Source organism: Lysobacter sp. Root76, from assembly GCF_001428685.1.
Taxonomy (GTDB): domain Bacteria; phylum Pseudomonadota; class Gammaproteobacteria; order Xanthomonadales; family Xanthomonadaceae; genus Lysobacter.
Window position 1 is genome coordinate 1 of the sequence record NZ_LMIK01000010.1, and the last position, 114,538, is coordinate 114,538.

Consider the following 114,538-nt stretch of genomic DNA (forward strand, 5'->3'; position numbering starts at 1 on the left):
CCGTCCTCGTCACCAAAGTGCCCGAGGGAGCCGCACATCTTACAGCAGATTTCGCGACCGTCAACACCCTGCGAAACCTTTTTTCTTACCGCTTCCCGACTTCCGTTCAGGCCGTTCGGCCGTCCCGTCTAGTGGGCCGCGCATCTTACAGCAGGCTTCGAATTCGTCAACCGATTTCGCCACCGCTTTCGCTGCGCCCCGCGTCGATCAGTAAAGCGTCTCAGCGGGGCGCGCATTGTGCACATGCACAACGGATTTGGGAAGAGCGTTTTCGCGATTTCCTTAAAGTTTTTCGCGAAATCTTTTGCGCAAGCGTCAGCCGGCGAGCAAACGCACGCGCACGACGCGCTTGCCCACCGCGAGCAGGCCGTCGAAACCGGCGATGAAGGAGCGCTGCGGGTCTTCGATCAACTCGTTGTCGACGCGCACGGCGCGCTCCTTGAGCTTGCGGTTGGCCTCGGAATTGCTGGGCGTGAGTCCGGCCGCGGTAAGCAGGGCGGCGATGCGCAGCCCTTCCACGGCAACGGCTATTTCCCGCGCTTCCAGCAGGTCCCGGTCGACGCCGGCGCCGCGCGAGGCATTGATGTTCTGCCACGCCAGTACGGCGCGCCGGGCCGCGTCGCTGCCGTCGAAACGCGCGGCGAACTCTTCGGCCAGGCGCAGCTTGATGCCGGTCGCGAACGCGCCCTGGCGGTCGTCGCCCTCCATCGCGTCGTACTGCGCCCGCAGCTCGCGCGCATCGGCCGGACCGATGTCGAAGCTGAGCAATTCGATCCAGCGCCACATCAGGGCGTTGTCGATGCGCATGGTCTTCTGGACGATGTCGATCGCCGGTTCGTTGATGCCGATGTAGTTGCCCAGCGATTTGGACATCTTGGCCACGCCGTCCAGCCCTTCCAGCAAGGGCATGGTCAACACGATCTGGGCCGGCTGGCCGTGGTGTTCCTGCAGGCCGCGGCCCATCAGCAGATTGAACTTCTGATCGGTGCCGCCGAGCTCGACGTCGCACTCCAGCGCGACCGAGTCGTAGCCCTGCACCAGGGGATACAGGAATTCGTGGATCGCGATCGACTGCTGGGCGGCGTAGCGCTTGGCGAAATCGTCGCGTTCGAGCATGCGCGCGACCGTGTGCTGGCCGGCCAGCTTGATCATGTCGGCCGCGCTCATCCTGCCGAACCACTCGGAGTTGAAGCGGACCTCGGTCTTGTCGCGGTCCAGGACCTTGAACACCTGGTCGGAGTAGGTCTGGGCGTTGGCCAGCACGTCCTCGCGGGTCAGCGGCTTGCGGGTGACGTTCTTGCCGGTCGGGTCGCCGATCATTCCGGTGAAGTCGCCGATCAGGAAGATCACCTGATGCCCCAGGTCCTGGAACTGCCGCATCTTGTTGAGCAGGACGGTATGGCCCAGGTGCAGGTCGGGGGCGGTCGGGTCGAAGCCGGCCTTGATCCGCAGGGGGCGGCCGAGCTTGAGACGGGCCTCGAGCTCGTCGAGCTTGAGGATCTCGTCGGTGCCGCGGCGGATCAGGTCTAGGGCGTCTTGGACGGAGGCGGGGCTGGAAGCGGACAAAGGGAGGGCTCGCGTGGCGGACGCGGACGCCGAATTGCGACCGCGGTCTATGAATGGAGTTAACAGGGAGTTAAAACTTACCGCAATGACCTGCGGACAAAAACCCTATTCAGGTCAAGGGTTTGACGCACGTTGCTCGCATGTCTATGGTAACGCCGCTACGCAGCCTTCACACCTTTTGCAGGGGATTCCATCGATGACCGCACCCGATTCCGGTTCGGACCGGCGCGAACGCCTGAAGGCACTGCGTGAGGCCGCTCTGCACCGACCGGTGCTGGCACGTCATCTTTCCGATGGATTCACCGGCCGCTGGTCGCGCCGCCAATGGGTGCAGGCCAGCCTGTTCGCGACCATGGGCATGCTGGTGCTGGCGATCGTGCCGGGCTTCAGCCCGGGCAACGCCAAGCCGCTGCACGCCGCGCGCCAGTCGCTGGCCTTGGCGCTGCCGCCGCTTCCGCTGGCGCGCGCCAAGGGCCAGACCGGCGACAGCTGGCAGCTGGTGCGGGTCGACCGCGGCCAGACCCTGGGCTCGGTGTTCAAGCAATTGGACATCCCGACCGCGACCATGCAGCAGATCCTCGAGCAGCCGGGCGCCAAGCAGGCGCTGACCCGGATGAAGCCGGGCACCGAACTGGCCTTCGACATGCCGGTCAACGGCACGCTGCGCAGCTTCCGCTACGACCGCGACGACAGCCATCAGATCGAACTGAGCCTGGACGGCGGCAAGATCTACCAGAAGGTGATCGCGCGCCCGAGCGAAACCCGCACCGTGGTGCTCAGCGGCAAGGTCGGTTCTTCGTTGTTCCGCTCGGCGCGCAAGGTCGGCCTGAGCCCCAACAACATCCGCACGCTGACCGACGACATCTTCAAGTACGACATCGACTTCAACGAAGACGTCGGCGCCAACGACCGCTTCAGCGTGGTGGTCGAGCAGACCTGGCGCGAAGGCGAGCTGGTCAGCACCGGCCCGGTGCTGGCGGCGACCTTCACCAGCGACGGCAAGCTGCACACCGGCTTCCGTTTCGAGCGCAACGGCAAATCCGAGTACTTCACCGGCGACGGCCGTCCGCTGAAGAAGAGCTTCATCCGCATGCCGATCCCGTACGCGCGCCTGAGCTCGGGCTTCGGCGCACGCCGCCACCCGGTGCTGGGCCGCATGCGCATGCACAAGGGCGTGGACTACGCGGCCGGCAGCGGCACCCCGATCATGGCCGCCGGCGACGCGCGGGTGCAGACGGCCGGCTGGATGGGCGGCTACGGCAACGCGGTGGTCCTGGACCACGGCCGCGGCTACACCACGCTGTACGGGCACATGTCGCGGATCGGCAAGATCCGTCCGGGCCAGCGCATCGCCCAGGGCACGGTGATCGGCTACGTCGGCAGCACCGGCATGTCGACCGGCCCGCACCTGCATTACGAATTCCGGGTCAACGGCGTGCACCGCAATCCGCTGTCGATCACCATGCCGCCGCCGGAGCCGCTGAGCGGTGCGGCGCTGGCGCAGTTCCGCTCGCAGACCGGTGTCGCGCTGGCGCGCATCCGTCAGGTCGAGAACATCATCTACGCCGACGCCACGCCGACCCCGAACCCGATGTCGCGCGCGCTGGCCACCAAGAAGAAGACCAAGGCCTGAGGCCTGACCTGAGGCCTGAAGTGCCCGCAAACACGCAGGCCCCCGCCGCGGGGCTGTTCGTCGGCCTGATTTCCGGCACCAGCGCAGACGGCATCGACGCCGCGCTGGTGCGTTTCGACTCCGCGCAGCATTGCGAACTGGTCCTGGGCCGCACCTACCCGTGGCAGGACGCGCTGCGCGCGCGCCTGGTCGCGCTGGGCCAGGGCGGCGACGCGCAGTCGCTGGAAGAACTGGGCACGCTCGACGTGCAGATCGCCGACGCCTTCGCCGAGGCCGCGCTGGCCTTGCTGGACGAAGCCGGGGCCGGCGCCGCCGACGTCAATGCGATCGGCTCCCACGGCCAGACCGTGCGCCACCGCCCCGAGGGCGCGTTCTACGACGGCCGCCATCCCTTCACCTGGCAGCTTGGCGACGGTCACCGCATCGCCGAGCGCTGCGGCATCGCCACGGTCGCCGACTTCCGCCGCCGCGACGTCGCCGCCGGCGGTCACGGCGCGCCGCTGGTGCCTGCCTTCCACGCCGCCCAGCTGCGCGCGGCCGACGAGGACCGCGCGGTGCTGAACCTGGGCGGGATCGCCAACTACACCCTGCTGCCGGCCAGCGGCGCGGTGCGCGGCTTCGACACCGGCCCGGCCAACTGCCTGATGGACGCCTGGCACCTGCTGCACCGCGGCGGCGCCTACGATGCCGACGGCGAGTTCGCCGCACAGGGCGAGTCCGATCCGGAACTACTGGCGCGCCTGCTCGACGAGCCCTGGTTCGCGCTGCCGCCGCCCAAGAGCACCGGCCGCGAGCACTTCCACCTCGACTGGGTGCGCTCGCGCCTGAGCGGCGACGAGCGCGTCGAGGACGTGCAGGCGACCCTGCTGGAGCTGAGCGCGATCACCATCGCCGACGCCCTGCGCGCGCAGCAGCCCGGCACGCGCCGGGTGCTGGCCTGCGGCGGCGGCGTGCGCAATGCGCAGCTGCTGGGGGCGATCGCCGCGCAATTGCCGGACGTCGTATTGGAGTCCACCGCGGCCTACGGCCTGGATCCGGATTTCGTCGAAGCCATGGCCTTCGCCTGGCTGGCGCGGCAGACCCTGGCCGGCTTACCCGGCAACCTGCCCAGCGTGACCGGCGCGCGCGGTCCGCGCGTGCTCGGCGTGGTTTATCCAGCCTGATTCTTGCCGGAAGGCACTTCGTCGATCAGTTTTTGCAGGTCGGCGTCGATCTGGCTCACGCCCGCATGGCCCCACTCGCCCTCGTCGACCGGACGCGGCGCGCGCCCGATCAGGGAATAGCCCGGATCGCTGGGCACGCTTTCCAGGGCCATGATCGCGGCCTTCAGAGCGCTGGCATCGGTATCGCTGAAGCGTGCGGCCATTTCGGTCTCGCAGGCGAACAGGCCGTGCTCCAGCAGGTGCATCAGCGCTTCGTCCGGGGACCAGTTGCGGGCCTCGGCGACCCGGCGGATGCGTTCGGCCAGCACCGGGTCGATGTCGTGCAGGACAATATCGGTCATCGCCGCACTTTACCTCAGCAAACCGTGGGTTTTGTGCATGAACGTCGGTGAATCGTGAGCGCGGTCGCGAGCGTTCAGGCGACGGTGGCCGGCGCCGCCACCGGACGCCGCATCACCAGCAGCAGGCATAGCAACAGCGCCGGAATGCCGATCAAGGCGGTGCCGATGAAGAACAGCGAATACGCCTCCAGCAAGGTGCGGCCGGTTTCCAGGTGCTCCACCGCGAGCCCCGACAAGCCCTTGAGGAACTTGCCGGGCATGGCATAGAACGAACTCAGCAGGGCGTACTGGGTGGCGGTGTAGCCCACGCTGGTCAGGCTGGACATGTAGCCGACCAGGGCCACGCCGGCGTAGCCGTTGCTGAAGTTGTCGATCGCCATGACGATCGCGAACACGGTCGGGTCGCTGCCGTGCAGGGCCAGGTAAGCGAAGGCCAGGTTGGAGGCCGGACCCAGCACCGCGCCCACCAGCAGGGTCGGGACGAAGCCGAAGCGGATCGCGCTCAGGCCGGCCGCAGCGATGCCGACGATGGTCGCGATCATCCCGACTGAGACGCGCACCGCACCCACGGTCTCCTTGCCCACCCCCAGGTCGGCGTAGAACGGGTTGGCCATCGGCCCGAGCACGAAGTCGGGCAGCCGGTACAGGCTGATCGCCAGCAGCATGAGCAAAGCCCACTTTCCGTGGGTGCGCAGGAACATCAGCAGCGGGCCGAGCACCGCATCGAAGAAGCGCAGCAGCGGCCGCACCAGCGGCCGCGACCAGGTCGCCTCGTGCACCGGCTGGCCGCCCTGGGGTCGGCGCATCAGCAGCCACAGCACCAACGCCACGCCGCCGGCGAACACGGCGTCGAGATAGCTCCAGTCGGCGTCCCAGAAGTTGTGCTTGGCGACCTGGTAGGCCACCGCGAGCACGCCGATCGCCAGGGCCGCGAGCCAGCGCACCACCATCGCGTCGGACACGCCGAGCTTTTCGTCGGCCGCATCGACGATCTCGATCACCGGTTCGGGGTCGGCCAGGCGCGCCTCGCGCGCCAGGAACACCGCGACCATACCCACGCCCAGCAGCAGTGCCATGATCTCGTACGAAACCGCCCAGCCCACGCGCGCGGCCATGATCAGGATCAACGCATCGGTTACTTGCAATGCGGCGCGGTAGCCCAGCGCGCCGCTCGCGGTCAGCAGGCCCTGCTGCTCGTTGCTGTCGGCGCTTTCGATGCGCCAGGCGTCGATCACGATGTCCTGGGTTGCCGAGGCGAACGCGACCACCAACGCCAGCGCGCCGAATACCAGCAGGTGGTTCAGCGCCACCCCGCCTAGCACCAGCTCGCCCTTGTGCGGTTCGACCAGGGCCATGCCCAGCAGCGCGGCGCTGGCGACGATCTGCGACAGCAGCATCCAGCCGCGGCGGCGCCCGAGCCAGCGCCCGAACAGCGGCGCATAGGCCTTGTCGACCAGCGGCGCCCACAGGAATTTCAGCGAGTACGCCAGCCCGACCCAGGACAGGAAGCCGATCGTCGACAGCTCGATCGCGTTCTCGCGCATCCAGTACCCGAGCGTGTTGCCGACCAGGTAGATCGGGATGCCCGAGCTGAAGCCCAGCAGCAGCATCGCCAGCACCTTGGGCTCGCGCAGGCTCTTGAGCACCTGCCGCCAGCCCGGGCGCGGCTTCGCCGCGGCGGCGTCAGAGCTCATAGTCGACGATGAACGGGGCGTGGTCGGAGAAACGCGGTTCCTTCTGGATCGCCCAGCCGCGCAGGCGGTCGCGCAGGCCCGGGGTCACCAGCTGGTAGTCGATGCGCCAACCCACGTCGTTGCCGCGCGCGCCGCCGCGGTTGCTCCACCAGGTGTAGTCCTGGCCTTCGGTATTGAGCGCGCGGTAGGCGTCGACCCAGCACTTGTCGCCGTCGCACAGGCCGTTCAGCCACTCGCGCTCGGGCGGCAGGCAGCCGGAGTTCTTCTGGTTGCTGGTCCAGTTCTTGATGTCCAGGCGGCTGCGCACGATGTTCCAGTCGCCGCACAGCACGTATTCGCGGCCGCTGCGCAGCCACTCGTCCAGCTTGGGCTTGAGCCAGTCCATAACCTCGAACTTGAAGCCCTGGCGCAGCTCGCCCGAGGAACCGGACGGGATGTAGAACGAAACGACGCTGAGATTGCCGAAACGTGCCTCGATGTAGCGGCCTTCGTCGTCGAACGGCGCCCAACCCATCGCGGTGCGGACCTCGTCCGGTTCGCGCTTGGAGTAGATCGCGACGCCGCTGTAGCCCTTCTTGGTGATCGCGTCGCGGAAGTAGGCGCGGTAGCCCTCGGGCAGAAATGCCGGGCCGGTGAGCTGGTGCTCCTGGGCCTTGGTTTCCTGGATGCACAGCACGTCGGCGTTCTGGGTGCGGAACCAGTCGAAGAAGCCCTTGGTGGCCGCCGAACGCAGGCCGTTGGCATTGAAGCTGATGATGCGCATGCGCACTCCGGAGCGTAATGCGGCCGATCATAGCAATGGCCCGGGCGCCGGTGGCCTATCATGCCGGGCATGTCAGTAGTCCCCGCCGCGACCGCGACCGTCCGCGTCGTCCCCATCGACGACGCGCTCGCCGATGCGGTGCGCGCGCTGCGGGTCGCGCCCGAGCAGCTGCAGTTCGTCGGCGAGACCGCGTTCAACCTCGACGACACCCGCCGCGATCCGTCCAGCGAGGCGATGGCGGTGTTGGCCGGCGACCAGGTGATCGGTTTCTACCGGCTCGACTTCCATCCCGAGGCGGTCGGCGGCCGCGCCTTCGACGAGCTCAGCGTGGGCCTGCGCGCGGTGGTGATCGACCGCGAGCGCCAGGGCCGCGGCTACGGCGCCCAGGCCATGGACGCCTGTTGCGACGACCTGCGCCGGCGCCACCCGCAGCTTCGACTGCTGGCATTGACGGTCAACTGCCGCAATCTCGCCGCGATCGCCGCCTATCGGCGCTCCGGCTTCGTCGACACCGGCGAACTGTTCCTGGGCGGCGCCGCCGGCCCGCAGCACCTGATGCTGCGCCGACTGCAGCCGCCCGCCACCGATCGATCAACCGCCCCCAGCACGCCCCCATGACCGACCACCGCACCCGCTTCCTCCAGCTCGCCCTGCGCGCCGACGCCCTGCGCTTCGGCGAGTTCACCCTCAAGTCCGGCCGCAGCAGCCCGTATTTCTTCAACGCCGGCCGCTTCGACACCGGCGCCGCGCTGGCCGAACTGGCCGGCTGCTACGCCGACGCCATCGACGCCCACGGCCTGGGCTTCGATCTGCTGTTCGGGCCGGCCTACAAGGGCATTCCGTTGGCGACCGCGCTGGCCTGCGAGTACGCGCGCCGCGGCCGCGACCTGCCGCTGGCGTTCAACCGCAAGGAAGCCAAGACCCACGGCGAGGGCGGCAGCCTGATCGGCGCGCCGCTGGCCGGCCGCCGCGTGCTGATCGTCGACGACGTGATCACCGCCGGCACCGCGATCCGCGAAGCGCTGGCGATCATCGCCGATGCCGGCGGTAGCGCGGCCGGCATCGTGATCGCGCTGGACCGTCAGGAAGCCGTCGACCCGGCCACATCGCGACGCTCGGCGGCAGAAACTGTCGCAATCGAACAAGGCCTGCCGGTGATCGCCGTCGCCAGCCTCGCCGACCTGCTCGCCTTCACCGGCGAAAGCGCCGAGTTCGGCGCCCAGCGCGAGCGCCTGCTCGACTACCGGGAGCGCTACGGCAGCCGCGCCGAGGCTTGAATCCTGCAGCCGCGCGTCCGGCCGATCGGCCCAGCCAGGCGCGTGGGCGGAATCGTGACAGCGGTTGCACGCGCGAGGTGCTTGTATGGCCCGACTCTTGCGTCAGTTCTGTCCCATGACCCATGCATCGCGATGGCAGGGAGCCGACATGAACCCGAAGCCCCAGACGTTTAAGACCCGGACCCTGCTGACGGGCGCCGTGCTGCTGGCCCTGGCGGCGACCGCCGCGGTCGCGCAGGACGCCCCGAAGAAGAAGCTCTACTGCTGGAACGAGAACGGCCGCAAGGTCTGCGGCGACGCCCTGCCGGCCAGCGCGGTCGACAGCGCGCGCACCGAGTTCAGCGCCAAGAGCGGCCTGGCCACCGCCCAGGTCGCACGCGCGCTGACCGCCGAGGAGCGCGCCGCCGCCGCCGCCCAGGCCGAAGTCGTGCGCATCGCCGCCATGGCCGAAGAAGCCAAGGTCCGTCGCGACATCGCCATGGCCCAGTCCTACGCCACCGAGGCCGATCTGCGGCGCGCGTTCCAGGAACGCATCGCGGTGATGGACGAAACCGTGAAGGCCTCGCAGTTGGGCGTCCAGGGCCGCCGCCAGAGCCTGCTCAGCCTGCTGCGCAAGGCCGGCGAAGAAGAACTCAACGGCAAGCCGGTGCGCGGCAGCCTGTCCGACAACATCCGCAACCAGCACGCCGAACTGTTGCGCCAGCAGAGCATCCTGGCCCAGCAGAAAGCCGAGCGCGCCACCATCGACGAAGACCTGACCGCGGCGCTGCAGCGCTACACCACGATGAAGGCCGCCGAGGCGGCGCGCGCGGGCGGTTGATGCGGCCCGCATCGCGTGAGCGGATGCGGATGCGGCTTGAGTAAGTCGACCGACCGAAGGCGCCCGCGGATTCCTCGGTGCCGAAAGCAAAACGCCCGGCCTAGGCCGGGCGTTTGCGTTTTTAGCGGTGCCGGCGCGGCCGGCCCCACGATCAGAAGGGCAGGTTGAGCGTCGGGTCCACCGCCAGCAGCTGGCTGCGGAACGCGGCCTGGATGCGGCCCAGCGATTCGCGCGAGTCGGCGTCGAAGCGCAGCACCAGGATCGGCGTGGTGTTGGACGCGCGCACCAGGCCCCAGCCGTCGGCGTAATCCACGCGCAGGCCGTCGATGGTCGACAGGCGCGCGCCCTCGAACTGGGCCTGCTTGAGGAAGCGCTCGACGAAGGCATGCGGGTCGCCGTCCGGCGCTTCGACCTTGATCTCGGCCGTGGACACGCCGTCGGGCAGCGCGTTCAGGGTTTCGCTGGCGTTCTGCGGGCGGGCGGCGAGGATTTCGAGCAGGCGCGCGGCGGCGTAGATGCCGTCGTCGAAGCCATACCAGCGCTCCTTGAAGAAGAAGTGGCCGCTCATCTCGCCGGCCAGTTCGGCGTCGGTCTCGCGCATCTTGGCCTTGATCAGCGAGTGGCCGGTCTTCCACATCAGCGGGCTGCCGCCATGGCGCAGGATGTGGCCGGGCAGACGGCCGGTGCACTTCACGTCGTAGATGATCATCGCGCCGGGGTTGCGTTCGAGCACGTCGGCGGCGAACAGCATCAGCAGGCGGTCGGGGAAGATGTTCTGGCCGTCGCGGGTCACCACGCCCAGGCGGTCGCCGTCGCCGTCGAAGGCCACGCCCAGGTCGGCGTCCAGTCGCTGCACCATCTTGATCAGGTCGGCGAGGTTGTGCGGCTCGCTCGGGTCCGGATGGTGATTGGGGAAGTGGCCGTCGATGTCGCAGTACAGCGGCGTGACTTCGGCGCCGATCGCGCTCAGCACGCGCGGGCCGATGTCGCCGGCGACGCCGTTGCCGGCGTCGACCACGACCTTGAGCGGGCGGTCGATCTGGACGTCGGACGCGATGCGCTGGACGTAGTCCTCGCCGATCTCGCGCTCCGACAGCGAGCCCAGGTCGCCCAGGTGCAGGCGGTCGTCGGCGATGCGGGCGTAGAGGTCGGTGATGGCGTCGCCGGACAGGGTCTCGCCGCCGATCACGATCTTGAAGCCGTTGTAGTCGGGCGGATTGTGGCTGCCGGTGACCGAGACGCAGGAACCGGCACGCAGGTGGTAGGCGCCGAAATAGATCACCGGCGTCGGCGCCATGCCGATGTCGATGACGTTGCGCCCGGCCTTGCGCAGGCCGGCGATCAGGCCTTCGACCATGGCCGGGCCGGACAGGCGGCCGTCGCGGCCGACGACGATGTCGCTCAGGCCCTGGTCGTGCATCAGCGAACCGATGGCATGGCCGATCAGCTCGGCGACGCCGGTGTCGAGGGTCTTACCGACCACGCCGCGGATGTCGTAAGCGCGGAAGATGCTGCGGTCGATCGCGACCGCCTTGACCGGCAGCGGCGCCTTGACGTCGATCGGCAGCTCGATCGGCGGCGGTACTGGCTGCTGCTCCATCGCCTCGGTCAGGGTCTGGTCGGGGCCTTCCTCTTCCACCACGACCGCCGCGCCGCGCCGCATCTTGGGCGCGCGCCAGGCCAGCAGGCCCAGCAGCGCCAGGATGCCGGCGGCGCCGAAGCAGCCGACCGCGCCCAGGCCCAGCGGGCCGCCGGCGACGTCGGGGATGGCGGCGGCGATGCGCAGATCGCTGTCGGGAATCTTGGCCGCGAGCGCTTCGGCGCCGTCGGCGAGCGCGGCGTCGCCGCGTTCGACCACGCTGTAGCCGCCCTGGCGCAGCGCCAGATAGGTGTCGCCGGACACCGAGGCGCCCTCGATGCCCTGGCTCACGCGCTGCAGCGGCAGGCGCAGGAAGGCCACGCCCACCGTCTGCTGGCCGGCGCGCGCCGGCGCGGCCAAGGCCAGCGAGGGCTGGGCGCCGTCGCGTGCGATCCAGGCCACCGGCTTGTCGTTGGCGATCGCCGCTTCCATCGCGGCGAGGCGGCCGTAACCGCCCTTGGGCAGGGCGGCGTATTCGGCGGCCAGGTCGCTGCTCAGGACCGCCGCGTCGCTGGCGCCGGGCCAGTCCTTGCCGAGTTCGCGTGCCGCCGCGGCCAGATCGCCCGCGCCCAGCGCGGTCTGCACCGGCGCCGAAGCCAGGCGTTCGTCGAGGCGCTTGAGTTCGCCGGCCAGACCGGTCTTGGCGGCCTCGACGGCGGCGTCGCGGGCGCGCTCGATGCCGGTGCGGCGTGCATTGTCGCGATGCTGTTGCCAGCCGCTCCAGGCGAACCATGCCGCCAACAGCACGCACAAGGCGATCGCAACCGGTCGTAGCGGTTTGAGTTGCTCGGCCGACAGCTGCGGCCGCTCGATCTTCAGATCCACCATCGTTCCGTTCCTTTGATCAGCGCACGCCGGTGTGGCCGAAGCCGCCGGCCCCGCGCGCGCTGGATTCGAATTCTTCGACCACCTGCAGCGTAGCCCGTACGATCGGCAGTACGACCAGCTGCGCGATGCGATCCCCCGGCTGCATCGTAAAAGCCTCGCGTCCGCGATTCCACACGCTGATCAGCAAGGGGCCCTGATAGTCAGCGTCGATCAGGCCGGTGCCGTTGCCGAGCACGATGCCGTTTTTGTGACCCAGGCCCGATCGCGGCAGGATCACCGCGCACAGCGTGGGGTCGCCGAGATGGATCGCCAGCCCCGACGGCACCAGCGCGGTGTCGCCCGGAAGCAGGACCAGCGACTGATCGAGCGCCGCGCGCAGGTCGAGACCGGCGCTGGCGGCGGTCGCGTACTGCGGCAGCGGCCATTCGTCGCCGAAGCGCGGGTCGAGGATTTTCAGTTCGAGAGTGTGGTTCATGCGTTGCGCAGGCGTTCGGCGATCAGGTCGAGCAGCTCGTCGGCGAGCCGGGTCTTGGGCGCGGGCCCGAGCGCGCGCTCGCCGCCGGCCCAGTACACGGTCAGGGCGTTGTCGTCGCTCTCGAAGCCGCTGCCGGGCACGCCGACGCGGTTGGCGGCGATCAGGTCGAGCTTCTTCTTCTCCAGCTTGTCGCGCGCGTAGCGTTCGACGTCGTTGGTTTCCGCGGCGAAGCCGACCACCAGGCGCGGGCGCGCGGCATGCACGGCGACCTCGGCCAGGATGTCGGGCGTGCGCACCAGTTCCAGGGCGAAGCGCGCTTCGTTCTTCTTGATCTTGCCCGGCGCAACCTGGACCGGAGTGTAATCGGCGACCGCGGCGGCGCCGATGTAGGCGTCGGCCGGCAGCCCCGCCAGCACCGCCTCGCGCATCTGCGCGGCCGAGCGCACATCCGTGCGAACGACCCCGGCCGGGGTCGGCAGCGACACCGGGCCGGCGACCAGCCGCACTTGCGCACCGCGCCGGGCGGCGGCTTCGGCGATCGCGAACCCCATCTTGCCGCTGCTGCGGTTGCCGATGAAACGCACCGGATCGATGTCCTCGTAGGTCGGCCCGGCGCTGATCAGCAGACGCAGGCCCTGCAGGCTGGCCACGCTCATGGCGCGACCTGGGCCAGCGCGGCGACGATGTCGTTGGGTTCCATCAGCCGCCCGGGGCCGGATTCGGGTTCGGCCATCGGCCCGTCCATCGGCCCTAGCAAGCGCACCCCGCGCGCGCGCAGCGTGGCGACGTTGGCCTGGGTGGCCGGATGCGCCCACATGCGGTGGTTCATCGCCGGCGCAATGGTCAGCGGAGCCTCGGTGGCCAGGCACAGGGTGGTGATCAGGTCGTCGGCGAAACCGTGCGCGAGCTTGGCGATCATGTCGGCGGTGGCCGGCGCGATCAGCACCCGTTGTGCCCAGCGCGCCAGTTCGATGTGGCCCATCGAGGCTTCGGCCTCGGCATCCCAGAGCGAAGTCCGCACCGGCTGGCCGGACAGGGCCTGGAAGGTCGCGGTGCCGACGAAGCGGGTCGCGTTCTCGGTCATGGCCACGCGCACGTCGGCGCCGGCATCGCGCAGGCGGCGCACCAGCTCGGCGGCCTTGTAGGCGGCGATGCCGCCGCAGACGCAAAGCAGCAGGTGCTGGCCTTGCAGGGAGGGTGGCGCGTCTAGTGCCATGTTCGGCTTCGGGTCCAGGTGCGGCGGTGCGGCTCCGGCGTTCGCAGGCTGCCCGTAAGGGAATTCCTACGCCGGAACGAGGCCCTAGCTTACCCGATGCACCCGCAACGCCCGATCGCCGCGCCCCGCACGCGGCGCCAAGCTGCGGCCATGCGTATCCAAGAATGGCCCAGCGCGGAACGGCCCCGCGAAAAACTCCTGGCGCGCGGCGCCGGCGCCCTCTCAGACGCCGAGTTACTGGCGATCTTCCTGGGCTCCGGCCTGCGCGGGCACGATGCGGTCGCCACCGCGCGCAACTTGCTGAACGCGCACGGCCCGCTGCGCGCCCTGCTCGAATGCAGCCCGGCCCAGTTGCTGCGCCTGCCCAGCCTGGGCCCGGCCCGCGCCTGCATCCTGGCCGCCGCTTTGGAACTGGCCAGCCGGCACCTGTCGGCCCAGCTCGAGCGCGGCGAGGTCCTGACCGATCCCGGCGCCGCCGGGCGCTATTTCGCCCAGCGTCTGCGCGGGCGGCCGCACGAGGTGTTCGCGGCCCTGTTCCTGGACACCAGCCACCGCGCGATCGCGTTCGAGGAGCTGTTCCGCGGCACCATCGATGGTGCCGAAGTGCACCCGCGCGAAGTAGTCCGGCGTGCGCTGATACACAACGCCGCCGCGGTGATCGTCGGCCACAACCACCCCAGCGGCAATCCCGAGCCCAGCGCCGCCGACCGCGCCGTGACCCTGCGCCTGCGGAATGCCCTGAACCTGGTCGATACCCGTCTGCTGGACCACTTCGTGATCGCCGACGGACCGCCGGTATCGATGGCGGCGCGCGGCATGGTCTGAGGTCGGCAGGTCCGGGGTCGGCGGCGCATGCCCGCGGCCCCGAGGCGTCGCGCCGCTCCGACCCGGGGCGGACCTCGTCGCGACGCTACGGGCGAGGCGTCGCGGCGGCGTCCGCCGCCCGCCTGCGGGGCCGCCCTCGCGTACAATGGCCGATCCGCAGCACCCCGCAGAATCCCCGTGAAAACCCATCTCCGCGCGCTGGTCGCGCAGGCCATCGATGCGTTGCGCGCCGCCGGCACTCTGCCGGCCGAGCTGGCGACGCCCGATTTCGTGATCGAACGCCCCAAGACCCATGCCCAGGGCGACTTCTCGACCAACGCCGCGATGCTGCTGGCGAAACCGGCGCGCGCCAATCCGCGCGAGATCGCGCAGAAGCTGGTCGAGGCCCTGCCGGCCAACGACGACATCGCGCGCGTCGAGATCGCCGGCCCCGGCTTCATCAACTTCCATGTCGACGAGTCGGCCTGGCGCCGCCTGCTGCGCGACGCGCTCGCCGCCGGCGCCGGCTACGGCCGCAACGACAGCGGCAAGGGCCACCGCGCCGGCGTCGAATACGTCTCGGCCAACCCGACCGGTCCGCTCCATGTCGGCCACGGCCGCGCCGCGGTGATCGGCGACTGCATCGCGCGCGTGCTCGCCGCCAACGGCTGGAACGTGGCGCGCGAGTTCTACTACAACGACGCCGGCGTGCAGATCAACAACCTGGCGATCTCGACCCAGGCGCGCGCGCGCGGCATCGCCCCCGGCGATGAAGGCTGGCCGGAAGACGGCTACCGTGGCGACTACATCGCCGACGTCGCCCGCGCCTACCTCGAAGGCGCCTCGGTCGAGGTCGACGGCCATATCGTGGTCGGCGCCGGCGACATCGAAGACCTCGATGCGATCCGCCGCTTCGCCGTGGCCTACCTGCGCCGCGAGCAGAACGGCGACCTCGCCGCCTACGGCGTCGACTTCGACGTGTACTTCCTGGAAAGCTCGCTGTACGCCGACGACAAGGTCGAGGAGACCGTGCGCGAACTGATCGCGCACGGCCATACCTACGAGGAAGGCGGCGCGCTGTGGCTGCGCAGCACCGACTTCGGCGACGACAAGGACCGCGTGATGCGCAAGTCCGACGGCACCTACACCTACTTCGTGCCGGACGTCGCCTATCACTTGAGCAAATGGCAGCGCGGCTACGAGCGCGCGATCACCGAACTGGGCGCCGATCACCACGGCTCGCTCGCGCGCGTGCGCGCGGGCCTGCAGGCGCTCGACGCCGGCATTCCGCAGGGCTGGCCGGAGTACGTGCTGCACCAGATGGTCACGGTGATGCGCGGCGGCGAGGAAGTGAAGCTGTCCAAGCGCGCCGGCAGTTACCTGACCCTGCGCGATCTGATCGAAGAAGCGGGAAGCGACGCCGTGCGCTGGTTCCTGATCGCGCGCAAGCCCGACTCGCAACTGACCTTCGACATCGATCTGGCGCGTTCGCAGTCGATGGACAACCCGGTCTACTACGTGCAGGTTTCGCACGCGCGCATGTGCGGCCTGATGCGCCAGCTCAAGGAGCGCGGCCTGTCGTTCGACCTCGAACAGGGCCTGGCGCAACCGCTGGACCTCGACGACGAGGCCGCGCGCGAACTCGTGGTCACCTTGCTGCGCTATCCGGACGTGGTCGCCGCCGCCGGCCGCGACCTCGAACCGCACCAGATCGCGGTCTATCTGCTGGAGTTGGCGCAGACCTTCCAGACGTATTACAACGACCACCAGTTCCTGGTCGACGACGCGGCCGTGCGCAACGCGCGCCTGGCCCTGGCGACGGCGACGCGCCAGGTGCTGGCGAACGGTCTGGACCTGCTGGGCGTCAGCGCCCCCGAGGTGATGTAAGTGGCAGCACGACGTGGCAAATCGCAAGCGAAGCGCAACCAGGGCAACGGCGGCGGCCTGCCGGGCTGGGCCTGGGGCGTCATGGGCGTCCTGCTGGGCGTGGTGCTGATCCTGTCGGCGCCGAAGCTGCTCAAGTCCGACGGCGACGGCTTCTTCCGTCCCAAGCCCAACCCCGACGCCCAGCCGGCGCCGGTCGCGGTGGCCGAGGACGAGACCGTCGCTCCCGACAACGACGACGGCCCCAGCAAGCCCAAGCCCGCCGCCGACCCGGACAAGCAGGCCACCGCCTACGCGTTCTACGACCTGCTGCCGGGCAAGGAAGTGCCGCTGACGGACGCCGAACTGGCCGCGACCGAGCGCGCCGAAGCCCAGCGTCTGGCGCAGCAGCAGAAACAGCAGGCGGCGCAGGCCGCCGCCGCCCAGAACGGCGCCGTCCAGACGACGACCGCGCCCGCCGACGCGACCGCCGCCAACAACGCAGGCACCGCGCTGCCCAAGCCGGTCGACGCCGGCCCCAGCACGCCCGTCGCCACGACGCCGGCGACGGTCACGGCCAACAACGCCGGCACGACTACGCCGGCCACGGCCAACGTCGCCGCCAACACCGCGCCGAAGCCGGTCGCGATCGACGACGGCACCCGTTACCTGCTTCAAGCTGGCGCGTTCCAGGCTTCCGGCCAGGCCGAGGAAATGAAGGCCAAGATCGCCCTGCTGGGCCTGGGCGCCCGGGTCGAGCCGGCGCAGATCAGCGGCAAGACCGTCTACCGCGTGCGCATGGGCCCCTACGGCACCGCCAGCGACCTCGCCGAAGCCAAGCGCAAGCTCGCCAGCGGCGGCCTGCCGGGGCTGGCGATCAAGGTCAAGTAAGCGCACCTTCTGAACCCCTCTCCCGCCTGCGGGAGAGGGGTTGGGATGAGGGCAGCCGCCGGGCTTGAGGTGCTACCACCTCGCCCCGCCCCTCATCCGGCCCTGCCGGGCCACCTTCTCCCGCGAGCGGGAGAAGGGAAAGCGTCCGCGCCTGGGCAGGCGCCGAAGACCAAAGCACGCACGCCTTGAGCCCCTCTCCCGCCTGCGGGAGAGGGGTTGGGGTGAGGGCAGCCGCTGAGCTTGCGGTGCTACCACCTCGCCTCGCCCCTCATCCGGCCCTGCGGGCCACCTTCTCCCGCGAGCGGGAGAAGGGAATAGCGTCCGCGCCTGGGCAGGCACCGAAGACCAAAGCACGCACGTCTTGAGCCCCTCTCCCGCTTGCGGGAGAGGGGTTGGGGTGAGTGCCGTCGCAGCGATTGCGGTGCTATCACCTCGCCACGCCCTCATCCGGCCCTCCGCGCCCCCTTCTCCCGCGAGAGGGAGAAGGGAAAGCGCCACGGGCACTCAAGTCCATTCCGAGCGCGGGCTCAGCCTCCTCCCTGCTCCCACACACCGCCGCGGCGCAAGCGCGAGCGCGGTCACAGCCCGCGCCGCCGGCGCTTGGCGATACGCGTCGCCGCGGTAGACTCGCCCGGTTCGCAGCAGGGTGAAGCATGGACAAACGCGTACTACTGGGCTGCATCGCCGCACTGTCCGTACTGTTGCTGGGCGGCATGGCCGCGCAGCTGGCCGGCAGCGACGGCGGCGGCAGTCAGATCCTTTCTTCGCCGCTGGGCCGGGTGCCGATCGGCGATGTACTGATGGTGCTGCTGGCGATGGCGGTCGGCGGCGCGATAGCGCGACGCAAGTTCCGCGCGATCGCGGTGCTGATGGTGTTGATCGTGTGGTTGGCGATCCTGACCGTGCTGGTGGCGATGATCGCCCCCGACAGTCCGCCGCCGATGGCCTCGCTGCCGGCAATGCTCAAGTACAACGGCGCGGCGATCGTGTTGACCTTGTTCGCGGCCTGGTTGGGCGCGACCCTCGGCGAAACCCTGGCCAACCGCCGCAACAAGACGGCCGCCTCCTGAGGGGAGGCGCCGTGTCGGCGCCTTCCTTTCGCTTTCTGTGGGAGCGGCGTGAGCCGCGATCGCGCCGCTCGACATTCGACGCAAGCCGCGGCTCTTCCTCATCCCGCCTAAAAGCATCGCGGCTCACGCCGCTCCCATAGAAAGCAGGGCAGCGTTCGCGCGATTCCAGCGCGAACGCCCGTCACGGCCCGCTGCGTTCCTGCAAGAACATCGCGGCTTACGCCGCTCCCACAGACTGCCAGGCGCGGCGCGCGCGCAGCCGAATCAGCCGCGCTTGAGCGCAATCAGCGCCGAGGTGTCGGATTCGCCCATGCCGCGCTCGATCAGCTCGGCGTAGTCGGCGATGGCCTGGTCGATGGTCGCGGTGCGGATGCCGGCATCGCGTGCGATCGCCTGGACGATGCGCAGGTCCTTGAGCATGTGCGCGCACTTGAAGCCCGGCGCGAACTCGTCGCGCAGCATGGTCGCGCCGCGCTTGTCGAGGAACCAGTTGTTGGCCGCGCCGGCCATCAGCGTCGGCAGCAGGCGCTGCGGGTCCAGGCCGAGCTTCTCGCCCAGCGCCAAACCTTCGCAGACCGCTTCGTTGATGCCCGCGACCAGCACCTGGTTGACCGCCTTGGTCGCCTGGCCGGCGCCGGTGTCGCCCATGTGGCTGATGCGCGCGGCGTAGGCTTCGATCGCCGGGCGCGCACGCTCCAGCACCGCGGCATCGCCGCCGACCATCACCGACAGCTTGCCGTTGCGTGCGCCTTCGACGCCGCCGGACACCGGCGCATCGAGGAAACCGATGTTGTGCGTGGCCAGCATCGCCGCGCAGCGGCGCGCGGTCTCGACCGCGACCGTGGAATGGTCGACCACCACCGCACCGGCCTTGAGCACTTCCGCCAACGCGGCGACGTTCTCCAGCACGTCCGCGTCCAGCGACACGCACAGCGTCACCACGTCGCAGTCGGCGAAGTTGGCCGCCGAGCGCGCCGCACGCACGTCCAGCTCCGCCGCCATCGCGTCGGCCTTGGCCTGAGTGCGGTTGCCGACCGCGGTCAGCAGCCCCTTGCTGTGCACGTAGCGCGCCATCGGCGCGCCCATCGCGCCCAGGCCTATGAATCCGACTTTCATTTCAACCTTCCGTCCCGTAGGGGTGTTCAGACCAGCCATTCGTAAATCGTGAGCCGCGACGCGCCGGCCAGGTGCAGAGGATCGGTGTGGGCGAGCGCCGTCGCCGCGGCCAGGTCAGGCGCCAGCAGCACGTAGGCGCCGCCGCTCTTGTCGGAAAACGCGCCCGAGCGTTCCAGGCGGCCCTGCGCGCGCAGCGCGGCAACGAACTCCCTATGCGGCTCGATCACAGCCGCATCGAACGCCGGCTCGCGCATCGCCAGCACCAGGTACTGCTTCATGCCCGAACTCCCGCTCACGCCAGCGGCGCGTCGCTGAGATAGGTGTAACCGGTCAGGCCGGCTTCCAGGTCCGCGTTCAGGCGATCGGATTCCTCGTCCGGCAAGCGCGCGGCGGCGACCTTGTCGCGGTAGGCCTGGCGCAGGTCGGCCAATCGGTAGCCGACGTAGTCCAGCATCACATCGGTGGTGTCGCCGCGGCGCTGCTGCACGATCCGGTAGCCGTCGCCGTCGACGCGCACTTCGATCGCATCGGTGTCGCCGAACAGGTTGTGGATGTCGCCCAGGATCTCCTGGTACGCGCCGACCAGGAAGAACGCCAGCCGATAGCTTTCGCCGTGCTTCAGGCGGTGCAGCGGCATCGAGCTGTCCAGCCCCTCGTTCTCGACGTAGGTCTTGACCGTGCCGTCGGAGTCGCAGGTCATGTCGGCGAGGATGCCGCGACGCTGCGGCGCCTCGTCCAGGCGCTCGATCGGCACGATCGGGAACACCTGGTCGATCGCCCACACGTCCGGGATCGACTCGAACACGCTGAAATTGACGAAGTACTTGTCGACCAGACGGTCGTTGAGCTCGTCCAGCAGTTCGCGATGGCTCTTCTCGTCGTAGTTCAGACGCTGACGCACCGCATGGGCGATGGCGTAGAACAGGTCGTCGATGCGCGCGCGATGGGTCAGGTCGATCTGGCCCAGCGCGTACGAGGACAGGCCCTCGCTGTGGTGGTGCTGGGCCTCGTGGAACAGCTCCACCGCCGGGCGCTGGTCGAGTTCGCCGTGGATCTCGCGCAGGTGGCGCACCACCGCCGGCTCGTCGTCGTGCTCATCGGGGATGCGGCCTTCCGGCGCTTCCTCGACTTCCGACACGTTGGCGACCAGCACCGCGTGGTGCGCGGTCATCGCGCGGCCGCATTCGGTGACCACGCGCGGCGGGGTCAGGCCGTGCTCGGCGCAGGCTTCGGCCAGCGGCTGGACGATGCTGTTGGCGTACTGGCCGAGGCCGTAGTTGATCGAGCAGTAGCCGCGCGAACGCGTGCCTTCATAATCGATACCCAGGCCGCCGCCGACGTCCATGTAGCGCACCTTGGCGCCGAGCTTGGACAGTTCGACGAAGTAACGCGTGGCCTCGCGCATGCCGTTGGCGATGTCGCGCACGTTGGAGATCTGCGAACCCATGTGGAAGTGCAGCAGCTGCAGGCAGTCGGTCATGCCGGCGTCGCGCAGCTTCTTCCACAGGTCCAGGACCTGGCGCGGCGACAGCCCGAACTTGGCTTTGTCGCCGCCGCTGTTCTGCCACTTGCCGGCGCCCAGCGAGGCCAGGCGCATGCGCACGCCCAGGCCGGGCTGTACGCCCAGGGCCTGCGCCTCTTCGATCACCAGCGCCAGCTCGGACGGCTTTTCGACCACGATGTAGGTCTCCAGCCCGAGCTTGCGGCCGATCAGGGCCAGGCGGATGTACTCGCGGTCCTTGTAGCCGTTGCAGACGATCAGGCCGCCGGGCCGGCTCAGGGCCAGCACCGCCATCAGTTCGGGCTTGCTGCCCGCTTCCAGGCCGAAGCCCTCGCCGTGGTGCGAGGCCAGGGTGCCGGCCACGCCCTGATGCTGGTTGACCTTGATCGGGTAGACCGCGGTGTAGCCGCCGGCGTAGTCCCACTCGGCCTGGGCCTGGGCGAACGCGGCCTGGAGCTTGCCCAGGCGGTCGCCGAGGATGTCCGGGAAGCGCACCAGCACCGGCAGCTTGGCGCCGTTGGCGCGCGCGGCGTCGACCACTTCGGGCAGCGGAATCGCCGGCCCGCGCTCGCCGTGCGGCCGCACCGCGATCCGCCCGGCCGTATCGACGTCGAAGTAGCCTTCGGACCAATGCGGAATCGAGTAGGTCTTGCGGGCCTGATCGAGCGACCAGTCGGACATCGGCGTGACACCACGGATACGGAGGGGACGCGCATTCTACCGTCCCCGTTCGCTCAAGCCGTCGACATCGCCTGAACGGCGTCAGGCCGGCCCGTAGACCGGCGCCCCGGCCACCGCCTTGATCCGCTTGGCCAGCTTGCGCTGGCTGGAGGCGTGCACGGCGACGAAGCTGCCGGGCAGCTCGAGCGCGTCGACCACCTTCTGCAGCATGCCGTCCTCGGTCCAGGCCATCCCGCGCAGGGTCACCACCACCACGTAATGCGGCACCCCGGTGTCGTCGCCGTCGATGTGCTTGCGCGCGATCCAGGCCTGCTTGACGTGGCCGGCGCGCTGCAAGCCGTCCGCCGCGACGCGCAGCGCCTCGGCGTCGAGGCCGTGTTCGAGGTAGCGGTCCTTCTTGGCGTCGACTCGCTCGCGCGCCTGCATGGCGACGTCGCGGCGCTGGTGCAGGGCGCGCAGGCGCGAGATCGTCGCGCCGAAGCCGGCCTCGTCGTCGGCCTGGCGGTAGTACTGCGCGAGCAGCTGCAGCGCCTGTTCCAGCAGATTTTCGTCGAGCTCGATCGCGCGCTCCAGGTAGGCCACGCCTTCGGCGTCCTGGCGATCCAGCAGCAGCGTGCCCAGGCGGGCCTGGGCCAGGGCGTCGTCGGGCCGCGCGGCCACGGCCGCACGGTACAGCGGGGCCGCGTCGGCGTCCGGGCGCAGCACTTCGACCAGACGCGCGTACTCGCCCAGTTCGGTGTCGGCGAGCGCATCGGCGCGCGTCTCCAGCTCGGCCAGGCGCTCGACATCCTGAGTGTGGCGATCATGGCGCTCGCGCCAGTTCTCGGCGACGTGCTCGCGCCATTCCTGGCTGAAACGCTCCTGCAAGCTGTCCAGCAGCGGGCCGAGCAGATCCTCGGCGGCCGAGCGCACCGGCGCGGGCACCGCCACCGGCGCCTGCCCCAGGGCCTGCAGGCGCTGGGCCAGGGTGGGATGGGTGTCGTCCAGGCCGGGCGCCTCGTCCAGCAGTTCCTGCAGGCGCACCGGCTCGTCCTGGCTGGCGGCGGCGAAGCTGCCGGCCATATCGCGGAACAGCTGCTGCGGCGGCTGCGGCCGGGTCTGCACGCTGCGCTCGACGTCGGGCCAGAAATCCCGCTGCAAGCGCGCGCTGCCCAGGCCGACCCGCTGCAGCGCCTGCGCCATGGTCGGCGCACCGGTCACGCGCGCGGCGGTGGCGTCGGCGTCGTACTCCTGCGCGCGCGCCAGCACGAAGCTGTAGGCGTCGAAGTACGGCGCGTACCAATCGAAGAAGCGCCGGAACAACGCGGTCGTCCACGAACGCCGCATCGCCAGCTCCTCCAGGAACCGGTACCAGCTCACCCGGACCCGGTAGATCCAGCCGGAAAAACGCCCGTGGCCGCCGCCGAAATGACCGAACTCGTGCGCGATCACCGCCGCGAACTGCTCGCGGCTGAGCAACTGCATCAGCGGCAGACCGATCACCAGGTAATGGGTGTGCCCGAGCAGGCCCAGCGCGCGCGGCACGCTGGCCGCGCCGGCGTTGAGCTGCGGATCGATGATGATGTCGTGCAACGGCGGCGCCTGGGTCTGGGCGCGCAGACGCTCGATCTCGGCGCGCAGCTCCGGGGCCTCGTCCGGCGCCAGCACGTGGCCGGTCGGCGGTTCGAACTTCACCCAGATCGCCTTGATCACGAACCAGCCGAACGCGACGGGTATCCAGACGACCTTGATCAGCTTCACCAGCAGGATCGGACTGATCGCCAGCAGCGCCAGCACCAGCCCCGCCGACATTCCCAGCGCCAGCAGCACCGTGCCGCCCAGCACCGCGAAGCCCAGGCCCGCCAGCAGGGCCAGTTTGAACTTGTAACGTCCCGGCGCGCGCTGCGCCTCCTGCTCCAGGCGCTCGACGAGCCCCCGGTACCGTGCGACCGATGCCATCCCTGCCACCTCCCCCTGACTGGGGCCATTTTAGGACAGGCCGGGCGCCTAACGCGCGGTCCGTTACAATGCCGCCCCCCGCCTTATCGCAGCGCCCGCACGTCACGGCGCATCGCAGCCGTCATCCGCGGCCGCTACCCTGGAAGGCGCGACCAACTTCCCTCTGGAACCACCCGCATGAGCAGCACCGACAGCACCTGGAAGTACGAGAATTTCGAGCCCGCCGGTTCGGCCATCGGCTACCGCATCACCCGCAAGCTCGACGAGGTCCAGTCGCCGTTCCAGAAGATCGAGATCTTCGAGAGCACCGACTGGGGCAACGTCATGCTGATCGACGGCGCGATGATGCTGACCACGCGCGACAACTTCCTCTACCACGAGATGATGTCGCACCCGGCGCTGTTCACCCATGCCGCGCCCAAGAACGTCGTCATCATCGGCGGCGGCGACTGCGGCACCCTGCGCGAAGTGCTCAAGCACCCCGGCGTCGAAGAAGCCGTGCAGTGCGACATCGACGAGCAGGTCACGCGCATGGCCGAGAAGTGGTTCCCGGAACTGTGCGAACGCAACAGCGACCCGCGCGCCCAGCTGCTGTTCGACGACGGCATCGCCTACATGGCCAACCGCGCGCCGGGCAGCGTCGACATCATCATCGTCGACTCCACCGACCCGGTCGGCCCGGCCGAAGGCCTGTTCAACAAGGCCTTTTACGAAAGCTGCTTCCGTGCGCTCAAGGACGACGGCATCCTGGTCCAGCAGTCGGAATCGCCGCTGGTCCTGCTCGAACTGATCAAGGAAATGCGCGGCGAGATGGGCAAGGCCGGCTTCGCCGGCTTCCAGACCCTGCCGTTCCCGCAGCCGTGCTACCCGACCGGCTGGTGGAGCTGCACCCTGGCGCGCAAGTCCAAGTCCGATGGCTTCGGCTTCCGCGACACCGACGCGCGCGGCAAGGGCTTCGACACCTTGTATTACAGCGCCGACATCCACCGCGGCGCGCAGACCCTGCCGCCGTTCGTGGCCGCGGCCCTGGGCGAGGGCTGATCCGGCATCGGGCGCAGGTCGGGCGAACGCCTGGCCCTGCGCCCGATACGCGAACTCGCGGCGGCCGTTGCGGCCGCCGCTGCTTCGGGTCCGCCTGCCCTCAGCGGAATGCCGCCATCGCCATCGTCGGCGCACGCGCTCGATAGCGCGAGCGCGAGCCACTTTGCCGCGGTCCGCGTACAGGCACTTCGTGGCTTCGACATCGCACTATCCCTCGAACTGCGCCAGATCTTGCGGCGAACGCGCGGCCCGCTCGGCACCACGGCACTACGAGCGGCCTTATCCGCCGCCAGCGACCCAGCGCATCGCCAGGCAATTGAGCGCGTAACCGCCCACCGTCAACAGCGCGAACAGCAGCGCGGCGAGCAATAAAGGTCTGGCGCCGGCCTGGCGGATCGCACTGAGCTGGGTGCGCAGGCCGAGCGCGGCCATCGCCATCGCCAGCAGTGCGGTGTCCAGCTGGACGATGGTCGCGGTCCAGACCGGCGGCAGCGGCAGCAGCGAGTGCAGGCCGCTGACCGCGATGAAGGCGAGCGCGAACCACGGCATCGCCAGTTTCGGGCGCGTGCCGTCGGCGCCGCGGGTGCCGCGCGCCGACAACAGCAGCAGGAAAGGCGCCAGCAGCATCACCCGCAGCATCTTCTCGATCACCGCCGTCGAGGCGGCGGTTGCGCCGATTGCCTGACCCGCCACGACCACTTGCGCGACCTCGTGCACGGTCGAGCCGACGTACAGCCCGTAGGCGTGCTCGCTCAGGCCCAGGTGCGGATACAGCCAGGGGTAGACGAACATGCCGATGGTGCCGAACACGACCACCGTCGCGACGGCGACCGACACCTGATGCGCGCGGGCGCGCAGCACCGGCTCGGTCGCCATCACCGCGGCCGCGCCGCAGATCGCGCTGCCGGCGCCGATCAGCATCGCCGTCTCGCGGTCCAGCTTCAGCCAGCGCGTGCCCAGCCAGACCGCCAGACCGAACACCGAGGCCACGACCACGACATCCACCACCAGCCCGGCGATGCCGACCGCAGCCAGGTCCTGAAACCCGACCCGGAATCCGTACAGCACGATCCCCAAGCGCAGCAATCGGCTGCGGCACAGGTCCACACCGGGGCCGGCCACGACGGCGATGCGGGCGAAAGCGGTATTGCCGACGGCGATGCCGAGCACGATCGCCAGGGTCAACGCGCTCAGTCCCAGACCGCGCAGCGGCGCCCACTCGCCCAAGGTCCAGGCCAGCGCGGCGATCGCCGCCGCCAAAGCCAGGCCAGGCGTCCACACCGCCAGACGTCGCAACGCGGTGCGGGGCGTGGTGGACAGCTGGGTGGTTTCGTAGGCGACGGACACGGGGCGCTCCATGGCGAAGGGCGCCACGGTAGGCCGCCGCGGTACCGGCGTCCAATGCATATAATTCCATGATCCATGAATCTGGCTCATGCCGATGAACCTGCATCTGCTGCGCACCTTCCTGACCGTGGTCGAGGCCCAGAACTTCTCGCGCGCGGCGCAGCTGCTGTTCGTAAGCCAGTCGGCGGTGTCCAAGGCGGTACGCGAACTCGAACACCAGCTCGACCTGCCGCTGCTGGAGCGCGGCGGCGCCGAGGGCAAGGCCCTGCGCGGCGTGGCCCTGACCGAGCACGGCCGCGCGGTGTTCGAACATGCGCGTGCGATCTTCGCCCTGGAACGCGCCGCCAGCGAAGACGTGCGCGACCGGGCCGAGCTGCGCCAGGGCAGGCTGCGCATCGGCGCCAGCACCACCGTCGCCGCGTACTGGCTGCCGCAGGCGATCGCCGCGTTCGCGCGTCGTCACCCCACGCTGGAACTGGAGCTGGTGGTCGGCAACACCGACGAGGTCAGCCGCGCGCTGATCGATTGCCGGGTCGATGTCGGCTACGTCGAAGGCGAAGTCGCCGATGCGCGGATCGCGGCCTCGCTGTGGCGCACCGAAGCGCTACGCCTGATCGCCGCCGGCGATGGCGTCGCGGCCCGCAGCAAACGCATGACCGCCAGCGCCTTGGCCGAGCAGACCTGGTTGCTGCGCGAACCCGGCTCCGGCACGCGCCAGGCCGCGCAGGCCTGGTTCGACGCCCAGGGCATCGTGCCCGCACGCGCCATCGAGATCGGCAGCAACGAGGCCATCGCGCGCGCGGCAGCCGCGGGCGCGGGCGTCGCCCTGTTGCCGGAAACCGTGGTCGCCGATCTGGTGGCGATCGGACGGCTGCGCACGATCGCGCTCGTCGGCGACGCCAACGCCGCCACGCGGCCCTTGTACCGATTGGAGCTGCTCAATCGCCCGCAGGCGCCGGCATTGCGTGCGTTCCTGGCGCTGGACGCGGATTCGACCGCGTCGCGCGCGCGTCAGGCCAAGCCGGGTACGTGACGCGCGCGATTGCGCCGCCGCAACGCCCTTACAACGCGTCGCCGTCCATTTCGCCGGTGCGGATGCGCACCGCGCGCTCCAGATCCCAGACGAAGATCTTGCCGTCGCCGATCTTGCCGGTGCCGGCCGCCTTCATGATCGCCTCGACCACGGCCTCGACCTGCTCGTCGACCACGGCCACTTCGAGTTTGATCTTGGGCAGGAAATCGACCACGTACTCGGCTCCGCGGTAAAGCTCGGTATGGCCCTTCTGGCGACCGAAGCCCTTGACCTCGGTGGCGGTGATGCCGGCCACGCCCGCTTCGGCCAGCGCCTCGCGCACGTCGTCCAGCTTGAACGGCTTGATCACCGCCATGACCATCTTCATCGTCGCTCTCCGGTTCCCTACCCGCGCTGCGCGCCTCGTCTTGGCGGCAGCATAGCCGAGCGGCGCGCTCCAGCCGCGGTCCGGACGGCATTCACGCAGTCTTCGCCCGGCCGCGTTCGAGGATGGCTTGCCTCGCGTCCGCGACCGCGCCCGTGGTGTAATGGCTTACCGCAGTGTCAGATTTTTCTGACAGTGCGATGCGGCCCACACCTACGGCGCCGCCCCGGCCACGAGGCCAAGCTGGCCACGTCCCCCGGATAGAGTCCCGACCCGATGATCGACCTGAACCATATCGACGACCTCGCCCGCCGCCTGGGCTCGCTGTTGCCGCCCGGCGTGCGCGAAGGCCGCGAGGAAATGCAGCAGAACTTCAAGGCCGTGCTGCAGAGCGGGCTGGCCAAGCTGGACCTGGTCACGCGCGAGGAATTCGAAGTGCAGCGCGCGGTCCTGTTGCGCACGCGCGAGAAGCTGGACGAACTGCAACGCACCGTGGCCGAGCTGGAAGCGCAGCTGGGCCAGTCCGCACCGCCCCAACACTGAGCCTGCCGCCATGAATCTGGCGATCGTGCACAGCCGTGCGCGTACGGGCGTCCGTGCGCCCGCGGTCCGGGTCGAGGTCCACCTCGCCGGCGGCCTGCCCTCGATGTCCATCGTCGGCCTGCCCGAAGCCGCGGTGCGCGAGGCCAAGGACCGCGTGCGCGCAGCGATCCAGTGCGCCCAGTTCGAGTTCCCGGCCCGCCGCATCACCGTCAACCTGGCGCCGGCCGACCTGCCCAAGGACGGCGGGCGCTACGATCTGGCGATCGCACTGGGCATCCTCGCCGCCAGCGGCCAGGTGCCGTTGGACGCGCTGGGCGACTACGAATTCCTGGGCGAACTGGCCCTGACCGGCGAACTGCGCGCGATCGACGGCGTGCTGCCGGCCGCGTTGGCCACGGCCGAGGCTGGACGCAAGCTGGTGGTGCCGGCCGGCAACGGCGCCGAAGCCGCGCTGGCCAGCCGGGTCGAGGCCATGACCGCGCGCACCCTGCTCGAAGTCTGCGCCCTGCTGTCGGCGCGCAAACCGCTGCCGGCCGCGATCGCCGTGCCGACCCGCCGCGTTCCAGGACCGGACCTGGAAGATGTGCGCGGCCAGAGCCAGGCGCGGCGCGCGCTGGAGATCGCCGCCGCCGGCGGCCACCACCTGCTGCTGATCGGCCCGCCCGGCTGCGGCAAGACCCTGCTGGCCGCGCGCCTGCCCGGCCTGCTGCCGGACGCCGACGAGGACGAAGCCCTGGAAGCAGCCGCCATCGCCTCAATCAGCGGCCGCGGCCTGGACCCGGCGCGCTGGCGCGAGCGCCCGTTCCGTTCGCCCCATCACACCGCCAGCGCGGTCGCCCTGGTCGGTGGCGGCGCCGAACCGCGCCCGGGAGAGATCTCGCTCGCGCACCACGGCGTGCTGTTTCTCGACGAACTGCCCGAGTGGGACCGGCGCGCGTTGGAAGTGCTGCGCGAACCTTTGGAGTCGGGCGTGGTGACGGTGTCGCGCGCCGCGCGCAGCTCCGAATTCCCGGCCCGCTTCCAACTGGTCGCGGCCATGAACCCCTGCCCCTGCGGCTGGGCCGGCGACCGCAGCGGCCGCTGCCACTGCGGCATCGACGCGATCCGCCGCTACCGCGCCCGCGTGTCCGGGCCGATGCTGGACCGGATTGATCTGCATGTCGAAGTGCCGCGGCTGGCGCCGACCGAACTGCGCGCGGACGCGCCGCCGGGCGAATCCAGCGCCGAGGTCCGCGTGCGCGTGGCCCAGGCGCGCGAGCTGCAGCGCAGCCGCGCCGGCAAGGTCAACGCGCAGATGACCCAGGCCGAAACCTCGGCGACCTGCCGCCTCGACGACCGCGACTACGGCCTGCTCGAACGCGCGGTGGAAACCCTGCAGCTGTCGGCGCGTTCGACCCACCGCATCCTGCGCGTCGCGCGCACCATCGCCGACCTGGCCGGCAGCCCGCGCATCCACAGCGCGCACCTGACCGAGGCGATCGGCTATCGGCGCGCGGACCGCGGCCAGTTCAACCAGGCGGCTTGAGCCCGCCGCCCGCCCGGCTTACAAGCCCGAGCAATTCTCGCCGCAGACCTTGGGTCTCTCGAGGAAACCGCGCGCGCCTTCGCGAGCCTCGCGCATCTCGGCCTGGGTGCCGCAACGGGTCTTCTTCATGCCGGTGCCGCTCACGCGTTCGCGCCAGCACACGTCCTGATCGTCGCGTGCGCTGCGGGTGTCGACGATTTCGGCGTTGATGCGCTCCAGGGCGTTCTCCAGCCGGATCTTTTCGTCCATCGACAGCTGGTCCAGGGACTGCTTGCCCTCGGCGACCGCGAACACTTCCTTCTGCGCCTTTCGGATCGCATTGGCCTGGCGCGGGCTGAGACCTTCGAAGCGGTTGCCGTCGAGATCGGCCTGAATCTCGCGCTGTTGCTCCAGCACGATCTGCAAGCGGTCGCGGCCGTCGGCCGACGCGTTCTCGGCTGCCGACAAGGGCCCTGCGGCCAGGGCCAGCAGCAGACACAGCACTAGACGTTTCATGGCGATGACTCCGTGTGTGGAGCGTGGGCGCTGCCGCGATCGCTGAAGAAGCAGGCGGTGTCGCGGGCCTGGCTCGTTTGGTCTTTCCCCGAGCCGGACATTACGCCGCCCCGCCACCGGCTTCAACGGCCGCAGGCACCGCAGGTCGGAAACGCGGAACGGCGCCTGGCGCGCCGATCGGGGCCGGCCGCCTTCGCCGCGTCGCGGCGGTGCGGATTCGCATTCGCGGCTGGCCGGCCAAGGCCATGAACTTGCCGGCGATAGCTACGCGCAGATAGGCGCGCGCCGAAACGAAACAGGCGGCCCGAAGGCCGCCTGTCCGGGCATCGCGTCGCGACACCCACCGCTTGCGCGCGTGGAGCGCGGCGATCAGTTGCTCTTGCAGTCGGCGCAGCCGCCGCGGCTGTCCATTTGGTTGCGCGCGGCGTCGCGCTCTTCGCGCATCTGCGCGACGGTCTTGCACACGCGCTCGCGGCGCGTGCTGCCCAGGATCTGACGACGCTCGCAAACCAGGCGCTCGTCTTCGGTCTTGTTGATCGCAGCTTCGATCCACTCCAGCGCATTGAAGACTTCGGTCTTCTGCTCTTCGTTGAGATCGTCGGTCGAGCTCTTGCCTTCGAGCGTGCGCAGCACTTCGCCCTGCTTGGCCAGCAGCTGCGAACGGGTGTCGGCGTTGAGGTTCTTGTAACGGCCAGTGCGCGACTCGACGCCGGCGCGGATCTCCGCCTGCTGGCTGCGGATCGACTCGACCTGCAACGCGTTGCGGTCCACCGAAGCGAACGCGGCCGGCGCAGCCAGCAGGCCGCCGAGCACGAGGGCCATCACTACCTTCTTCATCGACATTGGAACGATCCGTGGTTTTTGGAGCACCCGAACATACTTTGCCGAATCGGCCGTGTCGACTGCCTCCCACCCTCTTTTTCGCAGCTTTGCGCCAAGCCGAATGCAGCTATCGGGGCGCCGCCCAAATAGAGCGATCGCCCAACCTGGCACGCGTAGGCAAGGCCCACCCAGGGGCCGGCCGTATTCAGGTCAGCGATGTTCATGGAACACGCCGCGATCCAGGCGCTTGCCGGCCCGCTTCGCGGGCCTCGTGTTCCTCGGTTACGGTCTCGCCGAAAATCGCTGGCGAATGCAGATCGCGCGGGTGTCGCCCGGGATGCGTCAGAGCTCGGAAGTACCGAGCTGGCGCGGGCGATGATCGAGCTTCTGACGCGCGCGTTCGCGCTCGGCGCGCTGCTCGGCGACGGTATGGCAGACCCGGGTCACGCGCTGGCTGCCCAGGATCCGTTCGCGGTGGCAGATCGTGCGCTCGTCCTCGGTGCCGTTGATCTTGGCCTCGATCCATTCCAGGCGGTTGAAGACCTCGACCTGCTCGTGCGCGTTCAGGTCCTCGGAGGTCGCCTTGTCCTCGATCAGGCTCAGCAGTTCCAGCTGCTTGGTCAGCAGTTCGACGCGCTCGCCGGTCGGCAACTCGCGGTAACGGCCGCGCTGGGCCTGGTCGTCGGCGCGGATCTGCTTCTGCTGCTCGATGATCGCCACCATCGGCACCGGCGGTGCCGGCGGCACCTCCGGCTTCGGGCCGGCCGCTGCCAGGGCGGGCGCCAGCAGCAGTACGGACAGGACGAGGATGCGCATCGCCGGAACTCCCTGGCTGGGCGACGGAAACACCGTCGCGATCGGCAGCCAGAGATACACGCGGCGACGGCGCAAGGCAACGCCTCGCGTCGAAATACGCGCTTGGGACTAAGCCGTCCGGGTGAATTCAGGACGGCCGGCCCGGCGGCGGCGATGCCGCCGGACAGGTTTCAGGGTCGCTGCACGCCGCCGGAAAGGGGGCCCGACTGCGGCACGCAGAGGGCCGAGTCGCCCTTCCATTCGTGCGCGTACCGGATCAGGTTTTCGCGCTCGGCGATGGTCGCAAAGCGGGTTTCGCGCAGGTCGGTGCGTTCGCCTTACTGGCGCACTTCGCCGTTCTGCAGCCGCTCACGGGCGGATTCGCGCTCGGCGCGGATCTGGGCGGCGGTGCGGCACACGCGCTCTTTGCGGTTGCTGCCCAGGACCTGGCGACGCTCGCACACCATGCGCTCGTCGTCGGCCGAGTTGATCGCCGCTTCGATCCACTCCAAAGCGTTGAACACTTCGGTTTTCTGGTCCTCGTTGAGGTCCTGGGTCGACTGCTTGCCTTCCATCAGATGGAACAGTTGCTGCTGCTTGGCCAGCAGTTCGCCGCGCGTGTGGGTGGGCATGTCCTTGTAGCGGCCGTTGGCGGCCTGGACCGCGGCGCGGATTTCGCTCTGCTGGGAACGGATCGATTCGAACTGCAGCACGCCACGGTCGACCGAGGCGAACGAGAGGGGGGCCACCAGCAACAACGACAGGGCCCAGGCTCGGAACTTCATGGGGCGAACTCCTGGATGGCGAACGACGATTGCGAGCGATCGACGTTACGCCGGCAAAATGCGGCCTTCAACCGCCGGGCGTCGCCCGCCGCAGGCGCGCCTCGCCGGACTTGGCCCTAGCAAGGTCAATGACTTAGGCTCGACTGGGCCGGCCCCGGCACCCGCGCCGGCGATGCCGGAACAGCGTCGCTCTGCGGCCAACCGTGCCTGCGCTGCGCCGGACCGTGGCCGGGCGGATCTCTCCGGCCGGATGAATGGGTGCCGCTGTGGGACGGCGCTGACGGCGGGGTCGGGGCGACGCGGCGACGTCTATCAAAAGGAGCGTTCGTACTAGAAACAACGAGCGCAGCCGGCCTGTCATCGTCCACGGCGGGTGGCCGGCTCGGGCCCTTGGCCCCGGCCCGAACGGCCCGGCCCATTCGAGGTCCCTCAGCCCTCTGGCCGGTCCGGCGCCCGCTCGAACCCAGCCTCGGGCGCCCATACCGCACCACCGGGATCGAATTCGGCCGTGCTGCGCTCCGCCGAGCGCCAGCCGAAGCCGCACACCGCCAAGGGACCTTCGATCAGAGGATCCAGGCCGAACGCACGTTCGATATCGACCTCGTTGACCGCGCAGGTCACGAACGCGCCCAGCCCCAGCTCGGTCGCGCTCAGGTACAGGGTCTGCGACAGGTGGCCGCTGTCCAGCACCAGGGCGCGGTAGGCCTTGGCGTGGTGGCGGTACTTCCAGAAACAGCGCGCGTAACGCGGCGCCAGCACCGCCAGCACCGGCGCGCCGGCGAACCAGTGCTGGCCGGCCAGCGCGCGCAGCGCGAATGCGGCCAGGGCTTCGTTCGGCGGCGGCAGCGGTTCCAGCGCGTGCGCGACCGGGTGGTAGTGGTACAGCCCAGGCGCCACGCCTTCGACGTTTTGCACCACCAGGTAGGCTTCGGTCGGATGCAGGCCGCCGGCCGAGGGCGTGTGCTTTTTCAGGAACACCGCGTCGTCGTGGGTCCGCAACTGGGCCTGGGCGGCGAACGTGCGTTGCAGCATGTGCGCGAACAAGTGCTGCGGCAGCGGCCGTTCGCGGTCGAAGTTGCGGCAGGTGGCGCGGCGCGCGAGCAGCGCATCGAATTCGCCCGGCGCGATCTCCGGCAAGGCGATGCGTTGCGCGGCCGGGACCCGCTCGTGCACCGGCGGCGGCGGCGCACCGAGTTTGTCGAGCAGACCGGACACGGTGGTCATGTCCTTGGCCTCCATGTCGGCCACGCCATCCACGCCCTCCCAACGCGCCAGCCGGTGCAGCATCGCCGACGCCGGCCACCAATGGCCGTCGCGCAGCCGTTGGTCGCGTTCGCGGTGGCCGGCGTGGGCCGGGTCTTCGCCGATCAGCAGGCCGAGCGCGAGCAGGCGTTCGAGCGCGGCGGGCGGCGCCTCGGCCAGCGTTTCGGTGGAACTCCATTCGCCGGGGCTGAGCCGGCCGAGCAGTTCGCGCTCGTCGGCGTCGATCTCGATTTCGCCGTCCAGATGCGCGGCCAAGGCCAGCCAGCGCCGTTGGCGCCGCAGTCCGGCGCCGCCGCTGAGCAGGGACGACAGATCGAAGCCGATCTCCTCGCGCGGTTCCAGAAACACCACCGCGCATCGCCGCACCCGCATATTCCGCTCCCGCGCTGCATTTTTACGGAGTTTGAGGTTGTCCCGTACGTGGGACAAGGATAGATTCCTCGGCTATCGGGGCCGCAACAGGCTCTGCTAGGGGGAGTACCGATGGGCAACGACAACAGCAGGGGGCATCCGCCCCTGGATCCGAAGATCGCCGACAAGCTGCTCGACAAGCTCGGCAACGACGATCATTTCCGCGAGCTATTCGTTCAGGACCCGGCCGCCGCGCTGGGACGGGTCGGCCTGGCGCCGGCGCAGACCAAGGCCGCACTGTCCGATACGAGCTGCATGATGGTGGCGAACATCGCCCCGAAAGAAGAAATCCAGGCCTCGCGCGATGAGCTGCGCAGCTACCTGACCTCGGAAGACACCCACACGGTGGTTCACTGCTTCGAAGCGGGCAGCGTCGCGTCCAGCCTGCGCATCAAGTAAGGCGGCAGGGTCTCGCTCGCCCAGGCGCGGCGGAAGGCTTCGGCTTCCCGCCGCGCTTCGTCCGGGCGACCGAGACCCGCCAGACGTTCGGCCGCATCCAGCGGCGCCAGGCTGGCGTCGGCCACGCTCATCGATTGCAGGGCCTGGCCGCCGAGCGGCTCGATGTAGGCCAGGCCGCGGTGCGCGGCCAGCCAGCGGTCCTGCTTCAGCGCCTCTTCGGCCTTGCCGGCATCGCGCAGCGCGTCACGCAGGGCGACGTGCAGCTGGAACGGCTCGCTGCCGTCGATCTCGCGCGCCAGCAGCACCGCCGCTTCGGCCGGCTTGCCGCTCAGGCGCAGCTGTTCGGCCCTGGCCACGGTCAGCAGCTTGATCGCGCCGATGTGGCCCGAGTCCTCGGTCATCGCGCCCAGCTTCGGCAGCAGGCGCTCGCCGATGCCGCGGTCGCCGGTGCGCTGGCCCAGCCGCACCGCGGCCAGGGCCATCACCAGCAGGTCGTCGCGGTCGGCTTCGCCGGCCGGCTTGTCGGCGTCGGCGACGATGGCCTCGGCCAGCGCGGCGATCCTGGCCGGCGCCACCGAGTCCGGGTCGCGCAGCAGGTCGGTCCAGTAGTCGGCGATGGCGAACGGGTAACGCAATAGCGGATTGGCGTTGCCCGCGGCGGCGGCGGCGCGGTCGGCGCGGCGCTGGGCCTCGCTCAGGCGGCCCTGGTCGAGCGGAATCGAGATGCGTTCGAACTCGTTGACCAGCACGCCCAGGCTGCGGTCGTTGGCGGGTAGCCCGGCCAGCACTTTTTCCGCCTCGGGGTAGCGGCGCAGCGTCGCCAGCGCGGCGGCGTGACGGCGCGTGGGCGGGTACTGACCGGCGGTTTCGGCCTGCTTGAAGCTTTCCAGCGCCTGCGCCGGACGCTCCTGGGCCAGGTAGACGCGGCCCTTGAGCTCCATAGCGATGTCGCGCAGCGCGTTCTGCGGGGCGGCGAACGCCTGCGCGCCGCGCAACGCGGCGTCGTAGCGGCCGGAGGTGAAGTCGAACCAGGCCAGGCGGCTCTGGCCGGCGTAGTAGTCCGGATACAGGCCGGCCAGCAGCTTCCACTTCGGCGCCGCGCGCCGCGAAGGCTGCGGGCCGAACTCGGCGGCCCAGGCGTCCAGGTACAGGGCGTCGCGCGCCGGCAGGTGCTCGCGCAACGCGATCGCGCGGGTCAGCGAGGGCCGTGCGGCGGCGTTGTCGGCGTTGCTCACGTACACGCGCATCACGCCCATGTGGGCGAGCGCGAAGTTCGGGTCCAGTTCCAGCGCGCGCTGGAAATACTGCAGCGCTTCCGGGAACTGGCGCTTGGCGTAGGCCTTGGTGCCCAGGGCGTAGGCGCGCAGCGCGTCGAGGTTCTTGGTGGTGACCTGCGGCAGCGGCGCGGAATCGTTGTCGATCGACTTCAGCGCCTCGCCCAGCTTGTTGCGCAGGCTGGCGGTGACCTGGTCGATCGAGGCCAGCGCCGAACCGGCGCCGACGCCGTCGACCGACTCGGCGTAGACGGTGGTCTGGGTGTGCGGGTCGATCACCTCGGCGCTGACGCGCACGCGCCCGCCGACTTCGGCCACGGTCGGCAGGATCACCGCGCGCGCGCCGTCGCGCAGGGCGATCTCGGACGCGACCGAACGGTCGAGGAAGGTATCGGACTTGCGCTGCATCCGCGCCAGCGTGTCGCGCGCCTTGAGGTCGGACAGCACGTTGACGTAGCGCGACTGCTCCAGGCTGATCCGGAACGCCTGCTCCAGCGAATCGTCGAGCACGCTCTGGCCGGTGAGGTTGCGCAGGTCGCCGACCACCACCCAGTCGCGCTCGTTGAAGGCGATCGCCGGCTGCGGCTTGGTCACGAACCACACGCCCACGCCGACCACCGCCAGCAGCGCGACTTCCGCCGCGAGCGCGGCCGGGCGCCGCCACAGCGGCACGTCGCGCCAGGCCTTGGGCGAATTCGGCGGCGCGCGCAGCGGCGCGATGCCGGGCTCGCCGACCTCGTAGATTTCCTGGGGATCGGGCACGCCCTTGAAGCGCCAGCGGCCGTAGGACTTCCACAGCAGTTGCTGGCCGCGCTCGCCGAGTTCGCGCGCGGCGCGATGGGCGAGCGGCTCGGCCACCGCCGACAGCAGGATCTGGCCGGGACGCGCCATCGCCATCAGGCGTCCGGCCATGGGTTTGGCCAGGCCTTCGACTTCCAGCGGCTTGGCGCCGACCTTGACCGCCTCGTCGCTGTTGCGCCAGGTCAGCACTTCGCCGACGTGCAGGCCTGCACGCGCGAGCAGGGGCTGTTTGCGTTCGCGCCCGATCTCGCGCAGGCCGCGCTCGTAGTCCAGGGCGAAGCCGAGGCCGTCGATCGGGCGTTCGAACAACAGCAGCAGGCCGTCGGAACGGTCGATCAGGCGGCCGCGCCATTGTTGCTGCAGCTGCAGGACCAGGCGGTCGTGTTCGCGGAACAACTCCGCCGCCGGGCCGTCGCCCAGGCGTTCGACCAGGGTGGTCGAATCGCACAGGTCGGTCAGCAGCAGCGTCCGCAGTTGCGGCGCTTCCGGATGGGGGCGGTGGGCATCGTTCATCGCGACGGCATCCTTGTTCGTTCGCGGGTGCCGGTCAGACCGGTTCCAGTGTCGCGTCTTGCCAGTGCACGCGGTTGCCGCCCTTGCGTTTGGCCTGGTACAGCGCTTCGTCGGCGCGCGCGTACCAGTCGTTCCAGTCCGCGCGCGGGTCGACCATGCAGGCGCCGACGCTGACCGGACAGATGGTCGGCGGCGCTTGCGGCATCAGCAGCAGGTTCTGCGCCGTGGCGACGATGAACTCGGCGAAGCGCATCACCTCATGGGCATGCCCGGCCGAAACCAGCAGGCAGAATTCGTCGCCGCCCAGGCGGCAGGCGATGTCGTCGGGGCCGGCGACCGAGCGCAGGATGCTGGCCACGCTCTGCAGCACGCGATCGCCGGCGAGGTGGCCGTGGTCGTCGTTGACCTGCTTGAAGCGGTCGCAGTCCACCAGCACCAGGCCCAGGGTCTGCGGCATGCCCAGGGCGCGGGACTCCTGCAGGTGCAGGGTCAGGCCGCGGCGGTTGTACAGGCCGGTGAGCTCGTCGGTGCGGATCAGCTCTTCGGTCTGGTTGAGCTGATGCGTGGTCGCGTACAGGCTGTCGAGCGCGGCCTCGAGGTCCTGGTTGCGACGGCGCAGGCGCCGGATCAGGCCCTGCTCGTTGAGCACCACGCGCATGATCGCGCGGCGCAGGAAATGGCAGACCAGGCCGGCGTTGCGATCGACCAGGCGCTGGAATTCCTCGTGGCGCAGTTCGATCAGCAGACCGGAACCGGCGACGATGGCGTCGGCGCTGCGCGCGTGGTCGCCGATCAGCAGGCCGAGTTCGCCGAAGAATTCGCGTGGGCCCAGGCGCTTGGTGACCAGGTCGTCGCCGAAGTCGAGATCGATCGCGCCGCGCGCGACCACGAACATGGTCGTGCCCAGTTCGCCGCGACGGAACAGCACCTGGCCGGCTTCGACGTGGCGGGGACGGCCGAGTTCGGCGAACAGTTCGAATTCCGCTTGGCTAAGCGCCGCCGTCGCCGCTTCATTAGGCGCCGCGACTGGATCCGAATTGAACTGACCGCCCGTCATGGTCGGCGCAGCACCATCGCGATTCATCCCCACGACCCCCGGATCCCCGGTTCCTTCAGAGGCTGGAGAGGCAGGATAGCACCTCACTTGCAGGGCAAACGGCCTATCCGGGGGAAGTCGGTCAGGCCGCTACCGCCCCACCGGGAGGGCGGGGGCGGCTGCGATCGAGCCGTTTCGATCTGGACCCACGATCCAGGCCCATCGATCCCACCGGCTTCGATCGAGCCGCGCCGGTCCGCTCCCTGCACCGCGGCTGGCCGCGGTCCGAGCGATCGCCGCAGCCCACCCGGTCCCCCAACCGGGTGCGCCGCGCGATCGGCCACGCGTCCGTTCATCGCATTCAGGCAGCGACCTTGGCCTGCTGGAACTGCTCTTCCTCGGTCGAGCCCTTGAGCGCGACGGTCGAGGACTGCCCGCCCTGAATGGTCTGGGTGACCGCATCGAAGTAGCCGGTGCCGACCTCGCGCTGGTGCTTGACCGCGGTGAAGCCCTTCTCGGCGGCCGCGAACTCGGCTTCCTGCAGCTCCACGAACGCGCTCATCTGGCGGCGCGCATAACCATGGGCGAGGTTGAACATGCCGTAGTTCAGGCTGTGGAAGCCGGCCAGGGTGATGAACTGGAACTTGTAGCCGTAGCCGGCGATTTCCTTCTGGAACTTGGCGATGGTCGCGTCGTCCAGGTTCTTCTTCCAGTTGAAGCTGGGCGAGCAGTTGTAGGCCAGCAGCTTGCCCGGGAACTTGGCGTGGATCGCTTCGGCGAACTTACGCGCGAACTCCAGGTCAGGCTTGCCGGTCTCGCACCACACCAGATCGGCATAAGGCGCGTAGGCCAGGCCGCGGCTGATCGCCTGGTCCAGGCCGTTGCGGGTCTTGTAGAAACCCTCGTTGGTGCGCTCGCCGGTGGTGAAAGGCTGATCGTTCGGGTCGATGTCGGCGGTCAGCAGGTCGGCGGCTTCGGCGTCGGTGCGCGCGACGATCAGGGTCGGCACGCCCATCACATCGGCGGCCAGGCGCGCGGCGACCAGCTTCTCGACCGCTTCGCGGGTCGGCACCAGGACCTTGCCGCCCATGTGGCCGCACTTCTTGACCGAGGCCAGCTGGTCTTCGAAATGCACGCCCGAGGCGCCGGCCTCGATCATGCCCTTCATCAGCTCGAAGGCATTGAGCACGCCGCCGAAGCCGGCTTCGGCGTCGGCCACGATCGGCTGCAGGAAGTCGATGTCGCCCGTGCCTTCGGCGCACTGGATCTGATCGGCGCGCAGCAGCGTGTTGTTGATGCGGCGCACGACCTGCGGCACCGAGTTGGCCGGGTACAGCGACTGGTCGGGGTACATCTCGCCGGCGATGTTGGCGTCGGCGGCGACCTGCCAGCCCGACAGGTAGATCGCCTTGAGGCCAGCCTTGACCTGCTGCATGGCCTGGTTGCCGGTCAGCGCGCCCAGCGCGTTGACGAAGTCTTCGGTGTTGAGCGAGTTCCACAGCTTGGCCGCGCCCAGCTTGGCGATGCTGTGCTCGACCGGCACCGTGCCGCGCAGCCGCACCACGTCTTCGGCCGAATACGGGCGCGTGATGCCGGCCCAGCGCGGATTGCTGGCCCAGTCGTTGCGGAGTTGCTCGGCGGTCGGCAGGTGGCTCATGACTTCGGTTCCTTGCGTGTGGGTCGTAGCGACGTGGGGTGGCGAATGTGCTTTGGGGTAGGAGCGGCGTAAGCCGCGACCGCGATATCGGATTGCGTCGGATGCCTGGAGATCGGGTCGCGGCTTACGCCGCTCCTACCCCAAGGCGGTCGCGCGGTTCAGTCGATGCGCTCGTACGCCGGCAGGGTCAGAAACTCTTCCAGGGTGGCGGCGTGGGTGAGCTGGTCGAGCATCGCGATGGCCTCGCCCAGGCGCGATGCGCCGGGCAACTGCATGCGCTCGGCGAGCTTGCTCGGCAGGCCGATCAGGGCGCGTTCGAGCAGGGCGAAATCGACCGGCGTGCCGTCGTCCAGATGCAGGCCGGAGGCGTGCAGCCACTGCCACAGCTGGGTGCGCGCGATCTCGGCGGTGGCCGCGTCCTCCATCAGCCAATGGATCGGCACGCAGCCGTTGCCGTCCAGCCAGGCCGCGAGGTAGCGCACGCAGACCTCGACGTTGCCCTCGAAACCGGCGCGGGTGATGGTGCCCAGCGAGGGCTTGATCAGGTCGTCGCGGATCACCAGCACGTCGTCGCGCAGCACGTGCTGCTGGTGCGGGCCGGGCATGCGCTCGTCGAAGATGCGCATCGCCAGCGGGATCAGCGCCGGGTGCGCGACCCAGGTGCCGTCATGGCCGGCGGTGACTTCGCGCAACTTGTCGGCGCGGACCTTGGCCAGCGCGGCTTCGTTGGCGGCCTCGTCGCCGCTGATCGGGATCTGCGCGGCCATGCCGCCCATCGCGTGGGCGCCGCGCTTGTGGCAGGTCTGGATCAGCAGTTCCGAATACGCGCGCAGGAACGGCTGCAGCATCGTCACCTGGCCGCGCTCGGGCAGGACTTTGTCGCGGTGCGCGCGGAAGGTCTTGAGGTAGGAGAACACGTAGTCCCAGCGGCCGCAGTTGAGGCCGGCGATGCGCGTGCGCAGCGCATGCAGGATCTCGTCCATCTCGAACACCGCCGGCAGGGTCTCGATCAGCACCGTGACCTTGATCTGCCCCGGGCTCAGGCCCAGCGCCTGTTCGAGCCGGTCGAGCACGTCGTTCCACAGCTGCGCCTCTTCCATCGACTGCAGCTTGGGCAGGTAGAAATAGGGTCCGCGATCCTTCGCGGCGAGCACGTCCGAGTTGTGGAAGGCGAACAGGCCCAGGTCGAACAGGCTGGCGGAGATCGGCGCGCCGTCGATCAGCAGGTGCTTCTCGTCCAGGTGCCAGCCGCGCGGCCGCACCATCAGCACCGCCTGCTGCTCGAAGGGCTTGAGGGTGTAGTGCTTGCTGCCGTCCGGGGCCATCCAGTCCAAGGTCCCGGCCACGGCCTTCTTCAGCGCGCGCTGGCCGGTGATCAGGTTGTTCCAGGTCGGCGCGGTGCTGTCCTCGAAGTCGGCCATGAAGACCTTGGCGCCCGAGTTCAGGGCGTTGATGACCATCTTCGGGTCGACCGGGCCGGTGATCTCGACCCGGCGGTCCAGCAGCGCCGCCGGCAGCGCGGCGACGCGCCAGTGGCCGTTGCGGATCGCGGCGGTATCGGCGCGGAAGTCCGGCAGACCGCCGGCGTCGAAATAGGCCTGGCGCTCGCGGCGCGCGGCCAGGCGGGCCTGGCGAACCGGTTCGTAGCGGCGGTGCAGATCGGCCAGGAACGCCAACGCGGCCGGCGTCAGCAACTGCTCCTGCCCGGCCAGACTGGCCGTCAATTCGATCCCGTTCGACTCCTGCCGTTGCGCCATCACTGCCGACATGCCGGTACTCCCTACGCATCACGCGTTTTCGTTAGGGCTCGACCATGCGCCGGCGTCTTGTATTTGACAATCAAGTTTTTTCAATGCATATCATTTGGAAAACTTATATATGTCTTTCATGTGACCACCAAGCACACCGGCAGCCCCCGCTTCGCCTACAAGGGCGATCGCCTGAAGCCGCTGCGGGCGTTCTGCCAGACCGCCCGCCTGGGCTCCGTCTCACGTGCCGCTGAGGCGCTGTACCTGAGCCAGCCGGCCGTGACCCTGCAGTTGCAGGCGCTGGAGCGCGATCTGGGGGTGCGCCTGCTCGAGCGCAGCGGCCGCCGCCTGAGCCTGACCCGCGAGGGCCAGGAGCTGTACGAACTGGCCCGGCCCCTGGTCGAGGGCCTGGACGGACTGGACGGCGCCTTCCGCGAGCGCGTGCGCGGCCTGGACGGGGGCGAGCTCAACGTCGCCGCCGGCAGTTCGACCATCCTCTACCTGCTGCCCAAGATCGTCGAAGCCTTCCGCGCCGCGCACCCGGACGTGCGCCTGAGCCTGCACAACGTCACCGGCGCCGGCGGCCTGGACCTGCTGCGCTCCGACGGCGTCGACCTGGCGGTGGGCTCGATGCTGGATGTGCCCGGCGACCTCAGCTACGCCCCGGTCTACCGCTTCGAACCGATGCTGATCACGCCGCGCGATCATCCGCTGGCGCTGAAGCCCGACCTCAGCCTGCAGGACCTCTCGCCCTACGGCCTGATCCTGCCGCCGCAACGCCTGACCACCTACCGCATGGTCGACCTGGTGTTCCAGCAGAACCGGGTGCCGTACACGGTCGCGCTGGAGGTCGGGGGCTGGGAGGTGATCAAGCAGTACGTGGCGATGGGCCTGGGCATCAGCATCGTCACCGCGATCTGCCTGACCGACGCCGACCGCTCGCGCCTGTCGGCCCGCTCGCTGGCGGCGTACTTCCCCTCGCGCAGCTATGGGGTGGTGGTGCGCAAGGGCAAATACCTGTCGCCGCAAGCGCGGGCGTTTACCGAGTTGATCCAGCCGGATTTGTTTTTCCGCGGGGACTATTACGCAACGGGGCAGTCGGATCGCTGAAGGCGAGCGAAGCCTGCGGTTGCGGTTGCGGTTGCCGTTGCCGTTGCCGTTGCCGTTGCTGTTGCTGTTGCTGTTGCTGTTGCTGTTGCCCCGGCATTGAAATCCAATGCTCCGCACTCGCCCAACCCCACTCAGACCCGAAGGGCGGCGCGCAGGACGCGCGCCGTTTTTCGAGGAACAGGATGTTCCTTCGAAAAATCCCCGCGTCANCCGCACTCGCCCAACCCCACTCAGACCCGAAGGGCGGCGCGCAGGACGCGCGCCGTTTTTCGAGGAACAGGATGTTCCTTCGAAAAATCCCCGCGTCAGCAATGAACTCGCACGGGAGGGTTGTCTAGGCAAGCCCTTCTCTTTGGTTACTTTCTCTTGGGCTAGCAAGAGAAAGTGACCCGCATGCGCAGCAGGCGGAAGCCTTTGCTTAATAGGCAAGCCCTTCTCTTTGGTTACTTTCTCTTGGGCTAGCAAGAGAAAGTGACCCGCATGCGCAGCAGGCGGAAGCCTTTGCTTAAGAACGAAACCAACGCAGCAAACGGAATTCGCAATCGCGGCTCACGCCGCTCCCACAGAAAGCAGAAAGCGAAGCCGATTCGCATCGAAACTCACGCAGCAGTCGGAGGTCGCGGTCGCGGCTCACGCCGCTCCTACCCCAAGGCGAGTGGCAAGAGAAAACGAATCCATCGCCGACCCTCGGAGTTCGCGATCGCGGCTTACGCCGCTCCCACAGAAAGCAGAAAGCGAAGCCGATCCGCATCGAAACTCACGCAGCAGCCGGAGGTCGCGGTCGCGGCTCACGCCGCTCCTACCCCAAGGCCAGAGCGGACGAAAAGACGCTAGCGGCCCCTACGCGGCCGCGGACGCTGCGCCCGATCTGCCACAAACGCCACCGCCGCCACCAAATCCACGAACACCATCGCAAAGCGCAACGGCGCGATCAGCAGCGCCTTGCCCACGATCGCCGCGCGCGCACCGCCCGAGATCGCCGCGCGCGCCTCACCCGAAATCGCCGCCAACACCGCCGCGGTCGCGACGATCTCCGCCAGCACGATGGCGCTCAACCACAACCAGGCGCCGCTGATAAGCAACCACAGCAGCAGCAAGGGATAGCCCAGGCGCTCGAACGCCATCAGGAACAGCGCCCAACCGATCGGCCGGCCGTGCTCGTGGGTCAGGCGTTCGCCGAACGGCTGCCGATAGGCCTCGCGCACCCGGCGTTGCTCGGCGCCGATCCGCGGCCGCGGCCGCAGCCAGCGCCGCCAGGCCTTGAACGGAGTCATCAGCAGCGGATTGAACTCGCGGCAACCGCGCAGGAACGCGCGCGCCTGGCGGTAGCTCTGACGCAGCAGGCGATCCAGCGGCGGTTGTTCGGCATGCGCCAGCGCCGTGGACAGCTGCACGTTGCGATAGCCCTCCTGGGCCAGCGCCAAGGCGATGAACACATCCTCGCCTTCGTCGAGCTGGTCGCCGTGGATCGGCTCGTAACGGTCGAACAGGTCCTTGACGTAACGCCGGCGATACGCGATCGCGTTGCCGCGCGGCACCACCACACCGCCGAACAGGGCCATCTGGCCGCGGTTGATAAAGCGCTGCTGCAGCAGGTAGCTGGTCTCGCGGTAGACGTCGCCCAGCCACTGCAGCGCGCGCCGGCCGAAGCCGCGGCGCATGCGCGGGTCGCGGTAGGCCTCGCCGTGCAGCCAGCGCTGGAACGCGGACGAACGTTCCAGCGCGCGCCGGTGCTCGCCGCGCATCGGCTGGACCATGCCGCAGACGCTGGCGATGCCGACGCCCTCGTACAGCTCGCGCACGCAGCGTTCGATGTAGTCGGCCGAATGCAGCAGGGTGTCGCCGTCGAGTACGAACTCGACATCGGCGTCGGACTCGCGCGCCTGGCGCTTGATCGTCGGGCCTCGCCCGATCGACCACATGCGCTCTATCACCCGCAGGGACAGGCCGTTGGCGGCGGCGAACTCGCGCGCGATCGCGGCGGTGCCGTCGCGCTCGGTACCGCCGTCGTCGACCAGGATCACGCCGCGCGGCTGCAGGGTCTGCGCCAGCAGGGCCGCCAGGCAATGGGCGATGTCGTGCTGCTGCAGGCGTGCCGGGATGACCACGTCGACCACCGCCTGGCGCCAGTCCTCGACCGGCGTGGGCACGGTTTCCTGCGCGCCGCGCCACAGCCCGACGGCGCTGAGCAGGCCGTTGGGGCTAAGCGCGAACCAGGGTAACGCGGGCACCACGCACCTCCCGCAAAGCTGGGCGGATCGTATCCGCGACTGCCGCACACACGACGACCGTGGCCTCCGCCACTCCCCCCGACGAGATCCTGCCCGGCACGATCGACCTCCTGGTCAGAACCGGGAACCTGCGTCACCCCCCGCGACGCATCGCCCCCGTGATGAAGCGATACGCAAAGCGCGGCCGGAAGCGGTCGTCGGAGCGAACCTCCCGGACACCGGCAAAGCCGGGCGGCCGAGGCGCTCGCCGGCGACGGCGTTTTCGACGGCTGGCGCAGCCGCCGCGAACACTATCGGGCTATTGCGGCCCGGGACGGCGACTCACGAACCCGCATGCGGCGCGCCGCGATCCGGCTCAGGTCGTGCCGTGATGCTTGCCCTGCCAGGGCCGATACCAGGCGCGGATCCGGGCCAGATCGGCGTTCATGTCGTCGCCGAGCTGGAACGGCTCGCCGATGCCGATGATCTTGTCCGGGTAATGGAAATAGGCCGGCAGTACCGGCACCTCGGCCGCTTTGGCGATCTTCCAAAAGCCGGTCTTCCAGCGCTCCACCGGCTTGCGCGTGCCCTCCGGGGCCAGCCCGAACCAGAACCGGTCGGCGCTGCGGATCATCGCCGCGGCCTGTTCGACCACGCCGTGGGCCGCGCTGCGGTTGACCGGGATCACGCCCAGGTAGCGCAGCACCGCGCCCAGCACCGGCACCTTGAACAGCGAATCCTTGCCCAGGACCTTGATGTCCAGGCCCATCGCCGCCTTGGCCGCGAAGCCCCAGACGCCGTCCCAGTTGGACGAATGCGGCGCGCCGATCAGGACCAGCTTGGGGATGTCCGGGAAGCGCCCGACCATGCGCCAGCCGCCCATGCGCAGGATGCTGCGGCCGATCCAGCGCGTCAGGCGGTTGCGCCGCACCTGCGGCGCGTTCGGCGGCAGCGCCAGTACCACGTTGTCGTCTGTCGTCGACATGCGCGCTCCGTCAATCCCAGTCGGGCTGGCCACGGCCACGCTTGACCGTGCTGCGTTCGCGCTTGGCGCCCAGCCGGCGCTCCTTGGAGGCGCGGCTGGGGCGGGTGGCGATGCGCGGCTTGGGCGCGTGCAGGCCGCTTTCGATGAACGCCGCCAGGCGCACGCGGGCATCGTCGCGGTTGCGTTCCTGGGTACGGAAACGCTGGGCGCTGATCACCAGCACGCCGTCGCCGGTCACGCGCCGGTCGCGCTTGGCCAGCAGCCGCTCGCGCACGGGCTCGGGCAACGACGGCGACTGCGCCACGTCGAAGCGCAGCTCGACCGCGGTCGCGACCTTGTTGACGTTCTGCCCGCCAGGACCGGTCGAACGCACGAAGCGCTCGATCAGTTCCTGCTCGGGTATGGTGATTTCAGGATCGGCCATCGCTTTCCCTCCGGCCACGATTGTAGTCCGGGCCGGCGTCCCGGCGTTGACGGCAAGGGGGATGCCGACGACCATGCCCGCCAATCAAGGAGGATCCGCCCATGAAACGCTATGCCCTCGCCGTCGCGCTGATGCTGGCCGCACCGCTGGCCGCCCTCGCCGGCCCGCCCAGCGACGCCCAGGTCGACCGCCTGCTCGAAGTCATGCGCGCCCGCCAGACCGTGGAGGCCGTGCTGCCGCAGATCGAAACCTCGCAGAAGCAGATGGTCGACCAGATGATGGACGGCCGCGACCTCGATCCCGAGGAGCGCAAGCGCCTGGACAGCATCCTGGCCCGCTCCAGCGCGCAGATGCGCAAGACTCTGACCTGGGACAAGCTGGAGCCGGTCTACCGCGATATCTACCGCGAGACCTTCAGCGCCGAAGACACCGAAAGCCTGATCGCCTTCTACGCCAGCCCGACCGGGCAGCGCCTGCTCGACAAGATGCCGGCGCTGATGCAGAACACCATGACCGCGATGCAGAAGCTGGTCGTGCCGATGATGCAGGGCCTGCAGCGCGACATCGAAGCCGACGCGCGCGAAGCCGAAACCCGCGAAAACAAGGTCAAGGCCAAGAGCGCCGGCGCCGAAACCAAGTAAGCGCGCGGGGACGCGGGGATCGGCCCCGCGTTCGCCCAACCCGCAGGCTCAGCGCGCGGAGTCCTCCGCCTCGAACAAGGCCAGGGCCTTGGCCAACTCCCGATCCGCCGGCGCGGTCGCCGTCACCCGTTCGCCGGTGACCGGATGCAGGAACGCCAGGCGCTGCGCATGCAGCAGCATGCGATGGATGCCCAGCATGCGGAATGCGCGATTGTGGCGACCGTCGCCATGGCTGGTATCGCCGATCAGATGGTGCGAGACGTGCTTGAGGTGGCGCCGGATCTGGCGGAAACGCCCGGTCTCCGGCTGCGCCAGCAACAAGGCATAGCGCGAGGTCTCGAAACCGCCGGAAGGCTGCGCCAGTTCGCAGCGCCCCAGGCGCCGGAAGCGTGTGATCGCAGGCTTCTTCAAGGGTTTGCCCGGGCCGCCGTCGAGCGGGTGGTCGATGGTGAACGCATCCTCGGGCCAGCCGCGGCACACCGCCAGATAGTCCTTCTCGAACTCGCGCGACATCAGCACCTTGCCCAGCGCCGAGGCCACCTCGCGCTCGAACGCCAGCAGCAGGCAGCCGCTGGTGGCGCGGTCCAGACGGTGCACCAGGAACACCGGCCGGTCGAACTGGGCGCGCAGGCGGTCGGCGGCGAAGTCGGTCTCGCCGCGCGCCAGCGCGCTATCGTGAACCATCAGCCCCGCCGGCTTGTCGATAACCGCAAGCCAGGCGTCGGCGTACAGCACCGGCAGTTCGGCGGGCTCGTCGGCAAGGCTGAATGTCTCGTTCATGCTCAATGGCGCAGGCGGTAGGGAAGCCAACGGGTATTTTCGTCTATTGCTCCGGTAGTCACACGCACCTTTTTTTCTGGACCCTACATGCGATCGTCGTCCCTGCTGTCGTTCCGTCCGTCGTCGCCCCGTCCGCTGCTGTCCACCCTCGCCCTGGCCTTGTGCCTGGCCCTGCCCGTGCAGGCCGCCGAACCCGCGGTCGCGCTGACCAAGGGCGTAGACGCCGGGCCCTGCGTCGAAGGCATCTGCGAGTACAGCTTGCGCAACGGTCTGCGCGTGCTGCTGTTCCCGGACGCCAGCAAACCCACGGTGACGGTCAATCTGACCTACCAGGTCGGCTCGATGCACGAGAACTACGGCGAGACCGGCATGGCGCACCTGCTCGAACACCTGCTGTTCAAGGGCACGCCGACCCACTCCGACATCACCGCCGAGATGAAGAAGCGCGGCGTCGGCTTCAACGGCACCACCTCGTCCGACCGCACCAACTACTACGCCGCCTTCCCGGCCAACGACGACACCCTGCGCTGGCTGATCGGCCTGGAAGCCGACCGCATGGTCAACTCCAACATCGCCAGGAAAGACCTCGACAGCGAGATGACGGTCGTCCGCAACGAGATGGAGGAGAACGAGAACAGCCCCATCGCCGTGCTCTCGCAACGCGTACGCTCCACCGCTTATCTCTGGCACAACTACGGCCACAACACGATCGGCGCGCGCAGCGACGTCGAAGGCGTGCCGATCGATCGCCTGCAGGCCTTCTACAAGTCCTGGTACCGTCCCGACAACGCGACTCTGATCGTCGCCGGCCGCATCGATCCGGCCAAGACCCTGGCGGCGATCGACGCCGCGTTCTCACCCATCGCGCGGCCCAAGACCGCGATGCGCCCGCTCTACACCGTCGACCCGACCCAGGACGGCGAACGCAGCGTGGTCGTGCGCCGCAGCGGCGACATCCAACTGCTGCTGGCGGCCTATCACGTGCCGGCCGAAACCCATCCCGACAGCGCCGCGCTCGGCCTGCTCGCCGACATCCTCGGTTACGTGCCCGGCGGCCGCCTGCACAAGGCCCTGGTCGAAACCAAACTCGCCGCCGGCATCGACAGCGGCGCCGACAGCCTGCGCGACCCGGGCCTGATGACCGCAGTGGCCGGCCTGCCGCGCGACGGCGACGCCGCCAAGGCCGAAGCCGCCCTGCTGGCGCAGTTGGAGAACATCGCCGCCACACCCATTACCCAGACCGAACTCGACGCCGCCAAGCAGCGCATCCGCAACGGCTACGAACTGGGCTACACCAACGTCAACGCGGTCGCGCTGGGCCTGTCGGAAGCGATCGCGGCCGGCGACTGGCGCCTGTACTTCCTGCGTCGCGATGCGTTCGAGCGGGTCGGCTTGGACGACGTCAACCGCGTCGCCCGCGCCTACCTCAAACCCAGCAACCGCACCCTCGGCCGCTTCGTCCCCACCGACGCCGCCGACCGCACCGAGATCGGCACCGCGCCGACCGCCGCCAGCCTGGTCCAGGGCTACACCGGCAAGGCCGCGATCGCCGCCGGCGAACAGTTCGACGCCAGCCCGGCCAACATCCAGGCGCGCACCGAGACGTTCACCCTCGGCGACGGCCTCAAGGTCTCGCTGCTGCCGAAGAAGACCCGCGGCGGCACCGTCGTGGTCAATGCGCGCTTCCGCTTCGGCGACCTGGCCTCGCTGCAAGGACGCACCGCCGCCGGCAGCGTCGCCGGCGCGCTGCTGATGCGCGGCGCCGCCGGACTCAGCCGCGAGCAGATCGACCAGCGCTTCGAAGCGCTGAAGACCGAGGTCGGCGTCGGCGGCGGACTGCAGGCGGCGGGCATCGGCATGACCACGCGCCGCGAACAGCTCGCCGAGGCGCTCACCCTGGCCGCGCAGGTGCTGCGCAAGCCCGACTATCCGCAAAGCGAGTTCGAGCAGCTGCGCCTGCAATCGATCACCGGCCTGGAAGCCGCGCGCAAGGAGCCCGACACCGTCGCCGACATGGCCCTGGCGCAGTACTTCGATCCCTGGCCCGAAGGCCATCCGCTGCGCTGGCGCAGCATCGACCAGTCGATCGCCGACCTCAAGGCGCTCAAGGTCGAGGACCTGCGCGCGTTCCACCGCGATTTCTACGGCAGCGCCGACGGCGAGATCAGCGTGGTCGGCGACTTCGACCCGGTCGCGCTGAAAGCCCAGCTCAAGACCCTGTTCGCCGAGTGGCGCACCCCGCACCCGTTCGTCGCGATCGACACCCACTACCGGCCGGTCGCCGCGCGCCGCGAGCGCTTCGAGACGCCGGACAAGGCCAATGGCGTGCTGTTGGCGCGCACCAACGTCTCGCTCAACGACCGCGACCCCGACTACCCGGCGCTGCTGGTCGCGAACTACATCCTCGGCGGCGGCGGCCAGTCGCGCCTGACCGACCGCATCCGCCAGAAAGATGGCCTGAGCTACGGCGTCTCCAGCAGCCTCGACAGCGATTCCAGCCGCGAAGGCCGCGACGACGCCGGCAGCCTGCTGATCCGGGCCATCGCCGCGCCGCAGAACCTGGACAAGACCGAAGCCGCGATGCGCGAGGAGTACGCACGCTGGATCAGCGACGGCGTCGGCGCCGACGAACTGCGCGATGCGGTCTCCGGCCTGCTGACCCAACGCGAACAGAGCCGCGCCTCGGACGGCGCGGTGGCCGGCCTGCTGTCGAGCAACCTGTTCCTGGGCCGCACCATGCAGTATTCGGCCGATGTCGACGCGAAGATCGAGGCGCTGACGGTCGAGGAGGTCAATGCGGCGATCCGCAAACATTTCAAGCCTGAGGATCTGAGCGTGTACCTGGCCGGCGATTTCGCCAAGACAGCGCCCGCGGCAGCCAAGCCGAGCGCGGCGTCCGCGGGAGGTGCGGCAGGCAAACCCTGAAGTCGGCCGCGTTTCCGTCGCAGTCTCTCGCAGTCGCGGGGCTGCGATCGCGGCTTACGCCGCTCCCACAGGAAGCAAGATGCCATACGTGCGGTGAAGCGCGGTCGTTGCTACCGCCACCGTTGCCGTTGCCCCGGCATTGAAATCCAATGCCCCGCACTCGCCCAACCCCACTCAGACCCGAAGGGCGGCGCGCAGGACGCGCGCCGTTTTTCGAGGAACAGGATGTTCCAGCAAGAGAAAGTGACCGGCATGCGCAGCAGGCGGAAGCTGTTGCTTAAGAACGAAACCACGCAGCAAACGGAATTCGAAATCGCGGCTTACGCCGCTCCCACAGAAAGCGAAGCCAATCCGAATCGAAGCCAGCGCGGTAGCCGAAAGTCGCGGTCGCGGCTCACGCCGCTCCTACCCCAAGGCGAGTGGCAGGAGAAGTGACCTGCACGCGCAGCAGGCGGAAGCCTTTGATCTAAGGAACCGAAACCTTCGCCGAACCCGGAGTTCGCGATCGCGGCTTACGCCGCTCCCACAGAAAGCAGAAAGCGAAGCCGGTCCGCACCGAAACGCACGCAGCAGCCGGAGGTCGCGGTCGCGGCTTACGCCGCTCCTACCCCAAAGCGAAAGCGGAGCAGACACGGCTGTAGGAAGTCCGCGATGAGGGGCTTAACAGCCCACCCCACGTCGGAAGCGAGCGTGCTCGATTATTTGTTGCGTCGCGGCCAAGCCGCGAGCAAGGCCCACAGCCCACCCAACCCGGCGATCCAGGACGAAGCCGGCACCGACCAGAAGCGCGGCCCACCGGCCTCCAGGCCGTACAGCACCGCCGCCACGATCAGCAACCCGGTCCCCAGAATCGCCGCGACCGTGCGCCGCTGGGCATCCTTGACCGTGCGCGTGAGCTCGGCCAGATCCTGCGAACGCATGCGCAGCTCGTGTTCCCCGCTCACCTGCTGGGTCAGCCAGGCGTGCAGCAGGCGCGGCATTTCGGGCGCGTGCGTGACCAGTTCGGGCAGACGCTTGCGGAATTCCGAGGCCAGGCGTTGCGGGCTGTAGCGCTCGACCAGGATGCGTTGCAGCACCGGCCGCGCCACCGCCCAGATGTCGAGCTTGGGGTCGAGCAGGCGGCCGACGCCTTCGATGTTCAGCAGGGTCTTCTGCAGCAGGATCAGCTGCGGCTGCAGGGTGAGCTCATAGCGCTGCGCGGTGCGGAACAGCTTGACCAGCACCTCGGCCAGCGAGATCTCGCTCAACGGGCGGGTGAAATACGGCTCGCAAACCGCGCGCGTGGCCGCTTCGAGTTCGTCGATGCGGATGTGCGCGGGCATCCAGCCGGCCTGCACGTGCAGCTCGGCGATGCGGCGGTAGTCGCGGTTGAAGATGGCCATGAAGTTCTCGGCGAGGTAGTACTGATCCTCGTCCGAGAGCTGGCCCATGATCCCGAAGTCCAGGGCGATGAAGCGCGGGTTGCTCTTGCGCTCCGGCGCGCTGTCGACCCAGATGTTGCCGGCGTGCGCATCGGCGTGGAAGAAGTTGTCGCGGAACACCTGGGTGTAGAACACGCGCACGCCCTTGGCCGACAGCGCGCTGCGGTCGATGCCGGCGGCGTCGAGCGCGGCGATGTCGTCGGACGGAATGCCGTACACGCGCTCCAGCGTCAGCGCGCGCTCGGCGGTGTGCGACCAGATCACTTCGGGCACGTAGAGATCGTCGCTGTCCTTCCAGAACCGGCGCAGCACGCTGGCGTTGGCGCCCTCGCGCTGCAGGTCCAGCTCGGCGGCCAGAGTGCTTTCGATCTCGGCCACGATCTCGCGCGGACGGATCTTGTCGGCGCTGGGATGGGCACGGTCGACCACGCTGGCGATGGTCTTGAGCAGGGCGATGTCGCCGGCGATCTGCTTCTCGATGTTCGGCCGCAGCACCTTGACCACGACCTCGCGTCCTCCCGGCAGGATCGCCGCATGCACCTGCGCGATCGAGGCCGAGGCCAAGGGGACGGTGTCGAAGGCTTCGAAGGCCTCGCCGATGCTGCGCTCCAGCGCGGTCTCGACGATCGCGCGCGCGGCTTCGCCGTCGAAGGGTTTGACCCGGTCCTGCAGCAACGCCAGTTCGATCGCCACGTCCGGCGGCACGAGGTCGCGGCGGGTCGACAGGATCTGGCCGAACTTGACGAAGATCGGACCCAGCTCCTGCAGCACCAGGCGCAGGCGCGCGCCGCGCGGCATCGCCGCGATCTCGGCCGAGGCGCGCGGCACGAACGGACGCGCGAGCTTGAGCCAGCGCTCGGCCGGCGTGCCGTCGAGCAGGTCGTCGAGCCGGTAACGCAGCAGAACCCGGCCGATGCGCCAGGCGCGCAGCGCCGACTTCATGCGCCGCCCCGCGCGGCGATGCGCTCGCGCAGGCGCGCGACGCGCGCGGCCGCACGCTCGACGTCGTCGCGCACCGCGTCGACGTCGTCGTGGAAGGCGTTGAGTTCGTCGCGCGCGACCACGTCGCGCGATTCCTCGGTGACGAATTCGGCCGCGTTCTGGGCGAAGGCGCCGGCCGCGTCGCGGGCGTGGCGCAGGCCGCCGGCGATGCCGTTGGCGATTTGCACGCCCAACACGGGACCGAACAGGCCGGAGATCGAGTTCTGCCAGTCCGGATCGAAACGCTCCGCCAGCCGCTGCAGGCGACGCGCGAGGTCGGCGTCGCCCTCGATGCGCAACTTGCCGACCGGCGGAGCGTCGTCGTTGCGCAGGAACGGCAACTGCGAGACCAGGCCGGCGAGGGTGCTGCGCACCGACAGGTCGGGTTCCACCTCGGCGTCGACCGGCCCGACCCGCAGGCAGTCGCCGTCGACGCGTATCTGCAGCGCCAGCGGCGGCGCCGCCAGATGCAGGGCGAGGCGGCGGCCGTCCAGCGCGCGCAGGGCGTCGCGGGTGTCCGGATCGAGCGCGAGCGCGCGGTTGAGCGCGGCTTCGAGCGCGCCCCCGGCCATGAACTTGAGCGAGGACGGGAACAGGGCGTCGGCGGATGTGGTCATGCCGCTATTGTAGCCCTCCGTTCCGGCGGCCCCGGCGGCACACCACCCCGGCCGGCGTAGCGGTCGGAACGGCGGCCGCGCCCGGCCTCAGCCGACTCAGACCTTGCGGCCGCGCAGCAGCGAGACGATCGCCAGGATCACGAAGACGACGAACAGGATCCAGGCGATGTTGGTGGCGGCGCCGGCGATGCCGCTGAAGCCCAGTACCGCGGCGATGATGGCGACTATGAAGAAGATGACGGCGTAACGGAGCATGCGAACCTCCTGATTTGGCCCGCGGCGGCGGATGCCGCGGAACGAACCCGATCCTCCACGGATGCGAGTGCTCAGGCGGTGACGGCGCGGGCTCAGGTGCAGGCGGCCTTCAGCCGGGTGAGCCCCTCGTGAAAGCTGACCCGCGGCACGTAGCCGAAATCGCGGGTCGCCGGCGCCATGTCGTACCAATGCGAAGTCGCCAGCTGCTCGGCGAGGAAGCGCGTCATCGGCGGCTCGCCCTTCAGCGGCAGTGCGTGCCACAGGCCTTCGCAGACCGCGCCGATCGCATAGGCCGCGCCGAACGGCAGGGTCTTGTCGACCTGGGGCGCGCCGACCGCGGCGAGCAGACTGTTGAGGGTCTCGCGCATGGTCTTGGGCTCGCCGTTGCTGATGAAGTAGGCACGGCCGGCACAGGCCGCAGCCGGAGCGAGGTGGTCGAAGGCGTCGAAGTGCGCCTGCGCGGCGTTGTCGATATAGGTGGTGTCGACCTTGTTGTAACCGTCGCCGACGAAACGCAGGCGCCCGGCCTCAGCGCGCGCGACCAGGCGCGGCAGCAACTGGTTGTCGCCCACGCCCCAGATCAGGCGCGGACGCAAGGCCACGGTCGCCAGCGAAGGGGCGTTGGCGGCTAGCACGGCCTTTTCGGCGATGGCCTTGGTGGTCGCGTACGGCGCCTTGAAGCCTTCGCCGTAAGGCACGGTGTCGGCGGTGCCGCCTTCGACCGGATGGGTGGCACGATGGGTGACGCTGGGCGTGGAGGTGTAGACCAGGCGCCCGATCCCATGGGCACGGCAGGCCGCGAGCACATTGTCGGTGCCGACCACATTGGCCTGATGATAGCTGTCGTAGCTGCCCCAGGCGCCGGCTTTGGCGGCGTTGTGAAACACCGCCTCGCAGCCGCGCGCAGCCGCGATCACCGCCTCGCGATCGGCCAGGTCGCCCTGGGCCTGGATCACGCCCAGTGCGTCCAGCGCCGGATACAGGCCGCGGTTGTAGCTGACTACCTCGTAGCCGCGCTCGACCAGGCCGCGGCACAGGGCCTGGCCCAGGAAACCGCCGCCGCCGGTGACCAGCACTTTCATCGCCAGGCTCCTTCCTTGGCCGCCCAGACCGCGAGCTTCTCGCGGCCGATCTTGGCGTTGTGGCGGATATCGACGGGGAAGCGCTTATGGCGCAGGAAATCGCCGATCGCCGCGGTATGCGCGTGGGCGGCGCCGATCGCGCGCAGTTCGCGCTCGATCGCGGGCCAGTCGTGCGGGTTCGCGCCTTCGGCCAGTTCCACGCACAGCACCGGCCGTTGCGCGCCGGCGGCGCCGACGCCGACCAGCGCGGTGCGCCGCACTCGCGCATGCGTGTTGAACACCGGTTCGACCTGCTCGGTGTACAGCGGCCCCTGCGCGGTTTCGACGCGGTGGCTCTTGCGGCCGCAGAACCACAACCGGCCCTGCGCGTCGAAATAGCCCAGATCGCCCATGCGGTGGACCACCCGTTCGCTGCCGTCCGCCAGCGGTTCGCGGATCTTGGCGGCGAGGGTCGCGGCTTCGCGATTGAAATAGCTGTCGGTGGCGGTCGGGCCGGCGACGGTGATCTCGCCGACCTCGCCCACGGCCAGCACGCGCGCGTCCGCCCACTGCGCGATCGGCGCGTCGTCGATGGCGATGATGCGGATCTCGTTCGGCGCCACCGCGCGGCCGACGCAGGTGCCGGCGCCGGCCTCGGTGACCGCGCGCGTGGATTGCAGTTCGCGGCCCTCGATCACCGCCACCGGCAGGCATTCGGTGGCGCCGTACGGGGTCCAGAGCTGGGCGTCGTCGGGCAGCAACGCGCGCAGCGCCGCGACCGTGTCCGGCGGCACCGGCGCGCCGGCCGAGGTCACCCGCTTGAGGCCGCTCAGCTTGGCGCCGTGCTTGACCAGCACCGCCATCAGCGCCGGCGAGCCGAACAACTGGTCGACACCGAAGCGCGCGATCACGTCGTGCAGCTTGTTCGGATCGGCCTGGCCCGGGCGGGTCGGGTCCATGTCCGGGACGACCGAACTCAGGCCCAGGGCCGGATCGAACAGCGCGAACGGCGGGAAGGTCGGCAGATCGACGCCGCCGGGGACGATGCCGAAGGCCCGGCCCATCATTTCGATCTGGGCGACGAAATGGCGATGCCGGTAGACCACGCCCTTGGGCACCCCGGTCGAGCCGCTGGTGAACACGATTGCGGCGACTTCGTCGGGGTGGGTGTCGGCGAGCTGGCTGCCGGCGCCGCTGCCGGCGCGCTCGACCTCGGCCAGGGTCGCATCGGCGAGCCAGGCGCGGCCGCCGGTGGTGATGCGGATGCGCGCCGACTTCGCCCAGCCCAGCACCACCCGCGCGATGTGCGCCAGCGGGATGCCGATGAAGGCCTCGGGCAGCGCTTCGTCCAGGCATTGGCGCAACGCGCGCTTGTCGATGCCCGGATCGACCAGCACCGGCACCGCGCCGGACTTGAACAGGGCGAACATCAACAGGAAGAACTCCGGCGACGGCCGCACCATCACCACGGTGCGGGTGCCGCGCACGATCCCGCGCTTGGCCAGTCCGGCCGCGATCGCATCGCTGCGCGCGTCGAGTTCGGCGTAGGTCAGGACCTGGTCGTAGCGCGCCAGGCCGTCGGCGCCGCGCGTGCCGGGGCAGCGCATCGCCACCCGCTCGGGCGCCTCGGCGGCGCGCCGCGGCAGGGAAGCGGCGATATTGCAGGGCGTGCTGGGCGCGCGCTCGGGCGCGACGGAGGATTCGTTGTTCATGCGTGGATTGTAGGGGGTCCGGGCGAATCGCAGCCTCGGCGCCGCGTCCACGGTGGCGGCGACGCGAGTCGCGATGCTTTGAGCGCGGCCGGATCGCGGCTTACGCCGCTCCCACAGAAGGCGGCCATCGCACGCGTGCCGCCCGAGACTCAGGCCATCGGATGGCTGTCGAGGAAGGCGCGGATCTCCGGCACCAGCACCGCGGCTTTGTCTTCCATTACGTAGTGACCGGCGTCCTCGAAAGCGTGCACCTGCGCCTGCGGCAGGGCGTCGGTGAAGCCCTTGAGGAAGTGGTGATCGAACACGAAGTCGCGCAGGCCCCAGCCGATGAAGGCCGGACGGTCGGCGTACTCGGGCAGCTTGCGGCCCATGGCCTGGACCAGCGGCCAGGCGGCGTCGCCCTCGCCCAGCGGAATGTCCTGGACGAAACGCGAGGTGGCGATGCGGTTGGCCCAGGAGTCGTACGGCGCCAGGTACGCGCGGCGCACCGCGCGCGGCATCGGCGTGACCACGCCGACGCGGGCCGCGCTGCCGGCGAAGGCGTTGAGGCCGCGGATCAGGCCGGTGCCGATCGCCGAGTCGCGGCCCAGGCGCAGGCGCTTGGGCAGAGGCTTGGCCGCCGGCAGCGGGAACGCGCCGGTGTTGGTGATCACCAGGCGCTTGATCTGGTCGGAATGCTTGAGGCCCCAGCCGAAGCCGATGCCGCCGCCCCAATCGTGCACCGCCAGGGTGATCGGGCCGTCGATGCGCAGGTACTGCAGCAGGCGTTCGACGTCGTCGATGCGCGACTGCAGGGTGTAGGTGTAGCGGTCCTCGCCGGGCTTGTCCGACAGGCCCATGCCGACGTGGTCGGGGACGATGCAGCGGTAGCGATCGCGCAGGCCCAGCGTCAGCTTGCGCCAGTAATAGCTCCACGACGGATTGCCGTGCAGCATCACCACCACCTCGCCGTCCTTCGGCCCCTGGTCGAGGTAACTCATCGCGATGCCCGGACGGACTTCGAAACGCTGCGGCTGGAACGGGTAGTCGGGGAGATCGCGGATCGACGTCATCGGTGGCTCGTGCGGCGCCCGCGCAGGAGCGCGGGCCGGGCGGACAGGGGCGCCATTATCGGCCGCAACGCGGCGGCGCGGGGGGTTTTGGCGGCGAAATCGGCTCGCCATGGGCCTTGGGGTAGGAGCGGCGTGAGCCGCGACCATCTTACCCATGCGGCGCCCGGGTCGCGGCTTACGCCGCTCCTACCCCAAAGCGGGTGCTGCGGGCGCGGTCAGTAGCTGTCGTCGATCCGCACCGGCACACCGTGCTCGCGCAGGCGCGCGATGTCGCTGCCGTCGTCGTGGCGCTTGTCGTTGTCGGTCAGCAGGCGCACCGCGATACCGCGACGGTGGCTGTCGAGTTCGGCGTAGTCGACGGCCGTCATCGGCTCAGCGTGCGTTCGTTGAGGCGGTCGGCGAAATCGGCCAACGCGCGCTGCAACTGCTGCTCGGTCGCGGCCTGGGCGTGGGCCGCCTCTCAAGCCAGGCGCCGCGGCCCTAGCGCCTGCTGTTCCTGGGCCTGGGCGCGCTGCGCGTCCTGGGCGAGCTGCTGCTGGCCGACCTGGTCGAGCTGGCGCTGCGAATCGGCCACCGGAGTGCGTGCGGCCTCCTGCACCGGCGTTGCGCTAACCCGGTGCGCGGGGTCGTCGAGCCGCCCCTGCACCGCGATCAGGTTGCCGTTGAGGTCGGGGCCGCCACTGTGCGCATCGCGACTGAAGACCAGATGGTCGATGCCGGTCATGCGCGCGCGGGTCGCGTCCACGGCCACGCCCATCGCGGTGCGCTGCAGTTCCTCGTTGCTGGCCTGCTTGCCGTGGCGCTCGTACAGCGACTGCACCTGGCCGAGGGCGTCGCGGTACAGCGGGTTGTCGGACGCGGCATCGCTGCGCTGGCCGGTGGCGCGCTCGCGTTCGCCCGGCGCGGTCACCGGCGCGTCGCTGCCGGGCACGCCGCCGGCCGGCACCTCGACCGGATCGCGCGTACCGCCGCCGGGCGTGGCGTTGCCCAGGGTGATGCCGAGGTTGCCGCTTTCGAACTCCTTGACCGTGACCGTCGCGCCGGCCTGATCGGTGATGCGCAGGTCGGTGCCCTGCACCAGGTAGGTGTAGCGGCCGTCGGCGCTGCGGTAGGTGTTTTCGGGATCGCCCTCGTTGCGCACGCCGCCGGTCAGCGCCTGCCCGCCCCAGCGCACTTCGCCGAGCTTGTCGCTGTCGAGCACGGTGTCGCCGTCGCCGACGACGTAGGTGTCGTTGCCCTGCCCGCCCTCGAGGCGGTCGCGGCCGGCGCCGCCGATCAGGATGTCGTCGCCGCGCGCGCCGCGCAGCGTGTCGTCGCCGCCTTCGCCGATCAGCAGGTCGTTGCTGGACACTTCGGCGTTGTTGCGCCGGCGGGTGGCGTCGAGGGTGGCGGCGTGTTCGGCGTCGACCGCGACCGTGGCCGCGTCGCGGCCCGGATCGAGGTAGATCGCACCGGCCTCGAAAGCTTCGTTGGTGAGGCGATCGGCCAGATCGGGGTGCTCGCGGCGCAAGTCGGTGAGCAGTGCGTTGCGCGCCGGCGCCAGGGCCTCGCGGATGGTCTGCACTTCGCCGTAATCGGCGGTGATGTTGCTGTAGTCGCGGTTGGCCAGGTCGATCATGTTGCGGCCCTCGACGCGGCCGTCGATGGACTCGCCCCAGTTGCGTTCGTCGCGGACGATGCGGTCGCGGTGCAGCTGGAAGCTGCGATAGACGTCGCGCGCTTCGTCGGCGCCGACGTTGGCCGGGTCGTCGTACAGACCGAACAACTGGCCTTCCATGTAGCGGCGCTTGCGCAGGCCACCCTCGGAAGGCGCGTGCGAGCCCCAGGAGTTGTAGCGCAGCTCGAACCAGGCTTCGGCGCGGTCGCCGGCTTCGACCGCGTCGCGGAACGGTTCCATGTTGCGGTTATAGGAACCGACGCCGCGGTTATAGACCACCGACACCGCCGCGGCTTTTTCGCGCGACATCGGCATGTTCAGCGCATTGACCGGCGCTTCGTATTCGGGGATCGAGGCTTCCAGCAGCCGATCGGCCTGGGCGGCGTCGAGCGCGCGCGGGAAGGTCAGGCCGAGTCGGGTGCGGTCGGCGGCGGGGGCTTCGTCGATGCGCTGTAGCAGCGCGCGCTCGTCGCGGGTCAGCTCGATCCCCGAGCGATCCCATATCTCGACGTTGTTGGAGCGGTTGAAGGTGTAGCCGTAGCCGATCGTGGCGCGGGCGTCGCCGACGTCCTGCGAACGCTCGTGCAGCGACTCGGTGATCTTGACCAGCCGTTTGATCAGCTCGTTGTACTGCTCTTGGGTGAGTTCGTTGTAGTCCATGACGCTTGTCGCTCCTGGTGATCCGCCCCTCCTGGGGCGCGGGTATTGCGGTTGTTCACATCAGATCGGCGTAGTCCCCGATCTGGTCGCACACGGGCTTGGGCGGATCGGCCAGCTCGACCACGCGTTTGGCATCGGGGTCCTTGCCTTTGCTGGCGCCGACGATGCCGTAGACCAGGTAGTAGCGGCCGTCGCGCTCGATCAGGCCGAAGCGCGACATCTCGCTGAAGTTGTAGCGGCCGCCATCGTCGCGCTCGACCGCGAACTCGCATTCGGAATAGCTGCCGGCGCCGCATTCGGCCGACAGACTCTTGAGGCCGTGACGGCCGCCGAGATCGAAACGGTAGCCGAGGCCGCCTTCGTCGGAGCCGCCGGGCTTGAGCTGGTAGCGCTCGTATTGGCCGGAGGCTTTCCATTCGCGCACCTGGGTGCACAGGTCCGGGGACGGGGACGTTCCAGTCGGCGCGGCGGTGGCGCAGGCCGAGGCTAGCAAGGGCAGGACCAGGGTGTAGGCGAGTTTGCCCATGCATCGCTCCGTGATGACGTGATCGCTTGCGTAGCGCAAAGCATGCCGCGCGCCCGTTGCGGCTACAAGCCGGGACGCGGGCGCGCTGCGCTGTTCAGTTTTTGCGATGCGGCGAACCGGGCCGGCGGCCCGGCCGGCTCAGGCGGAAATGCCGTGCAGTCGACGCGCTTCGTCGATCCGCGACTTCACCATCGGATCGATCTCGCTCAGTTCGGCCTGCTTGAAGATGTTGCTCAGCACGCGACGCTCGTCCTCGTCGACGACCTGGTCGCGCAGGGCCAGCGCGAGCAGCTTTTCCAGCTCGGCGACGTCGAGCTCGCCGTCGTTGGTGAAGACCGGGATCGAGGCCAGGGCGATTTCGAGGTGGCTCTTGGGGGCGGCCATGGGCGGCTCCTTGCGTTGCGTGCGGGGCTTCGATCCTAACGCGGCGGGTGTGCGGATCGTGACGAACGCGATCGCTGCGCGGTGGTACGCGCCGCCGCGCATCCGAGCCGCCGCGCAAACAAAAAGCCCGCGCTTGCGGCGCGGGCTTTCGGGTACGGCGGCCGGACGCGCCGGCGGCGTCGCTTACCAGACCACTTCGGCCATCGAGCAGTTCAGGCCCGAACCGATGCCGAGCAGGGCGACGCGGTCGCCCTTCTTCAGGCGGCCCATCTCGCGCAGCTTGCTCAGCACGATCGGCACCGAAGCCGGGCCGATGTTGCCGTGCTCGTTGAAGATGGTCAGGACCTTCTTCGGGTCGATGCCGAAAGCCTTGATGAAGGCCTGGGTGTGGACCTGGCTGACCTGGTGGATGACGAATTCGTCGAGTTCGTCGGCGACCCAGCCCAGCGCGCCCATCGCCGCCAGCCAGGTGCGCTGGGCGAGCTTGAGGCCCTCGGTCAGCAGCATCTTGGTGTCGGTGACCATGCGGTCGAGGTTGCCGCGGCACAGGCCGTTCCACTGCGTCGCGGCGCGGGTGACGCCGCCGCGGTAACGCGGCGCGCCCGGCGCGAGTTCGGAACGCGCCATCACCATGGCCGCGGCGCCGCAGCCCAGGGTCAGGGTCGCCAGTTCGTTGCGGAACTGTTCGGCGGTGGCGTCGGGCGCGGTCAGGCGCTCGAGGGTCTTCTCGTAGGCCAGGCCGGCGGTCTCGCCGTCCACGACCAGGGCGTAGTCGATCTCGCCGCGCTCGATCATGCGCGCGGCGATGTCCATGCCGTTGATGAAGGCCAGGCAGGCGTTGGCGACGTCGAAGTTCTGGCAGTGCTCGGACAGGCCGAGGTTGCCGCTGACGATGCTGGCGGTGGACGGCTCGAGGTAGTCGCGGCTGACCGAGGTGTTGACCAGCAGGCCGACGCGGTCGGGTTCGATGCCGGCATCGGCCAGCGCCTTGACGCCGGCCAGGGTGGCCGCGTCGGAAGCGAGCATGTCGCCGTCCCACAGGCGGCGCGCGTGGATGCCGGCGATGTCCTTGAGCACGTCGGCCTTGATGCCGAGCCGGTCGAGGGTCGGCTTGAGGCGTTCGTTGATCTCGTCCGAGCTCAGGCGACGCGGGGCGTCGATGTGGGCGAGACCGGCGATGGCGACATGTTGGAACAGCATGGGCGGCAAACCGTGGGCGGAAACACGAAAGATTAACGGGTTCCACGCCGCCCTGCATTAAATGGTGTCACCCGGGCCACTGAAAGGGCGTCAGCGGCTGAAGCATTCAGGCGGTGCCGGCCGGCACCCGAACGGTGCCGGGACCCGCAAAAGCGGGCTGCGGGCCCTGGATCGGGCCCTAAGGCGGGTCGAACGGGCTTTCAGCCGCCGACCGGGTAGGTCTTGGCGCCTTCGGCCGGGGCGGCGGCGGGCCGACCGACGGTCGGAGCCTGAGCGCCGCAACGGTAGGCGGCATAGCGCTGCTCGCCGTTGGCCGGCGGCGCCAGCGGCTGGATGGTGTCGGCCTGCAGGCCCGGGGCCTCGTTGCGGGCCAGGGTTTCCAGCTCCTCGCTGACGCGCAGGGCGTTGCGTTCGTAGAAGGCGACGCTGTCCTTGACCGAGACCGCGACTTCGCCGCGCTTCTCGCAGGCCGGCGCGGCACCGCCGCTGAGCACGCGCACCGCGGACGCGCCGGGAGCCATCTGCACCCAGGTGCAACCGCCGAGGACCAGGGCGGCGAACAGGGAAGCGGCGAGCGGACGATTCATGCGGAGCTCCGGCGGGGGCGTCGTGGGTGACGCGCATTCTGGCTGGGTGTGCGTGAATTTGGGAGGACTGGGTGGGGGCGGCCCTCACCCCAACCCCTCTCCCGCAGGCGGGAGAGGGGCTAAGAGCGTTGAGGCTTTGATGTCTGCGCTGTTGCGAGCGAGAGGACCCGAGCGCGGACCCGCGCTGTCCCTTCTCCCGCATGCGGGAGAAGGTGCCCGCAGGGCGGATGAGGGCGGCGACGGAGGTTGGAGTTGCATGCGTGCGGCGGCCCTCACCCCCAACCCCTCTCCCGCGAGCGGGAGAGGGGCTAAGAGAGTTGAGGACTTTGATGCCTGCGCGGCTGCGGTGAGGCTTTGATGTCTGCGCTGCCGCGAGCAAAAGGAACCAGAGCGCTGACACCCGTCGTCCCTTCTCCCGCCTCCGGGAGAAGGTGCCCGCAGGGCGGATGAGGGCGCCCCGCTACGCCCTTACTTCTTGACCGGCTTGCCGTCGGCGTCGACCGACTGCACCTCGCCCAGCTTCAGATCGCGGATCGGCTGCTCGATCTTGGACAGATCGCCGACCACCACCCAGGTGACCGCGGCCGGATCGATGGTCTTGGCCGCGGCCTGCGCCAGCGCCGGGGTCATGGCGTCGTTGCGGGCCTTGTACTGGACAATGTAATCGTCCGGGCGGCCGTAGCGCAGATTGCCGGCGACCTGGCCCAGCACCGCGCTCGCGGTCTCGTAGGCGCCGGGCAGGCTCAGCGTATTGCTGGCGCGGATCTTCACCACTTCGGCGTCGGTGATCGACTCCTGGCCGGAGGTGAAGGCGTCGATCTCGCGCTTGAGCTCCTTGATCGACTCCACGGTCTTATCGCTCTGCACCGCCGCCGAGGCGATCCACGGGCGCTGGCCCTTGGTGTTACTGGCGCCGCTGTAGGAACCGTAGGCCCAGTGCTTGTCCTCGCGCAGGTTCATGTTGAGGCGCGAGCTGAACTCGCCGCCGAGCACGCCGTTGGCGAAGTCGAAGTCGATCGAGCCGGCGTCGGCGGTCGGCGGCACTACTTCGCCGACGTAGATGTTGGACTGGATCGCGCCGGGCTGATCGACCAGGAACACGCGCGGCGCCTTCGGGCGCGGCACCGTCGCGACCTCGGGCAGCGCCGAAGCGTTCGGCGCCGGCTTCCAGTCGCCGAAGCGCTTTTCCAGCTCCGGCACGATGGCCTTGAGCGTGGTGTCGCCGACCACGACGATGCGGACCTTGTCGGGCTGCAGCCAATCGCGGTGGAAAGCGACCAGATCGTCGCGGGTTAGCGAGGCGATCGAGGCCTCGGTGCCGCTGCCGGTGAACGGGATCGCGTAGGCGTGGCCGGCGCCGTACAGCAGCGGCGGCAGCACGCGCAGCGCGGCGGTCTGCGGACGCGCCTTCTCCTGCTTGATGCCGGCCAGCCAGGTCGCGCGCACGCGCTCGATCTCGGCGGCGTCGAAGCGCGGACGGCGGACCACGTCGGCGAACAGGTCCAGCGAGGGATCGAGCTTGTCCTTGAGCGCCGACAGGCTGATCGAGGCGCTGTCCAGGCTGGCGCCGGCGCTGAGCTCGGCGCCCAGGGCCTCCTTGCGCGCGGCCAGCTGCAGCGCGCCGTAGTCGCCGGCGCCCTCGTCCAGCATCGACATCGCGAAGCTGGCGGTGCCCAGCTTGCGGCCCTGGTCGGCGGTGTAGCCGCCCGGGAATTCCATCAGCAGCTGCACCACCGGGATCTCGTGGCGCTCGACCAGCACCACTTCCATGCCGTTGGACAGCTTGTCGCGCTGCGGGGTCGGGAAGCTCAGCGCCGGGAAGGTCTTGGTGACCGGCACGCCCAGGCTGCGGTCGACGTCGGACTTGACCGTCTTGAACTTGGGATCCGGCGCCGGCACCGCGGCCGGTGCGCCGGCCGGTGCGGCCTGCGCGGTTTCCGGCAGCGACGAGGCCGGCTTGTCGCTGGGCTGCACGACCAGGGTGTGCGAGCCCACGCCCAGCCACTTCTGGCCGGCCGCGCGCACGCTTTCCGGCGTCGCCGCCATCAGGGTTTCCAGTTCCTCGCGGTAGCAGTCGGGCTTGCCGCTGTAGACCGCGCACTCGGCCAGCACGTCGGACTTGCCGCCGAAGCCGCCGATGCGCTCGATGCCGCGCACGAAGTCGGCGCGGATCGCGGTCTTGGCCTGATCGAGTTCCTCGGCGGTCGGGCCCTGGGTCAGCAGGCGCTGCAGTTCCTCGTCGACGATCTTCTCGACCTTGGCCGAATCCACGCCTTCCTTGACCGTGGTGGTGATGAAGAAGGTGCCGCTGATCTCGCTGTTCCAGACCGAGGTGCCGACGTTGTCGGCGAGCTTGTCCTGGTGGACCAGGCGCGTGTCCAGGCGCGAGGACGCGCTGCCGCCGAGCACCTGGCTGAGCAGGGTCAGCAGGGTCGAATCCTTGCTGCCGTTCTCGGCGACCGGCCAGGCGCGGTAGACGCGCACCTGCGGCACGCGGTCGGGCACGGTCTCGCGGGTGTCCTGGGCGCGCTTGGGGATGTTGGCCGGCATGTCCTTGAGCGTGGCGCTGGCGGGGATGTCGCCGAAGTAGCGCAGGGCTTTTTCCTTCGCCGTCTTCAGGTCGATGTCGCCGGCCAGCACCAGCACCGCGTTGTTGGGGCCGTACCAACTGCGGAACCAAGTCTTGACGTCGTCCAGCGAGGCCGCGTCGAGGTCGGCCATCGAGCCGATGGTCTGCCAGCGGTAGGGATGGCCGGCCGGATACAGCGCCTCGAACATCTTGGCGTTGATGCGGCGGCCGTAGGGCTGGTTCTCGCCCTGGCGCTTCTCGTTCTGGACCACGCCGCGCTGCTCGTCCAGGGTCTTCTGGTCGATCGCGCCGAGCAGGTGGCCCATGCGGTCGGATTCCATCCACAGCGCGGTGTCGAGCGCGGTGGTGGGCACGTTCTGGAAGTAGTTGGTGCGGTCCTGATTGGTGGTGCCGTTCTGGTCGGTCACGCCGACCAGTTCGAACGGCGCGAAGAACTCGCCCTTGTGGTTCTCCGAGCCCTGGAACATCAGGTGCTCGAACAGATGGGCGAAGCCGGTGCGGCCGGGCTGCTCGTTCTTGCTGCCGACGTGGTACCACAGGTTGACCGCGACGATCGGCGCCTTGCGGTCGGTGTGCACGATCACGCGCAGGCCGTTGGGCAGGGTGAACTCTTCGTACGGGATCGCGACCGAGGCCTTGGGCGCGGCGGCGAACGCGGGCGCCGGCGCGGCGGCCCCAGCGCCGATTGCGGCGGCCAGGGCGAGAGCGAGGGCGGCGGCGCGCGGGCGGGCGCGGGACGTCGGCGAGATCGGGGACATGGTGGCTCCTGAGACGGTCGGATTGGTGCGAAACGAACGGGAGCGCACGGGGACGGATCCCGCGCGCGACCCTGCATCCTAGTCGCGGCGGCCGCTCCGGGGCACTAGGCCACAAGTTAGGTAGGGGGGTACGGCCGGTCTGCGTTGCGCACTTTACGTGCCTAGGGCGCCGGGGCCGGGCCCCGCATAATGACCGCATGTTCGACGTCATCCTCTACCAGCCCGAGATCCCGCCCAACACCGGCAACGTGATCCGGCTGTGCGCCAACACCGGCGCGCGCCTGCACCTGATCGCGCCGCTGGGCTTCGAGCTGGAAGACAAACAGCTCAAGCGCGCCGGCCTGGACTATCACGAGTACGCCCGCCTGCGCGTCCACGACGGCCTGGACGCGGCGCTGGCCGCGATCGCCCAGGACCAGGGCGCGCCGCCACGGCTGTACGCCTTGAGCACGCGCGGGCGCACCCGCCACGACCGCCCGGCCTACCGCGCCGGCGACGCCTTCCTGTTCGGCCCGGAAACCCGCGGCCTGCCGGGCGAGGTGCTGGATGCGGTGCCCGAGGCGCAGCGCCTGCGCCTGCCGATGCGCCCCGACAACCGCAGCCTCAACCTGTCCAATGCGGTCGCGGTGGTGGTGTTCGAGGCTTGGCGTCAGCTGGGGTTCGACGGCGGCGAGTGAGAGGCGGCCGCCATGCCGCCGCCCCTGCCGTGACCCGCGCTCAACCGACCAAAGCCACCCAAGCGCCGAGCGCGACCACCGCCAGCGCGCCGGCGGCGGCGCCCACTAGGATCCGCTCCTGCCGTTGCGAACGCGCCAGCGCGTCGCCGTAAGGCATCGTGGTGTGCGCGATCATCGTGTACAGCGGCAGCCAGGTGCGCGGCAGCAGGCGGTTCAAGGCCACGTCCAGGCGCTTGCGCGCGAGGAACCACGGCGACTGCACCTTCTGCCGCAGCTCGACGAAGTTGGCCTTCGACAATTCCGCCAGCGTATCGGTGTGCGGGCGGCGCGAGCGCTCGTAATCGGCGAACGCGGCCGCACGGTCGCCGTGCTGGCGCGCCAGGGCCGCCATCAGCGCCGAGCAATCCTCGAACGCCGAATTCATGCCCTGGCCGTAGAACGGATACACCGCGTGGCAGGCATCGCCGACCAACACCATCCAGTCCTCGCGGCTCCACGGCGCGGTGCGCGTGGTCACCAGACTGCCGACCGGATGCGCCATCCATTCCTCGACCAGCTGCGGCAGCAGCGGCACCAGATCGGGGAAATAGGTCGCGAACAGCGCGCGCACCTCGTCCTCGTTGCGGGTGGTGGCGAAACTGTCCGGGCCTTCGAACGGCAGGAACAGGGTCAGCGTGTGCGAGCCGTCGCGGTTGGGATGGGAGACGAACAGGCCGTGCGTGCGCGGCCATACATGCAGCGCTTCGAGCTCGATCGCCGAGCTGCCGTCGGCGCGCGGCTTCAGGGTGAGCTCCTTGTAGCCCCATTCCAGGTATTCCTGGTGATAGTCGGCGCGTTCGCCGCGCTGCATTTCCTGCCGCGCTCGCGAGAACGCGCCGTCGGCCCCGACCACCCAGTCCGGGCGCACCTTCAACGAGGCGCCGCCGGCTTCGAACTCCAGCTCGCGCGCCGCCTTGTCGGTCGCGACCAGGCGATGGCCGAAATGCAGACGCAGCTGCGGATAGCGCTCGGCGCGATCCAGCAACAGGCGGTTGAGTTCGTTGCGGTCGATCGAGTGCAGCACTTCGCCGCGATCCTTGCCGTAGGGCTGGAAGCGGGTACTGCCGTCGGGCGCGTGGATCACTCGGCCGCGCATGGTCACCGACATCGGCATCACCGCGTCGATCAGGCCGGCCTCGGTCAAGGCCTGGATGCCGCGCTTGGACAGGCCCAGGTTGATCGAACGGCCACCCTCGGCGCCGCCCAGGCGTGGATCGGGCCGGCGCTCGTAGACGTCGACGCCGTGACCGAGTTCGGCCAGGCGCAGCGCCAGCAGCGAGCCGGCCAGGCCGCCGCCGACGATGGCCACGCGCGAGCCCATAAGCGGTGCGGCCTGCTGCGCGGATTGCGTATCCGTGGTCATGTCAGCTGGCGTCATCGGCCACGGTTCCGGCGGTGCGGGCGCGGCGCGCGCCCGCGGACGCGCGCGCGGCGGTGCGCGGCATCGCGCTCAGGCGCGGCGATTCGATCAGGCTGGCGTCCAGGCGCTGCTCCAGTTCGGCCTCGACCAGGGCCTCGATCGCCTGTTCGAAGTTGTTGCGGCGCAGGTTGGGGCCGAGCCGGCGCAGGTAGGAACGCAGGTAAGCCGCACGCACTTCCGGCGGATCGATATCGCGGCGCAGGAACGGCAGGTCGGATTCGACCATGTGCCGGATCGCCAGCATCGGGATCGGACTGCGCAGCGGGAAGAACTCGGGATTGCGCAGGCCCGGGCTGCTGTTGTGGGCGTGGAACTCGCCCAGCATCAGGCCCAGCTCGACGAAGCCGCCCTTGTTCGCGGCCTGGATGCGGTCGATCATCGCCGCGCCGTCGCCGCCCAGGTTCGGAAACACGATCAGGATCGACTTGTTGACCGCGGCCGCGCCGGAGCGCGGTTCGATCTCCAGGAACAGATCGCGGTAATGGCCGATCAGTTCGCCCAGGCGTTCTGGGTCGGGGTCGCGGTCGTCGATCTGGGTCAGCCAGATCGTGTCCAGGCCCAGCGCCAGCGGCGTGAACGGACACACCGGTCCGGTGCGCCCCAGGTCGGGATGCGGACGCGCGAGGAACTCGCGCACCCAGCTCACCGTGGTCGCCAGCGGCGAGTCCGGGTGCTGGTTGCGCTCGACATCGGACGCGCGCAACAGTTGCCCGCGCGCCGCCGCTCCTGCGCTTTCGACGTGGGTGCGCGCCGCCATCAGCGCCGCATCCGGGTCGGGCATTTGGAAGGAATCGTTATCTGGGCTCATCGCCTCGCTCCTTGTCCCCAGCCTATCCGCCGCGGATCGCATTGCGCACGCTGAGCGGGCGCATGTCGGTCCACAGCTCGCGGATGCGGGCCAGGCAATCGTCCTTCGGTCCCTCGAAGCCGGCATCGCGCCAACCCTCGGGGACCGCATACGCCGCCGGCAGGATCGAGTACTGGTCTTCGTGATTGACCAACACGCGATACATGCCGAGATCCATCTCTTCTCCTTGCATAACTCCTCCTTCGCAACTCAAGCCGCGGCACTGATCTCCGCCGGCACGCCCGCGGCCAGGATCGGCGCGTCGGGTATTTCGTCCTCGATCCGCCGGATCGCGCGCACCACATAGGCGCTCGCCGCGACCAGCGTCATCAGGACGCCAAGAACGATGAACATCAGGCCCAGGCCGCGGCCGGGGCCGACCCCGATCCACGCTCCGACCGAACCGGCCAGGGCGCCGCCGGGCGCCATCAGCGGTTCGAACACGCGCTCGGCCAGCGGACCGGCCAGGCAATAGCCCAGCGGCATCGCCGCTTCCGACAGCACGCGCTGGATCGCGAAGCAGCGGCCCTGCAGATCGGCCGGCACCTTGCTCTGCCACAGCGCGGCATTCGAGGCGTTGAGCACGGGTAACGTCAAAAAGAAACCGAAACCGGCCACCAGCACCAGCGCGAACGACGGCGCCAGGCCGTGCACGGCCAGCAGCACGCCCGCGGCCAGCGAGAAACCGAGCACGCCATGGATACGCCGGCGCGGCCCGCCCCAGGTGCTCATCGCCAGCCCGCCCAGCAACAGGCCGCAGCCGCCGACCGCCATCTGCACGCCGAGCAGGGTCGCGTCGGCGAACGACAGCACCAGCGGCGTGATCGCGATGCTGGCGATGCCGAACAGGAAATTGGTTGCGCCGAACACCAGCAGCAGGCCGAGCAGGCCGCCGCGGTCGCGCACGTAGCGGAAACCGGTGGCCGCTTCCTGCCACAGGCCCTGCTCGGCGTCCTCGCTGCGCGCCGGGCGCGGCACCCGCGCGAACAGCAGCGCGACCACGCCGATCGCGAAGGTCAGCGCATCCACGATCAGCACGCCCTGCATCGAGATCGTGCTGACCAGCACGCCGGCCAGCAGCGGCCCGCCGACCTGGGCGACCGCGAAACCGGTCTGGACCAGGCCGTTGACGCGGGTCAGCTGCTCCTGGCTGGCGAGCAGCGGAATGCTGGCCGCATAGGCCGGCTGCAGGAAGGCGTTGGCCATCGCCGAAATGCCGACGCCGGCGTAGACGTGCCACAGCGCCAGCGTGTCGGTCGCGTACAGCAGCGCCAGCGCCAACATGGTCAGCGCCGATACCGCATCGCAGACGATCATGGTCCGGCGCCGGTCCCAGCGATCGACCAGGGCGCCGGCGATCGGCGAGATCAGCAGCGCCGGCACCGCCATCGCGACGAAGATCAAGGCGAAGCGCGTGGTCGAACCGGTGGTCTGGTAGACCCAGATGCCGAGCGCGAACGAGGTCAGGCGCGAACCCACGCCCGACACCAACTGGCCGACCCAGATCAGCAGGAAGTCGCGCAGGCCGGCGTAGCGGTTCACGCCTCCTCCTCGACCGCGGCCGGCAGCGCACCGCGGCTGCGCAGGAAATCCAGGTAGGTCGCAAACAGCACGCGGTCGGCCGGCGGGCAGACGATGCCCAGCGTCGCCACCGCGGCCGCGGTCGCGCTGCAGTCGAAACGCGGCTCGCGTGGATCCGGCTGCTCGGGGAACAGGCCGGCGAACGGCGCCAGCGCGTTCTCGCGCGACACCGCGGCTTCGGCCAGCAGGGCGCGGCGCCAGGACGGGTAGTCGATCTCCTCCACCGCCAGCCCCGCGTCGCGCAAGGTCGCGACCGCTTCGGTGATCGGCAGCCGGCGCGGATTGAAGAAGTGGAACTGGCCGTTGGCATCGCCCGCGCCCAAGGCCAGGCGCACGATCGCGCGTCCGACGTAGTCCACCGGCGCCATGTCGAACGACTCGTCGGGCAGGTGCGGCGCATAGCCCAGTTGCACGCAGCCCTTGATCCAGGCGTTGAAGTAGTCGCCCAGGTTGCTGGTGCCCAGGCGGCTGTCGCCGGTGATCCGGGCCGGGCGGTAGATCGCCACCGGCAGGCCGCGCGCGCGCGCCGCCAGCGCCAGTTGCTCGCCGACCCACTTGCTCTGGTTGTAGCCGCCGTACTGGCCCTCGGCATCCGGTGGCGGATCGGATTCGCGCACCACGCGGTCGAGATGGCGCTCGGTGAGGTAAACGCCCAGCGTCGAGACCAGATGCACCGGCTTGATACGCACCCGCGTCGCCAGACGCAGCACTTCCACAGTGCCGCCGACGTTGGCCGCTTCCAGGTGTTCGTAGGGCGCGAGGAAGTTGACCTGCCCGCCGTTGTGGAAGATCGCCTCGGCGCGGCGCGCGAGCGCGTCGAACGCGTCCTCGCCCAGGCCCAGGCGCGGCGCGGCCAGATCGCCGAGTACCGGATGCAGCCGATGCTCGTCCTCGCCTCGCCACAGGCCGTAGGTTTCCAGGTTGCTACGCACGCGGCGCAGGCCGTCGGCGTCGCTGTCGGCGCGGACCAGGCACAACAGTTCGGCGTCGGTGCTGTCGAGCAGCTCGCGGACCAGATAGGCGCCGAGGAAACCGGTCGCGCCGGTCACCAGTACCGAGTTCGGATGGGTACGCGCGACCGCCGGCAAGGCGCCGCGCGGATCGATGTCGTCCGGCAGCACGGCGCGCGCGTGCAGGTCGGGGCCGACCTGGCTCTCGCCGGCGCGTTGCGCGTCGATCGCACGTGCCAGACCCGCCACGGTCGGCGTCGCGAACACCGCCGCCAGCGCCAGCTCGACCCCGAACGCGGCCTGCAGCTTGAACACCAGCGGCAGGGTCGACAAGGAATCGCCGCCGAGGGCGAAGAAATCCTCGTCGGCGCCGATGTCCTCGCGCCCCAGCACTTCGCGCCAGACCGCGAGCACGCCGTGTTCGGTCGCGCCCTCGGGCGCGCGCATACGGCGCGTGGCGGCGACCGAGGCGGGCGGCAGCGGCAGCGCATGCCGGTCGACCTTGCCGTTGCGGTTGAGCGGCAGCGCCGGCAACGGCACGTACAGCGAAGGCAGCATCGCGTCGGGCAGGCGCTGGGCCAGGAATTCGCGCAGCGACTGCGGCTCCAAGCCGGCATCGGCGACCACGTAGGCGACCAGGCGCTTGTCGCCGGGCCGGTCCTCGCGCAGCGCGGCCGCGGCGGCCTGCACCTGCGGGTGCGCGGCCAGCGCGGTCTCGATCTCGCCCAGCTCGATGCGCACGCCGCGCAGCTTGACCTGCTGGTCGCGGCGGCCGAGGAACTGCAGGCTGCCGTCGGTGTTCCAGCGCGCGAGGTCGCCGGTGCGGTACAGCCGCGCGCCAGGCGCGTCGCTGTGCGGATCGGGCAGGAATGCGGCCTCGGTCAGGCCGGGCTGGCCCAGGTATTCGCGTGCGATGCCCGCGCCGCCGATGCACAGCTCGCCGACCACGCCGCGCGGCGCCAGCCCGAGGTCGGCGTCGAGCACGTACACGCGCACGCCCGGCAGCGGTGTACCGATCGGCAGCTCGGCACCGGCGTACTCGCCGCCGTCGCGCGTGGACAGCATGGTCGCGCAGACCGAGGCCTCGGTCGGACCGTAGTGATTGCACAACGCGACCCGGCCGGCGGTGATGCCGGCGAAGCGCCGCACCTGCTCCAGCGGCACGCTCTCGCCGCCGATCATCATCAGGCGCAGCGCCGGCAGCAGCGGACGCGTGCGCTGGGCCGCGAACCAGCCCTCGCTCCAGCGCCGCCACAGCGCGGCCGGCGCGTCGATCGCGGTCACGCCGTAGTCGCGGCAGAAGGTTTCCAGTTCGTACGGCCCCAGCTCGGCCGGCGCCGGATGCAGCACCAGCGCCGAACCGCTGGCCAGGGCCGGGAAGATGTCGCCGACCGAGGCGTCGAACACCAGCGGCGGAATCATCAGCAGCCGTTGCGCGGTGAAATCATGGCGCGCCATGAAGCCCAGGGTCAGGTTGACCGCGCCGCGATGCTCGACCAGCACGCCCTTGGGCGCGCCGGTGGATCCGGAGGTGTAGATCACGTAGGCCGCGCTGTCGGCGCCGGCCGCTTCGGCGGGCGCCTGCTCGGACGGCGGCACGCCGTCGGTGATTACGCAGGGCACGCTGCCGGCGACCGCGTCGGCGCGTGCGACCAGCGCCGCGGGCGCGACCAGGGCCAGCGCGCCGGCGTCGCCGAGCAGGAAGGCGATGCGTTCGTCCGGATGCGCGGGGTCGATCGGCACGTAGGCGCCGCCCGCGGCGAGCACGCCGAGCACGCCGATCAGGGCCTCGGCGGAGCGATCCGCGAGCACCGCGACCCGCGTTTCCGCGGTCGTGCCCAGCGCGCGCAGGCGCTGGGCGATGCCGTTGGCGCGGCGCCGCACTTCACGATAGCTCAGTTCGCGGCCCGGCTCGACGATCGCGATCGCCTCCGGCGTGCGCTGCGCCTGTTGCTCGAACAGCGCGTACAGGGTCGGGGCCGGCGGCGACGGCGCGGCGCCGCCGTCGCCCAGCGCCAGCACTTCATGGCGCGCGTCCAGGTCCAGCACCGACAGCCGCGACAGCGGCAGGTCGGGATCGGCGAGCACGCGGTGCAGCAGCACCCCGTACTGGTCGGCCAGACGCGCGATGGTGGACGCGTCGAACAGGTCGCTGTCGTAGTCGAGCACGCCGTCCAGGCCGGCTTCGGACGCGCCCAGCGACAGCGTGAGCTCGAAACGCGAGGTGTGCACGTCGGGCTCGCGCCATTCCAGAGTGACGCCGCGCAGCGCCAGCGGCGCCACGGTGGCGTTCTGCAGCACGAACATGCTCTGGAACAGCGGCGTGCGCCCGGGCACGCGCTCCAGCTGCAATTGGTCGATCACCCGCTCCAGCGGCGCCTGCGCGTGTTCGAACGCGTCCAGGCAGTGGGCGCGGGTGCGCGCCAGCAGCGTGCGGAAGCTGGGGTCGCCGGACAGGTCGCCGCGCAGGGCCAGGGTGTTCACGAACAGGCCGATCATCGGCGCGGCGCCGTCGTCGCCGCGATTGGCGACCGGCGTACCGATCACGATGTCGTCCTGGCCGGAGTGCCGCGCCAGCAGGGTCTGGAACACCGCCAGCAGGGCCATGAACAGGGTCGCGTGCTCGCGCCGGGCCAGATCGGCCAGGCCGGCGGCGACGCTGAGCGGAATGCGCAGGTGATGACGCGCGCCGCGTCCGGTCGGCGACGGCGAGCGCGGACGGTCGGTGGGCAGATCGAGCAGGCCGCCGACGCCGTCCAGGGCGCGCTTCCAGTAATCCAGTTGCGCGAGCGCGCGCTGTTCCTGCGCCGGTTCACGCTGCCACAGCACCGCATCGCCGAACTGCAGACGCAGTTCCGGCAGGTTCGGCTCGACGCCGTCCAGGCGCGCCTCGTAGCAGCGCGCGACCTCGTCGAACAGGATCCCGCAGGACCAGGCGTCGGAGACGATATGGTGCATCACCACCAGCAGCAGGTGTTCCTCGTCGTCCAGTCGCAGCAGGGTCGCGCGCAGCAGCGGCGCGCGCGCCAGGTCGAAGGCGCGCTCGGTTTCCTCGTCGGCGTAGCGGCGCGCTTCGGCCTCGCGCGCGACCAGGTCCAGGCCGCGCAGATCGATCACGGGCAAGGCGAACTCGACCCGCTCGGCGACGGTCTGGCGCGGCTGGCCCTCGATCTCGCCGAACGAAGTGCGCAGCGCGTCGTGACGCTGAACCACGTCGGCGAACGCGCGCTCCAGCGCGGCGGCGTCGAGCGCGCCCCTGACGCTGTAGTGGCCGTAGACGTGATAGGCGCCGGTGCCGGGTTGCAGGCGTTCGAAGAACCAGATCCGCTGCTGCGCCGGCGACAGCGGCAAGGCCTCGCCGGGCCGGCTGCGGCGCACGATGCCGGCCTCGGCCGGCGCCTGCGCGTCGCGCGTGGCGAGCCGGCGCCGCAGCAGTTCGCGCTGCTGCGGGGTCAGCCGGGCCAGGCGCTCGGCCATCGCGCCGGGCGCGTTATCGTCGGTCGCGCTCATCGCTCCGCGCCCTCGCCGGCCAACAACAGTTGGATGTCCTCGTCGGACAGGCCTTCGAGCTGGTCGAGCATGCCCGCCAAGGCGTCGGCGTCGACGCTGTCCATGCGCTGGCGCAGCAGCAGCTCGGCGAAGCCGGCCACGGTCGGCGCCTCGAACAGGCTGCGCAAGGCGATCTCGCCGCCGAAGGCCTTCTGCACGCGCGAGACCAGTTGCGTGGCGAGCAGCGAATGCCCGCCGAGGTCGAAGAAATCGTCGTGGATGCCGACCCGCTCGAGTCCGAGCACGTCCGCCCACAGCCGCGCCAGGGTTTCCTCCTCGCCGTTGCGCGGACTCATGTAGGTCGCCGCGGTCTCGACCGCGCCCGCGTCCGGCGCCGGCAGCGCCTTGCGATCGACCTTGCCGTTGGGCGTCAGCGGATACTCGGACAGACACACGAACGCCGAGGGCAGCATGTATTCGGGCAGACGCTGGCGCGCGAACGCGCGCAGTTCGGCGGCATCGCTGTCGCCGATCAGATACGCGACCAGGCGCTTGTCGCCGGGCCGGTCCTCACGGCAGATCACTACCGCCTGGCGTACGTCGGGATGTTCGGCGAGCACGGCCTCGATCTCGCCCAGCTCGATGCGGAAACCGCGCAGCTTGACCTGGTGGTCGATGCGGCCCAGCACTTCGATGCGCCCGTCGCGACGCCGGCGAGCGAGATCGCCGGTGCGGTACAGGCGAGCGCCGGCCCGCGGGCCGTAGCGGTCGGGCACGAACTTCTCGGCGGTGAGTTCGGGCCGCGCCAGATAGCCGCGCGCCACGCCCAGGCCGCCGATCAGCAGCTCGCCGGGCACGCCGGCGGGCAGGACCTGGCCGCGTGCGTCGACGATGTGGATGTCGGTATTGGCCAGCGGCCGGCCGATGCTGATGGCCTCGTCGCCGGCGGACACGCGCTCGACCGCCGACCACACCGTGGTTTCGGTCGGGCCGTACAGGTTCCATAGCTGCGCGCCGCAGTCGAGCAGACGGTCGGCGAGTTCGCGCGGCAGCGCTTCGCCGCCGCAGAGGATGCGCAGCTGCGCGCGACCGCGCCAACCCGCGTCCAGCAGCATGCGCCAGGTCGCCGGCGTGGCCTGCATCACGCTGGCGCCAGCGCTGTCGATCAGGCGCGCCAGGGCCGCGCCGTCGGCGACGGTGGCGCGATCTGCCAGGGCGATGCGCGCGCCGACCGTCAGCGGCAGCAGCAGCTCCAGCACGGCGATGTCGAACGACAGCGTGGTCACCGCGCAGACCGTGTCGGTCTCGCTCAGGCCCGGCTCGCGCGCGACCGCGGCCAAGAAGTTGACCGCGGCGCGATGCGGAATCTGCACGCCTTTGGGCCGGCCGGTGGAGCCGGAGGTGAAGATCACGTAGGCCAGGTCTTCCGGGCCGACATCGCGGTCGACGCGCGCGCCGGGCGCCGTGTCGATCTCGTCGAGCAGCACCACCTCGCAGTCCGACGCCGGCAGCTGCGCCAGCAAACCGCGCTCGCTGACGATCAACCGTGCTTGCGCGTCTTCGAGCATGTAGCCCAGGCGCTCGGCCGGATAGCTCGGGTCCATCGGCACATAGGCCGCGCCGGCCTTGAGCACGCCGAGCAGAGCGACCAGCATCTGCGGCGAACGCTCGACGAACAGGCCGACCAGCTGGCCCGGCCCGGCGCCGCGCGCGACCAGCGCGCGCGCCAGGGCATCGGAGCGCGCGTCGAGCTCGCCATAGCTGAGCCGTTGCGCGCCGCATTCGACCGCGACCGCGTCCGGCCGGCGTTCGGCCTGGCGTTGGAACAGCACGTGCAACGGCGTATCCACCGGCGCGTCCAGGGCGGTGTCGTTGCAATCACGCAGCAGCCAGCGCCGCTCTTCCGGCGGCAGGATCTCCAGCTCGCCCAGGCGCCGGTTCGGGTCTCCGGCGATCGAACGCAGCAGCTGCTGGAAGTGACGCGAGAAAGCTTCGATGGTGGGCGCGTCGAACAGATCGGTCGCGTATTCGAAGAACAGCGCCAGCGCGCCGTCGTCCTCGCTGGCGAACAACGCCAGGTCCGAACGCGCGGTGCCGGGATTGATCGCGTCGAAATCCACCGGCGCCAGGGTCAGACCGGCCAGATGGCTTTCGCCGGACGGGAAGTTCTGGAAGAACAGCATCGCCTGGAACAGCGGCGAGTGGCTCAGCGAGCGGGTCGGCGCGAGTTCCTCGATCAGCCGCTCCATCGGCAGGTCCTGGTGCGAGTACGCGCCCAGGGTGCTGTCTTTGACCTGCGCCAGCAGTTCGCGGAAGGTCGGATCGCCGGACAGGTCGTTGCGCAGCGCCAGGGTGTTGACGAAGAAGCCGGCCAGCGATTCGAGTTCCTCGCGGCGGCGGTTGGCGACGCCGACGCCGACCACTAGGTCTTCCTGACCGGAGTAACGCATCAGCAGAGTCTGGTACGCGGCCAGTACGGTCATGAACGGAGTCGCGCCTTCCTGCCGGCTCAGACGCTTGATCGCGTCCCAGGTCTCGGCCGCGAGCGTGCTGCGCAACACTTCGCCGCGATAGCTCTGCACCGGCGGCCGCGGACGATCGCCGGGCAGTTCCAGCACCGGCAGCGGACCCGCCAACCGCTGCTGCCAGTAATCGAGCTGGGTGCGCAGGGTCGGGCCTTCGAGCAGTTCGCGCTGCCACAGCGCGTAGTCGACGTACTGCACCGGCAGTTCCGGCAGCGGCGACGGCGCTCCGTCCTGGTAAGCGCCGTAGAGTTGGCGCAGCTCGTCGTTGAGCAGGCCCAGCGACCAGCCGTCCACCGCGATGTGGTGGGCGTTGAGGGTGAACAGGTAACGCTCGTCGTCCACGCGCACCAACAGGGCGCGCAGCAGCGGGCCGCGGGCGAGTTCGAACGGGCGCGCGGCCTCGGCGCGGGCGAACGCGAACGCGGCGGCATCGCGCTGCCCGGCCGGAAGATGGCGCAAGTCCTGGCGTTCGACCGGCACCGCCGACGGCGGCTGCACGACCTGGTGCGGGCCCTGCTCGTCGGCTGCGATCGTCGTGCGCAGGCTTTCGTGACGGCGCACGATTTCGTCCAGCGCGCGCGCGAACACGGCCTCGTCCAGCCGACCCTGCATCCACATCGAGGTCGGCACGTTGTAGGCGGCCGAGCCGGGGTCGAGTTGGTCGAGGATCCACAGCCGCTGCTGCGCGAACGACAGCGGAATCCGCGCCGGGCGCGGACGCCGGCCGATCTCGCTGCGCGGCGCGGCCGGCGATTGCTTGGCCAGTTGCTGCAGCAGCAGCGCACGTTTTTCCGGCGACAGCCCCGCCAGGCGCTCGTTGATTTCAGCCATGACCGTCTCCGGGCAGCGCCGCGGCCAGGCGCGCGCTGGCCTCCTCGTCACTGAGGTGTTCCAGACTCGCCAGCAGCGCTTCCAGGTCGTCCGGCGGCTGTTGCGCGCAGGCGTCGGCGACGCGCGCGGCCAGTTGCTCCAGGGTCGCGGCTTCGAACAGCGTACGCAGCGGCAGTTCGACGCCGCACTGCTGCTCGATCCGCGCCAGCAAGCGCGTGGCCAGCAACGAATGCCCGCCGAGGTCGAAGAAGTTGTCGTCGCGGCCGATCCGGCGCGCACCCAGCAACTGCTGCCAGATCGCGGCCAGGGCCTGTTCCTCGTCCGTGACCGGGGCGAGGTAGGCCTCGTCGCCGTCGTCGCCGTTGACCGCTTCCGGCGTCGGCAAGGCGCGTCGGTCGACCTTGCCGTTGGGCGTGAGCGGGAAGCGCTCCAGCACCACGAATGCGCTCGGCACCATGTAGTCGGGCAAGGCGGCCTTGAGGTGATCGCGCAGCGCCGCCGTGGCCGGCGCGTCGCCGGCCGCGGTCACGTAGGCGACCAGGCGCTTGTCGCCGGGCCGGTCTTCGCGGCAATGCACCACGGCCTGGGTCACCGCCGGGTGTTGGGCGAGCACGGATTCGATTTCGCCCAGTTCGATACGGAAACCGCGCAGCTTGATCTGGTGGTCGATGCGGCCGATCACCTCGATGGTGCCGTCGCGCCGCCACAGGGCGAGGTCGCCGCTGCGGTAAAGACGGCCGCCGGGCGCGGCGCCGAACGGATCGGGGATGAATTTCTCCGCGGTCAGGTCGGCGCGGCCGCGGTAGCCGCTGGCCAGGCCGTCGCCGCCGATCAGCAGCTCGCCCGGCACGCCCGCCGGCAGCCGCTTCATATGGCGATCGACGATGTGGATCTGGGTGTTGTCGACCGGCTTGCCGACCAGGATGGGACCGGCGCCGGCCTGCACCCGGCACAGCGCCGAGTACACCGTGGTTTCGGTCGGCCCGTACAGGTTCCACAGTTCGCGCCCGCAGGGCAGCAGACGGTCGGCGAGTTCGCGCGGCAAGGCTTCGCCGGTGGAGATGATCTTCATCCCGGCCTTGCCGGTCCAGCCCACCTCCAGCAGCATGCGCCAGGTCGCCGGCGTGGCCTGCATCACGTCGATGCGCGCTTCGTCGACCAGCCGGCGCAGGCGCAGGCCGTCGCGCGCGGTATCGCGGTCGACCAGCAGCACGGTCGCGCCCACGGTCAGCGGCAGCACCAGTTCGAGCAGGGCGATGTCGAACGAGAGCGTGCTGATCGCGCACAGGATTTCGCCGCCGGCCAGGCCGGGCGCGCGCGCGACCGAGCGCAGCAGGTTGACCGCCGAGCGCTGCTGGATCTCCACGCCCTTGGGCTTGCCGGTGGAACCGGAGGTGAAGATCACATAGGCCGGATCGCGCGGCGCCGCGCCGCCGGCCGGCGCGCGTTCGGCGCGCTCGTCCAGCACCGCATCGGCGTCGGCATGGATCACCGTGGCGACGGCACCGGGCAGCTGGCCGGCCAGGGCGCGCTGGCTCACCAGCACGCGCGCGGCCGAGGCTTCGAGCATGTAGGCCAGGCGATCGGCGGGATAGGTCGGATCCAGCGGCACATACGCGCCGCCGGCCTTGAGGATGCCGATCAGGCCGATCAGCATTTCCGGCGTGCGCTCGACGTACAGCCCGACCAGGTCGCCGGCGCCGACGCCGGCCGCGCGCAGTTCGTGCGCGAGCGCGTTGGCGCGGCGGTCGAGCTCGCGGTAGCTCAGTTCGCGCGCGCCGAAGCGCAGCGCGATCGCGTCGGGCGTGCGTTCGACCTGGGCCTGCAGCTGCGCGGCCAGGGTCGCGTCGGCGGGCAGTTCGCGCGTGGTGTCGTTCCAATGCGCGAGTTCCGCGTATTCGTCGGCGGTCAGCAGTTCCAGCGCGCTCAGCGGCGCGTCCGGCGCATCGGCGGCGGATTCGAGCAGGCGCAGCAGATGCCCGCACAGGCGTTCGATGCGGGCGCGGTCGAACAGATCGGTGCTGTATTCCAGCATCAGCTCGCGTTCGCCGTGCTGGTTCACGAACAGGCTCAGGTCGCCCTGGGCGCTGCCCGGGGCCAGATCGATCAGATGCGCCTGGCGCAGCTGCAGGCCGCTCATCGCCAGGCTGTGTTCGGGGTAGTTCTGGAAGAAGAACAGTGCCTGCGCGAACGGCGTGTGGCTGGCCGAACGCGGCAAACGCAGGGTTTCCAGGACACGGTCCAGCGGCGCGTCGGCGTGCTCCATAGCGCCCAGCACGCCGTCGCGCACGCGCTCCAGCAATTGCGCGAAGCTCGGCTCGCCGTCGATGCGGGTGCGCAGCGGCAGAGTGTTGACGAAGAAGCCGACCACCGGCTCCAGCTCCACGCGCGCGCGGCCGGCCACACCGATGCCGACGGTGATGTCGTCCTGGCCGGTATAGCGCGACAGCAGCGCTTGATACGCGGCCAGGAACAGCATCGACAGCGTGACCTGGCGCTCGCGCGCGAGACGCTCGAGTTTTTCGTACAGGGCGACCGGGACTTCGCTGCAGTACAGCGCACCCTGGAAGCTCTGCGTGGCCGGGCGCGGACGGTCGGCGGGCAGGTCCAGGGTGGTGATCGCACCGTCCAGGCGTTCGCGCCAGTAGTCCAGCTGCGGTTGCAGACCTTCGCCGCCGAGGGTTTCCTGCTGCCACAGCGCGATGTCGGCGATCTGCAGCGGCGGCGCCTCAGCCGTCGGTGCGCCGCCGGCACGCAAGGCGTCGTAGGCGCGCTGCAACTCTTCCAGTAGCGCGGTGGTGGACCAGCCGTCGATCGCGATGTGGTGGAACACCAGCAGCAGCAGGTGCTGCTGCGGCGCGGTTTCGATGAGCGTCGCGCGCAGCATCGCGTCGCGGCTCAGGTCGAACGCGCGCGCGGTTTCCTCGCGCGCGATGCGCAGGGCATCGGCGCTGGATTCTTCCGCGTCGTCGCCCGCGGCGGCGACTTCGCGCCACGGCGCCTCGACGCGTTCGAAGATGTGCTGGAAAGGTTCGCCGTCGTGCGCGCGGAACACCGTGCGCAGGGTTTCGTGGCGGTCGGCCAGCGATTGCACCGCGGCGCGCAGCGCGGCGCGGTCCAGCTCGCCGTCCAGCCACAGCCCGACCGGCAGGTTATAGGCGGTCATGCCGGGCATGAAACGGTCCAGCCACCACAGGCGCCGCTGACCGAAGGTCAGCGGTATGCGCTCGGGGCGCGGGCGGGCCTGGATACGGTTCTGTCCGCCGCGTTGACGCGCGGCCAACTGACGCAGCAATTCACGTTTCGCAGGCGAAAGCTCGGCCATGCGCTGATCGATGTCACTCATCCATGACTTCCTTGACTTACAAGCATCCCCTGCCGACCTGATCCTGTCGGCACCTCATTGGCATCCTGCACGCGTCGCTTCGGAGATGCTCTTGCACGCGAACCGTGTTCGCGATCATCCTTGGCGTTCCATCCGTGGTGCCCCCTGTACGTATCCTATCCACATAACGGGTTCGGGGTGCGAAAGCGGACCACATCGGTGGCCGGGCCGTCCAGTGCCTAGCCGGGGAAGCCGGGGTGGGGGGGTGCGTTATCCGGCCGTGGGACGGCCGGTTGGAAGCCCAAAACGAGTATTAGGGGTTTCAGGAGCAGCAGTCAGCAGGGAGGGGACACATGGATCGACCGTTCTCGCAGCATCGCAAAACCCCCATGGGCGCAGCGCCGGTGGGGCCGTGACCAGCCGCGCAACCGCCGCTCTCGACGCGCTGAATGCGCTGTCGGCGCGCATCGGCGCCGACCCGCTATTGGTGCAGGGCGGGGGCGGTAACACGTCCGTCAAATTCGACGGAACCCTATGGGTCAAGGCCTCCGGCACCTGGCTCGCGCAGGCGCGCGAGCGCGACATCTTCGTGCCGCTGCCCTTGGACGAAGTGCGCGCCGCGCTGCGTCACGCCGACGGCGAAACGCGATTGGCGCGGCTGGGCGACCCGCAAGCGCTGCGGCCCTCGATCGAAACCTCGCTGCATGCGCTGCTGCCGCACCCGGTGGTCGCGCACGTGCATTCGGTGAACACCATCGCCTGGGCGGTGCGCGCGGACGCGCGCGAGCGCCTGTCGGCCCTGTTGAAAGACCTGAACTGGGCCTGGGTGCCGTACCGGCGCCCCGGCTATCCGCTCACGCAAGCGGTGCAGGACGTGCTGGCCGAACGCGAAACCGACGTTCTGGTGCTGGCCAACCACGGCCTGGTCGTCGGCGCCGAGGATTGCGCCGCCGCCGACGCCTTGTTGGGCGAAGTCGAGCGTCGCCTGGGCTTGCCCGCGCGCGCGCCGACGGCCGGCGATCCGGCGCGGCTGCATGCGGTCAACGACCTGAACTGGGAGCTGCCCAGCGACGCCGGCGTGCACGCGCTGGCCACCGATGCGATCGCGATGGCGATCGCGCGCGACGGCGCGCTGTATCCGGATCACGCGGTGTTCCTGGGCGCGCGGGCGGCGGTACTGCAGGACAGCGACGCCTTGTCCGACGCGGTCGCGCGCGCCACCGCGGCCGGCGGCGTCGCGCCCGCGTTCGCGCTGCTGCCGGGCGCCGGCGTGCTGGTCGCGCCGGGCCTGTCGCCCGGCGCGCAGGCGATGCTGCTGTGCCTGGCTCTGGTCGCGCTGCGCCTGAGCGGCGAGGAAACCCTGGTCTACCTCGGCGATGAGGATGTCGCCGCCTTGGTGGATTGGGAAGCCGAAGCCTACCGCCGCGCCTTGTCGCGGCCCAGGCACTGAACCCGCTCACGACCCGCACGACGCCACGGAAGGAAGCCATGCAGATCGTCGTACCCATGTCAGGTTTCGGAGAGCGCTTCCGCCGCGCGGGTTACCGCGTGCCCAAGCCGCTGATCGAAGTCGACGGCAAGCCGATCATCGCCCACGTGGTCGACCTGTTCCCGGGCGAGACCGACTTCGTGTTCGTATGCAATCGCGATCACCTCGATCGCGCCGAATACCGAATGGCCGAGCAGTTGGCGCAGATCTGTCCGGCCGGGCGCGTGCTCGGGATCGCGCCGCACAAGCTCGGACCGGTGCATGCGGTGCTGCAGGCGATGGAACTGCTGGATCCGGACGCGCCGACCATCGTCAACTACTGCGACTTCGCCTGCGGCTGGGACTATCGCGACTTCCGCGCGTTCGCGCTGGACAGCGGCTGCGACGGCGCGATCCCCTGCTACACCGGTTTCCATCCGCACATGATGGGCTCGACCAACTACGCCTACGTCCGCAGCGACGGCGCGCGCGTGCTCGACATCCAGGAAAAGCAGCCCTACACCGACCAGCCCACGCGCGAATACGCGTCCAGCGGCACCTACTACTTCAAGTCCGGCGCGCTGCTGCGCGATGCGTTCGAACGCACCATGGCGCGCCCGGACCTCAGCCTCGGCGGCGAGCACTACGTCAGCCTGGCCTACAAGCCGCTGCTGGAAGACGGCCGCTGCGTCGCGGTGTACGAGCTCAACCACTTCATGCAATGGGGCACGCCGCAGGATCTGGCCGAGTATCGCTACTGGTCCGATGCGTTCCGGCGCCTGGCCGAACCCGCCCGCACCCAGCCGCCGCCGCGCCAGCGCGGCGCGGTGATGGTGCCGATGGCCGGCCTGGGCTCGCGTTTCGCCAACGAGGGCTACAGCGAGCCGAAACCGCTGATTCCGGTGTCGGGCGAGCCGATGGTGGTGCAGGCCGCGCGCGACCTGCCCGAGCCTTCGCGCCGCGTGTTCGTGCAACGCCGCGACCTGCCCGGCGGCGCGCACATCGCCGAGGCGCTGCGCCAGCGCTTCCCCGGCTGCGCCCTGGTCGATCTGGAACAGGTCACCGACGGCCAGGCGCGCACCTGCCTGCTCGGGCTGGACGGCCTCGACCCGACCCAGCCGCTGACCATCGGCGCCTGCGACAACGGCGCGGTGTTCGATGCGCAGGCGTTGTCGGCCCTGCTCGACGACGAAGAGGTCGACGTGATCGTCTGGGTCGCGCGCGGCTATCCCGGTGCGGCGCGCCGGCCCACCCACTACGGCTGGGTCGACGAGGTCGACGGGCGGGTGCTCTCGGTCTCGGTCAAGCAGCCCTTGTCCGACCCGGCCCACGATCCGATCGTGCTGGGCAGCTTCACCTTCCGCCGCGCCGCCGACTTCGCCGCCGCCGCGGACGCGATGATCGCGCGCGACGGCCGCGTCAACGGCGAGTTCTACGTCGACAGCTGCATCAACGACGCCGTCGCCGCCGGCCTGAACTGCCGCATCTTCGAAGTCGCCCACTACCTGTGCTGGGGCACGCCCGACGACCTGCGCACCTTCGAGTACTGGCAGTCGTGCTTCCACAAGTGGGACGCGCACCCGTACCGGATCGAACACGACCCGCGCGTGCCCGCACCCGCGCGCCCGGCCCTGGTCGAGCGCTACCGCATGCGCGAGCCGGAGCGTTTCCGATGCTGAGCCCCACCCGCCGTCCGCAACCGCCAGAGAGCCGTCCCATGGTCCTGCCTAGCACCTACTTCCCCACGCACGAGGAAAACCGCTTCACACGCGAGGGTGAAGTCGGGATGGCGCGCGAGTTCTTCCTCCAGCACCGCCCGCGCAACCTCGAATTCCTGCTGCACAAGCGCTACGACTGGATGAATGCTTACCTCAAGCCGGGCCAGCGCGTGGTCGAGTTCGGCGCCGGCTCCGGCTTCAGCAAGGAATTCATCCGCCACGACAACTTCCGCATCACCGACGTCGAAGCGCGGCCCTGGATCGACGACGTCGCCGACGCGATGGACCCGCCCTACCCGGACGGCTCGATCGACGTGGCGGTGTTCAGCCACATGATCCACCACCTGCCCAACCCGGTGCGCTTCTTCGAGGTCATGCAGCGCAAGCTCGCGCCGGGCGGCCTGATCCTGATCCAGGACCTCAACACCTGCTTCCTGCTGCGCCTGGCGTTGCGCGCGATGCGCCACGAGGGCTGGTCCTACGACATCGACGTGTTCGACGACACCGTGGTCGCCAACGATCCGCGCGACCCCTGGTCGGCCAACTGCGCGATTCCGCTGCTGCTGTTCCGCGACGAGGCGGCCTTCCAGCGCCGCCTGCCGGGCCTGGCGATCGAGCGCAACGAACTCAACGAATGCTTCGTATTCCTGGTGTCCGGCGGCGTGGTGGTGCAGGCCAAGACGGTCGAACTGCCGCGCTTCCTGCTCAAGCTGATCGACGCCACCGACCGCGCCCTGGTCAAGCTGCTGCCCTCGGTGTTCGCGATGGGACGCTCGGTGGTGCTGAGGAAGATCGAAACGCCGTGAGCACGTCCCTGCGCCTGTCCCTGGTGATCCCCTGCTACAACGAAGCCCGCAACCTGCCGTTGCTGGTGGCGCGCCTGCGCGAGACCTTCGTGCGCGAGGACGTGGAAGCGATCCTGGTCGACAACGGTTCGACCGACGACAGCCCGGCCGTGCTCGCTGGGTTGCTGGACGGCGTGGCCGGCATCCGCAGCCTGCGCGTGGAGCGCAATCAGGGCTACGGCCACGGCATCCTCGCCGGCCTGCGCGCGGCGCGCGGCCTGATCGTGGGCTGGACCCACGCCGACATGCAGACCGATCCGGCCGATGCCCTGACCGGGCTGGAACTGTTCGACGGCGTCGATCCGCAGACCGTATTCGTCAAAGGCCGCCGCCACGGCCGGCCGGCGGCCGATGTCGCCTTCACCGTCGGCATGTCGCTGTTCGAAACCGTGCTGCTGCGGCGCGCGCTGTGGGACATCAATGCCCAACCGACGCTGTTCCCACGCGCCTTCTTCGAGCGATGGCAGGCGCCGCCGCAGGATTTTTCGCTGGACCTGTACGCCTACTACCAGGCGCGCCGCAGCGGACTGCGGGTGCTGCGCTTCCCGGTGCGCTTCGGCGAACGCGCCCACGGCAGCTCGCACTGGAACGTGAACTGGCGGGCCAAGGCCCGCTTCATCCGCCGCACCGTGGGTTTCAGCCTGCGCCTGCGCAAGGACCTCTCGCACCCCGCATGATCATCGTCCGCCACCGCCGCAACACCCGCGAACAGCTGCGCGAGACCTCGCCCGAGTACGGGATCGAGCTCGATCTGCGCAGCCGCGGCGACGCCATCATCGTCCACCACGACGCCTTCGCCGACGGCGAGGACTTCGAGGACTGGCTGCGCGACTACCGTCATCGCCTGCTGATCCTCAACGTCAAGGAAGAGGGCCTGGAGGATCGGCTGATCGCGCTGATGCGGGCACACGGCATCGAGGACTGGTTCTTCCTCGACCAGTCGTTCCCCTTCCTGGTGCGCACCGCCGCGCGCGGCGAATCGCGCTGCGCGGTACGGGTATCCGAGTACGAATCGATCGATACCGCCTTGGCCCTGGCCGGCAAGGTCGACTGGGTCTGGGTCGACTGCTTCACCCGCTTCCCGCTCGATCGCGCCCAGGCCCGGCGCCTGCGCGAGGCCGGCTTCCGCCTGTGCCTGGTTTCGCCCGAACTGCAGGGCCGCGATGCCGCCGAGGGCATCGCCGCGATGCGCGCCCTGCTCGACCGCGAAGGCATCGCGGTCGATGCGGTCTGCACCAAGGAGACCGCGCTTTGGCGATGAGGATCGCGCGACTGTGGCAGGACCCGATGCTGCGGACTTTCGAATTCCGCGCCGGATTGCTGCTGCGCCTGCTGCTGATCGCGCTGCTGGTGCCGACGATCCAGCAGCGCTGGTTCGTGCCCTTCCTCGATCACGCCATCGCCCATCCCAGCCTGGACCCGTGGTCGAGCTTCCTCGCCGCCGGCGGTAGTTCGCTGGCGTATCCCTACGGGCCGGTGATGCTGCTCGCGCACCTGCCCGGCACCGTGCTGGGCTGGCTCGCCGACGCCGCCAGCGGCAGCGCCTATTTCACCGGGGTGGGTTTCCGGCTGGGCCTGCTCGGCGCCGATCTGGCCAGCCTGCTGCTGTTGCGGCGCCTGCTGCCCAGCGACCGTCCGCGCCTGCTGCTGTGGCTGTACTGGTGGTCGCCGATCGTGTTGTTCGTGACTTATTGGAACGGCCAGACCGACATCGTCCCGATCGCCTTGCTGCTGCTGTCGCTGCTGCTGATCCGGCGCTACCGCCCGGCCGCCAGCGGCGCCGCGCTGGGGCTGGCCCTGGCGGCCAAGCTCAGCATGGCGCTGGCCGTGCCCTTCATCGGCATCTACCTGTGGCGCAACAAGCGGCTGCGCGCGATGCTGCCGCCGTTCGCGCTGGCCTGCGCGGCGCTGGCGATGCTGCTGACCCTGCCCTGGCTGGCTTCGTCGGGTTTCGTCGCGATGGTGTTCGGCTCGCGCGAATTCGGCCGCGTGTTCGACCTGGCCCTGCCGGTGGGCGAGGAGCTCAAGCTCTATCTCACTCCGACGCTGTATCTGCTGGCCGCCTACGCCGCCTGGCGCTTCCGCCGGATCAGCTTCGAACTGCTGATCGCCTGCACCGGGCTTTCGTTCTTCCTGGTCGTGCTGGGCACGCCGGCGCCGCCGGGCTGGTATCTGTGGCTGGTGCCGTTCCTGGTCGCGCACCAGTTGCAGGGCGACCGCAGCGCGCACGTGCTCGCCGGCGGTTTCTCGCTGCTGCTGATCGCGATGCACGTGTTCATTTCCGCCGGCCCGACCGCGCCGCTGCTGGACTGGAACCCGGGGCCGGCGATCGGCGCCGTCGCGACGCGCATCACGCCGCACGTGCACTCGCTGTGGATGACCCTGGTGGTCGCGTCCGGCCTGGTGCTGATCGTGCAGATGCTGCGCGAACGCATCGGCCGCAACGACTACTACCGCATCGCCCAGAAGCCGTTGGCCGTGGGCATCGCCGGCGATTCCGGCTCCGGCAAGGACACGCTCAGCCGCGCCCTGGCCGGCGTGTTCGGCGATCACTCGGTGGTGCACGTGTCCGGCGACGATTACCACATCTGGGACCGCTACGCGCCGATGTGGCAGGGCCTGACCCACCTCAACCCGCGCGCCAACGACCTGCAGCGCTTCAACAACGACGTGCTCGCCCTGATCGACGGCAAGGCCATCGTCTGCCGTCGCTACGACCACGCCGCCGGCCGCTTCGAAAGCCCGACCCTGCTGGCCAAGAACGACGTCGTCATCGCCTCCGGCCTGCACGCGCTGCACTTTCCGCGCCTGCGCCGGCGCTACGACGTCAGCGTGTTCCTGGACGTCGACGAGAACCTGCGCCGGGCCTGGAAGATCCACCGCGACGTGCACCAGCGCGGGCACGATCTCAAGGCCGTGAACGGCTCGCTGGAGCGGCGCGCGCCGGACTCGCAGCGCTACATCCATCCGCAGAAGGCGGTCGCGAGCCTGGTGCTGCGCCTGCAGCCGGTGAACCCGCAGCAACTCGACAACGGCGTGGCGCCCGACCAGGTGCGGCTGAAGCTGGTCGCGCTGATCCGCAACGGCACCTACCACGAGCGCGTGGCGCGGATCCTGATCGGCATCTGCGGCCTGCACCTGGACGTGCAGCTGTCGGAGGATTCCGGCGAAGTGGAAATGAGCATCGAAGGCGACGTCGCCGCCGAAGACATCGCCCTGGCCGCGCGCACCCTGGTGCCGGGCCTGCAGGAAATGCTGGACGTCCGTCCTCAGTGGGAGGACGGCATGAGCGGGATCATGCAGTTGCTGATCCTGGTGCAAACCGAAGAAGCCTTGAAGAACCGCATCCAATGAGCCTGAACTTCCACAGCACGGACACGGCCCTGCGCGCGCCGCAGGCGATCATCTTCGACACCGACAACACGCTCTACGCCTACGGTCATCCGCATGCCTGCGCGACCGCGGCGGCGGAGGAGAAGGCGGTGCGACTGCTCGGCTGCGAGGTCGGCGACGTACGCCAGGCCTTTTCGCAGGCGCGCCAGGAGGTCAAGCGACGCCTGGGCCGCACCGCCAGTTCGCACAGCCGCTTGCTGTATTTCCAGCGCGGGATCGAGCTGCTGGGACGCAAGACCCAGCTGGTCATTACCCTGGACCTGGAACAGACCTACTGGCGCACCTTCCTCGCGCACTGCGAACTGTTCCCCGGCGTACGCGAGTTCTTGATGGCGCTGCGCAGCCGCGGCATCGGCACGGCGATCATCACCGACCTCACCTCGCAGATCCAGTTCCGCAAGATCATCTACTTCGGCCTGGACGACTGCTTCGACTACGTCGTCACCTCCGAAGAGGCCGGTGCCGACAAGCCGCAGGAAGCGCCGTTCCAGTTGGCGATCGACAAGCTCGGGATCGAACCGGAGCGGATCTGGATGATCGGCGACGACCCGGCCAGCGACATCGCCGGCGCGCGCCGCTTCGGCATCACCACCTTGTTGCGGGTCGATCGCGCGCACAACGGCAACGGCCGCGAAGCCGCGCCGGACCTGGTGTTCGACGACTTCCAGGAACTCAGCCGCTATCTGTTCTCCGGCAAGGTCGAAGGCTGGGGGCCGCAATGAGCACGCTGCCCCGCCGTTCGATCCGCGCCCTCACACGGAGTTGCATGCCATGACCCTAGACGCGGATCGGATCTCGGTCGAACGCTGGACCATCGCCGCCCTGTTGTCCCTGCTGCTGGCGATGCTGCCGGCGGTGGCCGCGGCCGCGTTCGTACCGGTGGCCTATGCGCCGCCGGTCGCGCTGGCGATCGCGCTGGTGCTGGCCGCGATCGCGGCGCCCGGCTTCGCCCGGCGCCTGCCGCGCGAATGGGACGGCCTGCGTTATACCCATCCATGGCTGAGCGCGTTGTGGCTGCTGGTCGCGCTGCTTGCGATCGCGCGCACCGCGGGCGTGGCCTTGTTCATGGTCGACCCCGCTCAGGCCCAGGCGTCGGCGTACTGGTTCGACGAGTTCTATGTGCGCCACAACTGCTTCTCCGGCGTGTGGAAGGCGGCCGGGCTCGCCGGCCAGGGCGTGGCGAATCTCTACGACCCCGAGCACTACACCGGCATGGAAGGCCGCTTCAAGCTCGACGACTTCCTGTACCTGCCGCAGTTCCTGATTCTGCCGCGCGCGGGCATCGCGCTCGGCGGCGGCTTCCTGGAACTGCGCGCGCTGTGGTTCGCGGCCGAAGGCGCGCTGCTGGCGGCGACGGTGTTCGCGCTGGGGCGCTGGATCGGCGGCGACGCCGGCCGTCGCATCGCGCTGCTGATGCCGGCGCTGTGGCTGAGCACGCCGGTGCTGCTGACCCTGCAGCTGGGCAACTTCCAGATCGCCGCGATCGCGATGTCGCTGCTGGCGATGATGCTGTTCTGGCGCGAGCGCCCGGTGCTGGGCGGCGCGCTGCTCGGCTTCGCGGTGTTCAAGCTGTTCCCGGGCCTGCTCGGGCTGTATCTGCTGGCGGCGCGGCGCTGGCGCGAGGCCGCATGGACGATCGGCTTCGCCGCGCTGTACAGCGTGATCGCGTTGCTGTGGATGGGCACCCAGCCCTACGAAGCCTTCTTCCAGTTCCAGGCCCCGCGCATCCTCAGCGGCGAGGCCTGGTCGTTCCTGTGGCTGGACGGGCTGGAGCCAGTGGTCGCGATCAACGACTCGGTGCCGGGGCTGGCGCTGAAGCTGGACGTGCTCGGCGTGGCCGGCATGACCCCGATGGTGGAGAAGGCGATCTCCTGGGTGTGGACACTGGCGGTGTTCGCGCTGGCGATCCTGGCCGCACGCCGCGCCCAGGCCATGTCGCGGCTGGAACTGGTCTCGACCTGGCTGGCCCTGCTCGCCCTGGCCGCCTACCGCAGCCCCTTCGTGCCCGACCACAACGGCCTGTTCGCGCCGATCTGGCTGTGGCTGCTGATCGCCGCGGGCACCCGCCTCACTCCGCCGCGCATCGCCTTGCTCGCCCTCGCCTATCTGGCGCTGAGCGCGGTGCTGCCGTTCGGCGGCATCGACCTGCCCGGACTCGGCGGCCGCCTGGCCCTGTCCACCGCCAGCCAGTTCGTCGCCATCGGCCTGTGCCTGTGGGTGGTGCTGCGGCGGCCGCAAGCGATGACGGTGCCGCGCGCGGCGCCGATGCCGACGGCGACGATGTCGATGGGGTGAGGCGGCGTCTCGGCGCTGTCGATTTTCGGATGACCAAGCCCGGCGGCTCGAATGCCGTCGGGCCGAGGCAGGCGCGCACCTCGTCGGCGAGACGGCGCGCCGAACACCCGCATGCTTTCAGCGCATTCCGGGCACATGAACGCGTGTACTGAAAACGTTGCCAGTGCACATTCATCCGCCGTTTTGGTCGGCCTACGGGACGTAAATCCTTTGTTTACAAGCATTTAACGAGCATGACTTTCGGCGCGACCGTGCTCGAACCCCAGAGTTCCTAAACTTCCAAGTTCAAAATTCAGCTTCGATTGAATCGGCGCTTGGATACTGCGCCCCATCCGGATCACAGAGCCGCCCCACCCCGAGGCGCCACGGTCCGGACTGACAAAACCAATAAGAGGCTGAGACCTTATGAAGCGCACTTTGCTTGCCCTGACCCTGCTGGCCGCCCTGCCGTTCGCCGCCTCCGCGGCCGAGGGCGTGTCCTACACCTACGTCGAAGGCGGTTACGCCAAGACCAATACCGATGGCGGCGACGCCGACGGCTGGGCCCTGAACGGCTCGGGCGCGATCGCCGACAACTTCCACATCTTCGGCGGCTACAGCAAGCAGGAGATCGACAACACCAACGTCGACTTCGACCAGTGGCGCGTCGGCCTGGGCTACAACCACGAGCTGAACTCGCGCGTCGACCTGCTCACCCGCGTCGCCTACGAGAAGTTCGACGCCGGCCAGGGCCTGGACTTCAACGGCTACAGCGTCGAAGCCGGCGTCAACGGCGTGCTGACCCCGAACATCCAGGGCTATGCGCTGGCCGGCTACGAGGACTATGAGAAGTCCGACGGCGAGTTCTACGGCCGCGTCGGCGCTCTGGTGAAGTTCAACGATACCTGGGGCGTGAACGGCGACGTCAAGTTCGTCGATGGCGACACCCAGTTCTTCGTCGGCCCGCGCGTCAGCTTCTAAGAACGACGGCCGAGCAACCCCGCACCAATCGCGAACTTTCTCTCTCTCCCCCGAACGTCGCGATCGAGCCCGGCCCCGGCCGGGCTCTTTTTTTGCGCCGAACCGGTGGATTCGGCTCCTGGGCGGGATTTTCGAAAACTGTGTTGCCTTTGGCAGTTGTGGCCATGTGAATTTTTCGTTACCTTGCGCGCCGCCGCATCGCGGCATGGACGCAAACCAAACATCAGGATCGAGAATTCATGAAGAAGCAATTCGTGCTGGCCGCTCTGCTGGCCGCCGCCCCGTTCGCCGCCTCGGCCGAAGGCCTGAGCTACTCCTACATCGAAGGCGGCTACACCCGCGTCAACGTCGACACCGGCGTGTCGGGCTTCGACCCGGAGCTCGACGGCGCCTACATCCGTGGTTCGGCTGAGCTGGGCGAGAACTTCACCGTGTTCGGCGGCTACAGCAAGACCCAGGACGACGTCCGCGTCAGCGGTTTCGTCAACAGCTTCGACACCGACTTCGAAACCGCCGAAATCGGTTTCGGCTACCACGCCGACATCAGCGACCGCGCCGACTTCACCGCCGAGCTGTCGTACCTGCGTCAGGAAATCAGCATCGATAACGCCAGCGGCGAAGGCAAGGGCGGCAAGCTGAACCTGGGTATCCGCGGCGAAATGACCGACAACCTGGAAGGCTGGGTCAAGGCCGGCTACATCGACGGCGGCGACTTCGAAGGCGACTTCGTCGGCACCCTCGGCGGCCAGTACAAGTTCAACCAGACCTGGGGCATCGTGGGCGAAGTCGAGTTCATCGACGAGACCACCCAGTTCATGCTCGGCGCTCGCGCCAGCTTCTGATTCTCGGAAGCGGTCGAACGACAGGAGAAAGCCCGGCTTGCCGGGCTTTTTTCTTGTCTGGGGTTTGGGGGGCGTTGGCGATCGGGCCGCGGGCCGGGGCGAAGGGACGTATCTGCATGCGTGGCGGGCGGGAGGCGTTGATCTGGAGAATCGAAACCTTCGCAGGACGACGGAGTTCGCGATCGCGGCTTACGCCGCTCCCACAGGGGCCAGGAAGCAGAAAGCAGAAGGTGGAGGGCGGAGTCGGAGCGGAATTACGCCGGCAGGCGTTGTTCGCGGTCGCGGCTTATGCCGCTCCTACCCCAAAGCAACCACAACAACCGAGGCAGGGGCGGCCGGTGGTTCGCGTTCGCGTGCGACCTACTCTTCGGAGGGCGCCTCGCCTGCTTCTTCGGTCGGCAGGCGTTCCAGCAGTTCGCGCAGGGATTGCTCGACTTCGCGCTCCAGCTGCTTCTGGTTGACCGCGGCGGCGTTGGCCAGTTCGAGTTCCTCGCAGGCGACCGAGCGCGGTTCGTCGTGGCAGACCTTGCGGATGCCGGCCAGCAGTTTCTCGTCGCCGGTGTTGTGGTACGCAGCGACGACGTTGCCGCAGCCTTCGCGCACGTGCATCGCGCAGACCCGGTCGTAGTAGCCGGCCGCGCCCGCCCAGTCGTTTTTCATGGCGGCGATGTGGCCGGCGCCCATGCAGGCCGAAGCCGAGCCGCGCCGGCAGCAGGCGTCGGCGCCGCCCGGATCGGTCAGCGCGCAATGGTCGACGCGGTAGGGCGTCTCGATCATGCGGTCGCTCGCGATCGGCATCTTCACCGGCGCGCATTGCGCGGCGACGCCGCGGCGATAGACGGTGTAGCGGGTCCAGTCGTCCATGCCGAGCAGGGTGTCGTCGTCCAGCCAGCGCAGCACGAAGTCGTCGCCCTTGTCGTGGCGCACCAGCACCTGGTCGTCGCGCAGCCGGTAGCGCAGGCCGAGTTCGCCCTCGTTGCCGATCGCGGCGCCGTGCTCGTCGCCGAAACGGAACACATCGAACAGGCCGCCCTTGGCGCTGGCGTAGGTGCCGCAGGGTTGCCGCGGCGCGCGCCGCGCGGCGGTGTCGGTCAAGGCGACGTCGTTGAGCTCGGCCAGCGGCTTGCACATCTCGGACGAGAGCTTCCACTGGCAGGCGTAGCGCAGGGTCTCGCGCGCGGCGGCGAAGCGGCCGGCGATCCAATCCTGTTCGGCCAGGCCTTCGCAGGCCTTGGGCGCGCGCGCATCGCGACAGGCCACGCGCAAGGCGTCCAGCACCGCCGGCGCGGCCGGCTGGGTGCGGAACAGATAGAGCGGCGCGCCGGGATCCTCGGGCTTCAGCGCCTTGGCCCATTCGTCGCAGGCGTAGGGGCTGGCGTCGCGGCGGCAATAGGTTTCCAGCTGCGCCGCACGTTGCGCCTGCGGCGTGTCGCGATCCATCGCAAGCTCGGACACGCAGGACTGCACGTCGCCGGCCTTGCAGGCGAGCTTGCTCTGCTGGTTGTCGGGCGTGCCCGCGGGCGCCAGAGCGACGCCCGCGCCACCGGTCGGCACGCATACCGCGGGCTCGCGCAGGCGATAGGTCACCGGCTCGCTGCGCATGCGGTCGGCCTGCAGCACCAGGCGGCCGTCGGCTTCGATGCGATAGGTTTCGAGCAGGTCGCTGTCGGCGCGGCGCATCGACAGGGTGTCGCCATCGATGCGGTAGCGCCAAGCGGCGGGGTCGCGATAGCCCTCGCGGTCGTGCGCGATCACCGTATTGCCGGCGAAGCTCAGCAAGGGCGCGTATTCGTCCTCGGGCACGTATTCGCCGCAGGGAGCGGGCGCAGCAGCGGCGGCCGGGAGCGGAGACCACAGGGAACACAGCAACAGCGGCCAGGCCGCGAGGAACGCGCGCATCGGAAGTCCGTTTCGACGGGAAGACGCGCTAGTGTCGCCGCGTCGCGGCGCGCCGCCAAGGCGCGCGTGGCTTCAGCCGAACAGTTCGTGCGGATATTCGGGCTTCTGCTCGCGTGCGAGCAGCTGGCGCAGACCGTCGGCGGGGGTGATCGTGCCGTGCAGGACGGCCTGGACCGCGCTGGAGATCGGCAGTTCGATGCCGTGGCGCTGGGCCTGACGCATGACTTCGTCGGCGGTCTGCACCGATTCGACCACCTGGCCGATCTCGCGCACCGCCGCTTCGATGCTCTGGCCGCGGCCCAGGGCCAGGCCCAGGCGGCGATTGCGCGACAGGTCGCCGGTGCAGGTCAGCACCAGGTCGCCGAGGCCGGCCAGGCCCATCAGGGTTTCGGGTTGGCCGCCGATGGCGTGGTTGAGGCGCAGCATCTCGTTGAGGCCGCGGGTGATCAGGCCGGCGCGCGCATTGAGACCGAGCTGCATGCCGTCGGCGACGCCGGTGGCGACCGCGAGCACGTTCTTCATCGCGCCGCCGAGTTCGGCACCGAGCATGTCGTCGCCGGTGTAGGCGCGGAAGGTCGGGCCGTGCAGCACACCGGCGACGGTGCGCGCGAAAGCGGCATCGTCGGAATGCACGGTTAGCGCGGTCGGCAGGCCCTGCGCGACTTCCTTGGCGAACGAGGGGCCGGTGACCACCGCCAACGGCACCGCGTCGCCGAGCACTTCGGCGGCGACTTCGTGCAGGAAACGGCCGCTGCCGGGCTCGAAGCCCTTGGTGGCCCAGGCCACGCCCGCTTGCGCGGGACGGTGCGGCGCCAGCGCGCGCAGGGTTTCGGCGAAAGCGTGCGAAGGCACGACGACCAGCACCAGATCGGCGCCGGCCAGCGCGGCCGCCATGTCGGCGGTCGCGTGCAGCGATTCCGGCAGGGCGATGCCCGGCAGGTAACGCGGGTTTTCGTGTTGCGACTGGATCGCCGCGACGCCGTCGGCGTCGCGGCCCCACAGCACGGTCGGATGACCGTGCCGCGCGATCAGGGCAGCGAGCGCGGTGCCCCAGGAGCCCGCGCCCAACACCGCAACGCGCAGCGCGGCCTCACCGGAATTCGCGTCCGTGCCCATGCCGTGGTCCGATCGCGGGCGGCCCTCAGGCGTTGCCCGCGGTCTCCGCGTCGGCCAGACCGCCCTGCTGCGAGGCGCGCTGACGCAGGCCTTCGGCGTACAGGGCGTCGAAATTGATCGGCTGCAGGAAGAACGGCGGGAAGCCGCCGGACTGGATCAGGTCGCTGACCAGCTGGCGCGCGTACGGGTACAGCACGTTCGGGCAATGGGTGCCGAGCATGCCGTCCAGGGTGGCCTCGTCGAAACCGGCCAGGCCGAACACGCCGGCCTGCTTCACTTCGACCAGGTACATCGGCTTGTCGCCGGCGTTGCAGGTCAGGGTGATGCCCAGCACGACTTCGAACGCGGCGTCGTTGAGGCGCTGCACGCTCTGGTTGAGGTTCATCTGCAGCTGCGGCTGCGCGGTCTCGTTGAACACCGCCGGCGCGCCGGGGACTTCGAAGGAGACGTCCTTCACGTAGATCTTTTCGACCGTGAACGCCGGACCGGCGGCTTCGACCGGCGCGACGGCGCCGTTGACGTTTTCTTCGGACATCGGATGACTCCAGCGGTGTAAGTGTTTGGTGGTGCGGTCGAAACCGCGGAAAGAGGCCGATTATGGCATGCGGGTATTGCGCGTCCCGCGTTCAGGCGTGGGGGCGTTTCCGGCCCGGCGCAAGGGCCGCCGCTTACGGCGGCGGCGCTCGGCCGTGGTCAGCCGAAGCAATCGGCTGGCGGATCAGGCGCGGCCCTTGATCAGCGGCAGATCGGCGGCCTGCCAGGCCTGGACGCCGCCGTCGAGCCAATAGACCTGTTCGAAACCGGCCTTCTTCAGGCGCTTGGCGGCATCGGCCGAAGCCTGTCCGTTGCGGCAGACCATGACCACCGGCAGCGACTTGGCGCTGGCCAGCAGCTTGTTTTCGGGATCGAACTGGCTGGGCGCGACCGAACGGCTGCCGGCGATGTGGCCCTTCTCGAAATCGTTGGTCGCCGACAAGTCGACCACCAGTGCGTTCTCGCGGTTGATCAGCCCGGTCAGCTCGGCCGGGCGCAGGGCCTTGTAGCCGCGGAACAGGCGCGCGCTTTCGGTATAGACCAGCGCAATGGTGAGGCCGACCAGACCCATCGACAGGAACATGTGGCGGCTGCCGAAGGCAAGCAGTTCTTCTAGGGTCACAGGATCACGGGGACGACGGATGGGGGCGCGATTGTCGCCCACGGCGGCGGGCGGCGCAAAAAAGCCTGGTCGGGCCCGTCGCGGCGGGCGCCGGACTGGGTCGGAGTTGGGCCGGGTTCACCCGCCGTGGCGGGGCCTGCGCGGTTTACATGCCGTCCCAGAGGTCCGGCAGGCCGGAGGTCAGCCACCAGGTCTTGGCGATGTCGTCCCAGCGCCATTCCTCGCGGTAGCGGATGGTGCGCTCGGCCTGGGTGTGGCGGTTGATCACGCCGATCTCGATATCGCGCACCGCCAGGCCGCGCTCCTTGTCCAGGCTGGAGCCGACGTCGCGGTAGGAGGAGATCTGGACCTGCTTGTAGCGTTCCAGTTGCAGCGCGCTGACCGGCTGGTCCTTGCGGACCCGGGGGTCGATCAGGTTCTGGGCCTGCTCGAACTCGCCCCAGCGGATCGCGCCCGACCAGGCGTACTGGTTCTTGTCGAGCTCGTTGGTCTTCTTGCTGGCGAGGGCGCCGCCGGCGACCGCGCACAGGCACAGCAGCAGCAGGACTTTGAACAGGCGCATCGGGTGTCTCCGGCAAGGGACCGCGTCGGCCGACATGCTAGCCGGTTCCGCGGCCCGAGTTGGTGTCGGCCGCCTCAGCCGCGGGCGATGGCCACGTAGCGGGCGGTGAAGTCGGTCGCGACCCCGCCTTCGGGCAGGCGTACCCGCGCCACCAGGCCGGTGCGGGCCCGTCCGCGCTCGCGCAGCGTGCTCAGGAAGGTGTTCCAGTCGGCGTCGGTGGCCAGCTCGGCGTCGACGTCGATGTCGGCGAACAGGGGGGCGAGGTAGCGGATCTGGCTGTCGGCCACATAAACGTCGGCGTCGATGCCGGCCTGTTCCAGGCCCAGCGACACCAGTCCCCAGGAGGCCAGGGTCATCATCGAGGCCAGGCTGCCGCCGAACGCGCAACCCTTGTCGTTGACGTGCTGGCTCAGCGGCGCGTGCAGGCGCAGACGCCGGCCGTCGTAGTCGGCGACGCTGATTTGCATCGCCGCCACCGGCGGCATCGATTGGTAGTGATGACGCAGGCGTTGCAGGGCTTCTTCGAGGCTCATGGGGGATCGCGCAGGGGGAGGGAAGACGGCTGCCGCGCGTTGCGCGGCTGTGCCAAGCTGCCGGCATGCGTCCGCACACACCGCCACAACCGCCGCGATGGTACGTGATCTCGTTGCGTCCCAGCGGTGCGCATTCGGCCTTACGCCAAGCTGCGAAAAGATACGGTGGCGCATTGATTGCGCTGTCGCCGTGGCGTTTGCGCAAGCTCGACGATGAAGCGTCGCGCGCCGCATTGGAGGCCGCTCTGGCCGCGCCGTACGCGGTGTTCACCAGTCCGGCCGCGGTGCGCGCGGCGCACGCCCTGCGGCCGCTGCGCGACGACGGCCGGCGCATCTGGTTCGCGGTCGGCGCCGGCAGCGCGGCGGCGTTGCGCCGGGCCGGCATCGCGCTAGTGCGCTCGCCGCAACGGATGGACAGCGAAGGCCTGCTCGCACTGCTGTACGAGTGCGAACTCGACGGCCGCAGCGTCGGCCTGATCACCGCGCCCGGCGGCCGCGGCGCGCTGACCCCGGCGTTGCAGGCGCGCGGCGCGCGCGTGCTGCGCGCCGACGTGTACGAACGCGAACCGATCGCGCCCGCGCCGCGCGCGATCGCGCGACTGCGCGCATTGGATGCGCCCGCGCTGCTGGCGCTGTCCAGCGGCGAGGCGCTGCAACGCACGCTCGAAGTGCTGCCCGACGACGCCGCGCGTGCCCTGCGCGGCGCCACCGCGCTCGCCGCCAGCGAGCGCCTGGCCGCGTTGGCGCGCGAACTCGGCTTCGCCCAGGTCCGGGTCGCGGCCGGACCGCGCCCGCACCAGCTGCTGGCGGCCGCACCGGAGCGGCTGCTCCGACCGGGAAACTGACTTGCGGCGACGGGCCTTCCGGTAGCATGGCGGTGTCATGAGCACCTCCCCCGAACCTTCCGCCCCGGCCTCGCCCACTACCCGGCCCGAACCCGACGTGTCCTCGCCCGCCCCCGCCCCCCGCCGTTCCTCCTCCGCCTGGCTCTGGTTGTTGTTGCTGGCGCTGCTCGCCGGCGGCGGCTGGTACGCCTGGAAACAATGGCAGTTGGTCGAAGCGCGCGACCGTGCCGCGGTCGCCGACGCCGACCTGCGTCTGGACGCGCTGGACGAGCGCATCAACGCCTTGCGCAACGACCAGCGCTCGCAGAACCGCCGCCTGCAGCAGGCCGATACGACCAACCGCGTGCTGCGCGACGAACTGCACGGCATCGGCACCCGCGCGAGCCTGATCGAAGACAGCGTCTCCAAGCTCGCCGATCCCGACCGCCACGGCGCCCAGGCCCTGCGCCTGGACGAAACCGAACTGCTGCTGACCCTGGGCCAGCAACGCCTGCAGATCGGCGGCGACCTGGCCGGCGCGCGCCGCGCCTACGCGCTGGCCGGCGGCGTGCTCGACGGCATCGACGACCCGGCCTATCTCAGCCTGCGCCAGACCCTGATGCAGGAACGCGCCGCGCTCGACGCGCTCGGCATCGACCCGCGGGTGCGGGCGATGGCGCAGCTGGACGCGTTCGCGCGCGGCCTGAGCCTGGCGCCGGTGCGCGATCCGCTGGAAACCGCGCCGCGCGCGCCGTGGTGGCAACGCGCGTTCGGCAACATCGTCGACGTGCAGCCCAGCGACGGCGCGGTCGCGCTGCGTCCGGCCGATCGCGCCGCGGCGCTGGCCGGGCTGCAGCTGGAAATCTCGCTCGCGCGCGCCGCCGCCGAGCGTCGCGACGACGCCGGCTACCGCTCCGCGCTGACCCGCGCCGACGGCTGGCTGCAGCGCCTGGCGCCGGCCTCGGCCGCGCAGGCGCGTCAGCGCGAGGCCTTGAAATCGCTGGCCGCGCAGCCGCTTTCACTGTCGGTTCCGACCCTGGGCAGCACACTGCAGCAACTGCGCCAGTTGCGCACCACGCGCTGAGGAGGCCGGATGAATCTGTTCCGCAACCTGCTGTTCTGGATCGTCCTGGCCCTGGCCGGCGCGCTGGTCGCGCAACTGCTGGTGCAGGACCCGGGCTATGTCCTGGTGCGCTACGGCGGCAACGACTACACCACCAATGTCCCTAAAGCGATTCTGATGACGGTCGCGCTGCTGGCCGGTCTGTGGCTGGCCTGGAAGGTGCTGTCGCTGCCGTTCGCGGCGGTGCGCCGGCACCGCAAGAAGCAGGCGCGCGCACGTCTGATCGACGGCCTGGATGCGCTGCATCAGGGCCACTGGTCGCGTGCCGAGAAATCCCTGGCGCTGGCCGCCCGCAGCGACGACGTCGCCGCGATCGCGCACGTCGGCGCCGCCCAGGCCGCGGCCGCGCGCGGCGATAGCGGCGCGAGCGCGCAGCACCTGGATGCGCTCGGCAACGCGCACCCGACCACGCGCGCACTGGCGGCGGCCGAACTGGCGCTGGCCGAAGACCGCGCCGACGACGCCCTGAGCGCGCTCGACGCGCCCGCCGCGCAGCCGCTGCCGCCGCGCGGGCTGATCCTGCGCGCACGCGCGCTGGCCGCGCTGGGCCGCGCCGGCGAGGCCTACGGCCTGCTCGGCGCGCTGCGTCAGCAACAGGCCTATCCGGCCGAACGCCTGGGCCGGTTCGAAGCGCAGTGGGCCGAAGCCGCGCTGCGCGAAGCCGCCGATGCCAACGTCCTGGCCGACCGCTGGGAAGCGCTGCCCAAGCCGCTCAAGAGCGAGCCCGCCGCGGTCGCCGCCTACGCCGAACGCGCCGCCGCGCTGCGTTGGGAAGAAGCCGCGGCCAAGAGCCTGGAGCAGGCCCTGGACACGCGTTGGGACGAATCCCTGGCCGCGCTCTACGGGCGTCTGCCGATCGGCCGCCTCGACGCCCGCCGCGGCAACGCCGAGCGCTGGCTGTCCGCGCATCCGGCCAGCCCGGCGCTGCTGGTCACCCTGGCGCAGCTGGCCCGCGCCCAGGGCCAATGGCCGCAGGCCGAAGCCTATCTGCACCGCGCCCTGGCCCAGGGCGCCAACAGCGACGCCTGGGAGGAACTCGGCCACGGCTTCGCCGAGGCCGGCGACGACGCGCGCGCGCGCCTGAGCTACGCCAACGCCCTGCGCGCCGCGCGCGGCGAAGCCGCCAGCGAACTGCCGGGCCGCGATCTGCGGCAGAAGATCTTCGACGAGGCCGTGGTCGAGGAACGCGACGAACACGGCATGCCGCGCTTGCGCGGCTGACGACGATCGCGCCGCACCGACGCGGCGCGATCGCCCGACCTCAGTCGCGCCAGTACTCGGCGACCGCGGTGAAGGTACGGCTGATGCCGGTGCTGTTGTTGGTCACCACCACGCTGACGGTCTTGTCGCGGTTCGCGCGAACCTGGGCGATGCAGAACTTGTTGCTGGCCGAGCAACCGGTGACCGACCACTGATAGGTGTAGCTCACCCCTGCATCCTGGCCGAACACTTCGAACACCGCGCTGGTCGTGGCGGGCCCGTTGAACCAGTACGAGGCGCAAGCGTCCTCGGTGTACTGATCGAACGCGGGCGTATCGACGTAGCAGGCGATCTTGAGGTCCTCCGCCTGCGCCTGCGCCGCCCATCCGGACATCGCCAGGAAGCCGAGCAGCGCGAGCGCCTTGGTTGCATTTGCCATCGAAAACTCCTTTTCAGTGACGTTGCGGGTATGCCCATCCGGGCATGCGCAGCCTAAGGCCGCGCGCGCGACGCAAACGCAGGCGGCAGTCGCAGTTCGTCGCAGGGCTTGGTCCGCCACGCGGGCGCGGCGTAGGTTTCGATCGCGGACCGGATCGCGGCGCAGCGGCCGCGTCGGGCTTCAGCGGCCGCCGATGTACGTCGGCAGGGTCGCCAGGAACTCGCTGCCGCAACCCTTGAAGCGGGTGTAGACCGGGCCGATGTGGCTGGGCACCAGGATCCGCGCCATCGCCACGCCGCCAATCAAGGCACCCAAGAGTGCGATCACGCCCACACCGATCAACCAGCCTTGCTCGCTGCCGGCGCCGTAGAACATCAAGCCCAGGCCCGCGAACACGCCGCCCCAGGCCAGGCCCAGACCGATCCGGCGGCGCTGGATGTGGCGCTCGCACAAGCCGGCGCTGACGCGCGTGTTCTTGCGCACCGCCACCGCCACCAGCAGATAGATCAGCAGGTTCAACAGGATCAGCAGGTACCACGCCGGGTTGTGCCAGTAATAGCGGCGGTGCTTGATCGGCGTCGCCGCCGGCGCATTGCACTTGATGCAGCGCTCCGGCAGCCTGCACTCCGCACGCACCACCAGCATCGCGCCGTCGCGCCAGCAATCGCCCTCCAGCTCGACCCGGGTCGGCGCGACATACAGCGGCGCCTTGGGCGCCTGATACGGATTGAACGCGGTCATCGGATCCCCTGTGCCTGTCGATGCGCGGCGCCGCCCTGCAAGGCCCTCGCCGGCGGGCGCTGCTTCCGCATCCGCCGTCCCCACGGCGGCGCGCGGCGCCTATGGGCAGGATACGGGCCCGCGCCTCGCGTTGACTAGCGCGATGCGAGGGTTCGGCGATACACCGCCAGGTCGGCGGCGGAATAGCAGCAGAAGATCACCCGCGGCGCCTGCGCCATCGTCGCCAGCATCTCGCGCACGGTCGCCATCGCGAGCTCGCTCGCAGCCTCGATCGGATAACCGTAGATGCCGGTGCTGATCGCCGGGAACGCGATCGACGCCAGCGCATGCTGCCCGGCCAGTGCCAGGGCGTTGCGGTAGCAGGCGGCCAGGGTGTCGGCCTCGCCGTGGCCGCCGCCGCGCCAGACCGGGCCGACGGTGTGGATCACGTAGCGCGCCGGCAGTCGGTAGCCGCGGGTGAGCTTGGCCTCGCCCGGGCGGCAACCGCCGAGCAAGCGGCACTCGGCGACCAGCTCGGGGCCGGCGGCGCGGTGGATCGCGCCGTCGACACCGCCGCCGCCGAGCAGCGAGCTGTTGGCGGCGTTGACGATGGCGTCGACCTCGAGGGTGACGATGTTGGCCTGGACGGCGTCGAGGTTCATGCCGATGCGGACATGTTGGGTCTGCGCGTCAGCTTGCCGGATAGCACTGTGGGAGCGGCGTGAGTCGCGATGGCGGCGGGCACCGATCGCGGCTTACGCCGCTCCCACAGGAGGTTGGATGCGTGGTCGGGAAGCTCAGCGCTACCAGTCAGCGTTCCAGGATCGCCACCACGCCCATGCCGCCGGCGGTGCAGATCGAGATCAGGCAGCGGCCGCCGCCGCGTTGCTTCAGTTCCTTGGCGGCGGTGGCGACGATGCGCGCGCCGGTCGCGGCGAACGGGTGACCGGCCGCCAGCGAAGAACCGTTGGGATTGATCTTGGCCGGATCGATCCGGCCCAGCGGCGCGTCCAGGCCGAGGCGGTTCTTGCAGTATTCCTCGCTCTCCCAGGCCCGCAGCGTGCACAGCACCTGCGCGGCGAAGGCTTCGTGGATCTCGTAGAAATCGAAATCCTGCAGCGTCAGGCCGTTGCGCTTGAGCATCTCCGGCACCGCCACGGTCGGCGCCATCAGCAGGCCCTCGCCGTGGACGAAATCGACCGCCGCCACCTGCGCGTCGCGCAGGTAGCACAGCACCTCGTGGTTATGCGCTTGCGCCCATTCTTCCGAGGCCAGCAGGCAGGCCGCGGCGCCGTCGGTGAGCGGCGTGGAGTTGGCCGCGGTCAGGGTGCCGCGGCCGGAGGTCTTGTCGAACGCCGGCTTCAGCGTCGCCAGCTTTTCCAGGGTGCTGTCGGCGCGCAGGACGTTGTCGCGCGAGACGCCGCGGAAGCTGACCACCAGGTCCTCGAAGAAACCGCGCTCGTAGGCCGCGGCCAGCTTCTGGTGCGAAGACAGCGCCCACTCGTCCTGCGAGTCGCGCGAGATGTTCCACTCCTTGGCCATGTCTTCGCAGTGGTCGCCCATGCTCTTGCCGGTGCGCGGCTCGGCCACGCCGGGGAACTCGGGCTTGAGTTCGCGGAAATGGAAGCCCTTGAACGCGGCCAGCTTGTCCTTGGTGGTCTTGGCGCGCGCGGCCTCCAGCAGACGGCGGCGCAGGCGCTTGCCGTACACGATCGGCACGTCGGAGGTGGTGTCCGAGCCGCCGCCGATGCCGACCTCGATCTGGCCGGCGGCGATCTTGTTGCCGATCGCGACGATCGAATCCAGCGAGGTGCCGCAGGCGCGCTGCAGGGTGATGCCCGGAGTCAGCGGCGACAGACCCGAGGACAGCGCGGCTTCGCGGCCGAGGTTCCAGTCGCTGCTGTGCTTGATCACCGCACCCATCGCGACCTCGCCCAACTGCTGTCCGTGCAGGCCGAACTTCTCGACCAGGGCGCCGAGGGTCCGTACCGACATGCCGAGGTTGCCGACATCCGCGTAGGCGGTGTTCTGGCGGCAGAACGGAATGCGAACGCCACCGAGCACGGCGACGGGACGGGCAGGACGCATCGGATTACCTCGGCTGGACGGGACGGCAGGGAAGGGCGGACGGAGCGGGTGAAACGGCCCGCAACATCATCGCGGGCATAATGGCGCAGTGTAGCGCCGCCTCCGCGCGCAACCAAACGCCAGCGTATCCAAGCCCGACCATGACCTCAGACGCCAGCCACCGCCAAGCGCCTCCCGCCCCGCTGCACGTGCTCGGCGCCCTGGCGCTGGAGCTGCGAGGCGACGCCGCCGTGGCCCGCAACGCCCTGCCCCAGGCCCAGATCGGGCCGCTGGCCGACCTGATCGCGCGCGATCTGGCCGGGTTCGCGCCCGAGGCCGCGGCGTTGGAACTGGTCGTGGTGGGCGCCCATTACGACCCGGTCGAGGTCCTGCGCCCGGGCTGGCCCCTGCACCACGAACTCGACCAGCTGGCCGCGCGCGCCCCGGGCCGACGCGAATCCGAAGGCCGCATCGTCGCCTTCGGCGCCCACGAAGACCGCCTGCCGGGCACCCTGCCGCCCTCGCCCGACTTCGTCGGCGGCCCGCTGCGGCTGGTGCCGTTCCTGCTCGGCGGCGACCCGGACATCGCCGCGCGCGTAGGCGACGCCTTCGAAAGCACCCTGCTCGAACGCGGCATGGCCGGCGCCGACACCGCCTTGGCCGCGCAGGAGGCGTTCGGCCTGCAGGTCGAACACGCGCGCTACCTGACCGTGCACGACCTGGCCGCGATGATGGCCATGCAGTACGAGCACGCCGGCCTGGCGCCGCTGTGGCCGATCCTGGAAACCGCGCTGCTGCAGCCCGACGGCGAGGAATGGCTGGACGCGCCGCCCGAGCCGCTGATCCATTACGCCGACGGCGAAGCCCGCATCGCCCTGTTCTCGCCGCCGGCCTGGCATGCGCGCTACGCGCCCGAAGCGCCCTGCGACAGCGACGACGGCCGCGCCCAGCTCAATCGCCGCTACCAGCACTTCGAAGCGCGCCTGCGCCAATTCGCCGCGGTGCTGGGCGCGCATGGCGTGCCGGCGACCTTCGTGCATTGCGACGACGGCGCGAACGCGCGCGAGCAACTCTGACCGCAGCCCCCGCTGTGGGGTAGGAGCGGCATAAGCCGCGACCGGGATGTCTTCGAGACCGGGTTGCGCGCCGCCGCGCAGTTGCCGATCGCGGCTTACGCCGCTCCCACATAAGAGTGGTTGCTGCGCTGCATTGCGTGGAAACGCGCACGCCAGGATTCCCCACGCTCGCTCGCCGCTTCAGCCCTTGGCGAACTCGGTCTCGAAGATCGCATAGCCCGCGTCGTCCATATCCAAGGCGCGATAGGTGCTTTGCGCAGTGGTGTTGGCACGTTCCACGTACAACCGCAGCCCGATCACGCCCGGCGTGGCCTGCGCCAACGCGGCGACGTGGCCGTGCATGGCCTGATAAACGCCTTGGCGGCGGTGCTCGGGCGCGACGTACACGCTCTGGATCCACCACCAGTCGCCGTTGCGCCAGTCGCTCCACTCGTGGGTGAACATCAGCGTGCCGGCGGCGACCGCGATGGTTTCGCGGCCGGCGACCTCGACCTCGCGCATCGCCACGAAGTAACGCGCCTTGGCCGCATCGGCCAGGCCGGCCTCGACGCCGGCGCGCACGGTGTCGGGATCGAGCCGCTTTTGCTCGGTTTCCCAGGCCATCGCGATCATCCAGTCGGCGATCAGGTCGCGGTCGGTGGGCTCGGCATCGCGGATACGCATGCGGGTCATGGCGGCAAGTCGGCTCGTGGGTGACGCACAGGATAGCCGCGGCCGGCGCTGTGGCGCAGCCATCGCAGCCTGCGTTCGCAGCGCGATCCACGCTGGGATGCGTCGTACATCGTGCAGCGGCGCGCAAGCCATGCGCGCCGCCGCGGCGTCGGTCGGGAACTCAGTGCGAAACCGAAATCACGCCGCAGGCCACGCGCGCACCGGCATTGCCGGCCGGCTGGCTGACGTAGTCGTCGGGCGCGGCGTGCACCACCACCGCACGTCCGGCGACGTCGTTGCCGGCGCCGCCGCCCAGGGTCACCGCACGCGCATGCACGTCGACCTTGGCCACGCCGTCGGCGTCGGCGACCAGGTTGTTCATGTCGCCGCCGTGGTGGGCGCCGCTGTCGACCTTGCCGTGCGGGCTCATGCCAGGATTGAAATGGCCGCCGGCGCTGCTGGCGTCGACCGCGCTGCAATCGCCTTTCTCGTGGATATGGATCGCGTGCACGCTGTTGGGCGCGAAGCCGCCGATCACGCCGGTCAGGCGCACGCCGTCGGCGGTCGGCACGATCGTGACCTTGCCGCTGACCAGACTGCCCGAGGCCGAGGCCAGGATCGCCTGGCCGGACTGCGCGGTGGACACCGGCTTGGGCGCCGGCGGCGCCGCGGTCTTCTTCGGCGCCGAGCCGCAGGCGGTCAGGGCCACGGCGGTCATGGCGATCAGGACGGTGCGGGCGGCGATGTTCATGGCGGCTCCAGGTGCGGGCGGCGAGAGGGAAAGAGAAGGGGAAGCGGAAGCGCCACGCTAGCGCGGCAGCGGTTCAGTGCTGGTGAAACTAGCTGCGCTTGCGGCCGGAGCCGAGCTTGCGGGTCAGCGTGTTGCGGCCCAGGCCCAGGCGCGCGGCGGCTTCGCTGCGGCGGCCGCCGGTGTGTTCCAGCGCGGCCTCCAGCAAGGCGCGGTCGAAGCGTTCGCGCGCATGAGCATGGATGTCCTGCGCGCCCTCCGACAGTCGCACCCGCGCCCACGCGGCCAGGCGCGCGTCCCAGTCGTCGTCGGTGCGCGCGGCGGCGCTGGCGCTCAGGACTTCGTCCAGGTCGGCGCGGGCGATGCTGTCGCCGGGCGCGAGCGCGGCCAGGCGCCAGCACACGTTCTCCAGTTCGCGTACGTTGCCGGGCCAGTCGTGCGCCTGCAGGCGCTCCAGGGCCGCCTTCGACAAGCGCTTCGGTGCGGCCGCGAACTTGGCCGCCGCGGCGGCGAGGAATCGCTCGGCGAGCTGGCCGATGTCGGCGCGGCGCTCGCGCAGCTGCGGCAGGCGCAGCCGCACCACGTCGAGCCGGTGCAGCAGGTCGGCGCGGAAGCGGCCTTCGCCTACCAGCGTTTCCAGGTCCTGATGGGTGGCCGCCACCACGCGCACATCGACTCGGATCAACTCGCGGCCGCCGACGCGGAAGAATTCGCCCTCGGCCAGTACGCGCAGCAGCCGCGTCTGCAGCGGCAGCGGCATGTCGCCGATTTCGTCCAGGAACAAGGTACCGCCGTCGGCCTGTTCGAAGCGGCCGATGTGGCGACGCTGCGCGCCGGTGAAGGCGCCGGCTTCGTGGCCGAACAGTTCGCTTTCCAGCAGCTCGGCCGGAATCGCGGCGGTGTTGAGCGCGACGAAGGGCCGCAGCGCGCGCGGCGACTCGCGGTGCAGCGCACGCGCGACCAGCTCCTTGCCGGTGCCGGTCTCGCCGGTGATCAGCACCGACAACGGCGCCTGCGCCAGCCGGCCGATGGCGCGGAACAAGGTGCGCATGGCCGGGGTGTCGCCGATCAGCGCATCGGCCGCGGCCGCATCGGCGGCTGCGGCGACCGGCTCGGGCGCGCCGCGTTCGGCGCCGAGCGCGCGCGCGGCCAGGGCGACCGCATCGTCGAGATCGAAGGGTTTGGACAGGAATTCGTGGGCGCCGCCGCGGAACGCGCCGGCGGTGCTGGCGACATCGGTGTAGGCGCTCATCACGATCACCGGCAGGCGCGGCGCCGCGGCCTTGAGCTTGTCGAGCAGGACCAGACCGTCGTCGCCGGGCATGCGCACGTCGGTGAACAACAGCTCGGGCGCACCGCGCTGGGCCAGCGCGTCGAGCGCGTCGTGCGCGTTCTCGAAACCATCGACGGCGTAGCCGGCCTCGCGCAGCGCGGTGGCCAGCACGAAGCGCACGCTGCGATCGTCGTCGACCACCCAGACCCGTGCGGGCGCGGACGTGGCGTTCATGCGGACGGCGTCTCCTCTTCGATCGGCATCGGCAACAGCAAAGTGAACACGGTGTGGCCCGGACGCGAGCGGTAGGCCAGCGAGCCGCGGTGTTCGCGCGCGACCTGCTGCGCCAACGCAAGCCCGAGGCCGCTGCCCTCGGCACGGCCGGACACCAGCGGCAGGAACAACTGCTCGGTGAGTTCTTCCGGCACGCCGCGGCCGTCGTCGGCGATGTCCAGGCGCAACGCGATCGCATGCGCGGCGTCGGCAATGCGCACGCCATGCTCGGCGCGGGTGCGCAGGGTGACCTGGGTCGCGCCGGCTTCGATCGCGTTGCGCACCAGATTCCACACCGCCTGCATCAGGCGGTCGGCGTCGCCGGCGAACTCCGGCAGGCTGGGGTCGTAGTCGCGCACCAGGCGCACCGCCCAGCCGGCCTCGCTTTCGGCTAGGCGCAGCACGCGTTCGAGCACGGCGTGAATGTTCAGGGCCGCATGCGCGCGCGGCGGCGCCGGGGTCAGCAGTTGATCGAGCAGCGCGGTGAGGCGGTCGACTTCGCTGCCGATCAGGCCGACCAGCTCGCGCGAATCGCCGTTGCCGTTGCCGTGGTCGAGCCGGCGCGCCAGCAACTGGGCCGCACCCTTGACCCCGGCCAGCGGGTTACGCAGCTCGTGCGCCAGCCCCTTGAGCGAAGCCGACAGCGCCGACGGCAGCAGCAGCGCCGGATCGTCGCCAGGGAATTCATCGACCGGATGCACTTCCAGCAACCAGCCGCCGTCGTCGAGCCGGCTCAGCCACAGATCGGCGAAGCGCTCCTCGCCGTCGGCGTAACGCAACCGGGCCCGGCGCAGGCGCAGCGACTCGTCCATCGTGGTGCGGGCCAGGGCCGCGGCCAAGCGCCCGTCGCCCGCATCCAGACCGGCCAAAGGCCAGCCCGGCAAGCGCCGCACGCTGACCCCGAGCCAGCGCGAGAACGCCGCATTGCAGCCCAGAATCGCCCCGCCGGCATCGCTCCAGGCGAGCGGCGTGGTCAGGCTGTCCAGAGCCGGCGGCGGGATGGAGTCGGGGGGCATTGCACCATCTTAGTGCAAATTTGAGGCGGCTCGGCGGGGCGGGGCGGGCCCGGCGACGTTGGGCAGAATCGCAATGTTCGTACGTTTTGTACCAACCATGCGATTTCTGGATTTGCCGGCCTGACCCTATCGATTATCCGACATTGGCATCATCTGGACGATCGATCCCCTGGGATTCTCTAGGGAATAGGTAGGCAGTGTTAGTTAGAATGTAACGATGCTGAGCGAAAGCGCGAAACGCCGTATCCACGGCTTCCTGTCCGGTGAAGCCTGGAAGCGCCGGATCGCGTTGTGGAGCGGCGCCGTCGCGGTGGCCCTCGTAGCGATTGTCTTTGCCAAGCTCGGCGACGCTGCCAGCCGCTTGTTCGCCTCGGCGCTGGCATTCTCGCCTTACTGGGCACTGGTGGTCACGCCGGCGGTGTTCGCGCTGCTGGCTTGGGTCGCCCGCGGTAGCCTCAAGGGCACTCGCGGCAGTGGCATTCCCCAAGTCATCGCCGCGGTGCAGTCGCGCGATCACGGATTGCGCGAAGGCTGGCTCTCGCTCAAGGTCGTGACCGGCAAGTTGCTGCTGACCGTGGCAGCCCTGGCCGGCGGCGCCTCCATCGGTCGCGAAGGGCCGACCGTGCACATCGGCGCCGGTATCATGCATGCGGTCGGTCGCGTCATGGGTTATCGCGATCCGTACCAGATGTCCCGCTTCCTACTCGCCGGCGGCGCGGCCGGTATCGCCGCGGCGTTCAATACACCGTTGGCCGGGGTGGTATTCGCGATCGAAGAGCTCAGCGGCACCTTCGAGCACCACTTCTCCGGTGTTCTGCTGACCGCGGTGATCGCCGCCGGCGTGGTCTCGCTGGGACTTATGGGCAACTACGCCTACTTCGGTCATGCCAACGTCGCGTTGCCCTTCGGCACGGGTTGGTGGGCGATTGCGCTCTGCGGCGTAACTTGCGGGTTGCTCGGTGGCGCGTTCGCGCGCCTGATCGTGGCGGCAGGAGCCGCGCGTCCGCGGTGGCTTTTCGACCAACGAGCCCGCTCGCCCGTACTGTTCGCCGCATGCTGCGGCCTGACCTTGGCGTTGCTCGGGCTGTGGCTGGGTAAGGGCATGTTTGGTACCGGCTACGAGCAGGCACGTGAGCTATTGCAGTCCGACCACGCGACGGGCGGCCTGTTCGGCGCGGGCAAGCTCGCCGCCAATTTGGCATCAAGCCTCGCCGGCATTCCCGGCGGCTTGTTCGCACCCGCATTGGCGGTCGGTGCAGGCCTGGGCGATAACCTGTCTGCACTCGCGCCCTCGGCGCCGCACCAAGCGGTGATCTTGCTGGGCATGTGCGGCTACCTCGCCGGACTAACGCAAGCGCCGCTGACTTCGGCGGTAATCTGCATGGAAATGACCGACAACCGCGAACTGATGCTGCCGGTGCTGGCGACGGTACTTCTTGCGCGTGCATGCTCGGCGCTGGTCTGCCACACGCCCATCTATAAGGCACTGGCAGCCCAACTCATCGAGCCAGACGGCAGAAACGGCACGGGGTAGAGCCCGACTGCAGCCCTGCGATGTCAAGCTGCAAGCTGACGGCCGAAGCCGACATTCGCAACATCTCATCTTTCCGTCGAACTCCCGGCGATGGGCGAAGTGTCACTCCTCAAAAGGTCGCAAAACGACCGACCTGGCGAATAATGCCCCCGCCTCGTGCACCTGTCGACGTAAGGAGGCGCTGCCCAGGACATCCACGTTGGCCTCGATCCCTTGCTCGCGCAACAGCGAGGCGACCGTTTCCGCCCGCTGTCGCGCCAGCGCCGCGCTTCCACCTGAGCCCGTGACCCGCAACCGATTCACTCGCCATCGGTTGGCGGCCCAGACCGCAATCTCAACTTTGTCCTGCGCTGCCGGCTCCAACTTTGCGCTGTCATCGGCGAACCCAATCACAGGCATCGATCGCAAGGCAGGCATGCGCTCACCTATGCCAAGTCTAGCTTTCCGCCCTCTTTCGTTGGTTCGTCGTTGGCTGCATCCTGGCCTGATCGATCCAGCGCTTGCACGATCCCTCCCTCCGCTCGTACCGCGTCGAGAAATCCGCGCCCCCATTGGGCCAGATCGTGATGCCGGACGATGTCGAACAATTCGGCCAAGCGCGAAGGCGTAGTAAACATCGCTCGGTGCTCCAACGCGACATCGGACCGGGGTCTGTGGCCCGCCGTGGAGGTCTCGTACCGGACGAGCCCGCGGAAAGAATGCGGAAAGAGTTGCAGACGCTGTGACGGTCCAGCCGGGCGTCAAAACCAACCGTGGCTGCGATACCAAGCGACGGTGTCGGCCACGGTTTGTTCGAGTGGCCTGAACTTCAGGGCCAGTTCGCGTTCGCTCTTGGCGTGGTCGAAGTTGGTGCGCCCGGCTTCCTTGACCATCAACCGCACCGTGGCGAGGCTGAGCAGGATGGGCCGGCCGCTGATGCGCGCATAGATTTCCTGCACCGCCGCCAGGGCGTACAGCAGCGGCAGGGGCAAGTCGCGCGTCGGCGTTTTGACGTCGGCAATCCGGCCCAGCACGGGAACGAGTTCCCGCATCGTCATATGCCGGCCGGCGGCTAGATACCGTTCGGCGCGCCTGCCGCGCATCGCCGCTGCGATATGGGCCTGCGCCACGTCGCGCGCGTCGACCACCGAAAAGCTGCCGGGCACCAGCCCGGGCAGTTTGCCCAGCGCCACATCGTTGACGAATTGGCCCGAGGAGGTGGGGCCGATGTCGGCCGGCCCCCACATCCAGCCGGGCAGCACCAGGCTCGCGTGCATATCCGGGTGCAGCGCCAAAAAGCGCAGCACGGCTTGATCGGCCAATATCTTGCTGCGGTAGTAGTCGTCGGCATCGCCCAGTTCGCGCAGGCAGGTTTCGTCGATCGGCGTGCCCGGCGCGCCATTGAGCACGCCGATCGACGAGGTCTGGACGAACCGGCGCACGCCGGCGGCGTAAGCGCGTTCAATCAACGATTCGGTCCCGTCCACGTTGATGCGTTTGAGCTGCTTCCAGTGGCTGCCGCCCTTGTAGTTGTCGCGAAAGAAGGCCGCCGTGTGGAACACGACATCGCTGCCGTGCAGTGCGGCGACGAAAGCGGGTACATCGGCCATGTCGCCCAGGACGAGTTCGACCCCCGCCAACCCAGCGAATTGTTGCTCGCCCTTGGCCAGGGAGCGGACCAGTGCCTTGACCTGGACGCCCTGCCGGACCAACTCGCGCACGAGGTTGTTGCCGAGCAGGCCGGTCGCGCCGGTGACGAACGCGGACTTCAGTTGGGGAGCGCTTTGCATGGCAGGTGAAATTCAAAATTCGATTGAAATTTAATCTGCCTGGAATGATTTTGGATGTCAAGCGATATCTGAGTTGCAGGTGATCGGCAATTCGTGTGATCTTTGGCGCCATGAGCGAACCCACGCCCAAAAAGCGGCTGAGCCGCGAGGAAAGCCAGGCGCAGACCCGCGCGCGCCTGATCGAAACCGCGCGGCAGCTGTTCGTCGCGAACGGTTACGCAGGCACCTCGATCCGCGACATCGCCGACCGGGCGGGTTATTCACAGGGCGCCTTCTACTCGAACTTCGCCAGCAAGGAGGAAGTCCTTCTGGAGTTGCTGCGAGGTCACATGGAGGCCGAAGCCGCGCAACTTTCCGAGCTCATGGACGGCGGCGGGCGCGCGCCCGAGCGGATATTCGGCGAGCTCGAGTCCTGGGCCGCCACCCTTAACCGCGACGTCAGCTGGTGCGTGCTGTCGATCGAACTGCAGTTGCACGCCAAGCGCAGCCCGACCTTCGCCGATAAGTACCAGCGTGTCTGGGATGCGCACCGGGCCGGGCTCGGCGGCGTGATCGGCAGGTTGTTCGCCGCCCTCGGGCGCCGGCTGCCGGCCGAACCCGAGAAGCTGGCGGCGGCCTTCATGGCCTTGGCTCACGGCTCGGCGCTGCAAGGCGCGGGGGCGCGGCCCGATCCGTCGGGAGAGTTGATCCTGCTATTTCTGCGCGGGCTGATCGCGAACGCCGAACCGGTCGACAGCGCGCCGGCCGCCTAGCCCGAGCGCGATTGATCTGGCTGCGCCTGATGTTGTGCGGCGGCGCATCAGCAACCGTTGCCGGGCACCCAAAATTTTGGCGGTGGTATGTTTTTGGCCATCGTAGAAGCGGGAGCACCCAGATGGCTCGAATCCTTGTCGGAACGGCGAGCTGGGCCGATCCTAGCCTGGTCAAGACGAAGCGCTCCTATCCGAAGGATGTTCCTCAGCCGAGGCCGCTTCGCGGCTCGGCTCATTTCATCAGCGAGCGGTGAAACTCAAGGTGGCCCAATCGCGCATGGCTTAAGGTCACACACAATATGAAAGCCCGCCTGGCTCTACTTGCCTTCTTGATCTTCATTGCTGGATGCAGCCCACGGCCAGCCGTGGATCAAGTCACTATCAAGCTGCATGGTCAGAAACCTAATGAGGTTGTAGCGCTCATCGAAGGGAAGCTGTTAGCACATGGTTTCAACAGAACAGGCGCCAGTCAGCCCGGTCGCCCAGGCTTGCTGGAAGTCTATTCTTATGAGAGTGGACGAGAGACGTACGCGAACGTGTATGTCAATTCGCCACGCTGTGTAGGGTTTGTAACCTTGGTCGATCTGGATACGAAGGATCGGACATTCGCAAAGGCTGTTTTCTTGGACGTGATGACGGTCTTAAAGAAGGACAGGGCCTTCTCTTTCACCATTGGCGAGTGCTCGAATCCACCTCAATCAATGTGATACGGTGACGTCTGACCGTCGCGAAAATTTAGCAGAGCAAACCGCCAAAGCCCTGCTCCTGGCTTGCTCTCCACAGCGGATGAGGTGCTCAAGCCGAAGCCGCTTCGCGGCTCGGCTTGAGGGCTGTACGTCAGCCCCGCTTACCAACCATGTGATTCTGTCCAACTGCGCGCTCGGGGCCTCGTCAATTGAAGGGGGGCGAGGGTCGCAAGCATGCCAACGACGGGG

General features: G+C 69.6%; 96 protein-coding genes and 2 pseudogenes. 36 read left to right on the forward strand and 62 right to left on the reverse strand.

Features of this window, described 5'->3' with window-relative positions:
- Positions 1-315: 315 nt before the first annotated feature.
- Complete coding sequence (tyrS, locus tag ASE10_RS18320; RefSeq protein ID WP_056306125.1) at positions 316-1,566, reverse strand: tyrosine--tRNA ligase; 1,251 nt, start codon at positions 1,564-1,566, stop codon at positions 316-318.
- Between the two features lie 196 nt (positions 1,567-1,762).
- Here tyrS and ASE10_RS18325 point away from each other — a divergent pair, with 196 nt between their 5' ends.
- Both ASE10_RS18325 and ASE10_RS18330 read left to right on the forward strand, forming a co-directional pair.
- Positions 1,763-3,199, forward strand: coding sequence for a peptidoglycan DD-metalloendopeptidase family protein (locus ASE10_RS18325; protein ID WP_056100991.1), 1,437 nt, complete (start codon positions 1,763-1,765; stop codon positions 3,197-3,199).
- 20 nt (positions 3,200-3,219) lie between these two features.
- Positions 3,220-4,362 carry an anhydro-N-acetylmuramic acid kinase gene (locus ASE10_RS18330; RefSeq protein ID WP_056306127.1) on the forward strand — a complete coding sequence of 381 codons (1,143 nt, stop codon included), beginning with the start codon at positions 3,220-3,222 and terminating at the stop codon, positions 4,360-4,362.
- Between the two features lie 122 nt (positions 4,363-4,484).
- On the opposite strand, the pseudogene ASE10_RS21370 reads toward ASE10_RS18330, so the two are convergent.
- From ASE10_RS21370 to ASE10_RS18345, 3 genes and pseudogenes are all read right to left on the reverse strand, one after another.
- A pseudogene (locus tag ASE10_RS21370) lies at positions 4,485-4,703 on the reverse strand (hypothetical protein); the annotation flags it as partial.
- A 74-nt stretch (positions 4,704-4,777) separates the two neighbouring features.
- The gene (locus tag ASE10_RS18340; protein WP_056306130.1) at positions 4,778-6,397 is read right to left on the reverse strand and encodes a hypothetical protein; all 1,620 of its coding nucleotides are present in this window, start codon (positions 6,395-6,397) and stop codon (positions 4,778-4,780) included.
- Positions 6,387-7,160, reverse strand: a complete 774-nt coding sequence (locus ASE10_RS18345; RefSeq protein WP_056306132.1) for an exodeoxyribonuclease III — start codon at positions 7,158-7,160, stop codon at positions 6,387-6,389. Before ASE10_RS18345 ends, ASE10_RS18340 begins: the two co-directional genes overlap by 11 nt.
- Positions 7,161-7,229: 69 nt before the next feature.
- Between ASE10_RS18345 and ASE10_RS18350 the strand changes: the two genes are divergently transcribed.
- The 3 genes from ASE10_RS18350 to ASE10_RS18360 all read left to right on the forward strand — a co-directional run bounded on the left by ASE10_RS18350 (position 7,230) and on the right by ASE10_RS18360 (position 9,257).
- The gene (locus ASE10_RS18350) at positions 7,230-7,778 is read left to right on the forward strand and encodes a GNAT family N-acetyltransferase (RefSeq protein ID WP_056306807.1); all 549 of its coding nucleotides are present in this window, start codon (positions 7,230-7,232) and stop codon (positions 7,776-7,778) included.
- Positions 7,775-8,437, forward strand: coding sequence for an orotate phosphoribosyltransferase (gene pyrE, locus ASE10_RS18355; protein ID WP_056101003.1), 663 nt, complete (start codon positions 7,775-7,777; stop codon positions 8,435-8,437). Before ASE10_RS18350 ends, pyrE begins: the two co-directional genes overlap by 4 nt.
- Before the next feature lie 148 nt (positions 8,438-8,585).
- A complete protein-coding gene (locus ASE10_RS18360) occupies positions 8,586-9,257 on the forward strand; it encodes a hypothetical protein (RefSeq protein ID WP_082575545.1) in 672 nt (223 codons plus the stop codon).
- Between the two features lie 151 nt (positions 9,258-9,408).
- Here the strand turns inward: ASE10_RS18360 and ASE10_RS18365 are convergent, their stop codons facing one another.
- The 3 genes and pseudogenes from ASE10_RS18365 to coaBC form a co-directional block, all read right to left on the reverse strand.
- Positions 9,409-11,724 carry a phosphomannomutase/phosphoglucomutase gene (locus tag ASE10_RS18365; RefSeq protein WP_056306136.1) on the reverse strand — a complete coding sequence of 772 codons (2,316 nt, stop codon included), beginning with the start codon at positions 11,722-11,724 and terminating at the stop codon, positions 9,409-9,411.
- Between the two features lie 16 nt (positions 11,725-11,740).
- Entirely contained in the window at positions 11,741-12,199 is a 459-nt protein-coding gene (gene dut / locus ASE10_RS18370; RefSeq protein ID WP_056306138.1) for a dUTP diphosphatase, read from the reverse strand.
- Positions 12,196-13,415, reverse strand: a pseudogene (gene coaBC, locus ASE10_RS18375) (bifunctional phosphopantothenoylcysteine decarboxylase/phosphopantothenate--cysteine ligase CoaBC). The gene dut and the pseudogene coaBC overlap by 4 nt, the downstream one beginning before the upstream one ends.
- Positions 13,416-13,565: 150 nt before the next feature.
- On the opposite strand from coaBC, the gene radC reads away from it, so the two are divergent.
- From radC to ASE10_RS18395, 4 genes are all read left to right on the forward strand, one after another.
- The gene (gene radC / locus ASE10_RS18380; protein ID WP_055904952.1) at positions 13,566-14,240 is read left to right on the forward strand and encodes a DNA repair protein RadC; all 675 of its coding nucleotides are present in this window, start codon (positions 13,566-13,568) and stop codon (positions 14,238-14,240) included.
- Between the two features lie 177 nt (positions 14,241-14,417).
- Positions 14,418-16,106, forward strand: coding sequence for an arginine--tRNA ligase (argS, locus tag ASE10_RS18385; RefSeq protein ID WP_056306140.1), 1,689 nt, complete (start codon positions 14,418-14,420; stop codon positions 16,104-16,106).
- Positions 16,107-16,973: an SPOR domain-containing protein gene (locus tag ASE10_RS18390; RefSeq protein ID WP_056101014.1), complete on the forward strand. Its 867-nt coding sequence runs from the start codon at positions 16,107-16,109 to the stop codon at positions 16,971-16,973.
- A 653-nt stretch (positions 16,974-17,626) separates the two neighbouring features.
- Positions 17,627-18,043 (forward strand): hypothetical protein, encoded by a 417-nt coding sequence (locus ASE10_RS18395; protein ID WP_055904962.1) that lies wholly within the window; start codon positions 17,627-17,629, stop codon positions 18,041-18,043.
- Positions 18,044-18,307: 264 nt separating this feature from the next.
- Here ASE10_RS18395 and ASE10_RS18400 read toward each other — a convergent pair whose 3' ends face one another.
- The 4 genes from ASE10_RS18400 to ASE10_RS18415 form a co-directional block, all read right to left on the reverse strand.
- Complete coding sequence (locus ASE10_RS18400) at positions 18,308-19,159, reverse strand: NAD(P)-dependent oxidoreductase (protein ID WP_055904965.1); 852 nt, start codon at positions 19,157-19,159, stop codon at positions 18,308-18,310.
- 26 nt (positions 19,160-19,185) lie between these two features.
- The gene (locus ASE10_RS18405) at positions 19,186-19,437 is read right to left on the reverse strand and encodes a YciI family protein (protein ID WP_056101017.1); all 252 of its coding nucleotides are present in this window, start codon (positions 19,435-19,437) and stop codon (positions 19,186-19,188) included.
- A 14-nt stretch (positions 19,438-19,451) separates the two neighbouring features.
- Entirely contained in the window at positions 19,452-21,341 is a 1,890-nt protein-coding gene (gene speA / locus ASE10_RS18410) for an arginine decarboxylase (protein WP_056101019.1), read from the reverse strand.
- Positions 21,342-21,422: 81 nt separating this feature from the next.
- Positions 21,423-23,279, reverse strand: coding sequence for a M48 family metallopeptidase (locus ASE10_RS18415; protein WP_056306142.1), 1,857 nt, complete (start codon positions 23,277-23,279; stop codon positions 21,423-21,425).
- Between the two features lie 177 nt (positions 23,280-23,456).
- Between ASE10_RS18415 and speE the strand changes: the two genes are divergently transcribed.
- Positions 23,457-24,320 carry a polyamine aminopropyltransferase gene (speE, locus tag ASE10_RS18420; RefSeq protein WP_055904978.1) on the forward strand — a complete coding sequence of 288 codons (864 nt, stop codon included), beginning with the start codon at positions 23,457-23,459 and terminating at the stop codon, positions 24,318-24,320.
- Between the two features lie 279 nt (positions 24,321-24,599).
- Here the strand turns inward: speE and ASE10_RS18425 are convergent, their stop codons facing one another.
- On the reverse strand, positions 24,600-25,586 hold the full coding sequence (locus tag ASE10_RS18425; protein WP_235567585.1) for a YeiH family protein: 987 nt from the start codon (positions 25,584-25,586) through the stop codon (positions 24,600-24,602).
- Positions 25,587-25,761: 175 nt separating this feature from the next.
- Between ASE10_RS18425 and ASE10_RS18430 the strand changes: the two genes are divergently transcribed.
- Positions 25,762-26,700 carry a LysR substrate-binding domain-containing protein gene (locus ASE10_RS18430; protein WP_082559794.1) on the forward strand — a complete coding sequence of 313 codons (939 nt, stop codon included), beginning with the start codon at positions 25,762-25,764 and terminating at the stop codon, positions 26,698-26,700.
- A gap of 28 nt (positions 26,701-26,728) precedes the next feature.
- On the opposite strand, the gene ASE10_RS18435 is transcribed toward ASE10_RS18430, so the two are convergent.
- Complete coding sequence (locus ASE10_RS18435) at positions 26,729-27,067, reverse strand: P-II family nitrogen regulator (protein WP_055904987.1); 339 nt, start codon at positions 27,065-27,067, stop codon at positions 26,729-26,731.
- Between the two features lie 273 nt (positions 27,068-27,340).
- Here ASE10_RS18435 and ASE10_RS18440 point away from each other — a divergent pair, with 273 nt between their 5' ends.
- Together ASE10_RS18440 and ASE10_RS18445 are read left to right on the forward strand one after the other, a co-directional pair.
- Positions 27,341-27,607: an accessory factor UbiK family protein gene (locus ASE10_RS18440; protein ID WP_055904990.1), complete on the forward strand. Its 267-nt coding sequence runs from the start codon at positions 27,341-27,343 to the stop codon at positions 27,605-27,607.
- Positions 27,608-27,617: 10 nt separating this feature from the next.
- On the forward strand, positions 27,618-29,132 hold the full coding sequence (locus tag ASE10_RS18445; RefSeq protein ID WP_056306144.1) for a YifB family Mg chelatase-like AAA ATPase: 1,515 nt from the start codon (positions 27,618-27,620) through the stop codon (positions 29,130-29,132).
- An 18-nt stretch (positions 29,133-29,150) separates the two neighbouring features.
- On the opposite strand, the gene ASE10_RS18450 is transcribed toward ASE10_RS18445, so the two are convergent.
- The 5 genes from ASE10_RS18450 to ASE10_RS18470 all read right to left on the reverse strand — a co-directional run bounded on the left by ASE10_RS18450 (position 29,151) and on the right by ASE10_RS18470 (position 33,664).
- Positions 29,151-29,627, reverse strand: a complete 477-nt coding sequence (locus ASE10_RS18450; protein ID WP_056306146.1) for a hypothetical protein — start codon at positions 29,625-29,627, stop codon at positions 29,151-29,153.
- 369 nt (positions 29,628-29,996) lie between these two features.
- A complete protein-coding gene (locus ASE10_RS18455; RefSeq protein ID WP_055905056.1) occupies positions 29,997-30,470 on the reverse strand; it encodes a hypothetical protein in 474 nt (157 codons plus the stop codon).
- A 321-nt stretch (positions 30,471-30,791) separates the two neighbouring features.
- Positions 30,792-31,265, reverse strand: a complete 474-nt coding sequence (locus ASE10_RS18460) for a hypothetical protein (protein WP_156087702.1) — start codon at positions 31,263-31,265, stop codon at positions 30,792-30,794.
- Between the two features lie 317 nt (positions 31,266-31,582).
- Positions 31,583-32,029: a hypothetical protein gene (locus ASE10_RS18465; protein ID WP_055905062.1), complete on the reverse strand. Its 447-nt coding sequence runs from the start codon at positions 32,027-32,029 to the stop codon at positions 31,583-31,585.
- Between the two features lie 429 nt (positions 32,030-32,458).
- Positions 32,459-33,664, reverse strand: a complete 1,206-nt coding sequence (locus ASE10_RS18470; RefSeq protein ID WP_055905065.1) for a putative peptide maturation dehydrogenase — start codon at positions 33,662-33,664, stop codon at positions 32,459-32,461.
- A gap of 111 nt (positions 33,665-33,775) precedes the next feature.
- Between ASE10_RS18470 and ASE10_RS18475 the strand changes: the two genes are divergently transcribed.
- Positions 33,776-34,102, forward strand: coding sequence for an NHLP-related RiPP peptide (locus ASE10_RS18475; RefSeq protein WP_055905068.1), 327 nt, complete (start codon positions 33,776-33,778; stop codon positions 34,100-34,102).
- On the opposite strand, the gene ASE10_RS18480 is transcribed toward ASE10_RS18475, so the two are convergent.
- The 4 genes from ASE10_RS18480 to aceB all read right to left on the reverse strand — a co-directional run bounded on the left by ASE10_RS18480 (position 34,054) and on the right by aceB (position 41,152).
- On the reverse strand, positions 34,054-36,690 hold the full coding sequence (locus tag ASE10_RS18480) for a putative peptide modification system cyclase (protein ID WP_055905071.1): 2,637 nt from the start codon (positions 36,688-36,690) through the stop codon (positions 34,054-34,056). The two genes, ASE10_RS18475 and ASE10_RS18480, sit on opposite strands and share 49 nt — an antisense overlap.
- A gap of 34 nt (positions 36,691-36,724) precedes the next feature.
- Entirely contained in the window at positions 36,725-37,747 is a 1,023-nt protein-coding gene (locus tag ASE10_RS18485; RefSeq protein WP_156087715.1) for a GGDEF domain-containing protein, read from the reverse strand.
- 340 nt (positions 37,748-38,087) lie between these two features.
- On the reverse strand, positions 38,088-39,383 hold the full coding sequence (aceA, locus tag ASE10_RS18490; RefSeq protein ID WP_055905078.1) for an isocitrate lyase: 1,296 nt from the start codon (positions 39,381-39,383) through the stop codon (positions 38,088-38,090).
- A 158-nt stretch (positions 39,384-39,541) separates the two neighbouring features.
- Complete coding sequence (gene aceB / locus ASE10_RS18495) at positions 39,542-41,152, reverse strand: malate synthase A (RefSeq protein ID WP_055905082.1); 1,611 nt, start codon at positions 41,150-41,152, stop codon at positions 39,542-39,544.
- Positions 41,153-41,272: 120 nt separating this feature from the next.
- Between aceB and ASE10_RS18500 the strand changes: the two genes are divergently transcribed.
- The gene (locus tag ASE10_RS18500; RefSeq protein WP_055905085.1) at positions 41,273-42,241 is read left to right on the forward strand and encodes a LysR family transcriptional regulator; all 969 of its coding nucleotides are present in this window, start codon (positions 41,273-41,275) and stop codon (positions 42,239-42,241) included.
- An 830-nt stretch (positions 42,242-43,071) separates the two neighbouring features.
- Here the strand turns inward: ASE10_RS18500 and ASE10_RS18505 are convergent.
- The 3 genes from ASE10_RS18505 to arfB form a co-directional block, all read right to left on the reverse strand.
- Positions 43,072-44,472, reverse strand: coding sequence for a glycosyltransferase (locus tag ASE10_RS18505; RefSeq protein ID WP_157481110.1), 1,401 nt, complete (start codon positions 44,470-44,472; stop codon positions 43,072-43,074).
- Between the two features lie 355 nt (positions 44,473-44,827).
- Complete coding sequence (locus ASE10_RS18510; RefSeq protein ID WP_304438352.1) at positions 44,828-45,334, reverse strand: 1-acyl-sn-glycerol-3-phosphate acyltransferase; 507 nt, start codon at positions 45,332-45,334, stop codon at positions 44,828-44,830.
- A gap of 112 nt (positions 45,335-45,446) precedes the next feature.
- Positions 45,447-45,860, reverse strand: a complete 414-nt coding sequence (arfB, locus tag ASE10_RS18515) for an alternative ribosome rescue aminoacyl-tRNA hydrolase ArfB (RefSeq protein WP_055905094.1) — start codon at positions 45,858-45,860, stop codon at positions 45,447-45,449.
- 101 nt (positions 45,861-45,961) lie between these two features.
- On the opposite strand from arfB, the gene ASE10_RS18520 reads away from it, so the two are divergent.
- The gene (locus tag ASE10_RS18520) at positions 45,962-46,501 is read left to right on the forward strand and encodes a DUF2059 domain-containing protein (RefSeq protein WP_056101062.1); all 540 of its coding nucleotides are present in this window, start codon (positions 45,962-45,964) and stop codon (positions 46,499-46,501) included.
- Positions 46,502-46,549: 48 nt separating this feature from the next.
- Here ASE10_RS18520 and ASE10_RS18525 read toward each other — a convergent pair whose 3' ends face one another.
- A complete protein-coding gene (locus ASE10_RS18525; protein ID WP_056306148.1) occupies positions 46,550-47,281 on the reverse strand; it encodes a pseudouridine synthase in 732 nt (243 codons plus the stop codon).
- An 87-nt stretch (positions 47,282-47,368) separates the two neighbouring features.
- Here ASE10_RS18525 and ASE10_RS18530 point away from each other — a divergent pair, with 87 nt between their 5' ends.
- Together ASE10_RS18530 and ASE10_RS20455 are read left to right on the forward strand one after the other, a co-directional pair.
- The gene (locus ASE10_RS18530; RefSeq protein ID WP_056306150.1) at positions 47,369-50,206 is read left to right on the forward strand and encodes a pitrilysin family protein; all 2,838 of its coding nucleotides are present in this window, start codon (positions 47,369-47,371) and stop codon (positions 50,204-50,206) included.
- 225 nt (positions 50,207-50,431) lie between these two features.
- Complete coding sequence (locus tag ASE10_RS20455) at positions 50,432-50,641, forward strand: hypothetical protein (protein ID WP_157488371.1); 210 nt, start codon at positions 50,432-50,434, stop codon at positions 50,639-50,641.
- A 263-nt stretch (positions 50,642-50,904) separates the two neighbouring features.
- Here the strand turns inward: ASE10_RS20455 and ubiB are convergent, their stop codons facing one another.
- The 13 genes from ubiB to ASE10_RS18585 form a co-directional block, all read right to left on the reverse strand.
- Entirely contained in the window at positions 50,905-52,569 is a 1,665-nt protein-coding gene (gene ubiB, locus ASE10_RS18535) for a ubiquinone biosynthesis regulatory protein kinase UbiB (RefSeq protein WP_055905106.1), read from the reverse strand.
- The gene (locus ASE10_RS18540; protein ID WP_055905109.1) at positions 52,566-53,225 is read right to left on the reverse strand and encodes an SCP2 sterol-binding domain-containing protein; all 660 of its coding nucleotides are present in this window, start codon (positions 53,223-53,225) and stop codon (positions 52,566-52,568) included. The genes ubiB and ASE10_RS18540 overlap by 4 nt, the downstream gene beginning before the upstream one ends.
- Before the next feature lie 96 nt (positions 53,226-53,321).
- Positions 53,322-53,480 (reverse strand): DUF1328 domain-containing protein, encoded by a 159-nt coding sequence (locus tag ASE10_RS19830; RefSeq protein ID WP_082559763.1) that lies wholly within the window; start codon positions 53,478-53,480, stop codon positions 53,322-53,324.
- A 92-nt stretch (positions 53,481-53,572) separates the two neighbouring features.
- Complete coding sequence (oleD, locus tag ASE10_RS18545) at positions 53,573-54,562, reverse strand: 2-alkyl-3-oxoalkanoate reductase (RefSeq protein WP_055905112.1); 990 nt, start codon at positions 54,560-54,562, stop codon at positions 53,573-53,575.
- Positions 54,559-56,253: an olefin beta-lactone synthetase gene (oleC, locus tag ASE10_RS18550; RefSeq protein ID WP_055905115.1), complete on the reverse strand. Its 1,695-nt coding sequence runs from the start codon at positions 56,251-56,253 to the stop codon at positions 54,559-54,561. Before oleC ends, oleD begins: the two co-directional genes overlap by 4 nt.
- Before the next feature lie 149 nt (positions 56,254-56,402).
- Positions 56,403-57,296: an alpha/beta fold hydrolase gene (locus ASE10_RS18555; protein WP_157481135.1), complete on the reverse strand. Its 894-nt coding sequence runs from the start codon at positions 57,294-57,296 to the stop codon at positions 56,403-56,405.
- Positions 57,297-57,520: 224 nt separating this feature from the next.
- The gene (locus ASE10_RS20460; protein WP_157481112.1) at positions 57,521-57,673 is read right to left on the reverse strand and encodes a hypothetical protein; all 153 of its coding nucleotides are present in this window, start codon (positions 57,671-57,673) and stop codon (positions 57,521-57,523) included.
- Between the two features lie 92 nt (positions 57,674-57,765).
- Positions 57,766-59,622: an XVIPCD domain-containing protein gene (locus ASE10_RS21340; RefSeq protein ID WP_055905121.1), complete on the reverse strand. Its 1,857-nt coding sequence runs from the start codon at positions 59,620-59,622 to the stop codon at positions 57,766-57,768.
- Between the two features lie 55 nt (positions 59,623-59,677).
- On the reverse strand, positions 59,678-60,148 hold the full coding sequence (locus ASE10_RS21245) for a hypothetical protein (protein ID WP_235565849.1): 471 nt from the start codon (positions 60,146-60,148) through the stop codon (positions 59,678-59,680).
- A gap of 138 nt (positions 60,149-60,286) precedes the next feature.
- Entirely contained in the window at positions 60,287-60,532 is a 246-nt protein-coding gene (locus ASE10_RS18570; RefSeq protein WP_055905124.1) for a hypothetical protein, read from the reverse strand.
- A 183-nt stretch (positions 60,533-60,715) separates the two neighbouring features.
- Positions 60,716-61,732, reverse strand: coding sequence for a 3-oxoacyl-ACP synthase III (locus tag ASE10_RS18575; protein ID WP_055905128.1), 1,017 nt, complete (start codon positions 61,730-61,732; stop codon positions 60,716-60,718).
- Positions 61,733-61,932: 200 nt separating this feature from the next.
- Positions 61,933-62,319: a DUF4156 domain-containing protein gene (locus tag ASE10_RS18580; protein ID WP_082559764.1), complete on the reverse strand. Its 387-nt coding sequence runs from the start codon at positions 62,317-62,319 to the stop codon at positions 61,933-61,935.
- Between the two features lie 468 nt (positions 62,320-62,787).
- The gene (locus tag ASE10_RS18585) at positions 62,788-65,667 is read right to left on the reverse strand and encodes a pitrilysin family protein (protein WP_055905132.1); all 2,880 of its coding nucleotides are present in this window, start codon (positions 65,665-65,667) and stop codon (positions 62,788-62,790) included.
- A 197-nt stretch (positions 65,668-65,864) separates the two neighbouring features.
- Here ASE10_RS18585 and ASE10_RS18590 point away from each other — a divergent pair, with 197 nt between their 5' ends.
- Positions 65,865-66,344, forward strand: coding sequence for a tRNA (cytidine(34)-2'-O)-methyltransferase (locus tag ASE10_RS18590; RefSeq protein ID WP_055905135.1), 480 nt, complete (start codon positions 65,865-65,867; stop codon positions 66,342-66,344).
- Between the two features lie 40 nt (positions 66,345-66,384).
- Here the strand turns inward: ASE10_RS18590 and ASE10_RS18595 are convergent, their stop codons facing one another.
- From ASE10_RS18595 to ASE10_RS18625, 7 genes are read right to left on the reverse strand one after another with little or no spacing between them, the layout of a single operon-like run.
- The gene (locus tag ASE10_RS18595) at positions 66,385-67,761 is read right to left on the reverse strand and encodes an NAD(P)/FAD-dependent oxidoreductase (RefSeq protein ID WP_200949803.1); all 1,377 of its coding nucleotides are present in this window, start codon (positions 67,759-67,761) and stop codon (positions 66,385-66,387) included.
- Complete coding sequence (locus ASE10_RS20860) at positions 67,748-68,611, reverse strand: DUF6875 domain-containing protein (RefSeq protein WP_200944162.1); 864 nt, start codon at positions 68,609-68,611, stop codon at positions 67,748-67,750. Before ASE10_RS20860 ends, ASE10_RS18595 begins: the two co-directional genes overlap by 14 nt.
- 22 nt (positions 68,612-68,633) lie before the next feature.
- Complete coding sequence (locus tag ASE10_RS18605) at positions 68,634-68,843, reverse strand: MbtH family protein (RefSeq protein ID WP_055905140.1); 210 nt, start codon at positions 68,841-68,843, stop codon at positions 68,634-68,636.
- Between the two features lie 17 nt (positions 68,844-68,860).
- Positions 68,861-70,192, reverse strand: a complete 1,332-nt coding sequence (locus tag ASE10_RS18610; protein WP_055905141.1) for an MFS transporter — start codon at positions 70,190-70,192, stop codon at positions 68,861-68,863.
- Positions 70,189-74,691 carry a non-ribosomal peptide synthetase gene (locus ASE10_RS18615; protein WP_055905144.1) on the reverse strand — a complete coding sequence of 1,501 codons (4,503 nt, stop codon included), beginning with the start codon at positions 74,689-74,691 and terminating at the stop codon, positions 70,189-70,191. Before ASE10_RS18615 ends, ASE10_RS18610 begins: the two co-directional genes overlap by 4 nt.
- Positions 74,688-78,026 carry a non-ribosomal peptide synthetase gene (locus ASE10_RS18620; protein ID WP_055905147.1) on the reverse strand — a complete coding sequence of 1,113 codons (3,339 nt, stop codon included), beginning with the start codon at positions 78,024-78,026 and terminating at the stop codon, positions 74,688-74,690. Before ASE10_RS18620 ends, ASE10_RS18615 begins: the two co-directional genes overlap by 4 nt.
- Positions 78,019-81,372: a non-ribosomal peptide synthetase gene (locus ASE10_RS18625; RefSeq protein ID WP_055905150.1), complete on the reverse strand. Its 3,354-nt coding sequence runs from the start codon at positions 81,370-81,372 to the stop codon at positions 78,019-78,021. The genes ASE10_RS18620 and ASE10_RS18625 overlap by 8 nt, the downstream gene beginning before the upstream one ends.
- A gap of 391 nt (positions 81,373-81,763) precedes the next feature.
- On the opposite strand from ASE10_RS18625, the gene ASE10_RS18630 reads away from it, so the two are divergent.
- The 10 genes from ASE10_RS18630 to ASE10_RS18675 all read left to right on the forward strand — a co-directional run bounded on the left by ASE10_RS18630 (position 81,764) and on the right by ASE10_RS18675 (position 92,872).
- Complete coding sequence (locus tag ASE10_RS18630; protein ID WP_055905153.1) at positions 81,764-82,801, forward strand: class II aldolase/adducin family protein; 1,038 nt, start codon at positions 81,764-81,766, stop codon at positions 82,799-82,801.
- Positions 82,802-82,839: 38 nt separating this feature from the next.
- Positions 82,840-84,498 (forward strand): NTP transferase domain-containing protein, encoded by a 1,659-nt coding sequence (locus ASE10_RS18635; RefSeq protein WP_056306152.1) that lies wholly within the window; start codon positions 82,840-82,842, stop codon positions 84,496-84,498.
- A 38-nt stretch (positions 84,499-84,536) separates the two neighbouring features.
- The gene (locus ASE10_RS18640) at positions 84,537-85,343 is read left to right on the forward strand and encodes a class I SAM-dependent methyltransferase (protein WP_200944163.1); all 807 of its coding nucleotides are present in this window, start codon (positions 84,537-84,539) and stop codon (positions 85,341-85,343) included.
- Positions 85,340-86,059, forward strand: a complete 720-nt coding sequence (locus tag ASE10_RS18645; protein ID WP_200944164.1) for a glycosyltransferase family 2 protein — start codon at positions 85,340-85,342, stop codon at positions 86,057-86,059. The genes ASE10_RS18640 and ASE10_RS18645 overlap by 4 nt, the downstream gene beginning before the upstream one ends.
- A complete protein-coding gene (locus tag ASE10_RS18650; RefSeq protein WP_055905161.1) occupies positions 86,056-86,643 on the forward strand; it encodes a phosphatidylinositol-specific phospholipase C/glycerophosphodiester phosphodiesterase family protein in 588 nt (195 codons plus the stop codon). The genes ASE10_RS18645 and ASE10_RS18650 overlap by 4 nt, the downstream gene beginning before the upstream one ends.
- Entirely contained in the window at positions 86,640-88,736 is a 2,097-nt protein-coding gene (locus ASE10_RS18655) for a hypothetical protein (RefSeq protein WP_082559767.1), read from the forward strand. The genes ASE10_RS18650 and ASE10_RS18655 overlap by 4 nt, the downstream gene beginning before the upstream one ends.
- Positions 88,733-89,497, forward strand: coding sequence for an HAD family hydrolase (locus tag ASE10_RS18660; protein WP_055905167.1), 765 nt, complete (start codon positions 88,733-88,735; stop codon positions 89,495-89,497). Before ASE10_RS18655 ends, ASE10_RS18660 begins: the two co-directional genes overlap by 4 nt.
- 49 nt (positions 89,498-89,546) lie before the next feature.
- Positions 89,547-91,070 (forward strand): glycosyltransferase family 87 protein, encoded by a 1,524-nt coding sequence (locus ASE10_RS18665; RefSeq protein ID WP_056101137.1) that lies wholly within the window; start codon positions 89,547-89,549, stop codon positions 91,068-91,070.
- Positions 91,071-91,475: 405 nt separating this feature from the next.
- Entirely contained in the window at positions 91,476-92,030 is a 555-nt protein-coding gene (locus ASE10_RS18670) for an Ax21 family protein (protein WP_055905174.1), read from the forward strand.
- 239 nt (positions 92,031-92,269) lie between these two features.
- Complete coding sequence (locus ASE10_RS18675) at positions 92,270-92,872, forward strand: outer membrane beta-barrel protein (RefSeq protein ID WP_055905176.1); 603 nt, start codon at positions 92,270-92,272, stop codon at positions 92,870-92,872.
- Between the two features lie 360 nt (positions 92,873-93,232).
- On the opposite strand, the gene ASE10_RS18680 is transcribed toward ASE10_RS18675, so the two are convergent.
- The 6 genes from ASE10_RS18680 to ASE10_RS18705 form a co-directional block, all read right to left on the reverse strand.
- A complete protein-coding gene (locus ASE10_RS18680) occupies positions 93,233-94,771 on the reverse strand; it encodes a hypothetical protein (RefSeq protein WP_056306154.1) in 1,539 nt (512 codons plus the stop codon).
- A 72-nt stretch (positions 94,772-94,843) separates the two neighbouring features.
- Entirely contained in the window at positions 94,844-95,887 is a 1,044-nt protein-coding gene (locus ASE10_RS18685) for an NAD(P)H-dependent glycerol-3-phosphate dehydrogenase (protein ID WP_055905181.1), read from the reverse strand.
- Positions 95,888-95,912: 25 nt separating this feature from the next.
- Positions 95,913-96,422 (reverse strand): protein-export chaperone SecB, encoded by a 510-nt coding sequence (secB, locus tag ASE10_RS18690; protein WP_055905184.1) that lies wholly within the window; start codon positions 96,420-96,422, stop codon positions 95,913-95,915.
- 183 nt (positions 96,423-96,605) lie between these two features.
- Positions 96,606-97,043, reverse strand: coding sequence for a rhodanese-like domain-containing protein (locus ASE10_RS18695; protein WP_162255296.1), 438 nt, complete (start codon positions 97,041-97,043; stop codon positions 96,606-96,608).
- Positions 97,044-97,188: 145 nt separating this feature from the next.
- Positions 97,189-97,605: a hypothetical protein gene (locus tag ASE10_RS18700; RefSeq protein WP_082559768.1), complete on the reverse strand. Its 417-nt coding sequence runs from the start codon at positions 97,603-97,605 to the stop codon at positions 97,189-97,191.
- Positions 97,606-97,679: 74 nt separating this feature from the next.
- Positions 97,680-98,138 carry a YiiD C-terminal domain-containing protein gene (locus tag ASE10_RS18705; RefSeq protein ID WP_055905187.1) on the reverse strand — a complete coding sequence of 153 codons (459 nt, stop codon included), beginning with the start codon at positions 98,136-98,138 and terminating at the stop codon, positions 97,680-97,682.
- Between the two features lie 65 nt (positions 98,139-98,203).
- Between ASE10_RS18705 and ASE10_RS18710 the strand changes: the two genes are divergently transcribed.
- Genes ASE10_RS18710 through ASE10_RS18720 form a run of 3 tightly spaced genes read left to right on the forward strand, consistent with a single transcriptional unit; the run spans position 98,204 to position 101,306 of the window.
- Positions 98,204-98,983, forward strand: a complete 780-nt coding sequence (locus ASE10_RS18710; protein WP_056306156.1) for a uroporphyrinogen-III synthase — start codon at positions 98,204-98,206, stop codon at positions 98,981-98,983.
- Positions 98,984-99,020: 37 nt separating this feature from the next.
- The gene (locus tag ASE10_RS18715; RefSeq protein ID WP_082586146.1) at positions 99,021-100,046 is read left to right on the forward strand and encodes a uroporphyrinogen-III C-methyltransferase; all 1,026 of its coding nucleotides are present in this window, start codon (positions 99,021-99,023) and stop codon (positions 100,044-100,046) included.
- Positions 100,047-100,055: 9 nt separating this feature from the next.
- Positions 100,056-101,306 carry a heme biosynthesis HemY N-terminal domain-containing protein gene (locus ASE10_RS18720; protein WP_056306157.1) on the forward strand — a complete coding sequence of 417 codons (1,251 nt, stop codon included), beginning with the start codon at positions 100,056-100,058 and terminating at the stop codon, positions 101,304-101,306.
- Between the two features lie 40 nt (positions 101,307-101,346).
- Here ASE10_RS18720 and ASE10_RS18725 read toward each other — a convergent pair whose 3' ends face one another.
- The 4 genes from ASE10_RS18725 to ASE10_RS18740 all read right to left on the reverse strand — a co-directional run bounded on the left by ASE10_RS18725 (position 101,347) and on the right by ASE10_RS18740 (position 104,532).
- On the reverse strand, positions 101,347-101,724 hold the full coding sequence (locus ASE10_RS18725; RefSeq protein ID WP_056306159.1) for a hypothetical protein: 378 nt from the start codon (positions 101,722-101,724) through the stop codon (positions 101,347-101,349).
- A 180-nt stretch (positions 101,725-101,904) separates the two neighbouring features.
- Positions 101,905-102,465: a hypothetical protein gene (locus tag ASE10_RS18730; RefSeq protein ID WP_055905199.1), complete on the reverse strand. Its 561-nt coding sequence runs from the start codon at positions 102,463-102,465 to the stop codon at positions 101,905-101,907.
- A gap of 134 nt (positions 102,466-102,599) precedes the next feature.
- A complete protein-coding gene (locus tag ASE10_RS18735) occupies positions 102,600-103,106 on the reverse strand; it encodes an O-acetyl-ADP-ribose deacetylase (protein ID WP_055905202.1) in 507 nt (168 codons plus the stop codon).
- Positions 103,107-103,254: 148 nt separating this feature from the next.
- Positions 103,255-104,532, reverse strand: a complete 1,278-nt coding sequence (locus ASE10_RS18740) for an acetyl-CoA C-acetyltransferase (protein ID WP_055905204.1) — start codon at positions 104,530-104,532, stop codon at positions 103,255-103,257.
- A gap of 140 nt (positions 104,533-104,672) precedes the next feature.
- On the opposite strand from ASE10_RS18740, the gene ASE10_RS18745 reads away from it, so the two are divergent.
- Positions 104,673-105,587: a hypothetical protein gene (locus tag ASE10_RS18745; RefSeq protein WP_055905207.1), complete on the forward strand. Its 915-nt coding sequence runs from the start codon at positions 104,673-104,675 to the stop codon at positions 105,585-105,587.
- A gap of 180 nt (positions 105,588-105,767) precedes the next feature.
- Here the strand turns inward: ASE10_RS18745 and ASE10_RS18750 are convergent, their stop codons facing one another.
- From ASE10_RS18750 to ASE10_RS18765, 4 genes are all read right to left on the reverse strand, one after another.
- The gene (locus tag ASE10_RS18750; protein WP_055905210.1) at positions 105,768-106,259 is read right to left on the reverse strand and encodes a GNAT family N-acetyltransferase; all 492 of its coding nucleotides are present in this window, start codon (positions 106,257-106,259) and stop codon (positions 105,768-105,770) included.
- Between the two features lie 160 nt (positions 106,260-106,419).
- A complete protein-coding gene (locus ASE10_RS18755) occupies positions 106,420-106,989 on the reverse strand; it encodes a superoxide dismutase family protein (RefSeq protein WP_055905213.1) in 570 nt (189 codons plus the stop codon).
- Between the two features lie 88 nt (positions 106,990-107,077).
- Complete coding sequence (ntrC, locus tag ASE10_RS18760) at positions 107,078-108,493, reverse strand: nitrogen regulation protein NR(I) (RefSeq protein ID WP_055905215.1); 1,416 nt, start codon at positions 108,491-108,493, stop codon at positions 107,078-107,080.
- A complete protein-coding gene (locus ASE10_RS18765; protein ID WP_055905218.1) occupies positions 108,490-109,548 on the reverse strand; it encodes an ATP-binding protein in 1,059 nt (352 codons plus the stop codon). Before ASE10_RS18765 ends, ntrC begins: the two co-directional genes overlap by 4 nt.
- Before the next feature lie 217 nt (positions 109,549-109,765).
- Here ASE10_RS18765 and ASE10_RS18770 point away from each other — a divergent pair, with 217 nt between their 5' ends.
- Positions 109,766-111,082 (forward strand): chloride channel protein, encoded by a 1,317-nt coding sequence (locus ASE10_RS18770; RefSeq protein ID WP_055905221.1) that lies wholly within the window; start codon positions 109,766-109,768, stop codon positions 111,080-111,082.
- Positions 111,083-111,184: 102 nt separating this feature from the next.
- Here ASE10_RS18770 and ASE10_RS18775 read toward each other — a convergent pair whose 3' ends face one another.
- Positions 111,185-111,499, reverse strand: a complete 315-nt coding sequence (locus ASE10_RS18775; RefSeq protein WP_157481114.1) for a hypothetical protein — start codon at positions 111,497-111,499, stop codon at positions 111,185-111,187.
- Between the two features lie 323 nt (positions 111,500-111,822).
- Positions 111,823-112,851 carry an SDR family oxidoreductase gene (locus ASE10_RS18780; RefSeq protein WP_056101191.1) on the reverse strand — a complete coding sequence of 343 codons (1,029 nt, stop codon included), beginning with the start codon at positions 112,849-112,851 and terminating at the stop codon, positions 111,823-111,825.
- Positions 112,852-112,961: 110 nt separating this feature from the next.
- On the opposite strand from ASE10_RS18780, the gene ASE10_RS18785 reads away from it, so the two are divergent.
- Both ASE10_RS18785 and ASE10_RS20465 read left to right on the forward strand, forming a co-directional pair.
- Positions 112,962-113,603 (forward strand): TetR/AcrR family transcriptional regulator, encoded by a 642-nt coding sequence (locus tag ASE10_RS18785; RefSeq protein WP_056306161.1) that lies wholly within the window; start codon positions 112,962-112,964, stop codon positions 113,601-113,603.
- A gap of 299 nt (positions 113,604-113,902) precedes the next feature.
- The gene (locus ASE10_RS20465; protein ID WP_156087708.1) at positions 113,903-114,310 is read left to right on the forward strand and encodes a hypothetical protein; all 408 of its coding nucleotides are present in this window, start codon (positions 113,903-113,905) and stop codon (positions 114,308-114,310) included.
- The last annotated feature ends 228 nt before the right edge of the window (positions 114,311-114,538 follow it).

Coding starts and splice junctions, on each gene's coding strand:
- ASE10_RS18325 (WP_056100991.1), top strand. CDS start 1,763: ATGACCGCACCCGATTCCGGTTCGGACCGGCGCGAACGCCTGAAGGCA.
- ASE10_RS18340 (WP_056306130.1), bottom strand. CDS start 6,397: ATGAGCTCTGACGCCGCCGCGGCGAAGCCGCGCCCGGGCTGGCGGCAG.
- ASE10_RS18345 (WP_056306132.1), bottom strand. CDS start 7,160: ATGCGCATCATCAGCTTCAATGCCAACGGCCTGCGTTCGGCGGCCACC.
- ASE10_RS18350 (WP_056306807.1), top strand. CDS start 7,230: ATGTCAGTAGTCCCCGCCGCGACCGCGACCGTCCGCGTCGTCCCCATC.
- pyrE (WP_056101003.1), top strand. CDS start 7,775: ATGACCGACCACCGCACCCGCTTCCTCCAGCTCGCCCTGCGCGCCGAC.
- ASE10_RS18360 (WP_082575545.1), top strand. CDS start 8,586: ATGAACCCGAAGCCCCAGACGTTTAAGACCCGGACCCTGCTGACGGGC.
- ASE10_RS18365 (WP_056306136.1), bottom strand. CDS start 11,724: ATGGTGGATCTGAAGATCGAGCGGCCGCAGCTGTCGGCCGAGCAACTC.
- dut (WP_056306138.1), bottom strand. CDS start 12,199: ATGAACCACACTCTCGAACTGAAAATCCTCGACCCGCGCTTCGGCGAC.
- radC (WP_055904952.1), top strand. CDS start 13,566: ATGCGTATCCAAGAATGGCCCAGCGCGGAACGGCCCCGCGAAAAACTC.
- ASE10_RS18395 (WP_055904962.1), top strand. CDS start 17,627: ATGGACAAACGCGTACTACTGGGCTGCATCGCCGCACTGTCCGTACTG.
- ASE10_RS18400 (WP_055904965.1), bottom strand. CDS start 19,159: ATGAAAGTCGGATTCATAGGCCTGGGCGCGATGGGCGCGCCGATGGCG.
- ASE10_RS18405 (WP_056101017.1), bottom strand. CDS start 19,437: ATGAAGCAGTACCTGGTGCTGGCGATGCGCGAGCCGGCGTTCGATGCG.
- speA (WP_056101019.1), bottom strand. CDS start 21,341: ATGTCCGACTGGTCGCTCGATCAGGCCCGCAAGACCTACTCGATTCCG.
- ASE10_RS18415 (WP_056306142.1), bottom strand. CDS start 23,279: ATGGCATCGGTCGCACGGTACCGGGGGCTCGTCGAGCGCCTGGAGCAG.
- speE (WP_055904978.1), top strand. CDS start 23,457: ATGAGCAGCACCGACAGCACCTGGAAGTACGAGAATTTCGAGCCCGCC.
- ASE10_RS18430 (WP_082559794.1), top strand. CDS start 25,762: ATGAACCTGCATCTGCTGCGCACCTTCCTGACCGTGGTCGAGGCCCAG.
- ASE10_RS18435 (WP_055904987.1), bottom strand. CDS start 27,067: ATGAAGATGGTCATGGCGGTGATCAAGCCGTTCAAGCTGGACGACGTG.
- ASE10_RS18440 (WP_055904990.1), top strand. CDS start 27,341: ATGATCGACCTGAACCATATCGACGACCTCGCCCGCCGCCTGGGCTCG.
- ASE10_RS18445 (WP_056306144.1), top strand. CDS start 27,618: ATGAATCTGGCGATCGTGCACAGCCGTGCGCGTACGGGCGTCCGTGCG.
- ASE10_RS18450 (WP_056306146.1), bottom strand. CDS start 29,627: ATGAAACGTCTAGTGCTGTGTCTGCTGCTGGCCCTGGCCGCAGGGCCC.
- ASE10_RS18455 (WP_055905056.1), bottom strand. CDS start 30,470: ATGTCGATGAAGAAGGTAGTGATGGCCCTCGTGCTCGGCGGCCTGCTG.
- ASE10_RS18460 (WP_156087702.1), bottom strand. CDS start 31,265: ATGCGCATCCTCGTCCTGTCCGTACTGCTGCTGGCGCCCGCCCTGGCA.
- ASE10_RS18465 (WP_055905062.1), bottom strand. CDS start 32,029: ATGAAGTTCCGAGCCTGGGCCCTGTCGTTGTTGCTGGTGGCCCCCCTC.
- ASE10_RS18470 (WP_055905065.1), bottom strand. CDS start 33,664: ATGCGGGTGCGGCGATGCGCGGTGGTGTTTCTGGAACCGCGCGAGGAG.
- ASE10_RS18475 (WP_055905068.1), top strand. CDS start 33,776: ATGGGCAACGACAACAGCAGGGGGCATCCGCCCCTGGATCCGAAGATC.
- ASE10_RS18480 (WP_055905071.1), bottom strand. CDS start 36,690: ATGAACGATGCCCACCGCCCCCATCCGGAAGCGCCGCAACTGCGGACG.
- ASE10_RS18485 (WP_156087715.1), bottom strand. CDS start 37,747: ATGACGGGCGGTCAGTTCAATTCGGATCCAGTCGCGGCGCCTAATGAA.
- aceA (WP_055905078.1), bottom strand. CDS start 39,383: ATGAGCCACCTGCCGACCGCCGAGCAACTCCGCAACGACTGGGCCAGC.
- aceB (WP_055905082.1), bottom strand. CDS start 41,152: ATGTCGGCAGTGATGGCGCAACGGCAGGAGTCGAACGGGATCGAATTG.
- ASE10_RS18510 (WP_304438352.1), bottom strand. CDS start 45,334: ATGGGCGGCTGGCGCATGGTCGGGCGCTTCCCGGACATCCCCAAGCTG.
- arfB (WP_055905094.1), bottom strand. CDS start 45,860: ATGGCCGATCCTGAAATCACCATACCCGAGCAGGAACTGATCGAGCGC.
- ASE10_RS18520 (WP_056101062.1), top strand. CDS start 45,962: ATGAAACGCTATGCCCTCGCCGTCGCGCTGATGCTGGCCGCACCGCTG.
- ASE10_RS18525 (WP_056306148.1), bottom strand. CDS start 47,281: ATGAACGAGACATTCAGCCTTGCCGACGAGCCCGCCGAACTGCCGGTG.
- ASE10_RS18530 (WP_056306150.1), top strand. CDS start 47,369: ATGCGATCGTCGTCCCTGCTGTCGTTCCGTCCGTCGTCGCCCCGTCCG.
- ASE10_RS20455 (WP_157488371.1), top strand. CDS start 50,432: ATGTTCCAGCAAGAGAAAGTGACCGGCATGCGCAGCAGGCGGAAGCTG.
- ubiB (WP_055905106.1), bottom strand. CDS start 52,569: ATGAAGTCGGCGCTGCGCGCCTGGCGCATCGGCCGGGTTCTGCTGCGT.
- ASE10_RS18540 (WP_055905109.1), bottom strand. CDS start 53,225: ATGACCACATCCGCCGACGCCCTGTTCCCGTCCTCGCTCAAGTTCATG.
- ASE10_RS19830 (WP_082559763.1), bottom strand. CDS start 53,480: ATGCTCCGTTACGCCGTCATCTTCTTCATAGTCGCCATCATCGCCGCG.
- oleD (WP_055905112.1), bottom strand. CDS start 54,562: ATGAAAGTGCTGGTCACCGGCGGCGGCGGTTTCCTGGGCCAGGCCCTG.
- oleC (WP_055905115.1), bottom strand. CDS start 56,253: ATGAACAACGAATCCTCCGTCGCGCCCGAGCGCGCGCCCAGCACGCCC.
- ASE10_RS20460 (WP_157481112.1), bottom strand. CDS start 57,673: ATGACGGCCGTCGACTACGCCGAACTCGACAGCCACCGTCGCGGTATC.
- ASE10_RS21340 (WP_055905121.1), bottom strand. CDS start 59,622: ATGGACTACAACGAACTCACCCAAGAGCAGTACAACGAGCTGATCAAA.
- ASE10_RS21245 (WP_235565849.1), bottom strand. CDS start 60,148: ATGGGCAAACTCGCCTACACCCTGGTCCTGCCCTTGCTAGCCTCGGCC.
- ASE10_RS18570 (WP_055905124.1), bottom strand. CDS start 60,532: ATGGCCGCCCCCAAGAGCCACCTCGAAATCGCCCTGGCCTCGATCCCG.
- ASE10_RS18575 (WP_055905128.1), bottom strand. CDS start 61,732: ATGCTGTTCCAACATGTCGCCATCGCCGGTCTCGCCCACATCGACGCC.
- ASE10_RS18580 (WP_082559764.1), bottom strand. CDS start 62,319: ATGAATCGTCCGCTCGCCGCTTCCCTGTTCGCCGCCCTGGTCCTCGGC.
- ASE10_RS18585 (WP_055905132.1), bottom strand. CDS start 65,667: ATGTCCCCGATCTCGCCGACGTCCCGCGCCCGCCCGCGCGCCGCCGCC.
- ASE10_RS18590 (WP_055905135.1), top strand. CDS start 65,865: ATGTTCGACGTCATCCTCTACCAGCCCGAGATCCCGCCCAACACCGGC.
- ASE10_RS18595 (WP_200949803.1), bottom strand. CDS start 67,761: ATGACGCCAGCTGACATGACCACGGATACGCAATCCGCGCAGCAGGCC.
- ASE10_RS20860 (WP_200944162.1), bottom strand. CDS start 68,611: ATGAGCCCAGATAACGATTCCTTCCAAATGCCCGACCCGGATGCGGCG.
- ASE10_RS18605 (WP_055905140.1), bottom strand. CDS start 68,843: ATGCAAGGAGAAGAGATGGATCTCGGCATGTATCGCGTGTTGGTCAAT.
- ASE10_RS18615 (WP_055905144.1), bottom strand. CDS start 74,691: ATGAGCGCGACCGACGATAACGCGCCCGGCGCGATGGCCGAGCGCCTG.
- ASE10_RS18620 (WP_055905147.1), bottom strand. CDS start 78,026: ATGGCTGAAATCAACGAGCGCCTGGCGGGGCTGTCGCCGGAAAAACGT.
- ASE10_RS18625 (WP_055905150.1), bottom strand. CDS start 81,372: ATGAGTGACATCGATCAGCGCATGGCCGAGCTTTCGCCTGCGAAACGT.
- ASE10_RS18635 (WP_056306152.1), top strand. CDS start 82,840: ATGCAGATCGTCGTACCCATGTCAGGTTTCGGAGAGCGCTTCCGCCGC.
- ASE10_RS18640 (WP_200944163.1), top strand. CDS start 84,537: ATGGTCCTGCCTAGCACCTACTTCCCCACGCACGAGGAAAACCGCTTC.
- ASE10_RS18650 (WP_055905161.1), top strand. CDS start 86,056: ATGATCATCGTCCGCCACCGCCGCAACACCCGCGAACAGCTGCGCGAG.
- ASE10_RS18655 (WP_082559767.1), top strand. CDS start 86,640: ATGAGGATCGCGCGACTGTGGCAGGACCCGATGCTGCGGACTTTCGAA.
- ASE10_RS18660 (WP_055905167.1), top strand. CDS start 88,733: ATGAGCCTGAACTTCCACAGCACGGACACGGCCCTGCGCGCGCCGCAG.
- ASE10_RS18665 (WP_056101137.1), top strand. CDS start 89,547: ATGACCCTAGACGCGGATCGGATCTCGGTCGAACGCTGGACCATCGCC.
- ASE10_RS18670 (WP_055905174.1), top strand. CDS start 91,476: ATGAAGCGCACTTTGCTTGCCCTGACCCTGCTGGCCGCCCTGCCGTTC.
- ASE10_RS18675 (WP_055905176.1), top strand. CDS start 92,270: ATGAAGAAGCAATTCGTGCTGGCCGCTCTGCTGGCCGCCGCCCCGTTC.
- ASE10_RS18680 (WP_056306154.1), bottom strand. CDS start 94,771: ATGCGCGCGTTCCTCGCGGCCTGGCCGCTGTTGCTGTGTTCCCTGTGG.
- ASE10_RS18685 (WP_055905181.1), bottom strand. CDS start 95,887: ATGGGCACGGACGCGAATTCCGGTGAGGCCGCGCTGCGCGTTGCGGTG.
- secB (WP_055905184.1), bottom strand. CDS start 96,422: ATGTCCGAAGAAAACGTCAACGGCGCCGTCGCGCCGGTCGAAGCCGCC.
- ASE10_RS18700 (WP_082559768.1), bottom strand. CDS start 97,605: ATGCGCCTGTTCAAAGTCCTGCTGCTGCTGTGCCTGTGCGCGGTCGCC.
- ASE10_RS18705 (WP_055905187.1), bottom strand. CDS start 98,138: ATGAGCCTCGAAGAAGCCCTGCAACGCCTGCGTCATCACTACCAATCG.
- ASE10_RS18710 (WP_056306156.1), top strand. CDS start 98,204: ATGCGTCCGCACACACCGCCACAACCGCCGCGATGGTACGTGATCTCG.
- ASE10_RS18715 (WP_082586146.1), top strand. CDS start 99,021: ATGAGCACCTCCCCCGAACCTTCCGCCCCGGCCTCGCCCACTACCCGG.
- ASE10_RS18720 (WP_056306157.1), top strand. CDS start 100,056: ATGAATCTGTTCCGCAACCTGCTGTTCTGGATCGTCCTGGCCCTGGCC.
- ASE10_RS18725 (WP_056306159.1), bottom strand. CDS start 101,724: ATGGCAAATGCAACCAAGGCGCTCGCGCTGCTCGGCTTCCTGGCGATG.
- ASE10_RS18730 (WP_055905199.1), bottom strand. CDS start 102,465: ATGACCGCGTTCAATCCGTATCAGGCGCCCAAGGCGCCGCTGTATGTC.
- ASE10_RS18735 (WP_055905202.1), bottom strand. CDS start 103,106: ATGAACCTCGACGCCGTCCAGGCCAACATCGTCACCCTCGAGGTCGAC.
- ASE10_RS18740 (WP_055905204.1), bottom strand. CDS start 104,532: ATGCGTCCTGCCCGTCCCGTCGCCGTGCTCGGTGGCGTTCGCATTCCG.
- ASE10_RS18745 (WP_055905207.1), top strand. CDS start 104,673: ATGACCTCAGACGCCAGCCACCGCCAAGCGCCTCCCGCCCCGCTGCAC.
- ASE10_RS18750 (WP_055905210.1), bottom strand. CDS start 106,259: ATGACCCGCATGCGTATCCGCGATGCCGAGCCCACCGACCGCGACCTG.
- ASE10_RS18755 (WP_055905213.1), bottom strand. CDS start 106,989: ATGAACATCGCCGCCCGCACCGTCCTGATCGCCATGACCGCCGTGGCC.
- ntrC (WP_055905215.1), bottom strand. CDS start 108,493: ATGAACGCCACGTCCGCGCCCGCACGGGTCTGGGTGGTCGACGACGAT.
- ASE10_RS18765 (WP_055905218.1), bottom strand. CDS start 109,548: ATGCCCCCCGACTCCATCCCGCCGCCGGCTCTGGACAGCCTGACCACG.
- ASE10_RS18770 (WP_055905221.1), top strand. CDS start 109,766: ATGCTGAGCGAAAGCGCGAAACGCCGTATCCACGGCTTCCTGTCCGGT.
- ASE10_RS18775 (WP_157481114.1), bottom strand. CDS start 111,499: ATGCCTGCCTTGCGATCGATGCCTGTGATTGGGTTCGCCGATGACAGC.
- ASE10_RS18780 (WP_056101191.1), bottom strand. CDS start 112,851: ATGCAAAGCGCTCCCCAACTGAAGTCCGCGTTCGTCACCGGCGCGACC.
- ASE10_RS18785 (WP_056306161.1), top strand. CDS start 112,962: ATGAGCGAACCCACGCCCAAAAAGCGGCTGAGCCGCGAGGAAAGCCAG.
- ASE10_RS20465 (WP_156087708.1), top strand. CDS start 113,903: ATGAAAGCCCGCCTGGCTCTACTTGCCTTCTTGATCTTCATTGCTGGA.